The following is a 113,183-nucleotide window of genomic DNA, read 5'->3' as shown; positions in this document are numbered from 1 at the left end:
GCTGACCATCCAGAAATTGAACAAGAAATTCAATGTTCCTGCCAAAAAAAATTGGCATCAATAAACAGACACACTATTGAGATATCAAACAACACACGCACCCAAACACCCACACTCACACGAGCACTTCGTTTTGGAGCAACCCCTACAACTTACCGAACCAGACCCACCCCGTCAAATCCACGCCGCGTGATCCGCAACACGAACAAGAGCGAAAGCCCAGCCCAACAACCAAGAAACACCACACGCACCCACCAGCAACAACCAGCAAGCACCCGCCACATTCCTCCGGGGCAACGAGGAAAAACACTACGCCCCACACCACCCCTGCGCAAACCACACACCCCAACTCGTGGCCCACACCATAAAACACCCCAAAAACTGGCCAGCTCCTCTCGCTCCGGCACGGAAAGATCCGAGGTATTTGCGCGAGACGTCGGTAAGGGGTCCTGGCTGCGTACTGCAGACAGAGACAATTCAAAGACGCGAAGTCACTGCGACCTCGCGGGCCGACCTAGGCGTGCGGGACGTAGCCCCTGTGGAGCGCGACGATGCCGCCGCTGAGGTTGCGATACTGCGCTCGTTCGAGCCCGAGCTCAAGGAACCACTCGCGTAGGCCCTCCTGATCGGGCCAGGCAAGAATTGACTCGGCGAGGTAGCTGTAAGCAGCACCATTCGCCGATACCTGCGATGCCACGTGCGGCAGCATTCCCATGATGTAGCGCGAGTAGACGTGGCGGAACGCGCGATTGTTCGGGGTCGAAAACTCGCACACGACGACGGTCCCGCCCGGCTTCACCACGCGCGCCATTTCGGAGAGAGCTTTTCGCGGTTCAACGACATTGCGCAGACCGAAACTAATGACGGCTGCATCAAATGAATCTGACGTGAACGGGAGGTTGGTAGCGTCGGCCCCCACGAAGGGGATGTGTGGTTGCCTCTTGCGCCCCTCCGCCATCATGCCAGCCGAAAAATCAGACGCAAGAACCCGGTGACCCGCACGCGCGATCGCCGCGCTCGAGGTACCGGTCCCGGCCGCCACATCAAGTACGCGAGCTCCGCTCCCCTTCGGCAGATCGAGCGCTTCCACCATCGCCGATCGCCACCCTCGATCCTGACCGAAGGCAAGGACGGTGTTGAGGAGGTCGTAGCGCCCAGCGACGCCGTCAAACATAGTCGAGACGTCGGCGGGGTTCTTGGTGAGATCAGCTCGCGTCATGGGGTCTATTGTGCCTGATCGAGGTCGCGGTGCGCGCAACGCGGGGTACGGGCGCGTCAGAGCCCGATGAGCCCCGTGAGTGCATCACGGAGGAAGTACATCACGAACAGTGCGCTCACGACATACATGAGCCAATGCACCTTTTTCGCGTTGCCCACGACAATTTGGATGACCACGTACAGGATGAAGCCCGCCCCCATGCCCACGGTGATCGAGTACGCGAACGGCATGAGGATGATCGTGAGGAAGGCGGGAATAGCCTTCGTGAGGTCACTGAAATCGATGTCCACGACCTGGCTCATCATGAGGAATCCGACGAGGACGAGGGCCGGGGTCGCAGCCTCGTACGGCACGAGAGCGACGATCGGCGATAGGAACATCGCGACGACGAAACACAGGCCAGTGACGACGGTCGCGAGGCCCGTCCGGGCGCCTTCACCGACGCCGGTCGCGCTTTCAACGAAGCTCGTGTTGGAGGAGACACCACCGACGCCACCCATGATCGCCCCGACAGAGTCGGCGATGAGGATCCGCTGGCTGTTCTCGACATCGCTGTTGTCGTCAACGAGCCCTGCCTCGGTGCCAACCGCAACCATGGTGCCCATCGTGTCGAAAAAGTCTGCGAGGAGGAGGGAGAACACGACGATGATGGCGCCGACGACACCGATGGCGCGCAGTCCACCGACCGGATCGACCTGGAACAGGGTGCTGAAATCGGGCAGTGCGAACGCGCTTCCGCTCAGGGCGGGCACGTTCATGGACCAGCCGTAAGGGTTACCTGCATCGGCGTCAGTGGCGGGGGCGAACTGACCGATTCCGACGGTGTTCTCGATGACAATGGCGAGCACTGTCGCAGCGATAATCGCGATGAGAATCGCGCCGGGGACCTTCCTCACCCACAGCACGATCATGAGGATGAGCCCGAAGACGAACACGGCTGTAGGCCAGCCAATGAGCGAGCCTGAGTTACCGAGCTGCACGGGGGTGCCACCACCGGTGGTCACGAAGCGGGCGTTGATGAGCCCAATAAACGCGATGAACAGGCCCATGCCCACAGCGATGGCGGTCTTGAGGAACTGCGGGACCGCGAGGAATACCGCCTTGCGAAAGCCCGTGAGAACGAGCAAAAGAATAATGATGCCTTCCACGAGCACGAGCCCCATCGCACCGGCCCAGGTCATGCCGGGCAGTGATACGACGCCGTAGGCGAGGTACGCGTTGAGCCCGAGACCCGCCGCCATCGCGAGCGGGAAATTCGCCCACGCTCCCATGAAGATCGAACACACGGCAGCAATCAGCGCCGTTCCCGCGGCAACAGCGGGCATATTCGGCTCGGTTCCACCGCCGAGGTACATGCCGGTCGAATCCGGCACGGTGCCGATAATGAGCGGGTTCAGTACAACGATGTAACACATCGCAAAGAACGTGACCATGCCGCCACGCACTTCACGGCCGACCGTCGAACCGCGTTTAGAGATCGAGAAAAACGAATCGAGGCGCGAGAAAGCCGCACCCTTTGAGGGAGCACTGTGGGTTTGGGACATGGCTCCCATTGTAGGAAAAGGCCCGGCCAAAGCAACGCTTTGGGCCGGGCCAGCGAGACGAAGAACTCGAGTTTTACTTCTTTTCGGGGCGATTAGCGTCGATAAAGCGGTAGTAGTCGAGGTAGTCGAGCTTCGAGGCCGCGGAGCTATCCACAACGATGGTGGCGTCCTCGTGAAGCTGGAGCGCGGTCGATGTCCAGCGGGCACTCACCCCTCCCTCGATTGTCTGGCGAACGGCTTCAGCCTTGTTCTCCCCCGTTGCGATGAGGAGAAGTTTCCTGGCCTCGCGGATTGTGCCGACTCCCTGGCTGATGGCGTGGATGGGAACGTCATCTTTCGAATCGAAGAAACGCGAGTTGTCAGCGATCGTCTTGGGGGTGAGCGTCACCAGGTGCGTGCGCGAAGCGAGCGACGTGCCCGGTTCGTTAAAGCCGATGTGACCGGTCGCCCCGACCCCGAGGAGCTGGAGATCAACGCCGCCTGCATCCTTGATCGCGGCGTCATACCGGGCTGCTTCGGCAACCGGATCCCCCGTGTCACCGCGAGGGCAAAACACCTTCGCAGTGTCGAGATCCACCTTTTCAACAAGGTGCTCGCGAATAAAACGCGCGTAGCTTTGGGGGTGCTCGGGCGAAAGCCCCACGTACTCGTCGAGCATGAAGACAGTGACATTCGCAAAGCTCAGGCCCTCGTCACGGTGACGCCGCGCGAGTTCGTCATAAGCCGCGATCGGCGAGGACCCCGTCGCGAGGCCGAGAGTGACGGGGCCACCATCTGCTTCGCGAATAGCAGCCTCGATGTGATCGGCAACGACCACGCTCGCGTCGTCGGCGGTGGGGCGAATGTAGATTTCCATGGCATCTCCGGCTTCGTTCTGGGGGCGCGGGAGGGCCGACGCTGGCCGGTCTCCGCTTACGCCCATGGTGGGCTCGCTCATGTGCTCCTGCAAGCATACGTACTTCGAGAAGAGACCAGCAAGGCCCGGCACCTCGAGGTGCCGGGCCTTGCGTTTTGGCGCGAAAGCTCCGCGCCATTTCCCCAAACGGGGCTTACTTCTTCTTCGGCGTCGACGCCGCCGCAAGCTCAAAGGCCTTGCGGGGTTCTGTCGCCTGGGCGATACCGAGAATTTCGCGGTTGCCGAGCAACGAGCTCACCCAACCCGCGACGACACCGGCCTTACGGCCGAGCGTAGGCATGGCATAGACGTGGTAGGCGCGAGCGCCGAGCCATGCGGGAATGCCCTTAAGCTCGACCTTCTTGTCGCCGATGAACAGCGTTCCGACGCCCTTGAACATGCCGAGGGTTGCCATCGTGCCGAGGTTCTTGTGGTAGTAGTCCACGAGCGGGCGCGAGTCGATCGCGCGCGCAACGTTGTCAGCGAGGCACTTCGCCTGGCGCACGGCGTGCTGAGCATTCGGCGGGCAAACCTTGCCCTCGCCCGAGGCGAGATCCGGAACGGTCGTGCAGTCGCCGGCTGCAAAAACACCCTCGAGGGGGCCGTCCTCGCCCTTGACGCGGAGGTCGGCGAGGCAGTCAAGGCGGCCGGTCTGGTTGAGCGGCAGATCCGAGTTCTCGAGGACGGGGTTCGGCTTGATGCCGGCACACCACACGATGAGGTCCGAGGCGAATTCGTCACCGTCGGAGGTCTTGACAATGCCGTCCTCGCACGAATTGAGGAAGGTCTCGAGCTTGACCTCGATGCCGCGCTCACGGAACTGCTTGAGAGCATACTTACCGAGTTCTTCGCCAACCTCGGGAAGAATTCGACCCATAGCTTCGATCATGACGAAGCGGACATCCGAGGGGTGAAGATCGGGGTAGTAACGCAGAGCTGCGGAGACCATGTCTTCAGCTTCGGCAATGGCTTCCGAGCCAGCGAAGCCACCGCCGACGAAGGTGAAGGTCAGCAGGCGCTTGCGGGTTTCGGGATCCTTGGTCGAAGCTGCCTCGGCGAGGTTGCTGAGGATGCGGTCGCGCACGGCCACGGCTTCCTCGACCCACTTGAACCCAATAGCGTTTTCAGCAAGGCCCGGGATCGGGAGCGTGCGCGGAACGGAACCGAGCCCCACGACGAGGTAGTCGTAGCTGATCTCGATCGTTTCATCGCCCTCGAGAGCGACCGTCACGACGCGATCCGCGTGCGAGATGGTCTCGACCGATCCGGTGACGACCTTGGTGCCCTGCAGGACCTTGCGCAACGGCGCGAGCACGTTGCGCGGGTCAATCGCACCGGCGCCAACTTCCGGGAGGAATGGCTGATAGGTGAGGTAGGGACGAGTGTCGACGACCGTGATGGCAACGTTGTTGCCGGCCTTCTTGCGCAGCTCAGCTGCGACGTTCATACCAACGCTTCCGCCGCCGAGAACGAGAACGTGCGGCTTGTTTCCTGAATTGATGTTCATGTGTGTGAACTTGCCTTTCCACATCGCTAACGATGCAATTCAACCACGTTGAGGCGCTTCCAAACTGAGTGAATCGAGCACGCTCATCGCGAGTCCATCGAGAATGTCGTGTTCGCTCGTCGTGACGCGCTCGAGTGTGCCTTCGTTCGCAACCCGTTCGAGGATCCGTGCCCAAATAAGCGCGCCCGCGCCGATCACGTCTATCCGTCCCGGGTGGATCGCCGGGAGCGCCGAGAGCTCCGCCGCGCTCGATCGAAGAATTCGATAGCTAAGAGCCGTGAATTCCTCGGCATCAATGCTTGCGCCGTGGCTCACCTCGGGCGTGTATTCCTCGAGGCCGAGGGCAACGGCGGTCAAAGTCGTGACGGTTCCCGCGACTCCCACGATGCCGCGAACTGCGGAAAAATCGATCGTCTGAGAAGCCTCATCAATAAGCGCGTCGATATCGCGGACAGCGGCCTCAATGTCGCCCTCACTCACGCGGTCGGCGCTCAAGTGGCGCTCCGTGAGGCGAACAGACCCCATGTCGAGGCTGATCTCGGCTCGCGGCGCATCCTCGCCGTAGACCAGTTCGGTTGAACCGCCACCGATATCAACGATCAGGCGAGGCGAGGGTCCGGGATCGGGAAGAGTCGCCACGGCACCGCGATAGCTCAGCACCGCCTCTTCGGTCCCTTCGATGACCTCGGGTTCAATGCCGAGAATCTCCCGAACCCCGTCGATGAACTCCGCTCGGTTCTCAGCGTCGCGGCTTGCACTCGTTGCTGCGAAGCGCACGCCTTCGACAGCGTTTTGCTCGATCACGCGTGCATACTGACGAGTGGCCTCAAGAGTGCGGTCGATCGCTTCAGGATCGAGGCGCCCTGTGCGGTCCACCCCGTGACCGAGGCGCACAATTTTCATCTCCCGCGCGATATCGCGCAAGGAGCCGTCGGGCGCTTCTTCCGCGACGAGAAGACGAATCGAATTAGTGCCGCAGTCGATCGCGGCGACCCTGCGGCTCATGCGCCTTCCTCCTCAAGCATTGCGGGGGTGAGGTCGCATCGGCATCGATCGATCGTCGTATCATCAGAGGCCAGTTCGAGGGCGCGGTCACCAAACGGGTTCACGCCCGGCCCCTCGGCAAGGGCCTGGCCGACCACGGCATGGAGGCACTTCACGCGGTGCGGCATCCCGCCTGCACTGATGCCATCGATCTCGTCGGCACTACCGAGTTCGGAGCGCCGCTCCAGGTACCGCTCGTGGGCGCGCGCATAGCTCTGCTGAAGCTCACTGTTCTCTTCCAGCTCGGCGGTCCACTCAGCAAGCAACCCCCGCGCCTCGAGTCGCGAGCAGGCCTCGACCATCGACGGAAGCGTGAGGTAAAGGCTCGTGGGAAACGGCGATCCATCGCTCAGACGCGGCACCGTGCGCACAACGGCGGGAGCCCCGCACGCGCAGCGACGTGCGATCGAATGCACGCCACGCATCGTTCGACCAAGCTGGCGAGCCATGAGGGCGAGATCCGCCTCGGTTGCCTCGCTCTCGAACGGAAGTGGATCAAGCGGTGTTGGCATAAAGCACTACAACCTTTCGGGCAACTATCGGCCTCAGGGGCCTTGCTTTTCGGCGGGGTCCTCGGGAGGAGCGGCCTGACTTGCGGCCACGAGCGAATCCCACATCGTGCCAAACCACGCAGTTTTCGCGCGCTGTTCCGCCTGCGCGGCCTGAGTTGTTTGAGGAACCTCGGCGCCACTTGAATCTGTCAGGCGATACTGCGTTTCCCCGGGGTAGGCGAAGAGCAAACGTTCGCGCGCTTGCGCGGAGACAAACGTCGGATCTTCCCACCGCGCAACCTGAGCCTCGAGTCCTTCGACCTCGCGTTCTTGCTGGGCAACCTGCGCACGAAGGGTGCTGAGGCGCTGTTGCTGCATGACGTACCCATTTACGGTGGGAACGAGCGCCACGAGCGCGAGAAGCGTAATCGCCAGCAGCACGAGCGAGCGCCCCGTGAGCCCCGCAATAGGAGCCAGCACCTTGCGCGCACCCGCACTTACCGAAGTTGCCGTGCGCGCCGATGCGGTGTGCCCAGCCTTCGTGCGGCGACGACTCGCGCGACCGGTAGGCGTGGAGGGGGCGGCTGCGGGAGTTCGCCGCCGCGACGCCGAGGAGCGCCCCGCCGGTCTCGACGGGGCGCCCCTTCGGTGCTTTAACGAATCAGGCATGAGCCCTATCGTAAACCGCTCAGGCCTTGAAGCGCGGGAATGCCGAAGCGCCCGCGTAGACGGCCGAGTCGCCGAGCTCATCCTCGATACGGATGAGCTGGTTGTACTTGTTGACGCGCTCACCGCGAGCGGGAGCACCGGTCTTGATCTGGCCCGTACCAAGCGCGACAGCGAGGTCGGCGATCGTGGTGTCCTCGGTCTCGCCGGAGCGGTGCGACATCATCGAGGAGAAGCCATTGCGGGTCGCCAGATCCACGGCCTCAAAGGTCTCGGTGAGGGTGCCGATCTGGTTCACCTTCACGAGGAGCGCGTTGGCGGCACCATTTTCGATGCCCTTACCGAGACGCACGGGGTTGGTCACAAAGAGGTCGTCGCCAACGAGCTGAACCTTCTCGCCGAGCTTCTCGGTGATGGCAACCCAGCCGTCCCAGTCTTCCTCGTCGAGCGGGTCCTCAATCGAGACGAGCGGGTAGGACTCAACGAGCTCGCCGTAGTAGGCGATCATGTCCTCGGCAGACTTCTTTTCACCCTCGAAGAGGTAGGAGCCGTCCTCGAAGAACTCCGACGCAGCAACGTCGAGAGCGAGCGCGACGTCCTTGCCCGGGGTGTAGCCAGCCTTCTCGATGGCCTCGATGATGAGATCGAGAGCGGCGCGGTTCGACTCGAGGTTCGGCGCGAAGCCACCCTCGTCACCGAGACCCGTCGCGAGACCACGGTCGTGGAGAACCTTCTTGAGGTTGTGGTAAACCTCGGCACCCATACGGACTGCCTCGACGAAGGTCGGGGCACCGATCGGGGCGATCATGAACTCCTGGATGTCCACGTTCGAATCCGCGTGCGAGCCACCGTTGAGGATGTTCATCATGGGGACGGGAAGCACGTGTGCGTTCGGACCGCCCACGTAGCGGTAGAGGGGCAGCTCTGCTTCCGCAGCGGCAGCCTTCGCGACAGCGATCGACACGCCGAGAATGGCGTTCGCGCCGATCTTGCCCTTGTTGTCGGTGCCGTCCGCGTCAATCATCGCGAGGTCGATCGCGCGCTGGTCGGTCACGTCCATGCCCTCGATCTTTTCGGAGAGCTCTTCGGCAACCGCGGCGGCAGCCTGCGAAACGCCCTTGCCGAGGTAACGGCCCTTGTCACCATCGCGGCGCTCAACGGCCTCAAATGCACCGGTCGAGGCACCCGAAGGAACCTGGCCGAGGAACTGGTAGCCCTCGTCGGTCGTCAGAACGACCTCAACGGTGGGGTTGCCGCGCGAATCAAGAATCTCGCGACCGCGAACGTCGAAGATGAATGCCATGAGATGGCCTCCTTAGTCAGGATTTTCAAGTGGCGGGTCGCCTTTGACCTTCGCCCTCAAGTCTAGTGCGGATCGTGTGATCTACCTGAAGGGTTTTGCGCACCCCCGGCGCGGCGAATGCGACCCAGGTCACGGAGTGGGACCTCAGTCGCGAGCCAATTGCGCCTCGACCCTCGCCACGAGTGCGCGAAGAGCCGATTCGGGATCCTCATCACGCGCTGCAGCCTCGAGCACGATCGCCATTATTCGAGAGGCGATACTCCCATTCGACGCGCTGTTCTCAACGACAGCCCTGAGCTCTTCCTCCCGCCCCGCAGCTTGCGCACGCGCGGCGATCTTGAACGCCCGCTGGAGTGCGGGAAGGGCGAGTGGAATCCCCTCGGCGAGTGCACGGCGCGGCTTCTCCTGCGACTTGATGCGGTCCCACCGCGCCGTAATCTCCTCAATGCTCAAATCCTCGCGCTCGGGTCCAAACACATGCGGGTTTCGGCGATACATTTTCGCGTTGAGAGACCGGGCAACCGAATCCAGCGTCCACGGCTCAGCTTCCTCCATGCCGATTCGGGCATGAAACACGAGCTGAAACAGCAGGTCCCCGAACTCGTCAACGAGCTCCGACGTACGAATCGGCTCGCGCTCAAGTTCAGCAAGAACTTCGTGGGTTTCCTCGAGCAAGTATCGCGAAAGAGAACCGTGTGTCTGGGCAGCGCTCCACGGATCACCCCCTGGGCTTCGAAGCTCGTGCATGATCCTCACCGACTCGACGACCGCAGCGCCGGGAGCGACGGGGGACGCGAAAACATAATCCGCATCGATGGGCCCACCGGAGGCCTCTTCGAGCGCGCCAATCGTCTCGATAGGCGACGGAAGGTGGGGGTGCTCGGAATCGCAGAGCCAGGCGAGATACCCGCCCGGGCAGCCGTCGGAATCCTCGAGCCACGCGCCGACCGAGCGCGCAAGCTCGTGTGCACTTGCGCTTTCAAGCCGCACGCACTCGATCCCGGCCTCGCGCACGTGTGCCTCCCACGCCGGGTGCGCGCACGACAGGGCAACGCTCGCGGCGCCCCTGAGAGTGTCCCAGCCGCGCGCCGTCATAAGCCCTGGCGCATTCAGGGGCGAAACGGGAACAACCTTGAGCTCGCCCGAAAAAGACCCGTTCATCACGCGTGCCCCTTTCGTCCAAGACCCGCCTGGCGCGTCCCTTGCGGCGCGTCACGACGTGAGTTTTCGAGCCTACTTGCGCGCGGTGATCGCGAACCGAACGAACGCGGGCGGGAGGGTTCCGACGGCTGCTCGGCAAGCTCGATACCCCGTTCTTTCGCCCATGCGGGCTTCAGCTGTGCAATCACGCCGCGGCAGAACTCGAGCAGGGCCTCGTCGGTGAGGGGAATACCACCGACACGCTGAGTGCGCGGATGCGGGACGAGAACCTGGCGAAGGGCAGGCTTGAGCACCGTTCCCGGATACAACCTGCGGAGCTTGAGCTGCACGCTGTCCGTGACGTCCACGTGCGCGAAGCGGATCATCTTGCCCTGTACCTGCACCTCGTCGATCCCAGCTTCGGAGGCATCCAGGCGGAAGCGCGCGACGTGAAAGAGACGCTCGACCTCCGCAGGCGGCACGCCGTAACGGTCCTCGAGCTCGGAGTGCACGCTCTCGAGCTCGTCGACACTCTTCGACGCCGAAATCTTCGAGTATGCCTCGAGGCGTAGGCGCTCGGAATCGATGTACTCGACGGGAATGTGCGCGTTCAGGGGCAATTCGACCTTCGTGTCCTTCGCCGTATGGTCGAATTCGCCCTTGAACGCTGCGACAGCCTCGCCGACCATGCGTACGTACAAGTCAAAGCCCACACCGGCAATGTGCCCGGACTGCTCGCCGCCGAGCAAGTTCCCTGCCCCGCGGATCTCGAGGTCCTTTATCGCGACCTGCATGCCTGCACCGAGCTCCGAGTGCGTCGCAAGCGTCGTGAGGCGATCGTGCGCTGTTTCCGTGAGCGGTTTCGTCGCCGGATACAGGAAGTACGCGTAGGCGCGATCGCGCGAGCGCCCCACCCTTCCGCGAAGCTGGTGAAGCTGCGAGAGACCAAATCTGTCCGCATTCTCCACGATCAGGGTATTTGCGTTCGAAATGTCGAGGCCCGTTTCCACAATCGTCGTGCACACGAGTACGTCGAAGCGCTTCTCCCAAAAGTCGAGGATGACTCGCTCGAGTTGGGCCTCGTTAAGCTTGCCGTGGGCGACCTCCACTCGTGCATCGGGCACGAGCTCACGCAAGTGCGCGGCGGTGCGCTCAATATCCTCGACGCGGTTGTGGATGAAGAACACCTGCCCCTCACGCAAGAGTTCGCGGCGGATCGCGGCCTTGACCTGAGCATCCTCGTGCGCGCCAACGTAGGTGAGCACGGGATGGCGCTCCTCTGGCGCAGTCGCGAGAGTGGAAAGCTCACGGATGCCCGTGACGGCCATCTCGAGGGTCCTGGGAATCGGGGTTGCCGACATCGACAGCACATCGACGTTGGTGCGCAATGCTTTGAGAGTCTCCTTGTGCTCAACACCGAAGCGTTGCTCCTCGTCCACGATGATGAGCCCCAGGTCCTTGAAACGCACCTGCCCCGTGAGCAAGCGATGCGTCCCGATCACTACGTCGACCGAACCGTCCTTGAGCCCCTCGATCACCGCATCCGATTCAGCCTTGGTTTGGAAGCGCGAAAGCCCACGCACGTTGACGGGAAAGCCCGCGTATCGCTCTGTGAAGGTGTCGACGTGCTGCTGAGCGAGAAGAGTCGTCGGGCATAGGACCGCCACCTGTTTGCCATCCTGCACAGCCTTGAAGGCCGCGCGTACCGCAACTTCGGTCTTGCCGTAGCCGACGTCACCGCACACGAGGCGATCCATGGGAAGTGGCTTTTCCATATCCCGCTTGATGTCGTCGATCGTCGAAAGCTGATCGGGAGTTTCCGTGTACTCGAAGGCGTCCTCGAGTTCGTGTTGCCACGGGGTATCGGGCGAGAAGGCAAAGCCCGAACTGCGCTGGCGCTCGCTATAGAGCCTCACGAGTTCATCGGCGATCTCCCGGATGGCCTTGCGCGCACGCGACTTGGTCTTCGACCAGTCGCTTCCGCCCATCTTGTTCACGCTCGGGGCCTCGCCTCCGACGTACTTCGTCACCTGGTCGAGCTGGTCGCTCGGGACGTAGAGGCGATCACCAGGCTGGCCCTTCTTCGAGCTCGCGTACTCGATGACGAGGTATTCGCGGGTCGCGCGCTTATCGCCCGTGCCTACGGTGCGGCTCGTCATCTCCACGAACCGCCCGACTCCGTGGTGGTTGTGAACGACATAGTCCCCGGGCGACAGCTGGAGCGGATCGACCATCGCGCGGCGGCGTGCGGCAAGTTTCTTGCCACCAGATCGGCGAGCGGCCGATTTCCCCGTCATGTCTCGCTCACACAAGAGCATGAGTTTGATGTCCTCGAGGAGGATTCCCTCGGTGATCGGCCCGGTCGTGATGCTCACGTGCGAGCGGGAAAGCTCCTCGTCGAGATCAGCGCTGAACCGCGCCGTGACACCCGCCTCAGTGAGCGACTCGGCGATGTGGCGCCCGGTACCCGCTCCAGCGGTCGTGAGGACGATTCGCCATCCGTCACTGACGTGCTGTGCGAGGTCGCGCGCCGCATTCGCGATCGAGCCGCCGTATCCAGGGTGCGGCTTCGCCTCGGACGTGAGGTCGGCATCGAGCCCGAACGGGGCAAGCGTGGAGACCGGGAGGTGTCGGGCCTCAAGCTCGCCGAGTGTGTCCTCGAGCGACGAGAAGCTTGCCTGCGACACATCGATCGGCACGGCACCGCCCTGCGCTGCACTCGACCACGCCGCCTCAAGGAACTCTTCCGTTGTGCGCACGAGCTCATCGACACGCGTGCGAATGCGTTCGGGCTCGACGAACACAAGGCTCGAATGCTCGGGAAGTAGGTCCGCGAGGCTCACCATCTCCCCCACCAGAAGCGGAGTCAGCGACTCCATGCCCTCGACGGCAATGCCCTCCGCAAGCCGCGAGAGGATGTCAGCGGCGCCGGGCAGCTGCGCGATCGCGGCGCGTGCTCTCGCGCGCACGTCCTCCGTCAGAAGAATCTCACGGCACGCGGGTGCATCGAACGCTTCGAGAGTATCCTCCATCGAGCGCTGATCCGCGACGGAAAAGAAACGGATCTCTTCAAGCTCGTCGCCGAAAAAATCGAGGCGGACGGGATGCGAGAGTGTCGGCGGGAACACGTCCACAATACCGCCACGCACCGCAAACTCACCGCGCGAGGAGACCATGTCCACGCGCGAGTACGCCGCACCGACGAGCTTCTCCACAAGCTCGTCGATCGCAATGAAGTCGCCGCGCTCGAGATGAACCGGCGCTAGATTCTCAAGTCCGCGCGCCATCGGCTGCACGAGTGCACGCACAGGCACCATGAGTACCTCGACCCCACCCGTTTCGTCCGGATGCGCCAGTGAATAGAGCGTGGAAAGCCTACGCGCGACCGTGTCGCTACGCGGCGAAAGCCTCTCGTGCGGAAGAGTCTCCCAGGCGGGGAACAGCGCAACCTTCGCGGCCGGGACGAGAGCCTCGATCTGGGCGGCAAGATCTTCTGCTTCACGCGTCGTTGCGGTCACCACGACGAGCGGGTCCGACGGTCCCCTGCGCGAAGCGGCCTCGGCAAGATAAAGCGGGTGCATGCCGCTCGGGGCGATGATCGATACGCCCTCGGCGGTGGAACGCGCTTCGACGAAGCGCGCGAGATCAGCAGAGTGCGCCGCGGCGGCGAGAACGGGGGCGATGCTCACGGGCGGATCGCCTCGCGCGAATGAAACTCCTGCTGCGCCGCCACGAGGCCCTGCTCCACGAGCATCTCCACGCACTGCCCGGCCGAGGTCACGAGGTCATCAAGTACCTTGCGCTCCGACGAGGAAAAAGGAGCCAGGACGAAATCCGCGGTATCGCGCCCCTGCGGGGGACGCCCCACGCCGACGCGCACGCGCAAATAGTCTTTGGTGCCGAGCGCACGCGAGATATCACGAAGGCCGTTGTGACCGCCTTCTCCCCCGCCGATCTTCGCTTTAATCGCACCGAACTGCGTATCGATCTCATCGTGTACGACGATGAGATTCTCAGGCTCGATCCCGTAGTACTGCGCGAGCGCAGACACGGGCCCACCCGAAGTGTTCATGTAGCACCCAAGTTTCGCCAGAATCACCCGGCGGCCGGTACCCGGCGCCCCCATGTGCCCCTCAATAACTGAAGCATTGGCCTTTTTGTGCCGTTTGAACGAGGCGCCGGCCCACTCGGCAAGTCGATCAAGCACCATGTGCCCGACATTGTGTCTCGTCGCTTCATACTTGGGGCCAGGGTTCCCGAGGCCCACAATCAGCATCGTCTCGCTCACAACTCTACTTTCCGCACTAATCCAGGAGAAAACCTGGTCACCGCCGGCTGGCCGGCGACCGTCGGCCCCCGAAAAGGCTACAGGGGCGCCGCACCTGTGTGCGACGCCCCTGCATTAGATTTCACGATCCGCGAAGTCGCGGATCAGAACTCACTCGTCGTCGCCCTCCGACGACTCCTCGGCAGCATCCTCTGCCGCTTCCTCGTCGTCCTCGGAGCCAGGCGTCTCGAGGTCGGCCTCGTCGACCTGCGGGACCTGGATCGACACCACGAGGAACTCGGGATCGGTAACGAGCTCGGCGTCTCCAAGATCGAGGTCACCGGCGTAGATCGCATCGCCTTCGACCTTGCCCTCAACGTCGACGACGATGTGTTCGGGAAGGCTGAGTGCATCGGCGAGGAGGGTGATCTCCTGAATGTCAACCACGGCAACGGCGGGCGACTGAGGCTCGCCTTCGACGGTCACGGGGATGTCAACCTCAACCTTCTCGCCGCGCTTCACGATGAGGAGGTCGATGTGGAGAATGTCGCGCGAGAGCGGGTGGCGCTGAATGTCCTTGATGATCGCGAGCTCGTTTTCAGCGTTCGGGATCTCAAGCTCGAGAAGAGCGTTCGAGTGACGCGCGGCAAGAGCCGTCGCGTGATACGGGAGCGCGAGGTGAACCGGCTCGGTGCCGTGGCCGTACAGGACCGCGGGGATCTTGCTTTCGGCGCGCATGCGGCGTGCAAAGCCCTTGCCGAAGTCGGAACGGATGTCGACCTTGATGTTCTCGGCCATGTGAAACTCCTTGGGTGTGAAGCGGGGCGAGACGGCGCGCCCCGAGCACGTGGGAGCACGAGCCCAAGGATTCAACCGCGTCGATAACGGAGTGGGTCGAAGCCCCTCCCTCGCCGAAGTACCGTCCAATCATACGGCACGGCCGCGTAGTCACTCGACAAAGTGCGACGTGAAGCGAGGCACGTCACGCCGAGCAGACTGCGCGACCGGTGACAGACGAGGTGATTAGGCGTCGCCGTCGAACAGCGAGGTCACAGAGCCGTCATCGAAGACGGCACGGATCGCACGTGCGAGAAGCGGTGCGATCGAAAGGATCGTGAGATTCTCGAACTGCTTTTCCTCGGGGATGGGCAGCGTGTTGGTCGCGATAACCTCGCGCACCGCCGAATTCTTGAGGCGCTCAACGGCCGGGTCCGAGAAGATCGGGTGCGTCGTGGCCACTACCACGGAGCTCGCGCCGTTCTTCGTGAGGGCTTCGACGGCCTGCACGATCGTTCCCGCGGTATCGATCATGTCGTCGACGAGGATGCAGGTCTTTCCTTGCACGTCACCGATGATGCGCTTCGCAACGGCCTGGTTGGGGCGACGCGGGTCGCGCGATTTGTGCACGAAGGCAAGGTTCACGCCACCAAGGCGCTTCGCCCACTTCTCAGCCACGCCGATGCGGCCGGCGTCTGGCGAGACAACGCACAGATCTTCGTCGCCGTAGGTCGACTCGACGTACTTCGCGAGGATGGGCATGGCCATGAGGTGGTCGACGGGACCGTCGAAGTAGCCCTGAACCTGCGGCGCATGCAGGTCCACCGAGATGAGGCGGTCGATTCCGGCGGTCTTATACAGATCGGCGACCAGTCGGGCCGAGATCGGCTCGCGGCCACGGTGTTTTTTGTCCTGGCGAGCGTACGGGTAGCTCGGGGCGATCGCCGTGATGCGCTTCGCGGACGCGCGCTTGAGCGCGTCCACCATGATGAGGTGCTCCATGAGCCAGTTATTGATGGGAGCCGGATGCGACTGGAGAACGAAGACGTCCGCCCCGCGCACACTCTCACCGTAGCGCACGTAGATCTCGCCGTTGGCGAAATCCCACGCGTCCGTCGGGAGAAGGTCAACACCGAGTTCCTTGGCGACTTCCTCGGCGAGCACGGGGTGGGCGCGCCCCGAAACGAGAACGAGGTGCTTTTCTCCGCTGGTGATGATGCCGCTCATCGTTTTACTTCTCCTCGGTGGTTGCGGTTCGAGAGTCGTGGTCAAGCGCTTGTTCGGCGGCTTCGGCCGCGGCGGTGCCCGTGCGCTTGGTGAGCGTCCACCCCTCGGTAATGCGAGGCTTCGTAGCGTTCACGGCAAGGGCGCCGGGCGGGACGTCTTTAAGGACGATCGTTCCAGCTCCCGTTGCCGCACCGTCGCCGATTGTCACAGGTGCGACGAGGACGCTGTCGCTTCCAACGCGCACGTGTTTGCCGACGACACTCCTGTGCTTGTTCACCCCATCGTAGTTCGCAAAGATCGTTGCCGCACCAATGTTCGTCCCCTCGCCGATCTCGGCATCACCCACGTAGGAAAGGTGGGGAACCTTTGCGCCATCGCCAATCTCCGCATTCTTGGTTTCGCAGAAGCCACCGATCTTGCCGCGGGCGCCGAGAACGGTCCCCGGCCGCAGGTAGGTGAAGGGCCCCACGGTCGCCCCTTCCCCGATGACCGCGCCGAAGCCGTGAGTGCGCACAACCTCGGCTCGGTCGTGAATGGTGACGTCGGTCAGGGTCGTGTCCGGCCCAACGGTTACGTCGCCGCCAATGACACAGTGCCCGTGCAACTGCACGCCGGGGAGGATTGTCGTGTCCTGCCCAATCTCGACTTCGGGGTCGATGAACGTCGAGGAGGGATCGATGACGCTCACGCCGGCGCGCATGTGGCGCACGAGGGTCCGACGGTTCATTTCGACACCGAGCTCGCTGAGTTGGACCCGATCGTTGGCGCCTTCCACCTGGATTGCGTCATCAATGACGTACGCGGTGACTTTTTGCCCCTCGGCACGGGCGATACCGGGAACGTCGGTGAGGTACATCTCGCCTTGGGCGTTATCGGTGCCAACTTTCGTGAGGGCTTCGCGCAAGAATGCCAGGTCGAATGCACAGATTCCCGAGTTGATTTCGGTGATCGAACGCTGCTCGTCGTTCGCGTCCTTATGCTCGACGATAGCTTCGACCTGGGAGCCGTCGGCGCTGCGCACGATGCGGCCGTATCCGGTCGGGTCGTCGAGGTGAGCGGTGAGGATCGACACGCACGATTCAGACTCCTCGTGGGCCTGGACGAAGGCGCGGAGCGTTTCTGACTGGAGCAGGGGGACGTCGCCGTAGGTCACGAGTACGGTTCCGACGGTCGCCTCAACCTTGTCGAGACCGCATTGAACGGCGCGGCCAGTGCCGGGGATATCATCCTGATCGGCGGTGACGACCTCGGGAGCGTTCTGCGCGAGGTGAGAGAGAACCTGTTCACGCTCGTGGCGGACGACCGCGACGATCTCGCCGGCGCCCGTTCCGCGCGCTGCGTTGATCGCGTGCATGAGCATCGAGGTGCCACATACGGGGTGGAGAACCTTGGGAAGAGCGGATTTCATGCGAGTTCCTGCGCCGGCTGCGAGGACGACGACAGCTGCGGGCGAATAATGTGCCACGGAAAGGTGCTCCTTGTGTCCGGTGCGATGAATCCGGTGCTGGATCGTTCCGCGACCAGGACTCGAACCTGGAATACCAGAACCAAAAACTGGGGTGTTGCCGATTACACCATCGCGGATGGGCCCGAGGGCGCCGGGGACAAGCCTAGCCCCTCAAGCCGCGAGAGCGAAAACGGTACGCGCCTCGGCGTGCGAAAATGTTGCACATGTCTGATTCACGTCCCCCTCGCGCTCGCTCTCCCCGCATGACGGGCCGCCAGCGACGCGAGCAGCTTGTCGTCGTCGGCCGCTCACTTTTTGCGCAGAGGGGTTACAACGCGACGAGTGTCGAGGAAGTTGCGGCGAAGGCAGGAGTGTCGAAGCCGATCGTCTATGAGCACTTTGGAGGCAAGGAGGGTCTTTATGCCGTGATCGTCGATCGCGAAACGGATCACCTCCTGCGCGTCCTTGGAGATGCGCTCCACGATGTTCACCAGCACCCCCGCGTACTCGTGGAGAAGGCCGCGCTCGCGTTCTTGACCTATATCGAGGAAAACGAGGACGGTTTCCAAATTCTCGTGCGCGACTCCCCGGCTTCACAAACGTCGGGAACGTATTCGGCGCTTCTCGTGGACGTCGCGAGCCAGGTCGAAGACCTTCTCGTGAGGCACATGCGTGCACAGAAGTACACGTCGCTGCACGCGGCGATGTACGCGCAGATGCTCGTCGGAATCGTTTCTTACACCGGCCAGTGGTGGCTTGAGACGAGTCGCCCTTCGAAAGAGGTTGTCGCGAGCCATATTGTGAACCTCGCGTGGAACGGGCTTCGCGGCCTCGAATCTGAACCGAGGCTCCTCACGACCAACCGACACTCGAAGAAGAAATAACCCCACAGATAACACCGTTTGTCTGTGACCTAGATCCTCTATACTCGGTCCGTCGGCTCTAACAGAGGAGATTTCGTGGGTTTCATCCAGGCTTTCAAGGACGCGCTGGGCGGTACTTTTGCCGATCAGTGGAAGGACTTTCTGACCGTCCCCTCCAACCTCCCGCCCACCGCGGCCCTTTTCCCCGCGGTTCCGCGAGGAACAAACGCGGGGCGCGGCTCGAACACTCGCGGCAGCGAAAACATCATTAGCAACGGATCGCGGATTGTCGTGCCGGCGGGCTACGCTCTCGTCACGCTCCAGGACGGCCGTGTCACCGGCCTCATTACCGAGGCGGGCGGCTACGAGTGGCATTCGGGCGACCCGAATTCCCGCACCGTGTTCGCGAACGACGGCATTCTTGCGTCAACGCTCGAGACGTCGTGGGAGCGTTTCAAGTTTGGCGGCCAACCAGGATCGCAGCAGCTCGCGTTCTTTGTGAGCCTCAAGGAGCTCCCGAACAACCGTTTCGGCACTCAATCGGAAATCTACTGGGATGATCAGTACATGAACGCCCAGGTGGGAGCCGTCGCACGCGGCACCTACACGATCCGCATCGTGGATCCGCTCCTGTTCATCCACAACTGGGTTCCCGCCGTTTACATCTCGGCGAATGCACCAATCTTCGACTTCACCGATACCGAAAACGACGCCGCAAACCAGCTCTTCCAGGAAGTCGTCTCCTCGCTCGCCCCGGCGTTCTCGCGCTACACGAATGACCCGGACAAGAACAACCGCATCACAAAAATCCAGTCGGATTCGCTCGGGCTCGCGGCCTCCCTCTCGAGCGTGGTCGAAGAAAACTACCGCTGGACGACCGATCGCGGCCTCGTCATCGAAAAAGTCGCGATCGCGTCGATTGAGTACGACGAGAACACGCGAAAGCTCCTCAAGGATGTTCAGGCTGCCGATGCGCTTTCGGGCAACCGCAACCAGAGCTTCGTCAACCAGGCTGTCGCGCGCGGCGTGCAGTCCGCCGGCGAGAACGGAGGCGGCACGGGCCTCGCGATGATGGGCATGGGAGCCGGTGCCGTTGGAGGCCTCGTGCAGCCTGCGCAAGCGTCGGGTCCGTTCGCCGGCCAGGGCCAGAGCCCGCAGGGCCAGCAGAGCCAGCAGGCGCAGTCCAACCAAGGCGGCGCCGAGCCGAACCCCGCGGAGAAACTCGCCCAGTTCAAGCAAATGCTCGACCAGGGTCTCATCACCGAGGCTGACTACGAGGCGGCAAAGAAGAAGGCGCTCGGCCTTTGACCTACGCACCCGGCCCGCAACCGGCCCCCATGCCTTCCGAAGGCCCGGGGGCCGGTTCGATGCGCCCCACGCCCGAGGGAGCGCCGAACGTGAGTGGCCCCGACATGAGTGATGCGAATGTCGTCAAGGGCCGGACCGCGTCGCAAGACGTTGTTGATGCGCTCGTTGACCCCACCCCCGAGCACGTCGTCAACACGGCAAGTGGGAAAGCTGACGGCTTCGATAAATGCCCCAGGTGCGGCTCGACCGACATCGGCTACTCGCTCCAGCACCAGGCGCTCGTGTGCCGGTATTGCCGCTTCGAATTCAACGAGAAGGTCGCGGAAACGGCCTTTGGACTCGACTCCCCCATCGAACAGCTGCGGGGCGTTGTTCGCGGCTCGGGTACGCATGACATCGCCGTCGACACCACCGTCGTTACCCTCAAGTGCCAGGGCTGCGGTGCCGAGGTCGTTATCAAAGCGAACGAATCGCTCCAGGCGCGCTGCCACTGGTGCCGCCAGGTGCTATCGATCAACCAGCAGATCCCGAATGGCGCCGTTCCCGATGCCGTGTTGCCCTTCGCCCTCACGCATGAACAGGGTGTCGAAAAGGTACGCGAATTCGCCGGAGATCGTCGATTCTTCGCCACGAGCCAATTCAAGGCAAACTTCACGCCCGAGAACGTCGTAGGCGTGTACGTGCCGTACATGACAGTCGACGGCAACCTCACCGCAACCATCGAGGGGCGAGGCGAGGTCACGCTCCGCCGCTACACGCGCCACATCGGCAACGACCAGGACGAACGAGTCTCGGATATTCGCGAATACACGCTCGGGCGCAAGTTCGATTTCACGGTCGACGACCTCATTGCGGAAACGAACAGTTCGCGCGCGAACATGAACACGAGCATCAACACCAACAATGTGCTCAACGCGATTCTCCCGTTCGATACGAAGAACGCCGTCGCCTACAACTCGAACTACCTTGCGGGCTTCACCTCGGAGCGCCGCGACCTCGATATCGACGACATCGACGACACGGTCGAAAGCAACTTCCTCTCGATCGCTCGCTCACGTGCAGACCTCATGATCCGCGACTACGACCGCGGCGTTCGCTGGGAAAGCGAAGAGCTCGAGATCCACGGCACGCGCTGGGTTGCGCTCTACCTTCCGATCTGGCTGTACAGCTACCAGGACGATCGCACCGGCATGATCCACTACATCGCGGTGAACGGCCGAAACGGCCGCACGATGGGCTCGGTTCCGGTCGACAAGGTCAAGCTGTTCGGCTGCGCTGCACTCGCCGCGATCGCCACCTTCGCCATCACATTCCCCCTCGCGATTGGAGCGGTCGTCCTATGAGCCCCATTCTCACGGCCAGCGGTTCGATCCTCGTCGCCGGCCAGATCCTCGCGGAATCTAGCTCGAGTAGCGGCGACGATGTGAGCGTTGCGGTCATCGCCGCGCCCTTCGTTCTCGCGTTCATCGTCTTCACGTCGATCTACTCGTTCTTCTTCCTGCGCTACCGCAACACCGATAAGAAATATCGATTCGAAAGCGAGACCCGTATCGGCGTGTCGAATGTCCAGGCGTTCGATACTCCCGGCAGGCGTCGCAACGGCGTCAAAAGCACGGTCATGGCAGGGCGCAATAATGGCAATACCCGTGAGCGGGTGCGCCGCATCTCCCCCTAGCGCCGCGTTTCAGCCTTCTTCGATCTGCTCGAGGATCTCGAGCCAGCGCTCCTCGATCTCGGCGATCTCCCTCTCGCGCTCGCGTACTTTTTGACCGAGCGCAGTCAAGCCTTCGAAGTCCGTGGGGTCGTGCTCGGTGAGCTCCGCGTGGATGTTCTCGATTTGCGAGCGGAGCTTATCGATGCGTCGCTCAATCGCACTGGCTTCCTTCTCGGCGGCCCTGCGCTCCGCGCCGGAGAGGCCGCTGGCCGGGGCCGAGGTAGCGTCGGATTTTGCACTGCCTTCGCCCCCACCCGTGCGTTCGCGTTCTTCCTGTGCGCGCAGCGACAGGTATTCGTCCACCCCGCCGGGAAGATGACGGAGAGTCCCTCCCATGACCGCATACTGCTGATCGCTCACGCGCTCAAGGAGGTAGCGATCGTGCGAGACGACAATGAGAGTTCCGGGCCACGAATCGAGCATGTCCTCGAGAGCCGTGAGCATGTCGGTGTCGACGTCGTTCGTGGGTTCGTCCAGAATGAGAACATTCGGTTCGCTCAAGAGCACGAGGAGGAGCTGGAGGCGCCGACGCTGGCCACCCGAGAGATCCTCGACGCGTGTGGAGAGGTGATCCTTGGCAAAACCGAGGCGCTCGAGCAATTTCGCGGGAGTGAAGTCTTTGCCATCGATCGTGAAGGTCGTCTTCGTGCGCGCGAGCACGTCGCGCACGCGCTCGCCAGCGATGTCCTGAAGCTCGCGGAACTGCTGATCGAGGACGGCAATCTCAACGGTCTTGCCGCGCTTAACTCGGCCCTGCGTAGGCTCAAGGGTGCCCGCAATCAAACTGAGGAGCGTGGACTTACCGGCGCCGTTGGCGCCGAGGACGCCGGTACGCTCGCCCGGAGCGATGCGCCACGTGACGTCAGAAAAGATCACGTGATCGCCGTAGCTCACGCCCACGTCAAGGAGGTCAACGACGTCCTTGCCGAGCCGGGCAGTCGCGAGGCGCTTGAGCTCCAATGGGTTCCGCACCTCAGGGACATCCGCGATCAGGGCGTTCGCTGCCTCGATACGGAAGCGGGGCTTCGACGTTCGCGCCGGAGCGCCACGGCGAAGCCAGGCGAGCTCCTTCCGGGCCAGGTTCTGGCGCTTTTGCTCGGTCGCCGCGGCAATACGGTCGCGTTCGACGCGCTGAAGAACATAGGCAGCATAGCCACCTTCGAACGGCTCGACGATGCCGTCGTGAACCTCCCACGTCGACGTGCAAACCTCATCGAGGAACCAACGATCGTGGGTGATGACGATAAAGGCGCCTTGCCCAGCTCCCCAACGCCCTTTGATGTGGCGTGCAAGCCAGTGAATGCCCTCGAGGTCGAGGTGGTTTGTGGGCTCGTCGAGACCGATCACGTCCCAATCGCCCACGAGCAGCTTGGCAAGCGCAACGCGGCGGCGCTGGCCACCGGAAAGCGCGCCGATGCTGCGCTCGAACGGGATGTCGCTCAGCAGCCCCGCAATAATGTTGCGGATCTTTGGGTCTGAGGCCCACTCGTGCTCGGGGGCATCTCCGACGATTTCCTGCCCGACTGTCGAGGTCTCGTCCAAGTTGTCGGACTGAGACAAAAGCCCCATGCGCACGCCGTTCCTCGGCGTCACGCGCCCGCTGTACGGTTCAAGTTCGCCAAACAGGAGTCGAATGAGAGAACTCTTGCCATCGCCATTGCGCCCCACGATCCCAATGCGATCGCCCTCGAAAATACCGAGGGTGACAGAATCGAGCACGACTCGATTCGGGTACTGAAGATGCAGCTGTTCGGCGCCGACAAGAAGAAGACTCACGCCACGAGCCTACGTCCCTGCCGCCCGACCGACGAAACGGCGGGGCCGCTGATGTGATGCTCTAGCCCTCTTCGGCGCGCGCGCTATTGGCGATGGCGATGAACTCCTCGATCGCAAGTGTTTCACCGCGGCGCTGAGGATCGATGCCGGCGCGCTCGAGGATCGCCCCGGCGCGCTCGCCGCTTCCTGCCCACGGCTTGAGCGCGGCCCGCAGAGTTTTGCGACGCTGGAGAAAAGCGTGGTCGATAACGTCGAACACCGCTTCGCGCGGGGCCTCCCCCTCGGCCTGCACGCGGTCGCGGCGCACTCGCACGAGTGCGCTGCCGACGTTTGGCTCAGGCCAGAACACGCGCCTGGAGATACGGCCTGCAAGTTCGCTACTGCCGTACCACGCAGCCTTCGCGCTCGGCGCGCCATAGATTTTTGAGCCGGGCTTTGCGGCGATCCGCTCGGCGACTTCGAGCTGGACCATGACGAGCGCCTCGGTGATGACCTCGAAGCGCTCAAGGATGGTCAGGAGGATCGGGGTCGCAACGTTGTAGGGAAGGTTCGCGACGAGCCGTGTGGGAGCGCTGGGTGCACCGTCCGGAACCGGAAGCACGGTGAGTGCGAGCGCATCCGCATGTACGAGCGCGAGGCGCGAGCTCTCCAGCTGCTTCGCCGCGACGGTAGACGGCAGGAGCGCGGCAAGGGCCTCATCGAGCTCGACTGCCCCGACAAATGCACCCGCATCGAGAAGACCGAGCGTGAGTGAACCGAGCCCCGGCCCGACCTCAAGCACGACGTCGCCGCGCTTCACGCCCGCGCGTTCGACAATCGCGCGCACGGTGTTGGCATCAAGCAGGAAGTTTTGCCCACGCTTCTTCGTGGGTGTGATCCCACGCTCTTCGGCAAGCGCACGAATATCGCGCGGGGTCAGAAGACGCGTACCGCTATCGAGCGCGCGCGAAGTGCCGCTCACCCCTCTGCCCCCGCGAATCCGTAGACCTCTCGCTCGGTCGCGAGGACTCCCGCACATGCCTCCTCGAGGCTCAGGCCCTTCGCCTCAGCGATCACGCGCATCGTGTGCGGAATGAGGTAGCTCGAGTTGGGGCGGCCGCGGAAAGGCTCAGGCGTGAGGAACGGGGCATCCGTTTCCACCATGATGCGGTTGAGAGGCGTAATGGCAAGCGCCTCGCGAAGATAGGCGGCGTTTTTGAAGGTCGAGGTACCAGAGAAGGACAGGTACGCGCCACGATCGAGGGCCTCGCGCGCAAACTGCGCGTCTCCGCTAAAGCAATGAAAAACCGTGCGCTCCGGGGTGCCCTCGGTATCGAGAACGTCGAGAACGTCGCGATGCGCGTCACGATCGTGGATTTGCATGGGAAGGCCCTTTTCTTTCGCGAGCGCGATATGCATGCGAAAGCTTTGGATCTGCGCATCACGCCGTTCGGGCTTCTTGCGGGAGGTGCGGAACCAGTCGAGCCCGGTCTCGCCAATCGTCACCATGCCGGGAGTGTCGAGAAGTTCGGAAATCTCCGCTATTGCCTCGTCAAGAGAGCAAAGTTCCTCGCCGTTGCGTCCCTTGCCGGTTACGACATGATTGACCGCATCATTCGGGTGGATCGACACACCCCCGCGCAAGCGCTCTGCGACGAACGCTCGGTGCTCGGAGGGAATGTGCTCGCCGCGCAAAACGTCGGCCGTCCACCGTGCTGAGACGAGGTCGCAGCCAATCGTGATGATGCCGCGTACCCCGGCACGCTCTGCCCACGCGACGTGTTCTTCGATGCCGTGTGACCCCTCACCGTCGGAAAAGTCGAGGTGTGCGTGGTTATCAATCACGGGGCCGGGGAGAGGCTCGGGGGCCTCCGGCCACGTCAGATCGCGAGTGTGGCCGCTTTCGGCGGTTGCAGAACGAGAGTTCACTGCGTTGCTCATGGGGCCATCCTAGTGCGGGGCAAGCGTCGGACCCCGCGCCCGTGAAGCCCAACACACGCGAAGCCTCCTCGCGCGCGCAAAAGCCAAAAATATGCTTAGATTGATTCCTGTTGTGCGCGAGCACTCCCCTTTGGCGATCCCGTGGGACCCAGCCGGGGAATCTAGCCCGTGCGCCACCCCGATTTTTCACGCAGTTCGAGCAAGGAGCGCATCATGGCAGTGCCTAAGTTTAAGATGTCCCGGGCCCGCACCCGTTCGCGCCGCGCGAACTGGAAGGCCGAGACCACCGATCTCGTCAAGGTTACCGTTCGCGGTCGTACCGCCTCGGTTCCGCGCCGCCTCGCGAAGGCGTACCAGCGCGGCCTCATCGAGATCGACGGCTGATTTCAGCACTTCGCGAAAGGGCGCCCCACTTCACGGTGGGGCGCCCTTTCAGCTATAAGGAGGGCTATCCCCCGTTCTTGTGCGCGAGGGCTGCGTCGTAGAGCTCTCGTGCGGATACCCGCTCGTGTTCGCGCGCAACGGCCTTCGCGGCGTCCTTGAGGCGCTCCCCCGCCTCGGCGCGCGCGAGCACGAGTGCCGCCAGATCAGCCGGGTCCTCCTCTCGCGGCGGGGCCGGCGCCACAACGATCACGATCTCGCCGAGTACCTCGGTTTCACGCGCCCACGCGGCGAGCTCGGCAAGGGTTCCCCGCATGATCTCTTCGTGGGTCTTCGTGAGCTCGCGTGCAACGCACGCCTCTCGTTCGGCTCCGAAAACGTCGACCATTGCCTCGAGGCATTCGCGCGTGCGTCGCGGAGATTCGAAGAAAATTAGTGTGCGTGCCTCGCGTGAGAGGCTCTCGAGCACAGACAGACGCTTGCGCGACGTGCGCGGAAGGAAACCTTCGAAGGCAAAGCGATCGGGGGCAATTCCCGAGTGCACAAGCGCGGTGAGAGGCGCGGAAGGACCCGGGAACACGTCGACGGCGATGCCTTCGCGGGCAGCGGCATCGACCGCCCGAAAACCTGGATCGGAGACCACCGGCATCCCCGCATCGGTGACGAGCAGCACCTTTTGCCCGCTTCTCGCCGCCTCAAGGAGGGTCTCGGTGCGCTCGACTTCGTTGTGTTCGTGATACGCGAGCGTGCGCGCCGTTAGCCTGATGCCGAGCTCGCTCGCCAGCCGCTTTACGCGGCGCGTATCCTCGGCAGCGATCAGATCAGCTTCTCGCAACGCTGCGACGAGCCTGAACGACGCATCGAGGGGATTTCCGATGGGCGTTGCGGCAAGTGCGATATTTCCCGGTGTGAGCACGGTTTTGTTCTCGGTTTCCACCGTGCGATCCTACCGCGCGGCCCTTTAGGATGGGCTCGTGAGTGATACACGTGCGAGTGGAAGCGGCGGGTCTTCGGTGTCCCCGATGACAGGCAAGCGAGCGGCGCGCCCATCAACGGAGAAAGCCCGCGGGCCATTCGGACTTACCGAGCGCACCACGACGTGGATCCTCGCGCTCGTCCTTGTCGTATGGTCTGGGGCTCTGCGCCTCTATAAGCTCGGCCACGTCAAGACCCTCATCTTCGATGAGGTCTATTACGTGCGCGACGCCTATACGCTCCTTCGCGAGGGCAACGAGCGCGCGTGGGCGAAGGACGTCTCGAAGGCTGCGTTCGAGCGCGGCGACATCGACTCCTATCTTCCCGACCCCCAGTACGTGGTGCATCCGCCCGTCGGCAAATGGGCGATCGCGCTCGGAGAGTGGGCCCTCGGTGCGGACAACCCGTGGGGCTGGCGCATCTCCGTGGCGCTCGTGGGAACGCTGGGCGTCCTCATGCTGTTTTTGACGGTCCGACGCCTGCTCGGCAACACTGCTCTCGCGTTTCTCGCGGCCTACCTGCTCTCCATTGACGGAGTCCACCTCACTCACTCCCGCACGAGTTTGCTCGACCTGATTCTTGGGTTCTTCTGCCTCCTCGCGTTCTACTTCCTCCTGCGGGATCGCGATCAATTTCGCGATGCGCTCGGGAGGATCGAGGGGGCTGCGGAGGGCTTCGGGCACGTCACAGGGGTGCGCTGGTGGCGTATCGCCGCGGGAATTTCGCTCGGCCTCGCATGCGGCGTGAAGTGGTCGGGGCTCTATTTCGTCGCGGTATTCGGCATCATGACGGTGCTGTGGGACTGGGCGGCGCGTCGACGCTTCGGCGATCCTCGCTGGAAACTTCGCGGCTTCGCGCTCGATGCTATTCCCGCCTTCTTCGCGATCGTCGGCAGTGCACTCGCAACATACGTGCTCTCGTGGAGCGGCTGGTTTGCCTCCAAGGACGGGTACTTCCGCAACTGGGCGGCGGAGAACGGGCACGCGTCTAACCCGGTGACCGAGGCGCTTGCGTCACTGTGGCACTACCACCAGGAGGCGTACTCGTTCCACGTTGGGCTCGACTCTACGCACACGTATGCCGCCAAACCTTGGCTCTGGCTCCTCCAACTCCGCCCGACGAGCTTCTACTACGAGTCCTACACGTACGGCGAGTCGGGCTGCGAGGTCGAAAAATGCTCGGCAGCCATCACGAATCTCGGCAACCCGTTCATCTGGTGGTTCGGGGCCGTTGCGCTTCTCGTCACGCTCGTAGTCGCGATCGTACGGCGAAGCGGCACGGCCGGGGCGATCCTCTCGGGGATTATCGCGGGCTATCTCCCGTGGTTCCTGTACCTCGACCGCACGATCTTCCAGTTCTATTCGGTCGTGTTCGAACCGTGGCTCATCATGGCGATCGTTTTCGTGTTCGCACTCATGCTCGGGACGCGCACGGCTTCACGTGCAAGGCGCCGCATCGCAATCTTCGCGATCGCCTCACTCGTGGTCACGATGACGCTTGCCTCGGCGTTCTGGTGGCCACTGTGGACGGCCCAGGTCATTCCTTACGACCTGTGGCGCGCCCACATGTGGTTCGATTCCTGGATCTAGCCCGGGCTCTTTAGGCTGCCGCCTCGACCTGGAGCCACTCGCTCTTCTTCTCGAGGAAGCTCTGTGCCGCTCTCTTCGCACCTTCGAGGCTATGGTGGGCGCCCCATCCGCACTGGATCTCGTTCGCCGCGGGAACGGCTTGTGCCTCTAGCAGGTCGTTGAGCGTGGCCTCGACGAGTGGCGCCACCTCTTCGGGCGTGTGCTCGCCGCGCATGAGCAAGTAGAAGCCGGTGCGGCAGCCCATGGGCGAAATATCGAGGATGTCGTCGCTGTGGTTGCGAGAAAACTCCGCCATCATGTGCTCGAGCGAATGGACAGTCTCAGTTTCGAGGGCGTCAACGTTCGGCTGGGTGAAACGAATATCAAACTTCGTGAGCGTGACGCCGCCGAGATCTTTGCGATCAGCGACACGGATGTACGGGGCCGCGACGGTGCGGTGGTCAAGATTAAAGCTTTCAACGTTCATACGCTCGTTCATCGCGTTTTCCTTTCGGAGGTCGAAGTCTTCCGTGCCATCCTATCGACGAGAACTACGGGCGGTGCGCCCCCGTACCACGCCCTGAAACTCCTGGCGCACGTCATCGTCGGCACTTTTTGGCCACGCGAGGACGATTCGGGTTCCCTCACGCTCGGCGAGGGGCCTGTGGGTGACGTCCTTGCGGGCATGCAACCGAGCAAGGGACATGGGCATGATGGCATAGCCATTACCTGCGGCGACGGTCGCGACCGCACCTTTAGGCCCGCCGCATTCTTCGAGGCTGAACTGATGTTCACCTTCAAGGTCGCTCTCGGTGAGTTCCTCGCTGAGGCTCAGCGGATTGTCTTTCGCGACTACCGCGACGGGCCGTTCTTCCCAGAGCGGCACTGCATGAATATCCTCGCGCTCGAGAATGGGCCCTTCCGCGCGCGGGGCGCTGTTCCACGGAAGCCGCGCGAATACCATGTCGACAGCCCCGCATGCGAGCGCTTCCTCGGGGGCGCGGTCATCGAGCGGGACCAACTGCAACTCTGGTCGCTTGGGATCGGTGTGCCAGCGCCGCGCGAAGACGTCGGGCTCAACCCCGGGAATGAACCCCACGCGAAGCGCGCCGCCCGCAGCACCCGGCGCGCTTTCAGCAAGCTTCACTTGATGATCGCAACGGTGAAGGGATAGGTGTATGCCTCGCCGTTGTTCGCCTTCAACGCGGCAATAATCGGTATCACGATCGTCGCTACCAGAATCGCCAGGCCAATGATCGCAGCGATCAGGATGAAGACGAGCGGGACGAGAAGGAACGAGAGGAAAGTCCCCAGGAAGAAGAAGCCCCACGCGATGAGGCTGTAGACGAAAAGGTTGATCGCGAAGTTCAGTGCGCCCGCGGACGCATTGCGAACGAAGGGGCTCTTGTCACGATAGATCAGGTAGATCACGAGCGGCCCGACCCACCCGAGCCAGCCGGCCGAGACCAGAGTCGCAATGAGCGTACTGAGGTGCGCGAGAATGGCCCAGGTGCGCTCATCACTCGTCACGCCACCGGGGCCGGTAGGGCCGCTAAAGCCAGGTGCGCCAGTGCCCTGGCCGCCGGACGTGGGATTGCTAAAGCCGTATGGATTCGAGGGTTGGTCACTCATGGTGGGCTCCTTCATTACGTAGGGATCGTTCACATCGAGAAGCGTGGACGCGCTCAAGCAAGGAATCGAGCTCCTCGTAGCGCTTCTCACTCGTACAGGCGACATACGCCGGGCATTCCTGAGGTGGGATCGCCTCCGCTCCGTCGACGTCACCCGGGCTGCACGTCCACGTGCGAATACTCCCGCCAGCTTTCTCAATGATATGGAAGCCAGCAGCGATATCCCACGGATTAATGCTCGTGAGGGTCGTGGCATCCGCCCACCCCGCGGCCACGAAGCACAGTTCGAGCGCCGCCGAGCCAAGGTTTCGCACTGCCCCCGCGCTTTCGAGCAAGGCGAGCCTCTCGCGTTCGGCGAACGATCGATCCTCGCAAAGATCGCGAAGTCCCGGGAATCCCGTGAGAACAAGTGCATCCGCGAGTGCTCGTTCGGGATTGGGGCCAAGTCGCTTTGTTCCCAGGTACGCGGCAGTGTCATCGGCCCAAAACTCCATGCCGAGGGCAGGTGCATTCACAACACCGCCCACGAGCACATCCTCGACCGCCACGCCAATCGAGATGGCGTACAGCGGATTGCCGGTCGCAAAGTTCGAGGTGCCGTCAATAGGGTCAACGTAAAACGTGACGGCACTCGTGCCCTCGCGGGTTCCGCCCTCTTCACCCACGATTCGGGCATCCGGGCAGTTCGCGAGGAGTACCTCGCGAATGCGGTCCTCGCACGCGCGATCGTGAGCGGTCACAATATCGTGAGCATTCGCCTTGTATTCGCGCTCCACGGGACCTCCGCCAACCTCAGCGAGGTAGCTCGCGGCTGCCGCGGCAGCCTCACGCGCAAATGCAATAAGCCCCGCGAGCTCAGTTACATTCCTTGCAGTGGCGAAAGAATTCGTGATCACGCCTCCATTCCATCACGAAGACAATCGTCAACCTGGAAGCGGGCATCAATGACCAGGCCCTACCAACGATCTCAGCGTCGACGCTCAACCTTGACGAGCCCCGTTTGTTCAATCGTTGCGACACGCCCCTCCGCGACTGTGCCGCGCGCGCTGCTCAACATACTCAGCTCGACGGGGACATCTTCGAAATACGCCACGGGGCAAGGGCCGATTCGAGAAATACCGCGAATGCGTCCTGCTCCGGTACCGTCGGCGTGGTCTCCCACACGTAAGCGCAGCGCGCGAGGGTCGATCAAGGCACGCCCGGGGCCCAGCCCACACTCCCCCATCGTTGCAAGCGGAACTCCGCCGCTCGTTACGAAAACTCCGCGCTCTCGCATCTCGCCGTCAACCCATTTGAGTCCCGCGAGTTCCGCGAGAAACTCGGATCTCGGAAATGAAAGGGCATCGTCGGCACTGCACTCTTCGGTTACGTGGCCATCCTCGAGCACACACACTCGATCCGCCCACGCGAGAAGATCAAGAACATCATGGGTCACGCACACAAGAGTCCGCGTTTGCGCGAGGTCAGCCACGAGACCTCTCATTTCCCTTGCGGCGCGAACGTCGAGAGCCGCGAGCGGCTCATCCAGGAGCAGCACACGTGGTTCAACCGCAAGAGCCCGCGCGAGCGCACATTTTTGCGCTTGACCTCCCGAAAGCGTGCGAGGTCGCCGATCCTCAAACCCCTCAAGACCCACCTTCACCGCAAGTTCACCGGCTACTTCGCGGGCCTCGCGCCGTTTCATCCCTGCACTCACAAGACCGTAAGCGATATTGTCAAGAACGCTCATGTGATTGAAGAGATGCGCTGTTTGAGAGAGATAGGCAAAACCTCTCTTGTGAAGCGGTGTTCGGCTGAAATCCTCACCATCAATCGCTAAGCGAATTTCTCCATCGCGCGGAGCGGCAAGATGCCCAGCGAGCGCCTCAAGCATCGTGGACTTTCCCGCCCCATTCGGACCCACGAGAGCAACGTGCTCACCGGCATCGATACGGATGCAAGCATCAACAGCGCGGCCGGGAATACGAACCGCGAGATCTAGACTCATCGAGCATCCGCCTCACGTTGAAGCGGTCCACGGGCATAGGCAATTGAAACGACCACGAGTGAAAAAATGACGAGGATTATCGAAAGGCCCACGGCATCGGCAATGTCTCCCTCACGGGCAAGATAGATCTGCAGCGGGAGCGTGCGCGTCAAGCCGGCGAGCGACCCCGCAAACGTTAGCGTCGCCCCAAATTCACCGAGCGAGCGCGCGAGGGCCAAAGTCGCAGCGATAAGAATCGACGGTGCGAAGCGCGGAACGGTAACGGTACGAAACACGCGCATCGGCCGAGCACCTAGGCTCGCCGCTGCACGCTCCTCAGCAAACCCACTAGCGCGAAACGCACTTTCGAGGGTGAGTACTACAAACGGGAGCGAAACAAACACCTGCGCTATGACGACGGCGCTCGTCGTGAAGACAACTCGGATGCCGGCACTCTCTAAAAGCGGAGCGAGAAGACTCTGGCGCCCGTAAGCGAGCAAAAGGGCAATTCCTGATACCACGGGAGGCAGAACAAGAGGCACGAGCACAAGTGCACGCAAGAGCACTGTGAGCGGACCGGAAGAACGAGCAAGCTTGAGCGCAAGCGCGAGCCCAAAAGTTGTCGATATGAGGCACGCGAGCGTCGCCGTCACAAGCGAGAGGACTGCCGCCGAGCGATTTTCGGGACCTGCAGCGAGATCGGCAAGGCTGCCCCAAGGCGTCCCCAGGGCAAGCGCCACGATCGGAAAAACAATGCTCAGACCCGCCATCACGGCAAGAAGCCCAACGAGCATCGGGGTTCTCGCACTCTCACGACGCACCGGGCTCACTCTCCCTTTTGGAAACCAGCTTCCGCTAGTGCCTTTTGGCCATCGTCACCAAGGACGTAGTCCACAAATTTCTGCGCAGCCTCGCTTCGCTTCGCTTTTTGGGCTTCAACCGTCACAGCGATGGGGTATTCATTTGCGAGCGATTCGGCCTCGGGGATTTCAAGTCCGTCTACTTTTTCAGGCGCGGACGCAACATCTGTCTCGTACACAAACGCAACATCGGCTTCGCCAGCCTTCACGAGTCCCAGAGTGTCGGTCACCGAATTCTGCTCGGTATCAAAATCGATCTTGGGGTCCCCAGCAGCCATGAGCACCTTATCCGTGAGGGCACCACACGGCACCTCACTCGCACACCTCACGACCACGAGCTCGGGCCGAGATGCAAGGTCATCGAGCCCTGTAACCTTCTTCGGGTTACCCTCCGCGACAGCGATTTCGAGGGAATTACGGGCAAAGATGCGAGGAGACGAGGACACTAGATTCTTTGACTCCGCCGTATCCATCCACTTCTTTGAAGCAGAGGCAAAAACATCTGCGGGAGCGCCACCATCCATTTGAGTAACCAGATCCTGCGATCCGGCAAACGTAAAGACAACATCGATATCCGGGTTCTTAGCCTCGAACTCCTTCTCGAAGCTCTCGAAGGTGTTCTTGAGCGAGGCTGCGGCAAAAACCGTGACCTTCGTGCGACCTGGTGAAGCGTCGGATGGCGCACCTCCGTCGGTACTTCCACAACCTGCGAGCGACGCCGCAGCGAGCATCGCTGCAGCTCCAGCACCTGCCATGCGTTTCATCGAATCCATCCTCCATGAAGGAAATCGAAAATAGGGGCAGAGAACAGCTTATCGAGGTCGAGCTCATAACTCTCAACTGCATAACCTTCGAAGGAGTGGTAGGCAGGCACGCAGCGCTCATTTCACGGGTCGAAAGCCAGCATCAACGATCGTCATTTGCCCCTCGTGGCTGAGGACAAGGTCAACGTACTTCTGCGCGGCCTCGCTTCGAGTGCTTTCCTTCGCGTCCTTCGTCACCGCAATTTCATACGTGTTCGAATGAAGCTGCGCACCCGCGAGGTCAACTCCGTCAACCGCGTCTTCAGCGGAAGCGACGTCGCTTTCATAAACGATGGCGGCATCGGCCTCCCCCGCCTTCAGAAGCCCGAGAGCATCCCTGGAGGATTGCTCCTCTGTATCAAAACGGAGGTCGTCGAGAAAAGCGTTCCTCACGAGCTTATCCGTGGCCTCACCGCACGGAACCGCGCTCGCGCACCGCACAGCGACAAGTTCGGGGCGCGCCGCGAGATCCTCGAGGTCTTCGATGTTCTTCGGATTCCCTTTCGCGACGGCGAGCTCAAGTGTGTCAAGCGCAAAAACCTCGGACGAATACTTCGGCACGAGCCCCTTGTCCTCCGCCTGGTTCATCCACGTGGTCGAAGCTGGCGCGAATACATCCGCTTGGGCACCTTCACTCATCTGCGTGACGAGATCCTTCGACTCGGCATAGGTGAAGACAACATCAATACCCGGGTTTGCCGCTTCAAAATCCTTTTCGAGGTTCCCGAAAGCGTCCTCAAGCGAGGGTGCCGCGAAAACCGTGAGTTTCGTGCGAGCTGGCGAAGCGTGTGAGCCCGTCCTTTCGTCACTGCCACCGCACCCTACGAGTGACACGACAACGAGCGTTGCTGCGGCCAGAGCGCTTGCCATGCGCTTCATCGCGTCATCCTCCAAGAAGGGAATCGAGATACGGCGTTGAAAACAGCCTATCGGGATCGAGTTCATTCCTCACGGCTACAAAATCGCTCCACCGCGGGTAGAGACCCCGCAGCTCAGCTTCCCGCAGCCAGTGCATCTTCCCCCAGTGCGGCCGGCCCCCCAACTCAGCGAGAGTATCGTGAACGACTCGGAGATAGTCGTCGCTCTTCGCGTGAAGAGGATTGTGAGCGGCGATGTACACGGTGTCCCGTTCACTCGCCGTCGAAAGCCACACGTCGTCGGCTGCAGCTCGGCGAACTTCGAGTGGAAAGATGGGCGAAGGCGTCGAACGCTCGAGCGTACGCGTGAGCACATCAAAGGCCTCGTCGAAGCGGCTCGCGGGAATCGCCATTTCACACTCGCGAAAGCGCGTGCGGCGTGAGGCAACGAAGAGTCGGTATGGCAAGTGCACAGCCTCCCCTGCTGGCATGAGCGTTGATACCGCACCTGAGAGTGGCCCCTTTGTGGCCGGCACGGCCTGAACGAGTCGATTTGCGAGCGCAAATGCGCCATTCCCAACGACTTCGCTCTCGATAAAGTCACGTACCCGTCCCATTCCTTTGTTCGACGACTCCGCAGGGACGTGGTTAAGTTCGCGCACGATTGCTCTGCGCCCGCCTGGTACGAAGAAAAACTCCTGATGATCCTGAACGGTACTCGTCTCAAGGAATCTCGCGGCAGTCTCCTTGAGAGGCGCTGCATATTCTCTCCTGTGGAGCTTGTAAAGCGGCATCGTGCGAAGTCGCACCTCCACAATGATGCCGAGGGCGCCCAGACCCAGCCGTGCGGCCTCGAAAAGATTCACGTTGCGTTCGCGGTCCGCCCACACAGAATCGCCGTTCGCCAGCACGATCTTGAGACCGGTCACTAACCCGGAAACCCCCGTGAACCGCCCACCGGTTCCATGGGTACCGGTACTGATCGCCCCCGCAATCGACTGCCGGTCGATGTCCCCCATGACCTCGAGCGCGCGCGAGTGCGTCGCGAGCATCGGTCCAATTTCCCACAGGCGTGTGCCACCGCGCAGCGTCACATCTCCCGTGTCCTTATCGAAGCTCACGAGGCCGCGATACCGATCGAGGGTCAAGGTCACGCCATTCGGCTTTGCGACGGGCGAAAAAGAATGTCCGGCACCAATAGCTCGAAGGGCTGTCCCATGGGCAGTTGCCCGCGCGATGTGGTGCACAATTTCTCGTTCGCTACGGGGGTGCACAACCTCCGTAGGCGAGAACTCCACATTTCCCGACCAGTTCGCGCGAATCTCGCGCGCCGAGCCTAAAGCGACCTTTGCCATGCCCCAGCCTTCCCTCGTTGATCCGGAACCTAAATATACGCGCGTCCGAGGCCACGGTAGGTGGGGACGACATCAACGACCTGATCCCCTTGCACGATCGCGTAAGTGTCCACGTGCTCAGCTACCTCGCCAGCCTTTGCGTGTCGCATCCACACGGTATCCCCAACGCGCATTTTTTCGGCCGCCCGCCCACGCAATGGTGTTTGTACCTCGCCTGCACCTTCTAATCCAACATAACCGAGGGGGTTCGGATACACGACGCTCGGTAACCTGTCCTTCCCGGGCGGGCCACTCGCAATCCACCCGCCTCCAAGAATTGTCGCAACGCCGGGTGCAGGTCGTCGCACGACGGGGAATCCCACAAACAACGCAGGCTCGGGGCGGAAACCCACGAAGTGGTCGAAGCTTGCCGGGCCGATAAGTCCCGATCCCGCGGCGACTTCCGTGACGCTCGGATCAGCACACGTCGACTCGATACTTCCCGTGCCACCCCCGTTAACGAATTCCAGATCGCACACCTCACGCACGCGCTCTACGGCTTCACCGCGCCGGGCGGCAACTTCACGAGCGCTGAGGGCCTGCATTCCTCGCGTCAAAAGCCGCATTGGTGAACGGCCGCGATTCGGTGTGCCCGCAATCTGCGATTCGTAGCCCATGAGTCCCACGAGCGCAATGCCCTGGGTTCGCATAAGAGCCCGCGCAAGTTCCTCGACTTGTCCAGGTGTGAACAGTGGAGAGCGAAGCGCCCCCAGGTGAATTCCACGCAGGGGAACGTAAGAACAATCCAGCTCAATACACACGCGGACCGGCAGGCCGGAAATGGAGTGCGAGCGGTGCGCTTCCACGATCATGTCAGCATGGGCGCGTGAATCAACCATGAGAGTGACGGCTCTAAGGGCCCGTTCGTTCGTCACGAGTTGGGCAAGAGCCTCGCGATCAGCAGTTGGGTAGGCGACGAGAACGTCTTCAAAGCCTTGCTCAACGAGGTCGAGCGCCTCTGCAAGTGAGAAGGCCAGCAGACCTCCCTCGAATGTGCTCGCGGCACGTTCGATAAGGAAAGGGACGCGCAACGACTTTGTGGCGACACGGATGGGCGTTGCTCCAGCACGCTGCTCAAGCGCGCGGGCATTGGAGTCGAAACTGGCCAGGTCAAGAACCGCAACCGGGCGGCGATTGAGACCCGCAGCGGCGAGTGCACGCTCATAGCGAGCAATTTCTCGCGCACTCGAGGGCGCCGACGATGCTGCCACGGTGCGAGAACCCGTGCGTGTCAGGCGCGGCGGCGGCGCATGACGTCATCGACTGTAAGTCCCGAGCCAATCACCTGGGCGTCCGACGCGAGATACGTACCTCGTTCAGCATCGGCCTCACGTTCTTCGACGTCTGCGGCTTCAAGGCTGCTGCCAGTCGAGAGCGAGCCGTAGCGGAAGCTCACTCGGGAAGCAAAACGCTCGTCCGCGAGGGCCTTTCCTGTCCCTGCTTCGCGAGCCTCGAGCACCTGACGCAAGAAGGCTTCGTGGCGTTCGGCAGGGCTCATGTCACTCGGGCGCGAGACTTCGGAATCCGACGCTTGCCCGATCTCGGCGTGGCTAGCCTCGCCATCGCTTTCCTGCTCGACCTCAGGGGCGCGCTCAATGCGGGCCTCATCATCGCTCACGGAGGCGTCGTCGCTCGCGTTCCGTGTGTGCATCAAGCGCGTCGCTTGACGCGCGACGAGGCAGAGACCGAGCGCGGCGACAGCCCCGAGCGGGAACCAGATGCTCGTGAGAGAGAGCGAGGTCGTGACGACAGTCACGAGCGTTACTCCAACGAGAATCGAGAGGAGGACCGTCAAGGCAGTATTGAGCCCCGAGTGGTGAGGGCGATCGTGCTCGAGATCGGTACGTTTCTCGACCCCAAAACGCGGGCGTGAAGTTGGGTCCGCGGGGCGGAGGAGGCTGCGGTTCTCGGGCATGTCGGTCACCTCGTGCGAGATAGAAGAGTAGGTGCGGCAGGCGTCGGTGACGTCCCTGGCACTCTCGGAGTGGCGCTGCTGCGCGATCCTCTCCGCCTCCCCCAGCGTGTACCGCCGATCGGCGGTCTTGGGAACGGCGTACAGTAACCACACGCCCACAAGAAGGGCGATCAGCACCGCACCGAGATTAAAGCTGTTCACCCCTTGATCGTATGGACTTTATTCGCGCCCACTGCGCACATCCGGCCGCGTGTCGCGCCTCGTAGGACGCACCTCACCGTACGTCCGGAACTCGGTCAAGGAGGAGACCCCTCGCTGGCAACTCCTCGCGTGTCAAAGCGAACACCCGATGGTCGCGCCACGAGCCTGAAACGTAGATGCAACGCTCGCGGATCCCCTCTTCTCGAAGGCCCAGCTTTTCGACCACCCTCAGGGAAGCGGTATTGGAAGGCTGCACGAGGACTTCGACGCGATGAAGCCCCTCGCCGATGAGGACCTCCTCGAGTGCGAGCGCGAGGGCACGTGGGGCGATTCCGTGTCCTGCCCATTCGGGTGCCACCCAGTAGCCCACTTGTGCGGTCGAAAGCGGACCGAACACGATCGAGGAAAAACCGATGTGGCCCACGAGCGCTCGTTTGCGGAAGATCCCGAGGGAAGACCACGCGATCTTGCTCCCTTGGCGTCTAAGCGCTCGAAATTGCGCTTGAAACGGAGGGTAGCCTCCATCGCCCCACGAAGGGTCCTGGCCCTCCCAGCTTTCGAGCCACTCGGCGCTGCTCTCGCGCAAGCGCACATAGGCCTTGCGGTCACGGCGTACGAATGGGCGCAGGGTGAGCGAGGCATCGCGGAGTCTCATGTCGGGAAGTATAGCGTTGAGGATCGCGCATCGTGGTCGCCGGTGCACGAAGACTGAATCCACACGGCTCCGCGCTGTGACACGATGTGTTTATGAATGAGAGCACTACGTCCGCAAAGAAGCGTGCGCTGCGCCGCGAGATTCTCCGGGCACGGCGCGAGACCTACGTGGCTGACGAGGCACGTGAAAGTGCCGCGCGCATCCGCAAGCGGCTCGAAGAGAGCATCGATCCATGGCTTGCAGCGGCAGGTCCCTCCCTGGTTATCGCGGGCTATAGCCCGGTTCCCGCCGAGGCAAGCGCTCTCTCGTGGCTAAGACGCAAGGCACGCGAGGGGCACACCGTCATTCTCCCCACATATGAGGGAGAGCTTCTCGGCTGGCGTTCATGGGACGGCGAAGAATCTCTTACTCCTTCTGGCGGGGCCAAGTTCGGATCCGAACCCTCGGGTGAATCCTTCGGGCCACAGGGGCTTGCTCGCGCCGACCTCATCATCACGCCCGCCGTCGCGGTTGACCGATCCGGCACACGCCTCGGACACGGCAAGGGCTACTATGACCGGGCCCTCGCGTATGCCCGTCCAGAAACCCGCGTACTCACCTTGATCCACGAAACCGAGCTTCTTGATGCCGGCTCGCTGCCCCGCGAAGAACACGATGTTCCGATCCCCGAGGTTCTCACCGAGGCCGGACTCGAGATCCTTAGCCCTCCTGTCTAGCGCCGCCCTCACAGCGGTACGCGCTCCACATCGCCCTGCCTTCCCCACCTCGGCTCTAGGCGCCCCACGCGCCGAGATCCGGCTTTAGCGTGGGGCACATGGGAGAACATTCATCGCTCGAGCGGGCTCGGCGCGCGCTCGCCACCGCGGCCCCACACGTGAGGCGCGCAATACGGAAGAACAGGGCGCTGCTGGCCCTCGTCGCCATCGCCGGATTCGTGAGTCTCAGCGCCCCGCCACTCGCTGCGCACGTGCTTCCGGGGACCCCGGTCGTTGTCGCTGCCCACGCGATCGCCGCTGGTGAGACTCTCGACGACAGCGACCTCACGACGGTGATGGTGAGGCCCGATCTCATCCCCGCCGGTGCGTCACGGCAACCACACGAGCTTGTAGGCGAAAGCACGGCAGGCGCCATCAACCAAGGCGACCTGGTTCTTCGCGAGAATCTACGCGAGGCCGCTCCCTCACTCGACCCCGAGCACGCTCTCGTGTCGATCCCGATCGCGCCAGGAAGTGTCATTGAGGGGGCCGAGGCGGGAACTCAGCTGAGGCTCGTGTGCGAACGCCTCTCGTCGTCGATAGATGCAGACCGTCCCGCTACTCTCAGCGAGGTCCGCGCCGTTTTGCGCGAATCTCATGGCTCCGCGGATAGCTCTGGGACGATGTTCGCGGCCTCCGGCTCCCCCACGGCCACGGTCGAAATCGATCGTGCGCACATTTCAACTATTGCGCATTGCACATCCGCTACTCCCCCGTTTGTCGCCGTTGTCCGCTAGTTTGTCTTTCGAAGACTTAAGCCGGCTATCGCCGGATCTGCTCCGAATACCCTTATCGAAAGGAACGGCCGTGAACGGATTCAAGGAATTCATCATGAAGGGCAACGTTCTCGACCTCGCGGTCGGCGTTGTCATCGGCGGTGCATTCACCGCCCTCATCAAGGCTTTCGTCGATCACCTCATTCAGCCCGTCGTCGCCGTTTTCGGTGGCGCAAACGTTGATGGCTTCGCCTACCGCATCATCGCGGACAACAAGGCGACCACCCTCGACTTTGGCGCAATTATCTCCGCGGTCATCTCCTTCCTCATCACCGCGGCAGTCGTGTACTTCGTCTTCGTGCTGCCCGTCAACAAGGCGCGTGAACTCGACAAGAAGCGCCGCGGCATCACGGAGGAGGTCACGGAACTCACCGACATCGACCTTCTCACCGACATCCGCGACCTTCTCAAGGCGCAGAACACCAAGTAAGCCTTAACTCGCATGTGCGAGTTGATCTCACGCCCCGGCGGCGCAGGCGAAACCGTGAGGTTCGCCTGCGCCGCCGGGGCTTTCTCATGATCGGTTGTTTCTTACTACAGCAATGCCCAATCTCGGACCTTAAGAGCAACCGCGCCCACCTGCATCCCCTCAACGGCGCGCCCCCATAGGCAGTCCTCGCGAGCGCCTGCCGAACCTCGGTAGCATGGAGCGCTATGCCTTCATACCCCGACCTCTACGAGCCAGTCGCCACGTGGTTTGCGACCCACCGTCGGCCCCTACCCTGGCGTGATTCGCACACGAGCCCATGGGGCGTTCTCGTCAGCGAAATCATGAGCCAACAAACCCCCGTGTCCCGCGTTGCAGAGCCCTGGCGCGCGTGGATGAAGCGTTGGCCAACCGCGCACGCGCTCGCCCATGCCGACGCTGCCGAAGTCCTGCTCGCGTGGGGATCTCTCGGCTACCCCCGGCGCGCTCTTAGGCTTCTCGATTGCGCGCGCATCGTCGAGCGGGACTACGGCGGAGAACTCCCGGTTGGCGTGGACGCGCTCACTGCGCTACCGGGAATCGGCTCCTATACCGCCGCGGCAGTGGCATGTTTCGCGCAGGGGCAGCGCGCGTGCGTGCTCGATACCAACATCAGGCGCGTACTGACGCGAGTGCTCGACGCCAAACCCTCGGTTAAAGCACACGTGACGAAGCGCGACCGCGATCGCTTCGACGCGCTGGTTCCGGACGACCCCGAGCGCGCGCGCATTTGGAATGAGGGCATCATGGAGCTCGGTGCGCTCGTGTGCCGTGCCCGCACGCCCCTTTGCGAGGCATGCCCACTTGCGCCTCACTGCGCGTGGCTTGATGCTGGGCGCCCCGGTCTCGGCGAGCGCACGACACGCCCGCAAGGGTATGAAGGAACAGATCGACAGATCCGCGGAAAAATCCTCAAGACCCTACGCGAGGGTGGTGAGGCCACCGTCGGAACTCTCGAGGGTGAAAGCGGGACGGACCGAGACCGCTTCGCACGGCTTCTGGCCGACCTCCTTGACGAAGGGTTCATTTCGCGCACGCCGGAGGGAAAAATCGCTCTCGGTTCGCCTGCGCGATTCTCACCGCGGAACTAGCGGTTGCGCGCGGGTCAGGCCCGTTCCGACGCCTGCTTCGCCTTCAATGCGTGAAACCTTCGGACGATGCGCTCAACGAGAAGCGAGAAGGCGAACGCCAATACGAGCGCCGCGACGATTCCAAGCAGCGGATGCGCCTCGAACCACTGGCCGGCAAGTGCCCCGATAAGGCTTGAATAGACGGCCCACATGAAGGTCGCGAGAATAATGCGCGGCGTAAAAAGAGCACGCGGATACTCAAGACCACCGGCGACGAGGTTCACCGCCGTGCGCCCAAGGGGAATGAACCTCGCCGTCATGAGATAGGTGAAGGCGTGCCGCTCGAGGCCACGCTCCGCGGCCTCGACCGCTCGATGCCCGCGACGGCCCTCGTTAAAGAACGAAAGCTTCTGCCACGGAAGCATACGGCCAATCTGGTAGGTCACGTGGTCGCCGACCGCGGCCCCTGCCCAGCCCGCCAGGATGAGCAGAATAAGCGACGGCTTACCGGAGGTCGCCCACAGGGATCCGAGCGCGACGAGCAACGATTCGCTGGGAACCGTGGGAAAGAAAGCGTCCACGAGGGAGAAGGCGGCGACCACGAGGTGGACCCACCACGCTTCTCCCGCGTGGACGACAATCTCTTCAACGACGTGCATGTCTAGGACTCACGCACGAAGGCTAGCCAGCGATGTCCTCAACAGAAATGTCCTCGGAAATCGGCTCAAGCTCACCCTCGGCGTTCTTCGTTGCGAAGGTGAAGATCCCGAGCGGACCCTCGCCTTCGGCGTCGATGACGATCTCGTCGCCGTCCTTCACCTGGCCGAACAAGATCTTTTCGCTGAGCGCATCCTCGATGTCGCGCTGAATGGCGCGGCGAAGAGGACGGGCGCCGAGAACTGGGTCGTAGCCCTTTTCTGCGAGAAGCGTGCGTGCCTGCGGCGTCAACGTCACCGACATACCGCGCTCCGCGAGGCGCGTATCGAGGCGTCCCACCATAAGGTCGACGATCTGCGCAATCTCCTCGCGAGACAGCTGCGGGAACACCACGATGTCGTCGACGCGGTTGAGGAACTCGGGGCGGAAGTGCTGCTTGAGCTCCTCGTTGACCTTCGCCTTCATGCGCTCGTAGCTCGTCGAGAGGTCGCCGCCGGCCTGGAAGCCAATCGAAACGCCCTTCGCAATGTCGCGCGTGCCGAGGTTGGTCGTCATGATGATGACCGTGTTCTTGAAGTCCACGACGCGGCCCTGCGAATCGGTGAGGCGGCCGTCCTCGAGGATCTGCAGGAGCGAGTTGAAGATGTCAACGTGCGCCTTCTCAATCTCGTCGAAGAGCACGACCGAGAACGGCTTGCGGCGCACCTTTTCGGTGAGCTGACCGCCCTCGTCGTAGCCGACGTAGCCGGGAGGCGAACCGAACAGGCGCGAAGCCGTGTGCTTCTCGCCGAACTCCGACATATCAAGGGTGATGAGAGCGTCCTCATCGCCGAAGAGGAACTCGGCGAGAGCCTTCGCGAGCTCGGTCTTGCCAACGCCGGTGGGACCGGCGAAGATGAACGATCCGCCAGGGCGCTTCGGATCCTTGAGGCCCGCGCGGGTCCTACGAATCGATTGCGACAGCGCCTTGATCGCTTCGTTCTGGCCAACGACGCGCTTGTGCAGCTCGTTTTCCATATTGAGCAGGCGCGTGGATTCGGCCTCGTTGAGCTTGACGATCGGGATGCCAGTCGCAGCAGCGAGCACCTCGGCGATCACGTCATCGTTCACGACGCTGATCGAATCGGATTCGCCGTTGCGCCACGCGTCTTCCTTGGCCTTGCGCTCGGCCGTGAGCTTCTGCTCGTCATCACGGAGGCTCGCGGCCTTCTCGAAGTCCTGCGCATCGATCGCGGATTCCTTCGCCCGCTTGGCCTCTTCGATCTTCTGGTCGTATTCCTTGAGCTCGGGCGGCGCCGAGAGACGGCGGATGCGCAGGCGCGCACCAGCCTCGTCGATCAGGTCGATCGCCTTATCCGGAAGGAAGCGATCGTTCACGTAGCGGGCAGCGAGCTGCGCCGCCGCTTCGAGGGCGTCATCCGTAATCGTGACCTTGTGGAAGGACTCGTAGCGATCGCGCAACCCGCGAAGGATGTCGATGGTCTCCTCGACGCTCGGCTCCTCGACCTGGATCGGCTGGAAGCGGCGTTCGAGCGCTGCATCCTTCTCGATGTGCTTGCGGTATTCCTCGAGCGTCGTGGCACCGATGGTCTGCAACTCGCCGCGCGCGAGCATCGGCTTGAGGATGTTCGCCGCGTCGATTGCGCCCTCTGCTGCACCGGCACCCACGAGCGTGTGGATCTCGTCGATGAACAGCACGATGTCACCGCGAGTCTTAATTTCCTTGAGCACCTTCTTCAGGCGTTCCTCGAAGTCGCCGCGGTAGCGCGAGCCCGCCACGAGCGAGCCAAGGTCCAGCGTGTACAGCTGCTTGTCCTTGAGTGTTTCGGGGACGTCACCCGCGACGATCGATTGGGCAAGCCCCTCGACGACGGCGCTCTTGCCGACGCCCGGTTCGCCGATCAGAACGGGGTTGTTCTTCGTGCGGCGGCTGAGCACCTGCATGACGCGTTCGGCTTCGCGCTCGCGGCCGATGACGGGATCGAGTTCCTGGTCGCGAGCCGCCTGCGTGAGGTTGCGCCCGAACTGGTCGAGCACGAGGGAGCCCGACGGTGTCCCCTCTTGGTTGCCGCCACCGGCGTTCACGGTTTCCTTGCCCTGGTAGCCGGAGAGGCGCTCGATGACCTCCTGGCGCACGGCAGCGGGCTGGGCGCCCATGCGCGTGAGGACCTTGACAGCCACGCCATCGCCCTCGCGCAGAAGGCCGAGGAGGATGTGCTCGGTGCCGATGTAGCCGTGGCCGAGCTGAAGCGCCTCGCGAAGGCTCAGCTCGAGGACCTTCTTAGCGCGGGGCGTGAACGGGATGTGCCCCGTGGGGGCCTGGGTGCCCTCAGTGATGATTTCACGCACCTGTTCGCGCACGCCCTCGAGTGTGATTCCGAGTGATTCGAGGGCCTTGGCTCCCACGCCTTCACCCTCGTGGATGAGGCCCAGGAGGATGTGCTCGGTGCCGATGTAGTTGTGGTTGAGAAGACGCGCCTCATCCTGCGCGAGCACAATGACTCGGCGGGCGCGATCGGTAAACCTCTCGAACATGAATCTCCCTTGGTGTTTCGGCGTTGCCTACGAGCCTACTTCCTGCCTACTTTCGAGGGGCGGTTGTTCGCCAGCGGCGTGAAACGCCCGCGCACAAGCGCCTAGGATTGAATGACGAGTCATCGCCGGTGCCGCATTCACAGCTGAGACGCGGCCGGCGAGCCGCACGTACGGTGCCCGCCTTACCATCGAAGGAGCAACGCCACTTATGAGCCACTTCGCGACTGTTTCGCGCGATCAGGCGCCCCTCACCGTCGAGCGCGCCGATGCGGTGCTCGTCGGCGCGGGCATCGCCTCGGCGACGCTCGCAATGCTCCTGAGCGAACTTGAACCGTCGTGGACGATTGTCGTGCTCGAACGACTTGACGGGGCAGCGCTCGAGTCCTCGCACGCGTGGAACAACGCGGGCACGGGCCACAGCGCACTGTGCGAGCTCAACTACACGCCCGTGGATGCGCACGGCCGTATCGCGATTGAAAAAGCGGTCGCGATCAACGAGAAATTTCAGCTCTCGAGGTCGTGGTGGGCTCATCTCGTCGACGCCGGCTACCTCGAAGCTCCGCACGAGTTCATCCGAACCGTCCCCCACATGAGCCTCGTCCTCGGGCACGAGAATCGACGGTTTCTCAAGGCGCGGCACGAAGCCCTTGCCGCGCATCCGCTCTTTGCCTCGCTCGACTACACCGAAAACCCAGCTACGCTCGCCGAGTGGGCTCCGCTCGTCATGGAGGGCCGATCCGCGCGCGAAACTCTCACGGCGACCCGCTCCCTTGCAGGGACCGACGTCGACTTTGGTGAGCTCACCCGTTCCCTCCTCGCCGCAGCCGAAAGCGTTCACACCCGCGTTCATTACGACGCAGATGTCGTGGATCTGCGGCGCATGGGGCGCGAGTGGGGCGTCATGGCCCGCACGAGCAGCGGCACGCACGGCGTTCGAGCCCCATTCGTCTTCGTGGGCGCGGGTGGCGCGGCGCTCCCCCTCCTCCAACGCTCCGGTATCGATGAGATTCGCGGCTACGGCGGCTTTCCCATCTCGGGGCAGTGGCTGCGGTGCACGAATCCCGAGCTCGCTGCGCGACACGAGGCGAAGGTGTATGGGAAGGCGGCCGTCGGAGCGCCCCCGATGAGCGTTCCCCATCTTGATACGCGCATCATCAATGGGACTCGCGAGCTTATGTTCGGCCCCTACGCCGGCTGGAGTCCCAAGTTCCTCAAGTCTGGATCCGTCACGGATCTATTCCGTTCCGTTCGTCCCTCGAACGCTCTTCCCATGGCATCTGTGGCCCCAGGAAACCTTGACCTCTTGGCGTACCTGACGAGCCAACTCACGCAGAGCTTCGAGGATCGTCTTTCAGCTCTGCGGGAATACTTGCCGCTCGCCGAAGCTCAGGATTGGGAGCTGCTCACCGCGGGTCAGCGCGTGCAGGTGATCGCGCCCAAATCGCGCACGCGTGGAACGCTGCAATTCGGCACCGAGCTCATCACGTCGGCCGATGGCACCTTGAGCGGACTTCTTGGCGCCTCCCCCGGTGCCTCGACCGCTACCTCCATCATGCTTGGCCTGCTTACACGCGCTTTTCCCGAGCACAGCAGCGCGTGGGCACCGCGGCTAAGGGCGATGTTCCCCGAGGGCGAGAGCCCGCGTGACAATCTCGATCGCACAAGCCGCATTCTTGGCCTTACGCAACCACCTCGATGAAAGGACACTCATGAGCTTCACCAATTCCCCTTTCAGGGGCACGATTATTACCCTGACAAACGGTGACGCACGCGCAGAGCTCGCGAGCGTGGGCGCCGCCCTCAATCGCTTCAGCATTGGCGGCCGCGAGTTTCTCGTGCCGAGCCCCCTCGACGAGGTGCAATTCGGCTATCGCGGCGGAATCATCGCGCCGTGGCCAAACCGCATCGGCGACGGCGTCTATACGTATGACGGACTTGAATACGAACTTCCGCTCAACGAACACGAAAGGCGAAATGCGCTTCACGGGCTCGTTTGCTGGAGCGATTTCTCAGTAGAAAACCGCACGGAAAACTCGGTCGAATTCGCGCACCGTATCGTCCCCGTGCTCGGGTATCCCTTCCCGCTCGAGATTCGTGTGCGCTACACGCTTCACGACCGCTCAATCGCGACTGCAGTGACGGCAACCAATCTCGGTGAGCGCACCGCCCCGTACGGCGTGTGCCCGCATCCCTATGTTGTGCCGGGACCCGAAGACATGGCCGAATGGAGCACGCTCGTCCCAGCCTCCCACGTTCTCGAAGTCGACGACCGCCTCCTTCCCGTCGCCCTTTCTCCCGTCGAGAACCACCCCGACCTCGACCTCGATGGCTCCCCAATCGGCGAGCGCACCATCGATCACGCCTACACGGGATTTTCTGAAGGACGCATTAGCGTGCGCAGCGCGAGCGGCGAAGTGTGGGTCCAGTTCGATCCGAAGGAACTCCCCTGGGCGCAAATCCACACGGCCGACCACCCTGACCCGAGCAAGAATCGTGCCGGCCTCGCCGTCGAACCTATGACGTGCCCACCCGATGCTTTCCGCTCCGGCACGAATCTCGTGCACCTCGCCCCCGGGGTCTCGCACACCGCATCGTGGACCATCGGCGGCACCGTACTCGATTAGCGGTACCCAAGGCAGAGAAAAAGCGCCGCCCGGAGTAATTCCCGGCGCGGCGCTTTTTAGCTACGGAAACGCTCAGCCTTCGTGAGCGGCGTAGTAAGCCTCGCGAACCTCAGCGGCGATGCGGCCGCGATCCGAAACGTTGTAGTTGTTCTCGAGCGCCCACTTGCGGATCTTCGCGGTTTCCTTCGCGCTGCTAGGCGTGCGCGAGCTGCGACGTGCGCGACCACCCACGCGGCGGGCGGCGACGATCCACTTGGTCATGTCTGCGTGAAGTTCCTCGACGTGAGCGTTCGAGAGGTCGATCTCGTAGTCGACACCTTCGAGGGAGAATGAGACGGTGAGATCCGCCTTCGAGCCGTCAAGATCATCGACGAGTTCGGTGAAAGTCTTGGTTGCCATCGAGGCCATCCTCTTGAAGTTTTAGAACATTGGTCGACCGATTCAGCGGCGAAGCGCGTCAACGGTTAAAAGCAGGATAATCGCTCACAACAATAGTGGCAACCACTTTAGTGCGATTAGAAAGCGCGATTTTATTTCAACGTCGTGGCGTCTTTACGTTTTGCGCGTTGCTGGTTTGCCCCGTTCTTACAAAGCGCGCCGCCTCGGGATGAGCGGCAATGTACTCGCGCTCGGCTTGCTTTTCCGCCTCACGCTGATGCTTATCGGCGCGCACAATCGAGCGCAGAATGAGCCAGAAAAGGAGCCCAATCCCGATCGATGGCACGAGCGCTCCAAGCTCGAATGCCCAATCAATATTTCCCACTGTGCGCCTCCTTCGATGTTTGCTGTGCCTCGGCAGGGGCAAGATTCACGAGCGCATTGTCGATCAGACGTACACCCTCGACTCTCGCGGCGAGCACGACGAGCGCCTCTCCTACGAAAGCCTGGTCAATCTCCTCGAAAGTCGCAGGGTTGACCGCGAGCCGGTAATCCCACGTCACTCGCGAAGATTCCTCATGCGTGCGAAGAAGCGCGAGAAGCTCAGCCGCCGTCGGGCACTCAAGCGCCTGAGAAAGGAGACCCGAAAGCGCGAGGGCATCCGCCCGCCCGCTTTCACTCAAATAGCTATTGCGCGAGCTGCGTGCGAGACCCGATTCCTCACGCACGATCGGCACCCCCACAATTTCGATGCCCAGATTAAAGTCGTGGACGAGCCGACGAATAACCGCGAGCTGCTGCGCGTCCTTTTGGCCAAAGACCGCGACATGCGGCTGGGCAAGAAGGAAAAGCTTGAGTACGACGGTCGCCACGCCACTAAAGTGGCCGGGGCGAATCTCGCCCTCGAGTATGCGCCCAATCGGCCCCACATCAACCTGGAACGGTTCCGGGTACGGGTACATGTCGCTAGCCTCGGGGGCAAACATCGCATCGGCGAGCGTGCCGACGAGTTCGAGGTCTGCCTCGAGCGTACGCGGATAGCGCTCATAGTCCTCGCCGGGGCCGAACTGAAGAGGGTTCACGAAGTTCGACACGATCACGTGGTCGGCACGCGAGCGTGCCTCGCGAATGAGACTGAGGTGTCCCTCGTGGAGCGCCCCCATCGTAGGTACGAGCGCGACGCTCCCCTTGCCCTTGATGCCAGCCCGGTATGCCTGCAGTTCCTTAACTGTGCGGATGAGCGTGGTCATGTCTCCTGCCTCGTCTCGCTATCGCGTGCAAGAAGCAATTCTAATGCCGCTTTATCCGCATCGCCGATCGGCGCGATGTCGAGCGCAGCACGTGCAAGCGCCCGGTACGTGGGCAGGGTGGAGCCAAGGTCCAGCTCAGTAAGTGCTGCGAGGTGGTTTCCGACGGTTCCCGCATCACCGCGCCGTACCGGCCCCGTGAGCGCTCCCGGCCCACGACGAAGCACCTCCTCGAGACTCGCCTGGAGAAGGGGGCTCACGAGCTGGGAAGGGTCTTCGACGCCGATCGAATCGAGGATCGCAAGCACCTGACTCACGAGCACGACGAGGTGATTCGAGCCGTGCGCGAGTGCCGCGTGGTAGGCCGCGCGGTCCCCCTCCGCTATATCGACGCTTATGCCGTCAAGTTCAAGCACAAGCGCTTTCGCAATTGGCGCGAACATCGGCCGGGCCGTAATCGCCCACGGGCAGCCCACGAGCCTGCCAAGATCAAGCGAGGTTCCCGTGAACGTCATCGCCGGATGGAGCGCGAGCGTGATCGCCCCCGCCTCCTCGAGCGGCCGAAGCACGTCAATCCCGTAGCGGCCGGAGGTATGCGCGATGATCTGCGCCCCCGGAACAACCCCGCGCTGTGCGAGGCTCGCCGCCAAGGACGCAAGCTCGTCGTCGGGAATCGCGAGAATGACGAGCTCACTGCGCTCGACAACCTCTTCGGGCTCCAGGAGGGGCGCACCGGGAAGGAGAACCTCGGCGCGCTCCCGGGAAGCGTCGGACCTTCCCACCACGCCCGTGACTTGGTGCCCCGCCGCACGAAGCGCGTTGCCGAGCACCGCTCCCACGCGCCCCGCGGAAATGATGCCCACGCCCATGCGAGCTGGTTCCGTGCTGCTCACACTGAACCGCCAAGAAGTTTCGGCTCAAGCCAGGTCCCGCGCTCAGCGAACCGGCGCAAGGTGCCCGCATCGTTACCGAGGCTCGCGCACAGCGCAGCGGCGTCAGCAACAGGGATGTCGCTCAGATAGAAAGTCCCGCCCGCGTATTCGACCTGGAGATCAGCCTTGCCGATGCGGCGCGCGATCGGACCTCGCGAAAGCTCAACGCCCTGGATGCGGTCGCGCGGAATGATCGTGAGCGCGCGCTTCAGCCACCCTGTGCGAGCGAAAAGTGCGTGGCGACTAAGAGCGTACACGTCGGTGCGGCGCGAGACGGGGCTCGTCCAGTGGAACGGTCGCGTCCCCGGAAGTTCGGCTTGAGGCGCCGACATGTACCCTTGCACGAGAGCGGTGTCGGTTGCGCCAAGAACTGCGGGGCTTGCACCGCGCGCACCGTCGTGCATCGCTGGATGCGCAACGAGATCACCGGTCGGGGGCATGAGGTGCCCGAGGGTGACCTGCAGATCCTCGACCGTTCCTACGGGAAGGATCCTTCCCGAGGCATCCGTATCTGATTCCAGGTCATCCATACCGGCGGTCGTCACCGAAACATCGAACCACCCGTGAGAGCGCCACAAGACCGGTTGCGTGAGCTCGACCAATTGAAGCTTCGAGGCCGTAAGGTTGTCGCTTCTCGAATTAAGAAGACCGCTGCGCGCGCGTAGCCCCGTCGAGGTCGCACGAGACGTGAAGCCCCAGCTAGATTCCAGACGCGAGAAAATCATGCGCGGGCCCGCCAGAAGAGCGGGAACAAGCGCAAAGAGCGACGCTGCCGAAAATGTGAACTCGCCACTCGCGAATGATGTGACGAGCCAGATGGCCGTCATGATGATCGTGAAGACCATGCCGATCATGAGTCCAACGTCAAGCACGAGCGAGTGCAGGATCCGCGAGGTGGGGATCCGCGCCAGCAGTTCGCCGTCGGAATCCGAGTCATAGGCAATAGACTCGGCGCGTTCTACGATGCTCGGTGCGCCTTCGTCCACTTCGCCTGGCACCGCGTTTTCGGAAGCCTCAGGCGCGGTCTCACCGGGTGCGGGGTTCGCCGCCACACGCCCATGAGGCGGCACATCCCCGCGGGCGAGCTCGAGTATCGTCGAGTGAATTTCTTCGGCCTTCGCCCTGCCAAGGTACTGAAGGTCCACGTGGGACTCGCCCGCGCCTGCAAGCTCGATGCGCACCTTGGAGAGCCCCACAAGCCGCGCCATGAAAGGCCGTTCAACAGATACCGAGTCGATGCGCTCACGCGGGGCAATTCTGCGTTTCGTGCTCAAGAATTTTTCACGCACGAAAACGCCGTGTTCCGTCACCGCATACGTCGTGATCCACCACGGGAGCGCGCCGGTAACAATCGCCACGAGGATGATGCCAAGGGCGCCGAGCCCGATGAACAGAAAATTATCGGTGCTCACGACCCCGTGTTTCACGAGGTCTTCGATGACCTCGTAGTTTTGAAAACCGACGATCGCCACGATCGCCGTGACGAATTTCCAGCCCATGACGAGCGGCGTGAGAGGGTGGAATCTCGAATAAGCCGACTCGTGCGGTTCGGTTTCGAGTGTCCCGGATTGCTCGGTCATAGCGCCGCCATCTTTTCGTGGGCTTCGCGGGTCACGAGATCGCGTATCCGCTCGGCCTCTGTGCGTTCTAGCCCCGGGATCGAAACGTCGGAGAGCGAACCCCCTGCGGTGTCGAGCGAAATCGTCGAAAGCCCAAACGCGCGCTCGATCGGGCCCTCGTTGATGTTAATGTTCTGAATGCGCCCGTAGGGAACGATTGTCACGTAGCGAAAAAGAATTCCTTGGCGGAACACAATGTCGTTCTCACGCGTGAGATAACCAAGTGCGCGGGCACGCCGAGGAGTGAAAAGAATCGATTGTGCAACGAGGACATAGACGGGAATCGCGCACAGGTGGACCCACCACGGCCACGAAAATACGGCCGTGACAACGTGAAGCGCGATGCACGCGAGAAGAAATATCGTCCACCACGCGAGGTTGCCGAGAAAGCGCGCCTTCACGAGCTTCGGCGACACGCGCGCCGTACGCGGATCGGTCGCGGAAAAGGGCTCGTCGAGCATCCTGCGCTCGATGTCGGCCGCCTCGAGGGTCGGCATCGGGACTACTGAGTTACTCATGAGAATCTTTCTAACACAGCGACTGCGGGGGCTTCAAAGGGAGCCTGCGCTCTCACCCGCGCGCCCCACAGATCCGGAGTCAGTAGGCGGCAGAGTCCCCCACCGTTCTACGATAAGCCCGATCACCGCGAGGATGAGCGCGCAGAGCGCGTCGAATCCGAGTGGAAGAATCGCGCCGGAAAGCGTCCCGCCCCCGGATGTCGCGAGAAACGCGCACATACCCGCGTAAAAGCCTGCACCAATTGCTCCCGTATAGGCCGCGGCACGCGCGGCGATGAGAATTCGGTAGGCAACAACCATGTCAAGCTGGTGCTTGCGCGGCGTGAGCGGGTGAGTTCGCGCTCGCTCACGGGATTCGTCGAGATATCTCTTCACGCGGAGCCCAAGGGCAAGAACGACGGCGGAAAGAACCAGGAACACAATTCCCGGCATGATGCCGGCAACGGGGACCGGGGCACCTCGTGAGGCGAACGCGAGAGACAGCCCGTGGCCCGCAAGGCCTGCCACGAGGGCAATTCCTACAAGTCGGAGCGCAGGAGTTTTTGTCATCTCACACCCTTGCGTGGGCGAGCCTCGCTTGCGAAACCTGCAACGCGGGGACCGGGGCGCAGCCCCGCACGGTCAGGGGCGACCTTCACGAGGTCCGACGCTTGCCGGCCATCGGGGAAGCTCCACTCGGGGTTGATGTCAAGCATCGGCGCGAGAACAAAGGCGCGTTCGTGAGCTCGCGGATGCGGAAGCGTGAGTCGCTCATCGTCGCACGTGAGCTGTCCCCAGGAAATGAGGTCGAGGTCGAGGGTGCGCGGCCCCCATCGAAGGGTGCGGGTGCGCCTTGCAGCATTCTCGATCTCGTGAAGTGAGTCGAGAAGCTGCCACGGACTAAGCGACGTCTCAAGGTGCGCGGCGGCGTTGAGGTACGCGTCCTGATCAATATCGCTTACGGGGTCGGTTTCGAAAACGCGGCTCGCGGCGATGAGACGGGTCTCGGGGATCCGCGCAAGTGCCGCGAGAGCACCGGCGAGGAAATCCTCGCTATCGCCAAGATTTGAGCCGAGCGCGATGAAAGCGCTCACGGGTGCCGCGCGCCTCGTGAGACGAACGTGTGCGTCGGTGAAAGGCTGCGGAATGGGCGCGGTGGGCTTGTGGACGCTCACGCTCACTTCGCGCACGAGGACATGCCGCTCAAGTACGCACTGAGAGATGCGCTCGGCGAGAGTTTCGATCAGGTCGACGCTTCGCCCCGCGACGACCTCCTCGACGATGGCCGCGGCGTCCGCGTAGCTCACGCTGCGCTCGAGCGCGTCATCCCGCCCCGCCGAGCGCGTGTCCACCCGCATATCGACATCAACGAGAAAGTCGTGCCCCTGCGTTTTTTCACTCTCGAAAACGCCGTGCTTGCCGTGCACGCGCACGCCGTCAACCGCGACGTGGGATAGCGGCGCGGGTACAGAAAAGGCAATATCATTCCACGTCATGCTCGAGCACCGCTTTCATAGTTGCGGTCCGCGAAGCCTGAGCCGAGCCCCATATCGCGCCCCTCGGGCCCCGCCATCAAGCGCTGCATGACGCGGATATTCGCGACGCTCGAGGCGACATCGTGGACGCGCACCGCCCACGAGCGGCGAAGCTGCGCGAGGCCACTCAACGCCGCCGTGCCGGCGTCCCGATCAACATCGAGAGCGCTCACGAAGCGCTTGCGGCTCACCCCGATGAGGAGTGGGAGCTCGAGCGCCTCGACGTCACCGATCTGGTCATAGAGATCCCAGTTGTCCTCGCCGGTCTTGGAAAACCCGAAGCCGGGATCGGCGACGATACTGTCACGGGCAATGCCCGCGCTCACCGCCTTGTCGATTTGCTCGCCTAATTCACGCGCGACGTCTGTGCCGATAGCCTCGTAGCCCGTGCGTGACATTGCCTCCGCGGAGTGACCGCGCCAATGCATCGCGATATAGACGGGGGCGGTACCGAGATGGGTGGTGAGGCCGGCGACCGTGGAGAACATGGCGGGATCAGCGAGTCCAGCCGACACGTCGTTGACGATGAGCGCACCGGCGTCGACCGCGGCACGCGCGACCGAGGCACGCATCGTATCGATACTCACGCACATGCCGCGCTGTGCAAGGGCCTCAACAACGCGCACCGTGCGGCGAAGCTCCTCTTCTTCACTCACGCGGCTTCCGCCCGGACGCGTCGATTCACCCCCGACATCGATGATGTCGGCGCCCTCGCTCACCAGGCGCTCGGCATGTGCGATCGCATCCTCGTGCTCGTTGTGCCGGCCACCGTCGGAAAACGAATCCGGGGTCACGTTGAGCACCCCCATGACGAGCGTCCGCTCGCACGTGAGCGAAGAGGGCAGGCCCTCCACACGCCGCCACGCGGGGGCGCTAGAGAAGTCCAGAACCGGGCGCGTCGCGCTCATGAGATGACCTTTCTCGCCTCGGTGGGGCGGTGTCGCATATTTCAGTGGTGCAGGCCCGTGAGAATGAGGCTCATCGCCTCCGAACGCGTGGCCGCGTTCGATTGCAGGGAGCCGCGCACGGCACTCGTCACGGTCTCCGCATTCGGAGACTTCACGCCACGCATCGCCATGCACAGGTGCTCGGCCTGAAGAACGACAATCGTGCCGTGTGCCTGGAGCTCCTCGTGGATCGCATCGGCGATCTGGCTGGTGAGCCGCTCCTGCACCTGGGGCCGCGCCGCGTACCCTTCGACGAGCCTTGCGAACTTGGACAGCCCCGCAACAGTTCCATCCTTGCCGGGAACGTACCCCACGTGGGCGCGGCCGAAGAACGGCACGAGGTGGTGCTCGCACATGGAGTAGAAGCGAATATCGCGGACAAGAACGAGCTCGCGGTGCTCGACCTCAAACTTCGTCTGCATGTGGACGCGGGGATCCTCGTGGAGGCCGCGAAAAACCTCCGCGTACATACGGGCGACGCGACTAGGCGTATCCACAAGCCCGTCGCGGCTTGGATCCTCACCAACCGCTTCGAGGATCTCGCGCACGGCGCGCTCAATCCTTTCGCGATCGATGTTCTCCACGGCATTGTGGTTCTCAGTCATGAATCCTTCTTTCTTCACGCGAGCCCGGCTCGCGAGGGACGTAAGGAGCGCGCTACTCGGCACCGGGGATGTGCGGTGAACCATCACCCGGCTGCGGAAGCTCGGGCGGGGTGCCGCCGAGTTCCTCGCCAGCCTGCTGGTTCTCGGTGCCATCAGGAACGCTGCTACCGATCGTGCCGGGGCGGTCGCTACCCGCGAGGGGCTCGGTAAACACGGGGCGGTCCTCGCTCGACTGCCACACCTCGCGCGGCGGGCGCTTCGTGACGTCTTTGAAAATCTCCGCGAGTTCCTTCTCGCCGAGAGTCTCCTTCTCCAGGAGTTCCTCGACGAGATGATCGAGCACGGGGCGGTTGGTCTTGATGACGCTCCACGCTTCATCGAGCGCGTTGTCGAGCAAGCGGCGAATCTCTTCATCAATAAGGCGAGCCGTGTCCTCGCTGTAGCCGGGACCCTGGCCCTGCTGCATGCCTACGAAGACCTCGTCCTGTCCCTTGCTCAGGGCCACCTGGCCCACAACACCGCTCATACCGAGTTCAGTGACCATCGCGCGGGCGATGCCCGTCGCATTCTTGAGATCGGAGCTCGGGCCGGTCGTGACATCGTGGAAGATACCCTCTTCAACTGCGTAGCCACCCATCGCGTAGGCGAGACGGTCGAGAAGCTCATTGCGGCTTTGATAGTTGCGGTCGGCCGTCGGCACCACCATCGTGTACCCGCCCGCGCGACCGCGCGGCAGGATCGTCACCTTCGTGACGGGAGCCGAGTTGTTGAGTGCCGCGGCGACGAGTGCGTGTCCACCCTCGTGGTAGGCCGTCATCTGGCGCTCGCGCTCGGTCATGACTTTCGAGTAGCGCTGCGGGCCCATCGAAACTCGGTCGATCGCCTCATCGAGTGCACGCATGTCAATAATCTGATTGCCCGAACGAGCCGTGAGAAGCGCAGCCTCATTGAGAACGTTGGCGAGATCGGCACCGCTCATGCCGATCGAACGGCGCGCGATGTTATCGAGATCGACGTCGGCAGCGAGAGGCTTGCCTTTCGCATGCACCTCGAGGATCTTGCGTCGCCCCTTGAGGTCCGGAGTTTCCACCGCAATCTGGCGGTCGAAACGACCCGGGCGAAGAAGCGCCGGATCGAGGATGTCGACGCGGTTGGTCGCGGCGATGAGGATGACGTTTTGATGCTCCTCGAAACCGTCCATCTCGACGAGCATCTGGTTGAGGGTCTGCTCGCGCTCGTCGTGGCCGCCGCCCATGCCGGCTCCACGGTGGCGCCCCACGGCGTCGATCTCGTCGATGAAGATGATCGCCGGCGCGTTTTCCTTCGCCGTATTGAACAAATCGCGCACGCGGCTCGCACCAACGCCCACGAACATCTCCACGAAGTCGGAGCCCGAAATGGAGTAGAACGGGACCCCTGCCTCACCGGCAACGGCCTTCGCGAGGAGGGTCTTACCCGTGCCCGGAGGGCCGTAGAGGAGGACGCCCTTCGGAATCTTCGCGCCTACGGCGTGATAGCGCTCGGGGCTCACGAGGAACTGCTTGATCTCATCGAGCTCCTCGACCGCTTCCTCAGCACCCGCAACATCCGCGAACGTCACTTTCGGCATGTCCTTGTTGAAGAGCTTCGCCTTCGACTTGCCAAACTGCATGGCGCGCCCGCCACCCTGGGCGTTCATCATCCAGAACCAGAAGAGGCCAAGGATCACGAGGAGGGGGAAGAAAGTGAGCAGGAGCTGGCTCCACCACGACGGTGTTGCGATCTTATCCGTGTAGCCTTTCGCCGGCTTCGCTTCGCTCACGGCCTTGACGACATCATCGCCGCGGGCGGTGACGTACGAAAACGCGACCCGCTTCCCCTTGTCCTCAAAGTCTTTCGTCAACACGAGGTTGACGCGCTGTTGATTGCCGTCGATGATTTCGGCTTGCTCAACGGTGTTGCCTTTGAGGAGCTCAAGCCCCTGCTCGGTGTCGATGTCTTGGAAACCGCCGCGTCCAAAAAAGCTCAGCGCGAGAAGAACGATCGCGAGAGTCGCGAGGCTCCACAGCCACAGATTACGGGCGGGGGATTTCTTTTTTTCTGCCATGTGAGGTGCTAATTCTTACGTTCTCTTGAGGGCGGAGCAAACGCCCCGCGCGCGTATGGTGAATGAGCGCGAATCTACCCCGAATCGCTGGACAGGGGCTGTCAGAAGCCCCAATGTTCTCAATCGGCGTAGACGCTTGGCTTGAGAATCCCAATGTAGGGAAGGTTGCGGTACTTCTCGGCATAGTCGAGGCCGTAACCGATCACGAACTCGTTCGGGATGTCGAAACCCACGTATTTCACGTCGATATCGACCTTGACCGCCTCCGGCTTGCGCAGGAGGGTGCAGATTTCGACGCTCTTTGGCCCGCGCGAGCGGAGGTTGGTGCGAAGCCAGCTCAGGGTCAGGCCGGAGTCGATGATGTCCTCGACGATGAGCACATGGCGATCGGTGATATCAGCGCTCAGGTCCTTGAGAATACGCACGACACCCGAAGATTTCGTGCCGCTGCCGTAAGAACTCACGGCCATCCAATCCATGTCCACGTCAAGCGTGATGGCGCGCGCGAGATCCGCCACGACCATGACTGCACCCTTGAGCACGCCAACGAGAATCGGGGCCTCATCTTTGTAGTCGCGATCAATCTCTGCGGCGAGTTCGCTGATCCGCTCGCGGATCGCCTGCTCGTCGAGCAGGATGCGCTCGACGTCCTCATCCATGGTCATGGGGGTCCTTCCCGGTGCGTCGCGTTATCGAGGTCACGGGGCCTCAGCCTGATGTATCGCGCACGCGACTGTCTCGGGCCCGGAAAACGATGAGTCCTTCGTCGCGTACCGCTTCGATCTTACCCGGAAGGGGGATGGGACCCTGGCCTCGATAGGCGGAAATGAGGGAGTCAACGTGAAGGATCTGACGCCGAAGGAGCGACTTCCCGGAACTCGAGCCCGAACGCGCGCTCGCATGGGCGATGGCGCGCTTCAGCACGCGCGTGCGCAGGGCTCGGTCAAGCGGGGCCAGGGAATAAGCGTCAAGCGCGAGTAGTCCGGGGGTGGCACTCGGGGGGTTCCGACGCAGGCCCGCATAGGCCTCTTCCGCCTCTTTGTCGAGGTAGTCGGCATCGTCTCGCAGAAGGTCGGCGGTCCGCACGAGGTTCGCGGCCACCTGCTCGCCGAGAATCTCGGCGAGCATCGGCAAGGCGCGCGTACGGGCCGCGACCCGCAAGTATTTCTCGTCGTCGTTCATGGGATCGTCCCACACGTCGAGATCGAGGGCGTCGCACACGGCCCGGGTATCACGCCGCCACAGCCCCGTCTTCTCGTCCCTTCCCGTCCCGAGGAAAGGGCGAAGGAGTGCTCCCCGCTGGCGGGGAATCCCCGCGAGGGAGCGCGCCCCCGCTCCGCGTGCGAGCCCGAGCAGCACCTGCTCAGCTTGATCGTCGAGGGTGTGCCCGAGGAGAAGTCCGAGCGCGTGGCGCTCCTCGAGGGCTGCCTCGAAGGCTTCGTGGCGGGCGACCCTCGCCGCGTTCTCAAGCCCGCCTTCTCCGGCGGTATCGACGTGGATCCGGCGAATGTGGCAGCGTGCAAGCCCGAGCCGCTCGCACTGGAGCGCCGCCCGCTCAGACACCGAGGCGGAGTGCTCTGATAGGCCGTGGTCGATGAGCACAGCTTCGACTTCGAGTCCGAGCCGTGACGCGACCCACTGGGTCGTCGCGGCGAGGGCAAGCGAATCTGCGCCGCCGCTCACCCCCACGAGAACGCGCGGTAGAAGGCCAGCCCCGTCGGAGCGGTCGGCGCATTCCTCGAGCCGGGAGGCGAGGGCGGCTTTCACCGCTACGCGAGCACGGGCAACTGGTTCGGGCGGGCCGCTCACTGCCCGTCCCCCTCGGGCGCTCCGCCGCCTTCAGCCGAAGCAGAGGAGTCATAGAGGCCGGCAGGCGTCGGACCTCCCGCGGCGACAATAGCGCTCGCCACATAGTCCACGACTGCTCGCGCTTCCCCGTACCCTGCCGAGGTTGAATCGTAGGCGAAAATCGCGTAGCCAACCACACGGCCGTCAGCCAGCACCATCGTGCCTGCAAGGGTCGAGGTCCCCGAGAGGGTGCCCGTCTTCCCGCGCACGATTCCGCGCGCTTGCTCCGCACCATCTTCGCCAAAGCGTTTCGTGAGAGTCCCTGTAAGGCCACCGATTGGGACAAGCGCGAAAGTATCCTTGATCGCAGTGGGCGCCTCCCCCGACGCCCACGCCGTGAGCTGCGCAAGAAGCAACGGTGAGATTCGGTTGTCCTTCGAGAGGCCCGAATTATCAGCAATCACGAGCCCCTCGGTGGTGAAGCCGCCTTCCCGAGCGACCTCGTCGAGCTCGGCTTTGACCGCCTCTCGCGCCCCAGCAACCGTTCCGGGATGTCCCGTGTGCACCGCGGAAAGTCGCGCGAGCGTTTCTGCGAGCGAGTTATCGGAATACAGGAGCGTGTGCTCGATTAAGTCGCGTAGCGGCGCGGAGTGCACGGCACCGATCTCGCGCGCCCCCTCGGGAGCGGAAGCGCGAGTAGGCACCGCCTCTACCGTGATACCGCGCTCGTTCAAGAGCTGCGCGAATGCTTTCGCCGCTTCGAGGGATGGATCCTCGACTTTCGGGCCGTAGGGCGTGCCGTCGGCGCGGCCACCATCCACGCCGAGCGGGGTAATTGGAGCAACCCACCCACCGGCCGGGCCGTTATCGCCCCACGCCGGATTGACCGGATCGTTGCCGAACAGCGAGTCGTCGAAAACGAGCTGGACTTTAGTGCGCCCTTCCTCTTTGAGCTTTGCTGCGCTCTGATCGGCGAGCGAAGCAAGCGAGGCTCGTTCGACGCCCTCTTTTGTCTCCTTCGCTTGCACGGTGAGGAGGTTGTCGCCACCACCGACGAGCACGAGACGCTCTCCGTCGAGCACGGCTCGCGTCGTAAACGTTGTATCCGGACCAATAGCCTTCGCAGCGGCAAGCGCGGACAGAAGCTTCATGGTCGAGGCGGGGGTGAGCTGCACGCCTGATCCGTGCTCGGCGATGATGTCGCCGGTCGACGCGTCCACGACCGCATAAGAAACCTTGCCCGAGAACGCCTTGAGCCGTGGAAGGGCTGCTATCGCGGCGTTAATCTGATCTGCGCTCACGCTCGCTGCCGGCGATACTGCATCGTACGGACGCTCGTCATCCGTGCGCTCCCACGATTCACCTTCGGCAGGAACACCTTCGACCACGGCGTTCTTCTGCGTGCGCACGGTAAGCACGCCCGGAAAAGCATCGACGAGGTCGCCAAACGTATAAAAGGACAATGGCAGCGCGAGGGCGAGGGCAGCAGCGAGAACCTCCACTGCCTTCGAATTCGCCATTACTGCCCACTCCTTCTCGCCTCAGGAAAACGCGCCACGCGCCCTGCGTGTCTGTGACTTCGTGCAAAGTTTACGCGCGCATGAACCACTCGCGGCACAATCGAGCGCCTGCGAGCGCTGAACTTCGCTATTGTTACACGCAGAGGGCACGCCCCTCGGTCACATAGAACACCTTAGGCAATGGAGTCACACACGTGGAATTCGACGTCACGATCGAGATCCCGAAGGGGAATCGCAACAAATACGAGGTCGACCATCACAATGGTCGCATCCGGCTCGATCGCATGCTCTTTACAGCAACCCGATACCCCGATGATTACGGCTTCATTGAGGGCACGCTCGGTGAGGACGGCGACCCGCTCGACGTCCTCGTCCTTCTCGAAGAGGCGACGTTCCCCGGCTGCCTGATTCGCTGCCGCGCACTGGGAATGTTCCGCATGCGTGACGAGTCGGGCGGCGACGACAAGATCGTCGCGGTCCCCGTTGGCGACAAGCGCCAGATCCGTCGGCAGGAGCTCACCGACATTTCGGAGTTCCACCGACTCGAGATCCAGCACTTCTTCGAGGTCTACAAGGATCTTGAGCCCGGCAAGAGCGTGGAAGGTGCTCACTGGGAAGGCCGGGATGACGCGGAAGAGGAAATCCGCGCCTCCTACCGCCGCGCGAAGGGCACGGAACACGAAAACGAGTTCACCCAGGACATCTAGTCCGTATCCCCCAATAATGAGGGCGCTCCCGTCTTATCGGGAGCGCCCTCATTATTTCGAAAGCGACGTTTTCGCTAGTCGTCGAGACCTTCGGTCTTCTCGGCAAGCGTCGAAGGGACCGGATCATCCACGTGGCTAAAAACCTCTCGGGCGGCTTCGATCACTGTCTTGGTAAGTGCCTTGTTCCCGAGACCACCAATCACTGCACCGATACCAAACGGGATGAGGCGCCCGGCCCACAGCCCCGTGAAGCGACGCGTCACCGTACGCCGAATCCAGCGATTGACTTGCGTGTTCACCGCATCTGCGACAAATGGAGGTGCCATGCCATCGAGCACCGTCGACCACTGCAGGCCGCTCTTGCCGAGGGCCTTTGTGACGATCGCGGCGCCACGCTCACCGCCGAGAATGGCGAGAATAACCGTGCGGCGCACCGTCGGATCACTCATATCGACACCGTGCACGTGCGCGGTGCCGAGCGTCAAAAAGGCGCATGCTTCGGCAAAGGCGAAGCCCTCGCCCGCGGTGAGGGCGACCGCTGTGGCGGTACCCACCGCGGGAAGTGCGGCTACGCCGCCAATGCCGACGCCCGTGGCAACGGCCAGCTTCGTAAAGTGCCCCTCGAGCCGAGCGATGATCTGCTCATCGCTCCACGTGGGGTTCTTGCGGCGAAGAGAATCGACGTACTTGCGGGCAATCGGCCCCTGAAGCGCCAGAGCCTTATCGATCAGTTCGAATTGTTTGTCATCGATGAGCGATTCTTCGCCCTGTCCCTTCCCGCTCGATTTCTTAGACGTGCGCAGGTCCTTCGAGGCCATTGCTCTCCTTATCGTGGACGCTATCGGCGCATCCGGGCTCTTTTACGCCCGCGTGCGGTGAAGATCAACGGTGCCGGGCTCAAGTTTGGCCACGTCACCGCGCAGACCAAGGTAGCGAACCGCGTCTGAAAGTTCGGTGTATCGATGCAGGTAGGAATCCTGCACAAACGAACGTTCAACACCGCGGTCATGACACAAAATGCCATCGAGATGATCACTCTCGTGCTGGAAAATTCGTGCGCGCCAGCCGGTCCAGACCTCGTCGAGTTCACGAACCTCACCGCCGGCGACGATTGCCGTACCGCGCACGCGTACGCTCTTTGGACGCGGCACGAGCGAGCGCCAGCCGTCGACGCTAAGGCAACCCTCCCACCCAAACGTCACGATGCTCTCGCCGTCAATCTCTTCGTAGCGCGGGTTGATGACTGCCATGAGGGGAAGATTGTCACGGTCGTAGAGCTCGTCATCGGCGTCGCGCTCCTCCCCCTCTTCGCGAACGACATCCTCCATGACAACGACGCGAATCGGGACCCCCACTTGCGGGGCAGCGACCCCGACGCCGGGAGCATCGTGCATCGTCACGACGAGCGCGTCAATGAATTGCGCAAGGAGCTCCGGATCGAGCGAGCCGGCGGCATCCTTTGACTTGGCGCGAAGTGCCGGATGCCCCGCCTGCACGATCCGGAGCGGAGCGTTTTCGCTCGGCCTCTTTGCAAGGGTTTTCTCAATCAGTTGCGCGAGGCTCGTCATGCCATCGCCGCCTTTCGTCGTCTATCGTCATCGCCTCGAAGGGCCGGGCCGCGTCTTTTCTTCCACGCTCCTGTCCGCAGCGAAAGCAGAAGGAACTCCGGGTGGCGGCAAGCGTCGGACTCCCCCGACAACACTACGGCCCCGCGCGTGCGGAAGGTCGGGAACACCCCTCGGCGCGTCCCATATGGTCGGCGCCACAGTGGGGTATTGTTGTCCATACGTCAGCAAAGACCGCTGACTGTACTTCACAACGGATCGTCCGGCACGTACCTGCCGGTGAAGGGAATACCCATGGCAAAGGTTATTTACGACCACGCAAGCCGTATCTACCCGGGCAGCGACAAGCCCGCGGTTGACGACCTCAACATCGAGATCGAAGACGGCGAATTCCTCGTCCTCGTTGGACCCTCGGGCTGCGGTAAGTCCACCTCGCTGCGCATGCTCGCCGGTCTCGAAGAGATCGATGCAGGCCGCATCTTCATCGGCGACCGCGACGTCACGAACGTGCCGCCCAAGGACCGCGACATCGCGATGGTCTTCCAGAACTACGCCCTTTACCCCCACATGTCGGTTGCCGACAACATGGGCTTCGCACTCAAGATCGCGGGCACGCCGAAGGATGAGATCCGCAAGCGCGTTGAAGAGGCCGCAAAGATCCTCGACCTCGAGCAGTACCTCGACCGTAAGCCCAAGGCTCTCTCGGGTGGTCAGCGCCAGCGTGTCGCCATGGGCCGCGCAATCGTGCGCTCGCCCCAGGTGTTCCTCATGGACGAGCCGCTCTCGAACCTTGACGCGAAGCTCCGCGTCTCGACCCGTACTCAGATCGCGTCGCTCCAGCGTCGCCTGGGCGTCACGACCGTCTACGTGACCCACGATCAGACCGAAGCTATGACGATGGGCGATCGCGTCGCCGTTCTCGCCGGTGGCGTGCTCCAGCAGATCGACTCGCCGCAGCGCATGTACGATCACCCGAACAACGTGTTCGTTGCGGGCTTCATTGGCTCGCCCGCCATGAACCTCATCGAGCAGCCCCTCACCGACCAGGGCGTCGCCTTCGGCGGCTCCGTGATCCTCGTGGATCGCTCGACCCTCTCGGAGTCGAATGAGAAGGCCGTCACCGTCGGTGTGCGCCCCGAGGATCTCGAGCTCGCCGCGGACGGCCTCCCCGTCGAGGTCGACATGGTCGAGGTGCTCGGCGCTGACGCCTACGTGTACGGCCGCCTCGCTGGCGCGGGCGAAACGGACAAGCCGATCATCGCGCGCGTCGACGGCCGCCGTCCTCCGCAGAAGGGTGAGACCGTGCACTTCCAGCCGAAGGCTGACCACGTGCACCTGTTCGACCTGAAGTCGGGCAACCGTCTCGGCGACTAATCGCCTCACTCCTCAAACGAGGAAACATTCACAAAGAAGGCACGCGAATCGCGTGCCTTCTTTGCATACATAGCCCGCGAGTAGGAGAGAATAGAAGGCATGGCACCCATCGAGATCTCCGCAGCGCGAGCGGACGAGGCACTCCTCGATCTGCCGTGGAGCCTCCCCCTTGCCGACTGGCCCGATTCGCTCCTCGCATCGCTCCCCCGCGGCATCTCGCGACACGTCGTCCGTTTTGCCCGTGTAAGCGGGCGAGTTCTCGCTCTCAAGGAAATCAACGAAAACCTCGCGCGCGCCGAATTCACGACCTTGCGTCTGCTCGGAAAACTCGGAATCCCCGCCGTTGAACCGTTTGCGGTTGTGAGCGGGCGCGAATCGGCCGAGGACGGCCGCGACCTCGACGCCATCCTGATCACGAGGCACCTTCAGTACTCCCTCCCCTACCGGGCGGTGTTCTCCCAGCTCAACAGCGAAGACACGGCACGCAAGCTTCTTGACGCGCTTGCCGTGCTGCTCGTCCGCCTCCACCTCGTCGGCTTCTACTGGGGTGACGTCTCGCTTTCCAACACCCTCTTTAAGCGCGATGCGGGCGCGTTCGCCGCCTACATCGTTGACGTCGAAACGGGTCAACTCGAAAGCCAGCTGACGACGGGCCAGCGCGAATACGATCTCGACATTGCGCGCACCAATATCGTGGGCGAAATGCTCGATCTCCAGGCTGCAGAGCAGCTGCCTGACAACGTTGATCCCATTGCCATCGGTGATCTCCTTCTCGAGCGGTACACCGAGCTGTGGGATGCGCTCACTGGCCGCGAAACATTCAGCGCGAATGAACGCTGGCGCGTGAGCGCCCGTATCGAGAAACTTAACGAGCTCGGTTTCGACGTCGACGAGCTCGACATGACAACCGATCTCGACGGCACGACCGTGTCGGTGCAGCCGAAAGTTGTGGATGCCGGGCACCACAGAAGGCGGCTCATGCGCCTTACGGGAATCGACGCTCAAGAAAACCAGGCGCGCCGACTCCTTAACGACCTCGACCAGTACCGGGTTCTCACGAATCAGCAGGGTGAGGAAGAAGAGTTCGTCGCCCACGAGTGGCTTCAGGAGCAGTATGAGCCGGTCGTGCGGGCGATCCCGCGCTCGATGCGCAAGAAGCTCCCGGCTCCCGAGTTCTACCACGAGCTTCTCGAACACAAGTGGTTCATGTCGCAGCGCCTCGGCAAGGATGTGACGTGGGATAAGGCCGTCCAGGACTACATCCTGAACGTCCTTACCTATCGCCAAGACGAACGCGCCCTCATCACGTCGGAGACCTCGGCGATTCCGATTGTGACGGACACGGAGTTCTAGACCCCGCTGACGTTAGGCTCGGCCCGTGCGAGCGCGCGTGCCTGCAATCTCGTACAGCACGATCGAGGCGGCTACAGAGGCGTTGAGCGATTCGGTCGCGGCCGCCATCGGGATCGACACAATCGCATCGCATTTCTCGCGCGTGAGTCGTGAAATTCCCTTGCCTTCGGCACCGATGACGAGCATGATCGGGGACGTTGCGAGGTCCATATCCCGCGGCTCGAGTTCACCATCGGCATCGAGACCAACGACAAAGACACCCTGTTTCTTGAGCGAGTCGATCGCGCGGTTGAGGTTCGTCACCTGGGCGACCTTCACGCGCGTCGCGGCGCCCGCAGCAACCTTGTAGACGCTCGCGGTCATGCCGACGCTTCGACGCTCGGGAATGATCACACCGTGGGCGCCGAACGCGCCCGCGCTACGGAGTATCGCCCCGAGATTGCGTGGGTCGGTGATGCCATCGAGTGCGATGAGAAGCGGGGTATCGAAATTATTCGCGGCGATCTCGAGGAGATCCGCGGGATTCGCGTACTCGTAGGGCGGGAGGGTGAGAGCGACGCCCTGGTGAATAGCATCGTCGGTGAGTCGGTCGAGTTCGGCCCGTGTGGCTTCGTGCAGCTGAAGGCCCTTTTGATGGGCAAGGCGCATGATCTCGCGTACGCGCTCGTCTGCATCAAGCCGGATGGCAAGAGTGAGCGAGAGTGCCTCCACGCCTTCTTGGAGCGCCTCGAGAACGGAGTTGCGTCCCGCGATCACCGTGGGGCGGTTTGCAGTGTCCTTAGGGGACTTGCGCGGTGGGCGGCGCTTGCCGGATTTGGCACCGGATTTTCCGACGGTGTCGTGCGTTCCCCTGTAGGCCTTGTGATGCGGGCGATCCTCCGCCTTCGGGGTGGGGCCGCGCCCTTCGAGGCGGCGGCGGCGCACGCCGCCGGATCCGACCTTCGGGCCCTTGCGGGAGCTCTTGTGTCCTGCCATGGTCTCTCCTAGTTCGTGAGGCTCCAGCGGGAGGAGCCCGCGGAGTCTTCGATGCGAATGCCGGCGGCAGCGAAGCGATCTCGGATCGCGTCGGCGCTCGCCCAGTCTTTGTTGGCACGTGCCTCGGCGCGCTCCTCGAGTTGGGCTCTAATGAGCGCATCGAGGGCGTCGTGTTCGGCATTGGTGGCGCTTGATTCGTCGGCCCACTGGGGCCCCGCGAGGTCGAGTCCCAGAACATCGAGCATGTCGCGAAGCTCGCCTACGCGGCGCGCAATCTCGTGGGCGTCGCTCGTGTGCTCGGCAAGAAGCGAGTTCAGTTCGCCCTGGCGCTCGTGGATCACGGCGAGAGCTTCGGCGACGGAAAGGTCGTCATTCATCGCGTCAACGAAGCGCGCGGGAAGCTCGCTCTCGCCTACCTCGCGCAGGGCTTCGCTCGCGCCTTGCTGGCTGACTGCTTCGAGTGCGCGCGTGAGGGTGCCCTCGAGGCGCGAGAGCACGGTCTCGGCTTCCGCGAGGGTGGTCTCGTTGAACTCCACGTTGGTGCGGTAGTGGGAGCCAACGATCGCGAGGCGCACGGCTGCTGCCGAGTGCTTGGCGAGGACGTCTTCGGCCGTGATGAAGTTGCCGAGGCTCTTGCCCATTTTCATCCCGTCGACCGTCAGCATCCCCGAATGCATCCAGTGCTGCGCAAAGCCGTAGCCAGCTCCGTAGCTTTGGGCTTGCTCGTTTTCATGGTGCGGGAAGCGAAGATCAAGGCCGCCACCGTGAATGTCGAAGCTCTCCCCCACGTATTTTTTCGCCATCGCCGAGCACTCAAGGTGCCAGCCGGGCCGCCCTTCGCCGAACGGGGTTGACCACTTCGCTGTCGTGGGTTCGCCGTCCTTTGCTTTCTTCCACAGGGCGAAGTCTCGAGGGTCCTGCTTGAGGTTGGAGGCGGCTTCCGCATCGTCAACCATGTTCTCGATGGACTGGTTCGTGAGCGAGCCGTATTCGGGCAGGGAGGATACGTCAAAGTAGACGCTTCCTTCCCCGTCAGCATAGGCGTGGCCGCGCTCGATGAGCCGCTGCATGAAGTCAATCATCTCCGTGACGTGACCGGTCGCGCGGGGCTCGTAGTCAGGGCGCACGGCGCCGAGCCGGTCCATGATCTCGCCAAACTTTCGTTCGTTGGCGTACGACCACTTCCACCACGGCTCACCTTCCTCGGCGGCGCGCGCGAGGATCTTATCGTCGATGTCAGTCACGTTGCGCACGTAAGTCACGCGGTAACCGCTCCTGCGCAGCCACCGCACGAGCACGTCGAACGCGAGGAACGTGCGGATATGCCCCACGTGGGGACCGTCCTGGACAGTCGGCCCACACACGTAGAGCGAGACTTCACCGTCCTTGAGCGGGGTGAAGTCCGAAACGGTCCTGGTCTTCGAGTCATGCAGTCGTAGAGTCACGTCTTAAGCCTAGCCTCTCGTGGGTACCGAAAAAGCGAGGAGCGCTTGCGGCGCCCCTCGCTTCGTGTTGGTCGTAATGTCAGATCTCGCGCGGCGTCGCGGCGCTGACCTGCTTACCGTAGAGTTCTTCGAAAGCGTCGTCGTAGTCAACGCTATTGGCGCGGCGCTTTCCCTGAACGGATTCGACGGCGCTCTTAGCGGTCTCGATGGTGACTTCGGGCGCGGTGATCTTCTTGACGATCAGGTAGGCGATGAGGCCGAGGATCGCGCCGAGTACCACGAGCGCGCCACACACGATGAGGAACGACGCCCATGCCGGCAGACCGAGTGCCACAAGGCCCCACGCGCAGAAGAAGAGGAACATCACCCACGCGCTCAGGAGGAAGAACACGAGAACCGCGGCAAGCGCCGCAACGGCGCCGCCCTTGACGGCGATCCCGGTGATTTCCTTCTTCGCGATTGCGACCTGCTGGTCGATCACGGAGGTGAATTCGTTCTTGATCGAGGCGACGAGTTCGCCAATCGACCGCGAGGTCGTGCTCGCTCGGCGTTCGTTCGAGGAGCGGTCGTTCGAGGAATTGATCATGCATTCAGCCTATCAATGCGGGCCCTGCGTCATTCAGGGGTTTCGAAGGGTTTTCTCCGGTTAGTCGTGTGATGTTTAGTCGATCGTCACGCGCTTGCGGCGCTGCTGCTCGGGTCGCGGCCCTGCCGACGAGGAACGACGCACGATGAGGTGCGGCGAAACCGCGGTGTCGCGTGCGGGCCCTTCGAAACCGCCGATGCGCTCGACGAGCATCTGCGCGCCAAGCGCCCCGATGCGGCGCGAGTTCGGATCGATGCTGGTCACCTGCGCAATACCCGAGGACGCGAGCGACGTATTGCCATAGCCGGTGACGGCAAGCTGAGCGGGAACATCGAAGCCGGCGTCGGCTGCTGCCGAGAGCACACCGACGGCGGTCACATCGTTCGAGCACGTGATCGCGGTGGGAACCTGGCTGCCGCGCAGAAGCATCGCTCCGGCGGTCTGCCCAACCTGCTCGCTGAAGTCCGCCGGCTCCACGCGCGCACGATCCTCGAGTCCGTGACGCTTCATCGCGGCCTTGAAGGCGGTCGCACGCTCCTTCGCCACGGCATACCCCACGCCACCCACGTGAGCGATGTCCTTGTGGCCGAGACTCACAAGGTGATCGACGAGAAGACCAAAGCCCGCTTCATCGTCGATACGGACCGTGTCCGACTTCCCGATGCGCTCTTTCGATCCACCGATCGCGACGAGGGGGCGGTTGCCGATGGCCTCAAAGACCTTGTCGAGCTCGGGGAGCTCACTGGCCATGATGAAGCCATCCACCCCGAGCGCCGTGAGCGAGGAGATCGTTTCTTCCTCGAGCGTGACGGGGTATTCGGGCATACGCCGGCGAGTCGGCACAACCACGACGTGGCGGCCGGTCGCGGCGAGCTCGATGCGGATCGAGCGAACCAGATCGGAGATCCACGTGTTGCGCATCGTGTTCACGAGCACAGCGACGACACCGCGGTGGTCATCCTCCTGAGCGAGGTCTTCGAGCGGGTAGTGGAGCCGTTCGGCGGTCTCGCGAACGGACGTCACGAGCCTCGAATTGATGTCGGATTCGCCGCGAAGGGCGCGAAGCGCAACCGCGGCCGTAATGCCGAGGGAGTTGGCAACTTCGGTCAGCGTTGCGCGGTCACCTTCGGAGCGCTGCTCCGTGACCTCGGGAGCGACCTTCGCCGCCGCTTCGAGCTCGTCGGGGCTCTCTCCGGGTGCGAAATCACCGTTGATGTCGCCGCGTGCTTTATCGTTCATGAGGCCTTAGCCGTCCTTTTCTGTCCTGGAAGCCGCGCCCGCATGGCGCGTAACATTCGCCTTTAACGGTAGCCCACGTGCCTCAACACGCGGGCAAGGACACGGGAACCGTGACGGCGAGGCCGCCCATTGCGGTTTCCTTGTAGTGCTCGTGCATGTCCTTACCCGTGCGGCGCATGGTCTCGAGCACGGTGTCGAACGAGACGAAGTGTTCGCCATTGCCACGCATCGCGAAGCGCACCGCCGTAATCGACTTGATCGCGCCCATCGCGTTGCGCTCGATGCAGGGCACCTGCACGAGACCACCGACGGGGTCGCATGTGAGGCCGAGGTTGTGTTCCATCGCAATCTCGGCAGCGTTTTCGACCTGCCGGGGCTTCGCGCCCATAACTTCGGCAAGCCCCGCCGCGGCCATCGAGCTCGCCGAGCCAACTTCACCCTGGCAGCCCACTTCCGCGCCGGAAATCGACGCGCGCTCCTTGCACAGCGACCCGAACGCGGCAGCTGCGAGCATAAAGCGCACGATGACGTCATCACGATCGTCGTAGTTGAGGTAGGTGAGCGCGTAATAGAGCACCGCGGGGATAATCCCGGCCGCGCCGTTGGTGGGAGCTGTGACGACGCGCCCGCCGCCCGCGTTTTCCTCGTTCACCGCGAGCGCTGCGAGGCTCACCCATTCGAATGCGTTGTCGGCGCGATGGTTCGGGTCTTCGAGCTGAAGGGCGTCGTGCCAGGTTGCTGCGCGGCGCCGCACGTTGAGGCCGCCCGGGAGCACACCGGAGGTGTGCATGCCACGCTCGATGCAGGCTTCCATGACTGCCCAAATGTCGAGGATCCCCTGGCGGATTTCGCTGTCGGTTCGCCATTGCCGCTCGCGCATGAGCATCGCTTGCGAAACCGTGATGCCGTTTTCTTCGCACACGCGAAGAAGCTCCTCACCACTTTGGAAAATCGGTTTCACACCGTCATCGGCGCCCGCTGCGCTGTCGTCTGCGGAGGTTTCCGACGCCTGCTGCGCTTCGAGCTCCTCCTTGTCGACGACGAAGCCGCCACCGATCGAGAACATCGTGCGCTTGTCGAGCTCGTTGCCGTCCTCATCGAGCACCGCGAAGGTCATGCCGTTCGAATGCTCGGGAAGGAAGGTGAGGGGGTGCAGCACGATCGTGGACGGGCGGAGGCTTACCGGGACGCGCCCGCCGAGCATGAGTCCACCGTTGGCGTCGATGTCTTTCGCTCGCGCCCAGGCTTCGGTGGGATCGATCGTGGCGGGGTCGTTGCCCTCGAGACCGAGGACGACCGCGTCGAGTGTTCCGTGGCCCATGCCGGTCGCCGCAAGCGAGCCGTACAGATGCACCTCGACATCGGCGATGTCGGGGCCAATAGTGGGGTGGGCAAGGGCCTCGTCGGCGAATTCTTTCGCGGCGCGCATGGGGCCGACGGTGTGCGAACTCGAGGGGCCGATCCCGATCTTGAACAGGTCAAACAGGCTGACGCTCATCGAGGGACTCCTTATCGTGTCGAACGCGGATCATCTGACGTGTGGTGAAGCTTTAGCGCGACCGGCGCTGGCCACGCGACCGGGCTGGGGAAGCACCGCGTGCCAGGCGAGCGTCGGACCCTCGTTTCTTCCCGGCCGTGCGGCGGCCTTTGCCAGAACCGGGCGTACGCGAAAATGGTGACTTTTCGTTCTCGTCGTATACCGCGCGGCGCTTCTCGTTCTCGCGCCGTTCCGCGGCGTTTCTCGAGTTAGCTCCGCGCATCCTGGTGACATCGAGCTTACGGGGCGCGCCCTTATATTTGACGAGCTGAGGGTCCCGGGCGGGGGTCCCGCTCGGTGTCCTTCCTCCGACATACCGGATCACCTCGTCAGTTTCGGAATTCACCTCGCTCCATTCGGGACTCACCTGGGCTGCCTCGAGCACCTGGCGAGTCTTGTCCTTCTGATGTGGGAGGGCGAGAGTGACCACGACGCCCGAAGCCCCGGCGCGTGCCGTGCGGCCCGAGCGGTGCACGTACTCCTTCGCGTCATCGGAAGGATCGACGTGCAGCACGAGCGAAACGTCGTCGATGTGAATGCCGCGAGCGGCCACGTCGGTCGCGACGAGCACGTCGAAGGCCCCCTGGCGGAACCCTGCGAGGACGTTCGTGCGCAGGCCCTGCTGTTTATTGCCGTGCAGGGCCGCGGCGGGAATGCCCACCTCAATGAGTTCCTGGGCGACGCGTTCGGCGCCGAGTTGCGTGCGCGTAAACAGGAGGGTGCGACCATCGCGCGCCGCGATCTGGGCCGTGATCTGGCGCTTCTTTTTTGGGTTGATGGCATAGACGACGTGCCGCATGTTCTGCACCGCCGCGGCGACAGGGGTCGTCTCGTGCGTGACGGGGTCGACGAGGAAGCGGTCGGTGATCGCATCGACCTGGTCGTCGAGCGTTGCCGAAAAGAGCATCTTCTGCGTGCCCATCTCAACGTGCGCGAGAATCTCGGTGACGACGGGAAGGAAGCCGAGGTCGGCCATGTGGTCCGCCTCGTCAATAACCGTCGTCTCGATGCGGTCAAGGAAGAGATCTCCCCGCTGAGCGAGGTCGACGACACGCCCCGGTGTCGCGACGATGATCTCAACGCCCCGACGCAGCGCATCGGCCTGTTTGTTGATGTTCATGCCACCCGACACAAGCTGAGCCTTGATACCAACGGCACGCGCGAACGGGTGAATTGTGTCGACGACCTGGACGGCAAGCTCGCGAGTAGGCACGAGCACCATTCCCAGTGGCCGACGCCTGTGGGAGCTGCGATGCCGAAAACGCGCACACATCGACAGGGCAAAAGCGAGGGTTTTACCCGATCCAGTTTCAGCGCGGGCAAGAACGTCGCGTCCCGCGAGCGCATCGGGCAAGATTGCCTCTTGAATTTCGAAGGCACGCTCGAAGCCTTGCGCCTGAAGTTCTTGAACGAGCTCTTCTGGAAGCGCCATCGCATCGAAGCGCTCTGCTTTGTGTGTCCGTCGTGACTTGGGCATGGCAGTGGCCCCTTTCTGCGCGCGTGTGCGCGGTCCTGTGCTTCTCATGGGCGCCGTAGCGCCGGGCCCCAACGGGGCGGTAAACACCTCAAGTATCCGCGAGCCATCCCGGCACCGGAAGAGACGGTCGGGCAATTCGTTCGCAAACTCACGTCTATGACTGCTGCCCGATGGCCCACGGGGTGGAATACTTGAGCATCGTGTTGCGAACACTCATGACATCAAAGATTCACCGCGCCACCGTCACGCAAGCCGACCTTCACTACGTGGGGTCGGTAACCGTCGATGCCGATTTACTCGATGCCGCGGGCCTCATCGAAAACGAACTCGTCGCCATCGTCGACGTGACGAACGGGGCTCGGCTTGAAACCTACGTGATTCGAGGCGAGGCGGGCAGCGGGGAGATCAAGATCAACGGGGCTGCGGCCCACCTGGTACACCCCGGCGACCTCGTGATCCTGATCGCCTACGGTCAGTTCACGCCGGAGGAGGCCACCGCTCACACCCCGCGGGTTGTCCACGTCGATGACAAGAATCGCATCGTCGCGCTCGGCAGCGATCCTGCCCAGGCCGTGCCGGGAGCTCCCGACCAGATTTCCTCGAGGTAACTCACGTGGCGGGAGTCGTGAGCGGGTTCTTCGTGATCGCCGTGATCGTCACCGTGGGCGCATTCGCGGGGTGGTGCAATCTTTTGGGCCCCCAGGGCCGCTTTGTTCTCAATCGCCTGACCTATTTCATCGCGGGGCCATGCCTCGTGTTTGTGTCGCTCATCGACAGCGACCTTCACCTCATACTCTCCGCCAATTTTGCGGTCGCTGCCCTGGCAGCACTCCTCACGACTCTGCTCGCCGCCGCCCTTTCGCGCATTTTCCTCCAGCAGGATTTCCCCCACACCGTGATTTCCTCGGTTTCGGCCTCGATGGTCAATAGCGCGAACATGGGCTTTCCCATCGCGGCCTATGTTCTCGGTGACGTCTCTCTTGCGCTCCCCGTGGCGCTTTGGCAAATGGCGGTGTTCACGCCGCTCTTCCAGTCGGTTCTCCACTCTGCGGTCTCAGGGCAGCGACCAAGCGTACGCGCCCTCGCGGAAACAATTGCCGTGAACCCCATGATCGTCGCGTCCGCGGCAGGTCTCGCTGTTCTCGGCTTCGACCTTCACCTCCCGGCCTTCGTCACCGAACCGATCGACGTCATCGCGGGCATTTCCATCCCAGGGATGCTCCTCGCGTTTGGCATGTCGCTCACCACCTCGAGGCCTTTCTCGAAGGAGGCGGGGCATCGCGCCGACATCGTCCTCGCTACTGCCCTCAAGCTCCTCGCGATGCCCCTTTTTGCCTGGGCTCTCGGCCGGTTCGCCTTTGATCTCACGGGAACGGCGCTTTACGCGGTCGTCGTCCTCGCTGCGCTGCCTACCGCGCAAAACGTATACGTCGCCGCTGCGCGTTACGAGGTGGGCGAGGAGATGACGCGCGATATCGCGCTGTTGACATCGGTCGGCACAATGGTCGCGCTCATGGTGATTGCTTCGCTTTTCGGAGCGTGAGAAGCGCTTTACGTTAGGGTCGAGGCATGATCGTCACTACCGTATGCTGGGGCAACATTTGCCGCTCCCCGATGGCCGAACGCATCCTCGCCTCCGCGCTGTCGTCCCTCGAAGGCGGTGAAGGCATCACCGTCAATTCCGTTGGTGTGAGCAGTGAAGAGACGGGCAACCCCATGGATCCACGCGCTGCCCGCGTTCTCAAAGCCCAGGGCTACGACGCGGGCGGCCACGCCGCTCGTCAGGTGAGCGCTGCCGACATCGAGCGAACCGATCTTTTCGTCGCCGCCGAGCAGTTCCACCTCGACCGGCTTCGTGCGCTTGGAGCCCGCGAGGAGCAGCTCGCTCTCATGACCGACTTCGACCTCGAGTCTCAGCCGGGCGACGCCCTGCCCGACCCGTGGTACGGCGGCGCCGAGGACTTCGATCGGACTCTCGACGTGCTCGAGCGCGCGATGCCGCGCCTCGCCGCACGCCTCGTGAAAGAGTCCTAGAAGCTCGCCGCGAGGCTCGTAAGCGCGTCCTCGTCCATCCCCGCCTCGCGCAAAACCTTCTGGAACATGGGCGCCTTCGCGCGGCGGTACTCGTCCACGTCGATCGCCCCCGTGAACGCAAGACCTCGCTTGTAGCCCGAAAACTCCGCCACGAGCTCGGGGCTGTTCATGAGGACTTGACGCGCCGCGACGCTCGCGTGAAGCAGCGGCGATCCCTCATCGAAAACGGTGAGGGAGTGAAGCACTCCCGACGTGGGAGTATTCAGTTTTCGGTAACCCTCGCCCTCCTGGCGATCGCCGCCGGCCACGTAGCCAAGCGGGGCGAGCGCCTCGCACGCCTCGTCAAGCGCGAGTGGCGCAGCGACCACCGCGATATCGATGATCGGTCTTGCGACCATGCCCGGAACCGAGGTCGCGCCGATGTGCTCGATCCCCTGGCCGCCGTGGCCGTCGAGGGCGTCCACGAGGGTCGTTGCGACCCCCATAAAATCGCCCACCCAAGATTCCGAATACTCGCTCAAATGAATCGCCATACCCCCATCCTACGGGCGAGGAACGGGGCGTATAGCCGAGCTGATGCTGGCGCGGCGGCCGTCGGACCCTCACGAGGCCCCCAAAGGCACAGCACGTAGACTAGAGACATTGAATGCGCGCTCGAGACCGAGGGCGCACGACACCGACACGAGGAAAGGGACACGATGGCTGAGGCCCCATACCGTTACACCGCCGAACTCGCGGGACAGATCGAGCAGAAATGGCAAAAGCTGTGGCTCGAGCAGGGTACTTTCAACGCCGTCAACCCCGTGGGCGAGCTCTCCGATGGACGCAGCGCCGAAGAGCTCGGCGAGAAGATGTTCATCATGGACATGTTCCCCTACCCCTCGGGCAAGGGACTGCATGTGGGCCACCCGCTTGGCTACATTGCGACCGACGCCGTCGCGCGTCACAACCGCATGCTCGGCAAGAATGTGCTCTACACGATGGGCTACGACGCCTTCGGCCTGCCCGCGGAGCAGTACGCGATTCAAACCGGCACCCACCCGCGCGTCACGACCGACGAAAACGTTGCGAACATGGCCCGTCAGCTCTTCCGCCTCGGCCTCTCGCACGACTCGCGCCGCTCGCTTCGCACGACCGATCTTGACTTCGTCAAGTGGACCCAGTGGGTATTCCTCCAGCTGTTCGACTCGTGGTACGACCCGAACTTCGTGAAGGCTGACGGCACACGCGGCTCTGCACGGCCCATTTCGGAACTCAAGGGCGCGATCCAGGATCGCGATGTTGATCCGTACGCGCTCGCCGAGCAGCAGGGCATCGACATCCCGCAGATGTGGCACGACCGCAAGCCGGATCACGAGCATTGGAATCCCGAGCACGACACACCGTTCGACTTCCTCATTCAGTACACGCCCGAGGAGATGACGGAGCTCGTCAACTGCTTCCGACTCGCCTACGTGAGCGACACGCCCGTGAACTGGTGCCCTGGTCTCGGCACCGTGCTCGCGAACGAAGAGGTGACGGCCGAGGGCCGCTCGGAGCGCGGCGATTTCCCCGTGTTCAAGCGCCGCTTGCGCCAGTGGAACCTGCGCATCACCGCGTATGCCGATCGACTTCTCGAGGATCTCGACACCGTTAACTGGCCCGAATCGGTCAAATCCATGCAGCGGAACTGGATCGGCCGTTCGCGCGGTGCGCAGGTCACGTTCACGCTGGATTCCGACGGCTGCCCCGCCTTCGCCGACTCCACGTTCGACGTCTTCACGACGCGCGTGGACACGCTGTTTGGCGCGACCTTCACGGTGCTCTCGCCCGAGCATCCGCTGCTGTCTGACGTCAGCGCTCTCCCCGAGGCGTGGCCCGAAGACACGAAGTCCGCCTGGACCGGCGGAGCATCGAGCCCGCGCGAGGCCGTCGCCGCCTACAAGGAACGTGCCGCCGCACTCGATGACACCGAGCGCACCGCCGATTCGCGTGAGAAGACGGGAGTGTTCACGGGCCTTTTCGCAGTGAACCCGATGGACGGCCGTGCGCTTCCCGTGTTCACCGCCGACTACGTACTCATGGGCTACGGCACGGGCGCCATCATGGCCGTTCCCGCCGAAGACGAACGTGACTACGCGTTCGCGAGCGCTTTCGAGCTCCCCGTGATCCGCACCGTTCAACCGCCCGCCGATTTCGAAGAGGGACAGGCCTACACGGGCGACGGGAGGAAGATCAATTCGCGCAGCGACGAGCTCGATCTCAACGGCATGAGCAAGGACGAGGCGATCGCTGCCGCGACCGAATTCGCCGAGAAGAAGGGCTTCGGCCGCGCAAAGACGACGTACCGGCTGCGTGACTGGCTTTTCAGCCGCCAGCGCTACTGGGGCGAGCCCTTCCCGATCGTGTACGCGGAAGACGCCCCCGAAGTCCCGATCGCGCTCCCGTTCGATCAGCTTCCCGTTCAGCTGCCCGAACTCGACGACTTCTCCCCCAAGACGTTCGACCCGGAAGACGCCGACACCGAGCCGCAGACCCCGCTCTCGCGCGCGGAGGACTGGGCCTGGGTCGAGCTTGATCTTGGCGACGGCATGAAGCGCTACCGTCGCGAAATGAATGTCATGCCGCAGTGGGCCGGATCGTCGTGGTACGAAATCCGCTACACCGATCCCACGAACGACGACCAGATTTCGGCGCCCGAAAATGAGCAGTACTGGATGGGCCCGCGTGAAGGCGCCCCCACTGGCGGTGTCGACCTGTACGTCGGTGGTGTCGAGCATGCCGTTCTCCACCTGCTCTACGCACGTTTCTGGCACAAGGTTCTCTTCGACCGCGGCTACCTTGCGAGCGCCGAGCCGTTCCACACCCTGTTCAACCAGGGATATGTGCAGGCCTATGCTTACCGCGACGAGCGAGGCGTCTACGTCAACGCCTCCGAGGTTGTTGAGGAAGCCGACGGCACCTTCACTCACGATGGCAAACCCGTGCGCCAGGAATACGGGAAGATGGGCAAGTCCCTGCGCAACATCGTGACCCCGGACGACATGTACGACGAGTTCGGCGCCGACACGTTCCGCGTGTACGAAATGTCGATGGGTCCGCTCGATCTGTCGCGCCCCTGGAACACGCGCGACGTCGTGGGCTCGCAGCGCTTCCTTCAGCGTTTGTGGCGCCTCGCCGTGTCCGAAGACACCGGCGAGTGCATCGTGAGCGATGCCGAGCCGAGCGTGGAGACCTTGCGCGCCGTGCATAAGACCATCGACGCGGTGAGCGCCGACATGGACCACATGCGTTTCAACACCGCAATCGCGCGCCTCATCGAGCTCGTCAATCACCTCACGAAGGTCGCCGGCGAGAGCGGCGGCGCGCCGCGTTCGGCCGTCGAGGCTCTCGTGCTCATGGTCTCGCCGTTTGCCCCGCACCTCGCCGAGGAACTGTGGGCGAAGCTCGGTCACGACGAGTCGCTCGCGCGCGCTTCCTACCCGGTTGCGGATCCGCAGTACCTCGTTGCCGACGCCGTCACGTGCGTCATCCAGGTCAAGGGCAAGGTGCGCCACCGCATCGAGGTTGATCCGGAGATCTCGGCGGAGGAGCTCGAGAAGGCAGTGTTTGCCGAGGAGCGCGTGCAAAAACTCATCGAGGGCCACGAGGTTCGTAAGGTGATCGTGCGCGCGCCGAAGCTCGTTAACATCGTCCTCTCCTAACTGAATTGCATAGGGGTTGCGGGGGTTTGGATACCGCCCCCTCTCCCTGAAATTGCATAGTTGTTGTGGGGGTTTGAGCCGCGTGGCTCGGACCCCCACACCTCTTCGATTTAAGGAGCGTTTCGAGACGGAACAGCGACTCTCGCCGAACGCGCTGAGGCGGCTCGCGCTCCACATTTCTCGGTTTCTCCCACTCCGCCCAGGGGCGCGCATGATGACAGCTGCCGATCCATAGCATGCAAGCCATGGCACGCACCCGAGCTCCTATCCCGGCCGCCCTCGCGCACACCGCATTCACGTCCCAAGAGGCCTATGCGCAGGCTGTCACGCGCGATCAGCTCCGCGGGCCGAGTTATCAGCAGCTCCACCGGGGAATCTATGCTCCGACGGAACATTCGCCCACAAGCTGGGACTACGCGCGCATCGTGACTCACGCATGTCCCACGGCCGCGCTCTCTCAAATTTCGGCAGCACTCTTGTGGGGATTTCCTCTACCCACCAGATTCCTCGCGCAGGACCCCCCCCACCAACTTCGGAACTGGCGCGTATCCAAGACGCTCACGCGCCCATACCCGAAAAACTCAATGGCCTTCCGAACTTTGTTTACCCCTACCATCACCGCTCCCCCACGCAGCCATGTGCCGAGTGGCGGCAGCATCTTTTGGCAAGCGACGATGTCATTGTTGTGGAGCCCGAGCAGATTCGTGCGGGCTTAGGTGCCGACGGTGGCCCAGCAAGCGTCGGAATGCCGTGGCACCCCTCCACCGCGCCCCTGTGGAAAAAGCCGCTCAGGATCATGTCCCGCGAACGAACGTTCCTTGATCTTGCGACGGTGCTGAACCCGTTTGAGCTCGTGGCCGTAGGCGACTATCTCGTGCGTCGACCGCGCCCGAACTACGAGGGGCGAAGTCGGCCCTACTGCACGATTGCTGGCCTCAAGGGCGCGCGCGAGAAATACCCAAAAATCGACGGCGCCACAAATACGCGATGGGCGCTCGACAATATTCGCGTGGGCTCTGACTCACCTCAGGAGACTCTGTGCCGCCTTCTTCTCGTCGAGGCGGGCCTTCCCGAACCGGCGCTCAATATTCCTATCCCGCTGCCCGGAGGAATCGTCGTTCCCGATCGTGACCTCGTCTACCCGGATCAGAAGGTCGTTGTGGAGTATCAGGGAAGCTCCCACGAAGAGCCGCAACGGGCGGCGCGCGACCGCTACCACGCCGAGAATCTTCGGGAGGAGGGGTGGGAGGTCGTTCCGATTTATAAAGATGACCTCCCGTATGTCGGTTGGTGCAACGAGTTTCCAGCGAAGTATCGAATAGACGCGCCGGGGATGCCTCGCATCAATCGCGTCAACTTTAAGTTGTCACCATATGCGCTGGCGCCGGAGCCTCGCGAGTGGCCCCTTGTTGTCAAGGTTCGCGAAGCATTCCGACGCCAGGCAATGCGGTAGGTTGCGGGGGCTAAACCCGAGGAATAACCCCCGCAACCCCTATGGAATCCAAGTGAAGGGGTGCGAATAACCCCCACAACCCCTATGGAATTCAGTGGAGGGCGAGGCGGGCCGGCGCCCCCTCCTCGTGCTCCACGTCAACCGTGACCTTCTGATCGTCCGTGACCTCGCCCGTGAGGATGAGGCGCGCGAGCGCATCGCCGATCTCCTTTTGCACGAGACGCTTGAGCGGGCGCGCGCCATACGCTGGGTCGAATCCGCGTTCAGCAAGCAAGTCCTTGGCCGCGTCGCTCACCTCGAGGGTGATGCGGCGATCCTTGAGACGCGCGGCAAGCGACGCCACCTGGAGGCCAACGATGCGGCGCAGCTCCTCGCGGCTGAGGGAGTCGAACATGACGATGTCGTCGAGGCGATTGACGAACTCGGGCTTGAACGCGGCGCGAACAGCGCTCATGACCGCCTCGCGTTTCGCACTGTCGTCGAGGCTCTCGTCCTGGAGGAAGTGCGCGCCCAAGTTGGACGTGAGGATCACAATAGTGTTCCGGAAGTCGACCGTGCGCCCTTGGCCGTCGGTCAGGCGGCCGTCATCGAGCACCTGGAGGAGGATGTCGAAAACGTCCGGGTGGGCCTTCTCGATCTCGTCCAGGAGTATGACGGTGTAGGGGCGGCGTCGGACCTGCTCGGTGAGCTGCCCTCCCTCTTCGTAGCCAACGTAGCCCGGAGGTGCACCCACGAGGCGAGAGACGCTGTGCTTTTCACCGTATTCGGACATGTCGATGCGAACCATTGCGCGTTCGTCGTCGAAGAGGAATTCGGCGAGGGATTTGGCGAGTTCGGTCTTGCCTACGCCCGTGGGGCCGAGGAAGAGGAACGATCCCGTGGGCCGGTTCGGGTCGGCGATTCCGGCGCGCGAGCGGCGCACGGCATCCGAGACCTCGGCGACGGCCCTGCGCTGACCGATGAGGCGTTTACCAATAATGTCCTCCATGTCGAGAAGCTTTTGCGTCTCGGACCTGAGGAGTCGGCCAGCGGGGATGCCGGTCCACGAGGACACCACGCCAGCGATGTCGTCGGGCCCGACCTTGTCGGCGACGAGCGGCTTTTGCTCCTCGTCAATAGCTCGGCTCTCGGTGCCTTCTCCGTGCTCAAGTTCCACGAGCTTCTTTTTGAGCTCGGGGATGTCGCCGTAGAGGATCTTCGAGGCCTGGCTCAGGTCGCCTTCGCGCTGGGCACGATCGGCCTGCATGCGGAGATCCTCGAGCTTTGCCTTGAGCTCGCCCACCTCGTTGAGGCCGGATTTCTCGCGCTCCCAGCGGGCGGAAAGCTCGTTCATCTCCTCGGTGCGCGCCGCGAGATGCTCGCGGACGCTCGCGAGTTGCGCGAGCGATCCCGGATCGTCCGAGCCCTTGAGGGCGAGCTCTTCCATCTTGAGCCGGTCGACCTGGCGGCGAAGAACATCGAGCTCCACGGGTGAGGAGTCGAGTTCCATCCGCAGGCGCGAGGCAGCTTCGTCAATGAGGTCGATGGCCTTATCAGGGAGCTGGCGATTGTTGATGTAGCGATCGGAAAGCGAGGCAGCAGCGACGAGCGCCGAGTCCGAAATCGTGACCTTGTGGTGCGCCTCGTACTTGTCTTTGAGGCCGCGGAGGATCGTGATCGTGTCTTCGACGCTTGGCTCGCCCACGAAGACCTGTTGGAAGCGGCGTTCGAGAGCCGGGTCCTTTTCGATCCGTTCGCGGTATTCGTCGAGGGTCGTCGCGCCCACCATGCGAAGTTCGCCGCGCGCGAGCATGGGTTTGAGCATGTTGCCGGCGTCCATGGAGCCCTCGCCTGTGCCGCCTGCGCCGACGACTGTGTGCAGCTCGTCGATGAACGTGATCACGTTGCCGTTCGAGTCGCGGATTTCGTCGAGGACGCTCTTGAGACGCTCTTCAAATTCGCCTCGGTATTTCGAGCCGGCGACCATCGAGGAAAGGTCGAGCGAGACGAGGGTCTTGCCGCGGAGCGATTCGGGCACATCCCCTTCGACGATGCGCTGGGCGAGGCCTTCGACGACGGCGGTTTTGCCGACGCCGGGCTCGCCGATGAGCACGGGGTTGTTCTTCGTGCGGCGGCTGAGCACTTGGACGACGCGGCGGATTTCGCCGTCGCGGCCGATGACGGGGTCCAGTTTGCCTTCGCGCGCGCGGGCGGTGAGGTCGACCCCGAATTTTTCGAGGCTCTTGAAGGAGCCTTCCGGGTTTTCTTTGTTCATGCTTGTTCCTTTGGTGAGTTTTGCGATGCTGGCGCGGATCGCTTTCGGGGTCGCGCCGAAGTCTTTGAGGATGTCGCCAGGGGTTTTTGCGGCCTTGGCGATGCCGTAGAGCAAGTGCTCGGTCGAGATGTACCCTTCTGCCCCTTGCCCCATGCCGGCGCCGGCTTCTTTCCCGGCGGCTTCAAGTGCGTCGTAGCCATCGCCCTGGAAGACGGGTTTTTGGTCGGTGCTCCCGGTGAGGCGTGGCAAGCGCTGGATTTCTTGGGTGATTCGCTCTTTGAGCGCGCCGATGTGCACGCCCGTGTCGGTGAGCACGGCCGTGGCGATTGAGTCTTCTTGTTCGAGCAGTGCCGCGAGCAAGTGCAGACCGGTGACGTTGGTGTTGCGCAGTGTTTCCGCCGAGCGCGTTGCCGCCTCGACGGCTTCGCGCGAGCGTTGGGTGAAGGAAAATTGCATATTTTCCGCTCCTTTCACGTGGTGTGCGTGGAGCGGGGTTGTGGCCTGGCAGGTCCGACGGTTGCCGAGCCTTCCTCGTTCTCACGCTTACGCTCTATGCAACGCCACCAAAGTTGAGTCTATTCCGCTCAACTTTCATCATTGTCGAAAATGGTCGTCCACCTGCCGTTTTGCGATTCGCGGCCGCGCAGGCGGTCGAGCGCTCGGCGTTCCTTTTTCGTGGGGCGGCCAGTCCCACGCTCACGCCGCGGCGGCGCCGCGAAGAGCTGCGGGGGCGGCGGAACGGAGATGTCGGTGTAGGCCTCGCGGGCAAGTGGCGCACCAACTCTCTTTGAAAGCAATTGTGTGACGACGTACTCGTTCGTGTAGCCGGGGTGGCGTATGGCAACCGTGCTGCCCACGCTCAAGCGGAAGCTCGGCTTCACGACCTCACCATCGACGCGCACGTGCGAGGCTCTGATCGCGCTCGCGGCGAGGGAGCGCGTTTTAAATAGCCGCACCGCGTGCAGCCACGTATCAAGGCGCACGCTCACGGCTCCCGCCTGCTTGTTCTCATTCACGGTGCTACTTTCGCACACTCGGCTTGCTCATAGCGCAACCACGTGCGACTTCGCTACTCCACCCATGAAGCACCCCGGGTGTCTCGGGTTAATATGCAGGTTCGCTCCTTAGACTGCACACGTCAGATGCAGGGGCGAATCTCGCACGCCCCACACAGGATCCCGGAGAGGAGGCGCTCATGCCCGCGGCACGGTCGTACGTCATCGATCCGGCTTCCGAGGCGAGCGCACATCCCCTCCCCTTGAATGCCTCGGAACTTCTCGATTTTGCCATTTCGCATTTCCGTTCACGCACGGCTATCGAGATGAGCGGAACCCGCGTGAGCTATGGGCAGCTTGGCCGCCGCATTCGATGCCTTGCGCAGGGACTCTTGGATTCGGGAATCCGTGCGGGCGACCGCGTCGCGATCGTCCTGCCTATGAGCATTGAAGCCGTCGTGGCGTTCCACGCGGTCCTTCGGATCGGAGCGATCGCCGTGCAGCACTCCGATCGCGAACCGATGATGCGCCTGAGCCGGGAATTTGCCGATTACACGCCGGTCGCGGTCATCATCGCCGAGTATCGTCTCAATGCGCTCGCGGGTCTCGACCAGCACGCGCGACCAAAAACCGTCATCACCGTCCAAGCGCCGGAGCTTCCGAAGACTGCCCCGCGTCGGCTCACCCTTACGGGGGCACTCGCAGAGATTGCGAAAGCGGGCGGCAAGGGAGTCATGCGGGTTGCGTCGCCGTCGAAAAGCCCCGCGCAGCTTCCCCTCACTTTCTGCACGCGCACGCGCTTCAAGGACCTGCTGGGCTCAGCGCCGCTTCCTGACGACTACCCCTATCCGAGCCCGCGTGACCTCGCGGCCATCGTGTACGAAGGGCACACGCGGGCCAGCTCGCTCGGGGCGATGCTCACCCACGACAATCTCACGGCGCTCGCGCACCAGTCCCTGGAGTATCTCGAGACGGCGCCGGCCGGGACCGAGACCGGCTACGCGCTGTGGCCGCTGCACTCGGTGATCGGGATCGCCGATACTCTCACGACCAGCCTCTTTTACGGTCGGCACACGATTCTCTTCCCGCGGTTCGACCGCGCCGGCCTCATGCGCGCTCTCAAGAAGCACCCTCCCGAGGTGATCTCCGGCGATACCGAGGTCTTCCGCTTCCTCGCCGAGCATGCCCGCACGACAGGCCGGTCCCTCACATTGAGGCTCGCGTTGAGTCCCGTGAGCCGTGACCACGCACCGAGTTTTCGGGATTGGGCACGGGACCTTGGCTGGCCGCTCATGGTCGGTTACAGCGGCGCTGAAGCTGGCGTGACCGTGTATTTGCGCACCGCGGAAGAGGGGCGCGAGCACACCGTGGGGACACCGCTCCCCTCGATCGAGGTGCGGGTCGTGGATCTAAATGACCGCAGGCGCGTCGTGGGCCCGGGAACCGTCGGCAAGCTCATGATCAAAGGACCTCAGGTGTTCCACGGGTATTGGAAGAAGCCCGATGAAAGCACAGCCGTGCTCAGCGCGGACGGCTGGGTACTGACCACTTCGCTCGCCTCGATTGACGCTGACGGCTACGTCACGCTCGCTCCCGCGCCGCCGCACTAACATGGGGTCATGGCACGCCTCATTTCGATTCACCCCGTCACTCCACAGCAGCGCCTGCTCGACCAGGTTGTTGAGCGGCTAAAGGACGGTGAGCTCATCGCGTACCCCACCGATTCGGGGTACGCGCTCGGCTGCCGCATCGGTGCTCACGAGGCGTTAGAGCAGATCCGCACGATTCGCCACACCGGCAAAGACCACCACTTTACGGTCATGTGCAGCGAGTTTGGCCAGCTGGGCACCTACGTGCGCATTTCGAATCCCAACTACCGCTTGCTGCGCGCCCACACCCCGGGCCCGTATACGTTCATCCTGCCGGCAACGAAGGAGCTTCCGCGCCGCATGCTCCACCCGAAGAAGCACACGGTTGGGGCGCGCATTCCCGATCACGTGGTGGCACGCGCGATCGTTGAGGCACTCGGGGAGCCGCTCATGAGCTCGAGCCTCATCATGCCCGGTGAGAGCTCCGTGCTCACGGAGTCATGGGTCGTCGAGGATCGCCTCGGCCACCTCATTCCCGCGATTATCGACGGGGAGGTCACGGGATCAGAGCCCACAAGCATCATTGACCTCACGGGCGATTTTCCGCGCGTTCTGCGTGAGGGCGCGGGCGACACACGCGCGTTCGAATAAACAGGAGCGGGCTCGAGGGGCGTGGGGCGGGTCCGACGCCTGCCGAGCCTACGCTGTGCCCAAGGCCTTCGCGCGCCTATCGGCCTTTGTCAGATCCTCGAGGGCACCGGCAATAATGAAGACCCCGACCGCGTAGAGGGGCACGAGTGCGAGGGCATAGCGGAGAGTGAAGAGATCGGCGAGCCAGCCGACGATCGGCGGGGCGAGAAGGAACCCGATGCGCGCGAACCACCCGACAACGGTGATGCCGACCCCGTGACCGAAATCTTCGATGTTGTCACCCGCACGGAAGACGGCCGGGAAGAGGGTCGCGACGCCCCAGCCGGCCGCGGCGAAGCCGATGACCGCCGTCACGGCATTTGGCCACACGAGCATGAAGCCCATGCCCACGAACGAAATTACTGCGCCGACGCGTGCAGTTTTTCGGTCGCCCCACGCATCGACGATCGGGTCTCCTAGGAATCGACCGACCATCTGCGCGCCTTGGAGGGCGACGAAAGCGAGCCCCGCGACGAACGGCGAAGCATTGAAGGTGTGTGTCATGAAGAGCGCACCCCACGTGCTACCCGCATCCTCGGTCGAGCCGGCAAAGACGAGAACCATGCCGAGCGCGCCGAGGAGCGCGAGCGCACCGAGCTTCCCGCGTTGTGGCGTGGTGCTTTCGAGGAGGGTGTCACCGCTCGTCTCCCCCATGAGGTCCGCCGGGGCTTCGTTCGCGGAGGAGGCGCTTGGAGACGAGACCTCTTTGACGCGCTCGGAGGCGTCGGAACCTTTGAGCAGGAACGGGAAGTTCGCAATCGCGATGGCACCAAACACGACGAGCCCGCCCCAGCCTTGCCAGGCGAGCGGGACGCCGAATTGCGCGCACGCGGAGCCGATCACGCCCCCGAGCACAGCACCGAGGGACCAAAATCCGTGAAAGCTGTTGATGATCGAGCGGCGATAGCGGCGCTCGACCCTCATCCCGTGAGCGTTCTGCGAAATATCCGTAATGGCGTCGAAGCTCATCGCGAGCACGAAGCCGAGCGCGAGCATGCCCCAGCTCGGAGCGAGATAGATGAGCACGTGCGCGCTCGAGGCCAGGAGCTGAAAGATCACCGCGGTCTTCCCGGATCCGAGCCGCTTCATAATCGGCGCGGCGAGCAAGCCGAAAGCGAGGCCACCGAGCGGCCCGAGACCCACGGCGAGTCCGAGTTCCGCGTTATTGATGCCCAGCTGCCGCACTATCTCCGGGTAGCGCGGGAGAATCGCACAAAAACTCACGCCATTAAGGAGAAACACAAGCGAAACCGCCCACCTTGCGCGGACGGCTTCACGATCTGGCAGAAAAGTTTCGGGCATCCCATCTCCAAACACCGTAGGCTTAAGGCATGTCTACTCATATTAATGCCCCCGAAGGCGCGATCGCGCCTTACGTCCTCTTCCCCGGAGACCCCTATCGCGCGAGGTGGATCGCGGAAACCTTCCTTGACGATGCGAAGCTCTATAACGAGGTGCGCGGCATGCTCGGCTACACGGGTACATACAAGGGCGTGCGTGTGAGCGTACAGGGTTCCGGCATGGGCCAGCCATCGATGGCGATCTACGCGCACGAGCTCATGAACGACTACGACGTCCAAGCCATCATCCGCGTGGGCACCGCGGGCGGTATGGCGCCGGAGGTCAAGGTGCGCGACGTCGTAATCGCGAGCAGCGCCAGCACGGATTCGGCCATGAACCGCGCGCGTTTCGGTGACGTCACCTACGCCCCCGCGGCCGACTTCGAACTCTTGCGCCTCACGGTGGAGGCTGCCGAAGCGCAGGAACTCCCCTATCGCGTTGGCGGGCTGTTCTCCGCCGACCAGTTCTACAACCCGAATCCGATCACCCAAACCCTCGCCAACTACGGTGTGCTTGGAGTCGAGATGGAAACCGCTGGGCTGTACACGCTCGCCGCGCAGTTCGGCCGCAAGGCGCTATCCGTGTGCACGATCTCCGACCATCTGCTCACGGGTGAAGAGACGAGCGCTCAGGAGCGCCAGGAGACGTTCGACTCGATGATCGTCATGGCGCTCGAGGCCGTCGTGGCCCTCGATAAAAGCGCAGATAAGAAGCGTGCGCAATAGCTCGCTCCTGCTTCTTCGCAACGAAAAGGCCTCGGCGACCGCGCCGGGGCCTTTTGCTATCGCTGCTGTTCTACTTCATGAAGAAGCGCGGGACGATATCGAACGCGAGAAAGAGCGCGACAATCGACATGGCAAGCCCAACGACGAACCAGATCGGCGCAATCGTGTAGAGGCTCATAACGTAAAGGCCGCCAGCGAAAAGCACGAACACGACCGCGGTGAGGAGAATCGAAAAGCCGAGGCTGTAGCCCTGCGAGGTTTCGTTGCTTGCCGCGGCGTTATTGTGCTGGGTCACGCTTTTCTCCATGATGGTCGGGTAGGAATGTCGGCCGCCGCAAGCGGCCGCCGCGACCTCAGTCTAAACGATGGACGAAAGTCCTCCAAGTGCTTCGCGGCGAGTCCGTCTCCTGTATAACGGGGACATGGAGAAAAACACACGCCGAGCGCTCACCGTCATTCAACACGAGGACGACTGCCCACCGGGCATGCTCGAACCGCTCGCGCGTGCCGCGGGCCTCACGCTCAACGTTATTCGACCCTACCGGGGCGAAGCACTGCCGTCCCTCTCGAGCATCGCCTCCACGTCCCGCGGTCTCATCATCCTCGGCGGTGGCCCGGGCCCGCTCGAGGACGATCGCTACAACTGGCTCGCACCGTGCCGACAACTATGTCTTGATGCTGTCGAGACCACATTTCCGCTCTTTGGAATTTGCCTCGGCGAGGAACTTCTCGGAGCCGCACTAGGCAGTGCGATTACCCGCAGGCCGGAGCCTGCCGTCGGGCTCTGCACCGTAATAGCGCAGCCAGCTGCCGCCACCGATCCCCTGTTCTCCCGTGCCGAGCTTCACGAAACCGGGACGGTGTTCCGCGCATTCCAGTGGCACAAGGACGAAGTCTCCGCACTCCCCACAACCACTCCCGGTGGCGCGCCCATCGTTCCCCTCGCCCTCGACAGCGAGGGCCGCCTCGAAGCCTTCCGGGCTGGCGAGGCGGCATGGGGTGTGCAGTTCCACCCCGAGGTCACGCCCGCAATTGCGACGCGCTGGGCCGCTACGAGCGCACTCACGCCCGCCGAACGAGAACGCGATTCCTTCGCGCGCGAGATTGAACAGTGGCGCGCGAGCGCCCAGGGGGCGCACGGTTCCGACAGCGCCTTGCGGCTACTCGAAGCTTTCCTCCACCTTGTACAGCCAGCCCGCCACTAGGAGCGGCCGCGGGAAGGAAAGGTTACGCGGCTTGCGCTGATGCCTCATGCACGCGCGCAGCTTCGCGATAGAAGCCAAGGAGCTGTTCGGCGAGAACCGGCCACGTGCGCTGGCGCACCGAGTCCTGAGCGGCCGCAGCGAAATGCTCGCGTTTCGCATCGTCCCCGAGGAGGTCCTCGACGTAGGCACGAAGCTCATCGAGCTTGCCGGGCGTGTACAGCCAGCCCGTTCGCGAATGGTCGATGAGGTCGATGGGTCCGCCAGAGCGGGGGGCTATCGCCGGCAGCCCAGAAGCCATCGCCTCCTGGATCGTCTGGCAGAAAGTTTCGAGCTCTCCCGTGTGCACAAATAGATCGCACGTAGCCACAATCTCCGCGAGCTCGGCTCCCTTCTTGAACCCCGCGAAATACGCGCCCGGCATGGCCGCGCGAAGCTCTGCCTCGAGGGGCCCTTCGCCAACGATCACGAGGCGGACGTTGGGGAGCGATTCAAGCACGGCGAGGTCCTCGACCTGCTTCTCGGCTGCAAGACGCCCGACGTACACCACGAGCTTTTCCCCATTCGGGGCGAGGCGCTCGCGAAGCTCGTCGCTGCGTCGCGAGGGCGAGAACTGCGAAGTGTCGACCCCACGGCGCCAGATCTGCACGCGTTCGATGCCGTGCTCGACGATCTGATTGCGCGTGCTTGACGACGGTGCAAGATTCACCTCGCAGCGGTTATGGATGTCGCGGAGGAACATCCACATCGCTTCCTCGAGAACTGGTGCCCCGTACTTGCGCGTGTAGCCAGGAAGGTCAGTTTGGTAGATCGCGACCGTTGGGATGCCTCTTTTGACGGCGGCCTTCGACGCTGCGTTGCCGAGCAGGGCAGGGCAGGCAAGATGGACGACATCGGGATGAAAATCGTCGATGATCGAGCGAATGCGGTAGTTAGTCGTCGCACTCATGCGCACCTGGCCGTAGCCCATCATGGGTATCGACAGCACGGGGATGATTGGCACGCGCTCCGCGCCGAACGTCAATTCATTCGGGATACCGGGCGCGCCGGGGGCGACAATCCGCACCTCGTGGCCGGAGAGAGCGAAGCACTCGACGACGCGAAGAACGGAGTTGGTCACGCCGTTCATATGGGGAAGGAACGATTCGGCAACTACGAGGATTTTCACGCTTCCGATTGTGCAGCCTCGGAGCAACGCCCACGATAAAGACACGTGTCCCCAATGTGACGGGGGCGTGAACGCTACGCGTCACGCCCCCCGTCACTTTCGCGGCTGGTCGCGGATGACCTCAGTACTTCGCCGAGGCGATGCCCGCGCCCTCCACGAGGGACTCGAGCTTCGCCCATGCGATCTCCGGGTGGATGCGGCCGCCAAGACCACAGTCGGTCGACGCAATCACACGCTCGGGGCCCACGATGTCCGCAAAGCGCTCGATGCGCTGCGCCACGAGCTCGGGATGCTCCACGACGTTCGTCGAGTGCGAGACGATGCCGGGAACGATCACGCGATCCTCGGGCAGCGTGACGTCCTTCCAGACAACCCACTCGTGCTCGTGGCGCACATTCGCCGCTTCGAACGAGTAGTACTTCGCGTTAACCTCGAGCATGAGCTCGGCGAGATACTTGAACTCGAAGTCCGTCACGTGCGGCCCGTGCCACGAACCCCAGCACGTGTGCAGGCGCACGAGCTCGCGAGGGATTCCATCGATCGCACGGTTGATGGCATCGACGCGCTTCTTCGTGAACGCGAGGTAGTCCTCAACGCTCGGCTCAGGGTTGATCTGGTCGAAGTTCTCGGCAAGCGAAGGGTCATCGATCTGGATCTGAATGCCGGCGTCGGTGATGGCCTTGTACTCGGGGCGCATCACCTCCACCCACGCGTCGAGGAACGCATCCGGATCACCGTAGTATTCGTCGTGAATTCTGGCGCCCGAGCCCGGCGACAGGGTCGAAAGGTAGCCCTTTTCATATCCCGACTTCTCAAGTGCGTGCGAGAAGTTTCGAATGTCGTTCGCGCACAGGTCCTTACCGAGTTCGGAGAAGGCAACCGGCCCGGTGGCAGCAGGAATGATGAACGTTTCCGGCTTGTCGTTGGTCGTGGGAACACCGGTAACGGGATCGGCGTACGCTCCAGGGAAAAGGCTGCGGTCGCGGCGATCCTCGAAGCTCGTCAAGACAATCTTGCCGGGCTCGCTGCGCTGCGGTTTTGCATTGAAGAAATCGGTCCCCGTGAGCTCGAGCCCCTCGGTGCGGTCGTAGATGTATGACCACCAGGAGCCGTAATTCACGGCTGAGCCCATCGCCTTGCCGTACTCGCCATCGCCCGGCACGGAAATACCGATCTCCTTCTGGCGGGCCACGACGCCATCGACCGCGTCCGCGAGGATGCGTTCAAACTCAGGCGATTTCTTAGGGGTGAAGCCGTCGGCCTCAAGCTCCCTGTTGTAGTTCGCGTCGATCAGTTCTTGGGTGCGCGGGAGCGAGCCCGCGTGTGTGGTGAGTATCTCTGTCATGGCCATCAACCTACGAGATTCGCAGCGGCGTGGCCAAACTCCGGTTCACGCTCGTTCATGTTTCCCAAGACCCACGCAAAAGTGGGGCGCTCCCGGAGGAACGCCCCACCCTTAGGCTGCGCTATTAGCCCTGTTCGTAGGCGTCAAGCGGCTGGCACGAGCACACGAGGTTGCGGTCACCGTATGCCTGGTCGATGCGCCTGACCGGCGGCCAGTACTTCGCCTGGTACTGCATCTGCTTGGTCATGTGGAAGTCAGGGTCATAGCCCGCTTCGCTCGCGGCGTTCACACCCGGGTACACGGCTTCGTCACGCGAGTAGGGATGATCCCAGTCCTCGCGCGCAACCGAATACGCGGTGTGCGGGGCGTTGACGAGCGGGTTGTCGTCCTTCGGCCACTCGCCCGACACAACCTTTTCGGCTTCGTCCGCGATCCGGTGCATAGCGAGGATGAAGCGCTCGATCTCCCACAGGTCTTCCGATTCGGTCGGCTCGATCATGAGGGTGCCCGCAACGGGGAAGCTCATGGTCGGAGCGTGGAAACCGTAGTCAATGAGACGCTTCGCGACATCATCGACGGTGATACCCGTGCGGTCGGTGAAGGGTCGCAGATCCACGATGCACTCGTGCGCCACGAGCCCGTTTTCCCCGCGGTAGAGGATCTCGAACTTCTCGCTGAGCCGCTTCGCCATGTAGTTCGCGGCGAGCACGGCCGATGCGGTCGCGTGGCGCAGCCCCTTCGCGCCCATGAGGCGGATGTAGGTCCACGGGATGGGCAGGATCGACGGGGAACCGTACGGTGCCTGCGACACAGGTGCGCCGCCGTGGGCGCGATCCGCACCGCCGATAACGGGGTGCTCCGCGTTTTGCATGTCCGGGTGCCCCGGCAGGAACGGTGCGAGGTGGGCCTTCGCCGCAACGGGGCCGACGCCGGGCCCGCCACCGCCGTGCGGAATGCAGAACGTCTTGTGCAGATTCAAGTGCGAGACGTCGCCGCCGAATTCGCCCGGCTTCGCCACTTCGAGCAGCGCGTTGAGGTTTGCGCCATCAACGTACACCTGCCCGCCAGCATCGTGCACGAGCTGCGTGATCGTACGGACTTCGGACTCGTACACGCCGTGGGTCGACGGGTACGTGATCATGATGCACGCGAGTTCATCGGCGTGATCCTTGATCTTCTGCTTGAGGTCGTCGAGATCCACGTTGCCGTTAGCGTCGCTCGCAACAACGACGACGCGCAGGCCCGCGAGGACCGCGGAAGCGGCGTTTGTGCCGTGGGCCGAGCTCGGCACGAGGCACACGGTGCGGGCGGATTCGCCGCGGCTCGCGTGGTAGGCGCGGATCGCGAGAAGACCCGCGTACTCGCCCTGCGAACCAGCGTTCGGCTGAAGCGACACGGTGTCGTAGCCTGTGACGTCGGCGAGCCAGGTTTCGAGCTGAGTAATGAGCTCGACGTAGCCTTGAACGTCGCTTGCGGGCGCGGACGGGTGGATCGCGTTGAACTCGGGCCACGTAACTGCGGCCATTTCGGTCGCGGCATTGAGCTTCATCGTGCACGAACCGAGCGGGATCATGCCGCGATCGAGAGCGTAGTCCTTATCGGCGAGACGGCGCAGGTAACGCATCATCGCGGTCTCCGAGCGGAACGAGTTGAACACGGGCGCCTCGAGGAACGAGGACGTGCGCGCGAGTTCGCCCCAGGTCTCACCGGGCTGAGCCCATTCGTCAAAAGCCACGTCGCCGACGTGCGAGGGCGAGAACTCCGAAAATACCTCGATGATCTCCGAAAGCGCGCTCGGCGTGACAGTCTCGTCGAGGCTGATGTGGACAGTGTCCGCATCGGGATGAGCGACGAGGATGCCTCGGTCGTCGAAGGCCCGAGCAATGTCCTCAGCCTTGCCGTTGACGGTCACTTCAAGGGTGTCGAAGAACGTCTCGTGCTTGAGCTGGAAACCGTTCGATGTGAGCCACGCAGCGAGTGCGGCGGTGCGGCCAGCGACCTCGCTAGCAATCTGCTTGAGGCCTTCGGGGCCGTGGTACACGGCGTACATCGACGCCATAACAGCGAGCAGGACCTGCGCCGTGCAGATATTGCTCGTTGCCTTCTCGCGGCGAATGTGCTGCTCACGAGTCTGGAGGGCGAGGCGATACGCGGGGTTGCCCTCCGCATCGAGGGAGATACCCACGAGTCGGCCGGGAATCTGCCGCTCAAGCCCCTTCGAGACCGCCATGTAGCCGGCGTGCGGCCCACCGAAGCCGAGCGGAACGCCGAAGCGCTGGGAGTTACCCACCGCAACATCCGCGCCGAGCTCGCCGGGTGAGGCAAGGAGCGTGAGCGCGAGCAGATCCGCGGCCACGATTGCCTTCGCCTTGTTGGCCTGAACCGCGGCAATCACGTCGCGAGGATCCCACACGCGACCCGAAGCGCCCGGGTACTGCACAAGCGCGCCGAAGTACTCGCCCGACGGAGCGCCATCGTTCGCGAAATCGACATCCTTCAGTTCAATGCCAACGGCCTCGGCACGGCCGCCGAGAACAGCGCGGGTCGACGGCAACACGTCGGTGTCCACGAGGAACACATTCGACTTATTGCCGCGGGCCGCGCGGCGCGCAAGAAGCATTGCCTCGGCAGCCGCCGTGGCCTCATCGAGCATCGACGAGTTTGCGATCTCGAGGCCCGTGAGGTCCCCGATCATGGTCTGATAGTTGAGCAGCGCCTCGAGTCGGCCCTGCGAGATCTCAGGCTGGTACGGCGTGTACGCCGTATACCAAGCTGGGTTCTCGAGGATGTTTCGCTGAATGACCGAGGGCGTGTACGTGCCGTAGTACCCGTGGCCGATAAGCGAGCGCTTCACGGTGTTTTTCTTCGCAAGAGCGCGAAGCTCCTCGAGAGCCTCGGCTTCGCTCGCGCCTTCGGGAAGCAGAGAATCCAGCCCTTCGTCGAGAAGGATCGTGCCCGGCACGGCCTTCTCAAGAAGTGCACCGAGCGAGTCGAGGCCTAGTGCCTCGAGCATTCTCTTCTGGTCCTCGCTCGCAGTGCCGACATGCCGACGAACGAACGAATGAAGACCGTCGATCGCCGAATTATCGACAGCGACGTTGCTGTGGTGTTCAGACATGAACGGGAAACTCCTCAAATATTTACTTGCTGGTCAGTTCGCTGTATTCCTCGGCCGAGAGCAGATCATCGGGGATATCGGTGACCTTGACCTTGATGAGCCATGCTTCGCCGAAGGGATCGTCGTTGACCTTCTCGGGGCTTTCGACGACGTCCTCGTTCACCTCGGTGACCTCGCCGGATAGCGGGGCAAAAAGATCCGAGACCGACTTCGTCGACTCGATCTCGCCCATCTCGGTGCCGGCCTCAATTTCTTCACCGACGGAGGGCAGGTCGACGTAGACAACGTCGCCGAGCTGGTCAGCAGCGAAGTCGGTCACGCCGATCGTTGCGGTGCCGTCGCCTTCCTCGCGCACCCATTCGTGGTCCTTGCTGTACTTCAGATCCGACATCTTTGTTCCTTTCAGAGTGTGTGAAGCGTACCTTCGTGAAAATCCTACGGGCCGCCTCCTGGTAGGCAGCCCCACGCGTCACTTGGCGCGCGAGTAAAACGGGAGAGATACGACGGTGGCGGGCAGCGCCTTGCCACGCACATCAATCGACAGTTCCTGACCTTCGTTCGAGAGGTGAGGCTCAACGTAAGCAAGCGCAATCGGGTAACCGAGAGTCGGTGCAAGCGCGCCCGAGGTCAGCTCCCCTACCTCCGTGCCGTTCTCATCGTGAAGAACGTAGCCCGCGCGGCCGGCGCGGCGACCGTCGGCCTTGAGCCCCACGAGCACTCGGCGATCCGAAAAATCCTTGCCCTCGAGGGCTTCGCGCCCGACGAAATCGCCTTTCGACTTGAAGGCGACCACACGGCGAAGGCCCGCCTGTGCCGGGACGATATCGAGGCTCAGCTCGTGGCCATAAAGGGGCATGCCGGCTTCGAGGCGGAGCGTGTCGCGGCACGCGAGACCGCACGACTGGATGTTCTCGCCGCCAACGCCAGCAATGGCCTCCCACGTCTTCACGCCCAGGGCGTTCGGAACGTAAATTTCGAAGCCGTCTTCGCCCGTGTAACCGGTGCGGGCAAAAAGGATTTCCTCGCCCTCGTAGGTTCCCGCAAGAATGCGGTAGTACTTAAGAGCATCGAGAGCATCGAGATCCACCTCGATGCCTTCGCGTTCAGCAAAGCCGCGCACGATTTCCGCGGACTTCGGGCCCTGAACCGCAACGAGCGCGATCTCCTCACTACGGTCAGTGACCTCGACGTCGAATCGCTCGGCGCGCTCCTTGAGAGCGGCGGCGTCGACGAGGCGATTACCCGCGTTCGGGACGGTGAGGAAGCGATCCTCCGCGAGGCGGTAGACGATCAGGTCATCGATGATGCCGCCTTCCTCGCTCAGCAAGAGCGAGTACTTCGCGCGCCCCACCTCAAGCGAACTGATCTTGCCCGCAAGCGCGTAGTCGAGCGCTTCGCCAGCCTCTGGGCCCGTAAAGAACACCTCGCCCATGTGCGAGAGGTCGAACTGGCCGGCGCGCTCGCGAACGGCGGCGTGCTCGGCGAGATCCGAGGTGTAGCGCACGGGCATATTCCAGCCCGCAAAATCGGTAAAAGAGGCGCCCTCACGCTCGTGAACGGCGAACAGTGGGCTGTTGATGAGCTCGGCCATCGGGTTTCCTGCCCTTTCTTGCGCGATATTCGCGCGGTGTATCCCGCGTCGTCGCGGGGTGTCCGGGTTGCAGTGACATGAACACGACTAAAACACACGGTGACCCGCATCGCGAGCGCACCTCGAAATGTCTCAGGCGTCACAGTTAAGCTAGTGGTCGTGAGACGCGAACACGAACCCTATTGGCCAGTTCGGCTACGCACCGAACGACTTCATATCCGGGAACCCGGAGAGGCAGACCGGGACGACTACGTGCGACTCATGACCGATCCCTCGGCGAGCCGATACCTCGGCGGAGCCGTGAATTTCGGCTCGCGCCAGGCTCTCGAACTTTCCCCACTCGGGAACACGTGGGGCGCCTGGATCATTGCGCACGGCGCAACGGATCAGATGCTCGGTATCGTCAACCTGAATTACGATCGCGACGAGCTCGAAATCACGTACGCGCTCCTGCCCGAATTCGTCGGTCACGGATACGCGCGCGAAGCCGTCAGGCGCGTCATCGAGTTCGCTAGAGACACCCTCGACGAACCCGTCATGATCGCCGTTGTTCAAACGTCGAACAAGCGCTCGGTTGAACAGCTCAAAAAGATCGGCTTCCGCGTACGCCGCGGACTCGAAGAATTCGGGAGCCAGCAGCTCCTCATGGAATACCCGCTGCAAGCCGAGCCGGGCGAGTGTCGGACCTCCGTCACCGCACCCGAGATCCCCACACTCTAAAACGGGTCGAGGAACGGGTTGCGCCTCTCGCGCCCGCGGTGTTCCGCCCAGCGCGCGAGCACCGTGTGGGCGTCTTCCCGCACCACATAGTCGAACACACCCGCGAGGCGGTCCGAGTCCGCGTACGGGTCGATACACACGGTCACCGCACCCGAAGCGCGCGCAAGCGGCGCGAGCAGCGATGCCGGGGCAACCGTGTTCGACGTACCGACGGCGAGGAACACGTCGCAGTTACGCGCCGCGTTTTCCGAATACTCGAGCACTCCGCTCGGGAGCATCTCGCCGAAAAGGACGATGTCGGGACGCATGAGAGCCCCGCACACGGGGCAGTCGCGCGGCACCCCGTAATGCTCGGGATCGGAAGGATCACGCTCGGGATCGAGGCGCACGGCGAGTTGCGCGCGCCACGTGCACTCCGGGTTGAGGCACACAGCCTCCGCCGCGCTTCCGTGCAGTTCGGCAACATCGTGCGAACCGGCGAACTGGTGCAGCCCGTCGACGTTCTGAGTCAGAATCGTTGCGTCGAGCGCTGCGAGAGCTCTATGCCCGGGGGTCGGCCCAGCGATAAGCGCCCGCTCAAACACGCTCCCCCACACGCGCCACAGGATCGGCACATTTCCCGGAAGACGACTGACGTCCATTGCCGCCTCGAGATCGGGGTTTTCCTCCCAGATCCCACCCGGCCCGCGGAACGTCGCAAGCCCGGCCGCAGCACTCAGCCCGGCACCGGTCAGCGCGACGACCCGCTCATGATGGGGTCGAAGCTCGAACGAACGATTTCTCACGCGCGCACTCAGTAGCGCATGCCCATGCGGTCGCGGACCTCATCGAGGGTTTGGACCGCCTGCTCGCGCGCACGCTCCGTGCCCGCGCGCAGCACCTCGAAGAGGTAGTCGGGATTCGCCTCGAGCTCGGCGCGACGCGCCCGCACCGGTTCGAGATGAGCATTGAGGGCGTCGGCGCACATCACCTTGAGCGTCCCCGCGCCCTTATCACCGATCTCCTCGGCGATGTCCTCCGGCGCGCGGCCGGTACATTCAGCAGTAATGGTGAGGAGGTTCGAGACCTCGGGGCGATTGTCGGGATCGAACGTAATGAGGCGCTCCGAGTCGGTCTTAGCCTTCTTGATCTTCTTCGCCGTTTCCGCGGCGGTCATCTTGAGCATGACCGTGTTCCCACGAGACTTCGACATCTTGTCGCCGTCGAGACCGAGAATGACAGCGGCCTTCGAGAGCAGCGCATCAGGCTCCGGGAAATACTTTTCGCCGCCGGCGAAGCGCTCGTTGAAGCGTCGCGCAATGAGGCGGGTCTGCTCGATGTGCGGGAGTTGATCCTTGCCAACCGGAACGAGATTGCCGTGGCAGAAAAGGATGTCTGCCGCCTGGTGGACGGGGTACGTGAGCAGCAAGCCGCCCATCGCGCTCTTGCCCGCAGCCTGCATCTCCGACTTCACGGTGGGATTGCGCTCGAGTTCCGGCTGCGTCACGAGCGAGAGAAACGGGAGCATGAGCTGGTTGAGTTCGGGAACACCCGAATGCGCGAAGATCGTTGCGCGCTCAGGATCGATGCCCGCAGCGAGGTAGTCGGTGAGGAGCTCGCGCACCGAGCCCTTGATATCCCCCGCGACGTCACGATCCGTAATCACCTGGTAATCAGCGACGAGGATCCAGGTTTCTACCCCCTGCTGCTGAAGGCGAACCCTGTTCTTGAGCGTGCCGAAATAATGGCCTATATGCAGAGCACCCGTGGGGCGATCTCCGGTGAGCATGCGAAAGACCGACGGGTCCTTCGCAAGCTGTTCCTCAACCTGAGCGTTGCGCTTGAGCGCCGCCTCGTAGGTCTTATTGGGAATGTCGGCGATATGGGTCGTGGGGGCAGAGTCGGTGGTGTTCACGCCTTTAAGCCTATCGTGTTCGCGGGCGGTGAGGTGGTTTGCCGAACCACGAGCTCGGGACGGACAACGTAGACGGCGCGAGGGGCTTGCCTCGACTCCCCCGTTGCACTGCTCACGCTTCGTATGGCGGTACGCGCGATGGCCGGCACCGGTTGGCGAATTGTTGTAAGCGCGGGAGTATGGTGCGCCGCGAGCGGAATATCGTCGTACCCCACGACCGACATGTCCGCAGGCACTTGGAGCCCAAGATCACGAATCGCTGCGATTGCCCCGAGCGCCATTTGATCACTCCCGCACACCATGGCCGTGCATCCTTGGTCGTAGAGCTCAAGTGCGGCCTGGTAACCACCCGCAAACGAAAAATCGGTATAAGCGACGCATCCGAACTCGTGGGGCCAGTGCTCCTCGAACGCCGCAACCTTGCCGCGTACCGGCCACGAGTGCTCGTCGCCAACCGCGAGGCCCACGCGCACGTGACCGAGGTGCCGCAAGTGCTCGAGCGCGAGAAAGACCGCTTTCGAATCATCGGTGCTGATGAAACTCGCGTCCAGCCCGGGGCGCACCCCGTTAATGAGGCAGAGCTTGATGCCGCGTTCGGCGCACGCGATGTAGTGATCGATGCTCGTTTCATCGTGCGCGTGCTGACCCGAGACAAGAACGATCCCGCGCGCGCCGGCGCGTATGAGGCGCTCCATGGAGGCGGCTTCTTGCGCCTCGCTTCGCGCGTTGATGCTCACGAGAGTCTCGAGGTCCGCGGCGTAGGCCTCAGCTTCGAGCCGCTCGAGAAAGAGCGGGAAGATCGGGTTTTCCATGTTGGGCATGACAAGGCCTACGAGAGGCGCCGCGTCATCGATTGCACCGTCGGTACGACCGAGCAGGCGCGCGACTGAAAGAACCTTGTCGCGAGTTGCAGCGTTGACACCGGGTTTGCCCGCAAGGACGCGCGACACGGTTGCTTCACTCACGTGCGCTTTGCGCGCTATATCGATGAGTCGCACCTTCGCCATACGGTCCCTCCAGGGCCAAAAGTGTCGCGCGTGGAGCGGCGTCCACATTGATAAACCATGCGCGCGAGCTGAATTATCGAACTGCAAGTTTCTTGCGATCTTTCTGATATTTTTGCACAACTTTCGCTTTCGCGCTACGGTGAAAGCACGACATACCCCCGTCGCCCCGCGCCTACGCGGGTCCACCATTTCAAAGGAGAACACGGTGAAGATTCGCCGCAAGACTTTCCTCGCTGCAAGCGCAGCAACCATCGGCGCTACTGCCCTCGCCGCATGTGGCGGCGACAAATCGGGCTCGAACTCCTCGGGCGCTTCGGACGGCGGCGCGAGTGGCGACGAGTCCAAGGCCCCAGAACGTGCCGACGCCGACCTCGTCATCTGGACCGATGAGAAGAAGGCCAACTCCCTCAAGGACGCCGCAGCCAAGTGGGGCGAGGCAAACGGCATGACCGTTGCCGTGCAGATCGTGGCGACCGATCCGCAGGCGAACTTCATCACCGCGAACCAGGCCGGCAACGGCCCTGACATGATCCTCGCGGCCCACGACTGGATCGGCAACCTCATCCAGAACTCCGCCATCACCCCGGTTCAGCTGAGCGCGAAGGCAACCGAAGCCATCGACGAAATCGGCATGAAGGCCGCAACGTACGAGGGCCAGGTGTACGGCCTCCCCTACGCCGTCGAAACCCTCGCCCTCTACTCGAACAATGCCCTCACGGACGTTCCCGAACCCAAGACGATCGAAGAGCTCGTTGAGGCAGGCAAGGCCTCGGGCGCCGAGGACATCCTCTCCCTCCCGATCGGTGAGGAAGGCGATGCCTACCACATGGAGCCCCTTTACACCTCGGGCGGCGGCTACCTCTTCGGCAAGACCGCCGAGGGCGACGCGGACCCCTCCGACATCGGCGTGGGCAAGGAAGGCTCGATCGCGGCGGGCGAAAAGCTCAAGGAGCTCGGTGCAGCGGGAGTCCTCAAGACCTCGATCACGGTCGAGAACTCGATCGCGCGCTTCACCGAGGGCAAGGCCGCCTACCTCATTTCGGGCCCTTGGGCTATTGCCGACATCGAAAAGGCCGGCATCGACTACACGATGAGCGAAATCCCCGGCTTCGAGGGCATGAACCCCGCCGAGCCGTTCGCGGGCGTCAACCTCTTCTTCGTTGCCGCCAACGGTAAGAATGCGGTCAACGCTCAGACCTTCATCCAGTCGATCGCCGAGGACACGACCGTGATCGAGGAAATGTTCGCGATCAACACCCTTCCGCCCGTGCACAAGGAGCTCCAGAAGAAGCTCGGCGCCGATCACCCGAACATCGTGAAGAACGCTGAGCTTGCGACGAAGGCGCTCCCTATGCCCGCGATCCCCGCCATGGCCGCTGTGTGGCAGCCGCTCGGAATCGCCCAGGCCAACATCGTCAAGGGCGCCGACCCCAAGGACGCCATGGAGTCCGCAGGCGAACAGATCAAGTCGCAGATCTGATCCCCGCGGGAGACTTCCCCTTGACACTCACGCGTGCGGGTGGGGGCGCACGGCTTCGGCCGCCGCCTCGTCCGCGCGCGTGACCCCTTACTTCGCCCCTTTAGGAAGGGTCCACGCCCATGACCGCAACGGATGCGCCCGCGTTCAAGGAACGCTCCACGTCGCTCTTGCCCCTTATCCTCAAAATCGTCTTCCTCGGCGCGGTTCTCGCAACCGCGTGCTGGCTTGTGCCCGTGCTGATCGGCCTCAAGCTGTGGATGTGGCTCGCGATCACCATCGTCGTCACGATCGCGATTTTCTGCATCTACTCGACTAAACGCTTCATCCCCGCGAAGTACATCTTCCCGGGAACGTTCTTCCTTCTGATCTTCCTCATTACGCCGATCCTCCTCACCGTGAACTACTCGTTCACGAACTACGGTGACGGCACGCGCGGCACGAAGGAACAGGCGATCGCAGCTATCACCGGGAACTCCGTCAAGGAGGTTGAGGGATCGACCCGCTTCAACGCGTCCGTCGCCACGACCGGTACGGCAACCGACGGTCCCTTCGAGCTGTACCTCGTGGACCCTGAGACGGGCGATATTTTCAAGGGAAGCGCCGAAACTCCTCTCGAGAAGGTTGACCCTTCCGAGGTCAAGGTCGAAAACAAACGCGTGGTTGAAGCCGGCGATAACGTCACCATGCTGACCAACGATGAGATCAACAAGGCGGGCAAGAAGATTACCGAAATCGCCGTCGAGAAGAGCGATACCGAGGCGATCCGTCTGCTCACGCCAAAGTTGGCATTCGAGGGCACCAAGGTCATGCGTTATGACGAGGCGTCCGACACGATCACGAATTCCGAAACGGGCGAGACCTGGTCGATCAAGAAGGTCGGAAGCAGCGAGAAGTTCGTCAGCGACAAGACGGGGCAGGCGCTCTCACAGGGCTGGCTCCAAGGCGTCGGTCTCGATAACTACGCGCGCCTGTTCACGAATGGCAAGATCGGCGCGCAGTTCTTCAAGGTGTTCCTGTGGACCCTCGCGTTCGCATTCCTGAGCGTCGCTACGACGTTCATCTTGGGGCTTTTCCTCGCGCTTGTCCTCAACGACGACCGTCTCAAGGGCAAGCGACTGTACCGTTCCTTCCTGCTCCTTCCGTACGCGGTCCCGGGCTTTATCTCGCTGCTCATCTGGTCGAACTTCTACAACAAGGACTTCGGTCTCATCAATAACTTGCTCCACCTCGACATCAACTGGCTCGGGGATCCGACGATGGCTAAGGTCGCGGTGCTGCTCACGAACCTCTGGATGGGTTTCCCCTACATGTTCATCATTTGCACGGGTGCTCTCCAGTCGATTCCGGAGGACATCAAGGAGGCCGCCCGCATCGATGGCGCGAGCCGCTTCCAGACAACGGTTCGGGTCATCGCCCCGCTTCTGCTCGTCGCCGTTGCGCCCCTGCTCGTGTCGTCGTTCGCGTTCAACTTCAATAACTTCAACGCGATCCAGTTGCTTACGGGTGGCGGCCCGTTCGGCCAGGGCGAATACACGGCCGGCGGAACCGACATTCTCATTTCGATGATTTACCGCATCGCGTTCGGCGGTTCCGGCGCCGATTTCGGCTTCGCCTCGGCGGTGTCGGTCGCACTGTTCTTCATCACGGGTCTTCTCGCCGCGCTGCAGTTCCGCGCGACGCGAGTGCTCGAGGACTTCAACTAGGGCGCGCGAGGTAGGAGAAAACAATGTCTAAGAACAATCCTCAAGGCTTCGAGCGTTCCAACAAGATGCCCTTCGGCCGATGGTGCGCCGAAATCGGGTGGCGTCACCTCGTGGGTATTGCCGCGATGATTTTCGCGGCGATCCCGATCCTCTACGTGATCTCTGCGTCGCTCAACCCGCTCGGCACGGTCAGCTCGACCTCGGTGATCCCGACGCAGTTCAGCCTCGTGCATTTCGAAACCCTCCTGAGCGGTGCACGCGGAAACTTCTTGCAGTGGGCCCTGAATACGGTCATCGTCTGCGCGGTCGTCTCGTTCACGCAGATCTTCCTGTCGCTGCTTGCGAGCTATGCCTTCAGCCGAATGCGGTTCAAGGGCCGCCGCGGAGGTCTCCTCGCGCTCCTGCTCGTCATGATGTTCCCGGCGATCCTCTCGATGATCGCGGTGTACACGATGATTGCGGATCTCGGTCAGGCGATTCCGTTCTTCGGTCTCAACTCGCTTCCGGGCTACATCATCGTGATGCTCGGCGGTTCACTCGGCCAGGTGTGGCTCATCAAGGGCTTCTTCGACACTGTTCCGAAGGAACTCGACGAAGCCGCAATCATTGATGGTGCGAGCCACTGGCAGGTGTTCTGGCGCATTCTCGTGCCGACCCTCACGCCGATTCTCGCCACAACGTTCGTGCTGTCCCTCGTGGGTGTCATGAGCGACTTCCTCCTCGGCTCGATCTTCCTCACGGATGACAGCAAGAAGACTCTCGCGGTGGGGCTCTACGGCATGCTCCAGGGCGATCGCTCGAATAACCTCGGCATTTTTGCGGCCGGTGCGGTCATGACGATGGTTCCGGTGATCGCGCTGTACCAGTTCCTCCAGAAGTACATCGTGGGTGGCTCGACCGCCGGCGCAGTGAAGGGCTGATCGCTGCGTGAGGTCGTACGACGAGGACTCGGCCGTGCTTTTGGCGCGCGAACCTTTCCACGACAGCTCGCGCGTTGGGGTTCCCTCCCGGGCCGCGGGGCTCGACGCGTCCGTTCCACTTCGCGTGTGGGTTCCCGATTCGGTGCAGGATCCGACGGTTGTCTTGCGCCAGTTGATGGATGGGGAGCCCAGGTTCGTCACGTGTACACGGGGCGATGCCGACGGTGCCGGGCATTGGTTCGAGGCTGAACTCCTCGCGCGCAATCCGGTGACGAGGTATCGCTTCCTCGTGACGGGGCGCGAAGATGGCAACTCGGTGTACGAGTGGGTTACGGCCGCGGGAATCGCCGATCACGATATCTCCGACGCCCACGATTTTACGTATCTCGCGAGCGGCTCGAAGGCCCCTAAGTGGCTTGAAGGCGCGATCGTGTACCAGGTGTTCCCGGACCGTTTCGCACGTTCGGTCTCGAGCGGGGAACTTCCCGTGCACGAGCTTCCCGAGTGGGCGCTTCCGATGCAGTGGGATGAGCCGTGCGAAGAGAACGGCGAGCGCAACGGTCGTCAGATCTACGGGGGCGACCTCAAAGGCCTCGAAGAGAGGCTTGGCTACCTGCAGGATCTTGGCGTCAGTGTCGTGTACATGTGCCCGGTTTTCCCGGCAGGTTCGGCGCATCGCTATGACGCCTCGACGTTCGAGTTCGTCGATCCTCTACTGGGCGGCAACGAGGCCCTGGTTTCGCTCACCCGGGCCGCTCATGCGCGCGGCATGAAGATCGTCATGGACCTCACGACAAACCACACGGGCAATACCCACGAGTGGTTCGCACGAGCGCAGGCTGACGCGACGAGTGAAGAAGCAGGCTTCTACTTTTTCACCGAGCACCCCGACCGCTACGACGGCTGGCTCGGCATCGATTCGCTCCCGAAGCTCGATTACGAGAGCGCCGCGCTTCGCGAGCGTATGTACGCGAGCGAGAATTCGATCGTTCGCCGCTACCTCGAGCCCCCGTTTAACGTGGACGGCTGGCGCATCGACGTTGCGAACATGACGGGTCGCCACGGCGCGCAGGATCTCACGCACGAGGTTGCCCGCGAAATACGCGAGGCAATGCGAGAGGACACATGGCTTGTCGCCGAGCATTTCCACGATGCCTCAGCCGACCTTGCCGGTGACGGCTGGGATGGCGCGATGAACTACACCGGCTTCACGAAGCCGCTGTGGGCGTGGCTGAGCCCGCAGCATTCCTCGGTGATGTGGCTCGGCCTTCCCATGCGTGTACCGCAGCTTCCCACACGTGCAGTTCTTGCAAGTCTGCGCGACTACAACGCTCAGCTCACCTACGAGGCTCGCCTTCATTCACAAAACCAACTGTGCTCGCACGACACGGCACGCAGCCGCACCGTGTTCGCCGACCCGGATCGCCACGCGGCTGCTCTGGGCGCGCTCGTGGGGTTGCCGGGTATCCCCACCCTTTTCGCCGGGGACGAGCTCGCACTCGAAGGTAACAACGGCGAGCACTCACGCACCCCGATGCCGTGGGGGGCTATCGATGCCGGTGCTCTCCCCGACAAGGCGCAGCGTTGGCGAGAGCTGACGAAGCGAGTTTTTGCGGCACGTCACGCGTTTCGAGCCCTGCGAAGCGGCGGCATGCGCTGGCTACACGCTGGGCGTGACTCTCTGACCTTCATACGCACCGATGAACAAGAGCCGGTTCTCGTCCATCTTGCGCGGGCGGCGCACGACGAGATCGTCCTTCCCGAATCGCTCGTACTTGCTTCCGCCAGCGGGCACGACCGCGCCGCGGTGTGCTCCCCGGGCCTCACTCTCGAGACCGCGGGCTCCACACGTGGCGAGCAGCCGTCGGAACACACACTGACCCTGCGCGCCGAACGCGCGGGCTTCGCCCTCGTGCCCTTGCGATCCCTCACGGCCGCACCTACTCGCGGCCGCTGAGCCGCCCCCCAACTGTTCCCGCCCGCACCTCGTGGGCACCCTGTACAACCCAAGGAGGATTTCCACATGGCCAACGAATGGTGGCGCGACGCCGTTGTTTATCAGGTGTATCCGCGCTCGTTCGCTGACGCAAACGGTGACGGCATGGGCGACTTGCCCGGCATCACCGCCAAGCTCGACTACCTCAAGGACCTGGGCGTCGATGCGCTGTGGCTCTCCCCGTTCTACACGTCCCCGCAAAAGGACGGCGGCTACGACGTCTCGAACTACACCGACGTTGATCCACGTTTCGGCTCGATCAGCGACGCCGACGACCTGATCGCCCGCGCACACGAGCTCGGCATCAAGGTGATCGTCGACATCGTTCCGAACCACTCGAGCGATCAGCACGAGCTGTTCCAGAAGGCCCTTGCGGCAAAGCCCGGCTCGCCTGAACGCGATATGTACATGTTCCGCGACGGCAAGGGCGAAAACGGCGAACTTCCGCCGAACAACTGGCAGTCGATTTTCCACGGCAGCGCCTGGACTCGCGTCACGGAAGCCGACGGTCAGCCGGGCCAGTGGTACCTCCACATTTTCGATACCTCTCAGCCCGATTGGAACTGGGAGAACCCCAAGGTTCACGAACTATTCGAGGGCGTTTTGCGTTTCTGGATGGATCGCGGGGCCGACGGCTTCCGCGTGGACGTCGCGCATGGCATGGTGAAGCCCGAGGGGCTTCCCGATGCGCCAGAGGCCAAGGAAACCGCGATGCTCGATACGGGCGATGACGACGACATCCCCGTGTATTTCGATCAGGACGGCGTGCACGAGATCTACCGCGAGTGGCGCAGGGTCATGAACGAGTACGACGGCGATCGCATGATGGTCGCCGAGGCTTGGGTTCCTAAGAACCGCCAGCACCTCTACGTGCGCCCCGACGAAATGCATCAGATCTTCAACTTCGGGTTCCTGCAGGCCGGTTGGAGCGTCGAGACCCTCACGTCGGCGATCATGGAGCCGCTGACCTTCGCGAATGAAGTTGGTGCCCCCACGACGTGGGTGCTGTCCAACCACGATACGATCCGCCACGCGACCCGCTACGGCTTCGATCACGGCTACCGCTTCGGCGAGGGCCTCTCACGCGAGGAAAACCCCGACTTTGAGCTTGGCGTGCGCCGCGCACGCGCCGCCACGGCCCTCATGCTGGCCCTGCCCGGATCGGCGTACATCTACCAGGGTGAAGAGTTTGGTCTTCCCGAGGTCGCGGACATCCCCGACGAGCTTCGCGAAGACCCTGCCCACAAGCGCGCAGGTGTTCCGGGCCGCGACGGCTGCCGCGTGCCGCTCCCCTGGGAAAAGAATGCTCCCGCCTACGGCTACTCCCCGACGGGCGAGGCGTGGCTCCCCCAGCCCGAGATCTTTGGCGAACTCGCCGCAGACCAGCAGGCTGGAAAGCCCGATTCGACGCTCGAGATGTACCGCACGGCCCTGCGCCTTCGCCGCGAGCTCGAGCTCGGCAAAGGCACAGACGTCACGATCAACGATTCCCTCGGTGAGGGCATCCTCTCGCTCACCTCGGGTCCCATCACGGTGCTCGTCAATACGACCGATCAGGATCACGCCCTTCCCGAAGGAGCCGACGTCGTGTTCGCCTCCGTTCCAGACGCGAAGACCATCCTCGCCGCGAACTCAACGGTGTGGATCAAGAAGTAAGCACCGCCCGCCTGTAGGCGACCGACGCAAAACCGGCAGGCGTCGGACCCGGAACCCACCGGGCCCGGCGCCCGCCTTTTTAACGAAAGTTCTCGGGCGTAAACCCCATGCTGCGCCCCACTGTTTCCGCGGCTTCGCGCACAGCTGGGCAGAGAGTGTCGATTCTTTCCTCCGAGGTCCGGAACGCAGGTGCGGCGAGGAGAAGCGCCCCCACGATCCCTCCGCGGTGATCGAAGATAGGGCTTGCGATACCGACCTCGTCTGCGTTCGAATCGCGATTGTTGACCGCGTAGAGGCGCTCGCGAATCTCGGCGCAATGCTGATCGTAGGACTCTTTGCTCCAGCCGAGTACCGCCGGCTGAACTTCGTCAACTCCCTCGACTTTCAGGCCGGGCTCTCCCCCGCCCCATGCGTGGAAGACTCGCACGGTTGCGTGGGCGAGCGACAGGTAGCGCGTGCCGATCGGGGTGACGTGGCGGATCATTTCGGTGCCCTGCACCTGCTCGACCACGATCGCCTCTACCCCGTCGAATACGCACAGCGACACAGTCTCGCGGGTCTGTTCAGCGAGTTCTTTCATGGTGGGGTACGCGAGCGAGCGCAGATCCAAGTGCGACAGGAGCGGGCCAACGATCGACAAAAGCCCCCAGTTCAGCCGGTATTTTTTCGTCTCAGGGTTTTGCGCAACCATGCGTTCAGCCTCGAGGGTGCGCAGGGTTCGTGACACGCTCGACTTGTGAAGTCCGACGGCCTCCGCAATTTCGGTGACGCCGCATTCGGGCTCGTCGACAGTGAAGCATCGAAGGATCGCAGCGACGGTCGAAATGGTGGAGTTCGAGCGCGGTGCTTGAGGTGCGGTATTCGTGGTCGCTTTCGTCATGACGGTTCCATGTTAATCGCCACGAGAAGTGCCCCGTATCGAGCGGGGCCCTCTCGCCCATCGTGTGGCGAGCGTTATTCCTTCTCGGGAAGCCTCGGGATGTTGGCGGGAATCTCCTCCGGCGGAAGCGGAAGGCCGTGCTCATCAACCGTGAAGTCCTCGGGGCGAACCTCGGGGTCGTTGACCTCACGCTCGAGCAAGCGGGTCTCGCGGTCGCGGTGCCGCAAACGCCTGAAAAGGTTGATGATCATGAGCAGCACCACGAACGAGAATGGGAACGCACCGATGATCGTTCCGGTCTGCACGGTGTCCACAACCGAGTCGGAGCCGAGCGAAAGGAGCACAATCGCGACAACGGCGATCGAGACAACAAGCACGACCCTGAACGCGCTGCTCGCCTTCTTCGGCGCATTCACGAACTCCGCGAGCGCGTACGTGCCTGAATCAAGAGAGGTCACGTAGTAGGTGCCCACGAGGACGGTCGCCACGATAATGAGGATCGTACCGATGAAGGGGATCATGCCAAGCATTTCAAAGAGGCCCGCAGCATTATCGATCCCGACCGCTTCGGTGACAGCACCGCCGCTCTTCTCGTCGTAGAACATCCCGGCCGAGGCGATGATGCCCACCCAGACCATGACGATAATCGACGGCACGATCGTCACCCCGACGACGAACTCGCGGATCGTGCGGCCACGCGAAATGCGCGCAATGAAGCCGGCAACGAAGGGGCTGAATGCAATCACCCAGCACCAGATGAACACGGTCCACCAGCCGTTCCAGCTGTCCTGCCACGAATCGATCGGGGTCATCGTGAGTTCGGGCGCCGTAAAGAAGCTCATAGAAAGGAAGTTGCTGATGAAACTTCCCGAGGTTTGCACAAGGTTCGAGAGGATATAGACGGTGGGTCCGAAAAGAAGCACACCGAGCACGAGAACGACCGAAAGAATCGTGTTGAGCTCGGAAATGCGTTTCATTCCTTTATCCACACCCATGAAGGCGGAGAATGCTGCAAGAACAGCGAACACAGCGATCACGATGAGCCACACCGTATTGCCGCTTTCCAGACTCGTGAGCGAGCTTAGACCCGAAGAGAACTGAATGGCGGCAAACGAGAAGCTCGTTGCAAGACCGAGAACGGTCGCGATGATCGCAAGCATCTCGATGACCACGCCGGCGGGGCGCTGCGCCTTCTTAGGAAGGATGTCGACGGTCGCCTCCCTGAAGGTGAGGGTTTTGCCGAGGTTGTGGTGCGAGTAGGCAAGGCACGCAGCGATACCGCCATAGATCGCCCACGCCGTAAAGCCCCAGTGGAAGTATGTCCACACGATTCCGCCCTCGCCCGGGTTCCCCGTGATCGGGAGGATCGCCGCATCTTCCTTCATCATGATCGGCTGCGCGAGTGACCAGAAAATGAGGCCAATGCCCTGCCCGCAGGCGAAGAGCATCGAATACCACGCGAAAGCCGAGTGCTCGGGCTTTGCTTTCGGACCTCCGAGGCGCACCTTGCCGAGCTTCGAAAACGTCAACCACACGCACAGGGCGACCGCGAGCACCGAGTAGGCGACGAAATACCAGGTCCACCCCGCCGTGATCTGTGTGCGAAGGCCATCGATCACGTTCGCGGTTCCGTCGGGGTTGACGACGACCGCAATGACAACGCACACGATAAGGATCGGTGGAAGCGCCTTAATGATGAGCGAATCGATAGGTGGAATGATCGAACCGCGGAAGCGAGGAAGCTGCACCTCCGTGGTCTGAGTGCTCGGCTCCTCGAGCGAATGCTCTGGCCCAGCCTGATCCGGTTCGGGCGTTCTCGGTCGGGGCATAGTTCTATCCTTCGTTGAGGGCGGACGCTTGTAAGCGCTTAGGTGAGGTTCAGTTCTTGGAGGAGGTCAGCAGCGATAGCAGAGGCCGCTGCACAAAAGAGCCACTCCCCTTTTTCGCGGCTGGCCCCTCGCGGTGACGAGAGGCAGCCCGTTTCGGGCGTACGCCCCGGTACGACGGGGAGACGGTCGAAGCGAGGAAGATCAGCTGCGGGGTGATCGATCATCAGGGATTCATTCACGAGACTCGGGTAAAGGCGCATCATAAGAGCAGTTTCGAGAACACCCCCGTGCTCGATGTCCCATCCCGGGAAGCCGTCGGGATAGACCTTCGCGAGCGTCGCGTCATCTACATAGTCCCAATAGCTAAGTAAGAGCGCGCTGCGCTCGGAGCCCTGCACGATCCCGAGGTCCCGAAGGGCAAGATCCACGCCTTCGTAGAGGAATTGATAGTTCTCATAGTGTCCGTTGACGAACACCACGCTGCTTACCCCCTGCGCGAAAAAACCGCGCGTGATGTCACGTGCGTAGCTCGTGAGAGTCTCGGCATCGAGGCTAATTGTGCCGGGGAGGTGATTACCCCCGCCGGACTTTTGCTGCGATTTATAGCCGTATACGAACGGCTGCGCGACTTTTACCGGGTCAACGTCACCATGCGCCTTGGCGTTGACGAGATCGCACGCTCCGCGTGCCACGGCGTGCGAGAGAAGTGCGTCGGTACCGAGTGGCATGTGGGGGCCGTGCTGCTCGAGAGCGCCAACGGGGATGAGCACGACGGAGCGCCCTCGACACCACGAGGCATAGTCGGGGGCTGCGGTAAAAGCGAGGTCGCGTTCGGGACGTGGGGATACGGCGGTGTCGAGAATAGTCGGGTCGATGTCCACGGTTGGCTCCTGGAAATGGGGCGGGATGAATCGAATCGGGCGCAACTAACGAAAAAGCGTACGCGGCGCGGCCACGATGCGGTGGCCGCACCGCGTGTTAGCTTAAGATGCGAGACTTCAGGCCGGGATGATGTTCTTCTCCGGGCCGTACGGGAACTTCGTAATGTTCTCTACGCCATCTTCGCCGACCACGAGAATGTCGTGCTCACGGTAGCCACCGGCGCCGGGCTCGCCCTCGGGAATCGTGATCATCGGCTCCATCGACACAACCATGCCGGGTTCGATCACGGTATCGATGTCTTCGCGCAGCTCAAGTCCTGCCTCACGGCCGTAATAATGCGAGAGCACACCGAACGAGTGGCCGTAGCCAAAGGTGCGCTTCGGCAAGAGGCCGTAGCCCACGTAAATCTTGTTCAGCTCAGCGGCGATGTCCTTGCACACCGCACCTGGTTTGATGAGCTCGAGGCCCGCCTCGTGAACCTCCACGTTGATGTCCCAGTATCGGCGTGCTTCGGGGCTCGGCTCTCCCACGAAGAGAGTGCGTTCAAGGGCCGTGTAGTAGCCCGAGGTCATCGGGAAGCAGTTGAGCGAGAGAATGTCGCCCGCCTCAAGCTTGCGCGTGGTCGGCCAGTTGTGCGCGCCGTCAGTGTTGATGCCCGACTGGAACCACACCCACGTGTCACGCACCTCGCGATGCGGGAAAGTCTTCGCGATTTCATGCACCATCGCCTCGGTGCCCGCAAGAGCGACCTCATACTCGGTCACACCGGGGCGAATGGCCTCGCGGATCGCCTCACCGCCGAGGTCGGCGATGCGCGCACCATGCTTGATGACCTCAATCTCTTCGGCGCTCTTAAACATGCGCTGGCGCATTGATTCGAGCGAAATATCCACAAGCTCCGCACCATTGAGGGCATTTTCGAGGCGCCCGCGCAGGAGGGTGGGCAGCGAATCGTCCTCGAGGCCCACGCGCTTTGCACTCACGCCCGCGCGACGGAGGGCCTCGCGGATGCCTTCGTAGTAGTTATCGCGGTTCCAGTCGGTATACACGATGTTGTCACCGTAGCTCGTGCGCCACGGCATGCCCGCATCGATATTGGCGGAGATCGTGCACGTGCTCTCCTGCGTCACGACGAAGGCGTAGTGCCGACCGAAGTACGTGAAGAGAAAGTCGGAGTAGTACTTGATGCCGTGGAAACTCGTGAGCACAACAGCGTCGAGGTCCTTTGCGGCCATGATGTCCCGAAGACCGCTGATGCGGCGTTCCATTTCAGCGTCGGAGAAGGTGAGCTTCTGCTTTTCGCCATTCTGGATGGTCTTGAGGGCTTCGAGTTCGGATACGGAGGTAGCGGGTTTCTCAGTCATGGAGTTCTCCTTAATTCACGCGAAGTCTCGCGGATCGGTACGCAGCGCTGCGTATGTGCGATCGCGCGAATGCGCTGCGTTGAGCATCGTGCGATCGGCGCGGCCGGAGCCCGGCTGCTGTGCTCAAGGGCGCCGGGGCTATCACGTCACGAGGATCTATCTCGCGTTGCGCTAGTGGCAACCCTGTTGCATTACCAGTATGCACCTCTCTGCTGTGAATGTCACAGAAAAGGAAAAACTCTAATGAGCAAAGGCGGGAGTGAGCCGCTTGCCTGTCTTCTTGACCGTCGCCTTCGCGAGCTCACGCAGCGAGTCAACAATGCGCCTGTCGCCTGACATCGATTCCTTGTCGAAGATCAAACTCAGTTCGGTACATCCAAAGATCACCGCACCGGCACCAGCTGCCTCCATTGCGTCGATGATGCCCGAAAGGGCCGGGAGGTCGACGGGGCGGCCGGCTTTGACCTGGTCGTAGATGAGAGAGTTCACGACCTCTTGAACGTCCCGGTCGGGAACCATCGACGCGAGGCCCGCGCGCGCTAGCGCATCCTGGTAAACGTTTGCGTGAATATTGCCTTCAGTCGCAAAGATCGCAACCGGCGAATCCTCTGCTCGGCGCTCACGAAGACGTTTGGCGGCGGCTCGCACGGTGACCTCGACGATGGACAGCAGGTCCACCTGCGCAGTGGAATCGATCGCTTCGGCGTAGTGATGGGCGGTATTGCAGGGCAGCACAAGAAACGACGCTCCCGCATTCTCCAAAAACGCCGCATCGTGGGCAAGCACAGGGCCCGGGTCCTCCGCATGCGCTGCGTCGAGGATATGGCGCGTACGATCGGGGGTACTCGCGTGCTGCATTACGATGCAATCGATGTGGTCCTGGTCCGTTCGAGCAGCGGTCGCTCGCACAAGGACGTCCATGAACACGGCCGTTGCCCCGGGGCCTACCCCTCCAAGTACCCCTACGAAAGGGGTCTGCCACACCGTCATCACTTCTCCCCAGAGGCCTGTACGTCCGCGGTATCGGGCTTGTAGTGAGTGCGGAATTTTTTCAC

At 62.8% G+C, this 113,183-nt stretch carries 103 protein-coding genes and 1 tRNA gene (1 of these 104 only partly in view); 30 read left to right on the top strand and 74 right to left on the bottom strand.

The features are described 5' to 3' along the window. Positions 1-514: 514 nt before the first annotated feature. From HMPREF1484_RS07220 to HMPREF1484_RS07150, 15 genes are all read right to left on the bottom strand, one after another. Positions 515-1,219 carry a class I SAM-dependent methyltransferase gene (locus HMPREF1484_RS07220; protein WP_016664380.1) on the bottom strand — a complete coding sequence of 235 codons (705 nt, stop codon included), beginning with the start codon at positions 1,217-1,219 and terminating at the stop codon, positions 515-517. A gap of 56 nt (positions 1,220-1,275) precedes the next feature. Beyond that, positions 1,276-2,772, bottom strand: a complete 1,497-nt coding sequence (locus HMPREF1484_RS07215) for an NCS2 family permease (RefSeq protein WP_016664379.1) — start codon at positions 2,770-2,772, stop codon at positions 1,276-1,278. A gap of 64 nt (positions 2,773-2,836) precedes the next feature. Then, complete coding sequence (gene nagB, locus HMPREF1484_RS07210) at positions 2,837-3,619, bottom strand: glucosamine-6-phosphate deaminase (RefSeq protein WP_040386929.1); 783 nt, start codon at positions 3,617-3,619, stop codon at positions 2,837-2,839. Positions 3,620-3,812: 193 nt separating this feature from the next. After that, positions 3,813-5,165 carry an NAD(P)/FAD-dependent oxidoreductase gene (locus tag HMPREF1484_RS07205; protein ID WP_034374785.1) on the bottom strand — a complete coding sequence of 451 codons (1,353 nt, stop codon included), beginning with the start codon at positions 5,163-5,165 and terminating at the stop codon, positions 3,813-3,815. Positions 5,166-5,204: 39 nt separating this feature from the next. Then, positions 5,205-6,170: a Ppx/GppA phosphatase family protein gene (locus HMPREF1484_RS07200; protein ID WP_016664376.1), complete on the bottom strand. Its 966-nt coding sequence runs from the start codon at positions 6,168-6,170 to the stop codon at positions 5,205-5,207. Further along, positions 6,167-6,721: a DUF501 domain-containing protein gene (locus HMPREF1484_RS07195; RefSeq protein ID WP_016664375.1), complete on the bottom strand. Its 555-nt coding sequence runs from the start codon at positions 6,719-6,721 to the stop codon at positions 6,167-6,169. The genes HMPREF1484_RS07200 and HMPREF1484_RS07195 overlap by 4 nt, the downstream gene beginning before the upstream one ends. Before the next feature lie 33 nt (positions 6,722-6,754). Next, the gene (locus HMPREF1484_RS07190) at positions 6,755-7,369 is read right to left on the bottom strand and encodes a septum formation initiator family protein (RefSeq protein WP_147594907.1); all 615 of its coding nucleotides are present in this window, start codon (positions 7,367-7,369) and stop codon (positions 6,755-6,757) included. Positions 7,370-7,388: 19 nt separating this feature from the next. Then, complete coding sequence (eno, locus tag HMPREF1484_RS07185) at positions 7,389-8,669, bottom strand: phosphopyruvate hydratase (protein WP_016664373.1); 1,281 nt, start codon at positions 8,667-8,669, stop codon at positions 7,389-7,391. 144 nt (positions 8,670-8,813) lie between these two features. Then, positions 8,814-9,830: a MazG nucleotide pyrophosphohydrolase domain-containing protein gene (locus HMPREF1484_RS11810; RefSeq protein ID WP_016664372.1), complete on the bottom strand. Its 1,017-nt coding sequence runs from the start codon at positions 9,828-9,830 to the stop codon at positions 8,814-8,816. Continuing rightward, positions 9,830-13,498, bottom strand: coding sequence for a transcription-repair coupling factor (mfd, locus tag HMPREF1484_RS07175; RefSeq protein ID WP_016664371.1), 3,669 nt, complete (start codon positions 13,496-13,498; stop codon positions 9,830-9,832). The genes HMPREF1484_RS11810 and mfd overlap by 1 nt, the downstream gene beginning before the upstream one ends. Then, positions 13,495-14,097, bottom strand: coding sequence for an aminoacyl-tRNA hydrolase (gene pth, locus HMPREF1484_RS07170; protein WP_040386520.1), 603 nt, complete (start codon positions 14,095-14,097; stop codon positions 13,495-13,497). The genes mfd and pth overlap by 4 nt, the downstream gene beginning before the upstream one ends. 150 nt (positions 14,098-14,247) lie before the next feature. Continuing rightward, the gene (locus HMPREF1484_RS07165; RefSeq protein WP_016664369.1) at positions 14,248-14,874 is read right to left on the bottom strand and encodes a 50S ribosomal protein L25/general stress protein Ctc; all 627 of its coding nucleotides are present in this window, start codon (positions 14,872-14,874) and stop codon (positions 14,248-14,250) included. A gap of 225 nt (positions 14,875-15,099) precedes the next feature. Further along, positions 15,100-16,080, bottom strand: coding sequence for a ribose-phosphate diphosphokinase (locus HMPREF1484_RS07160; protein ID WP_016664368.1), 981 nt, complete (start codon positions 16,078-16,080; stop codon positions 15,100-15,102). A 4-nt stretch (positions 16,081-16,084) separates the two neighbouring features. Next, positions 16,085-17,545, bottom strand: coding sequence for a bifunctional UDP-N-acetylglucosamine diphosphorylase/glucosamine-1-phosphate N-acetyltransferase GlmU (glmU, locus tag HMPREF1484_RS07155; protein WP_016664367.1), 1,461 nt, complete (start codon positions 17,543-17,545; stop codon positions 16,085-16,087). Between the two features lie 47 nt (positions 17,546-17,592). Next, a tRNA-Gln gene (locus HMPREF1484_RS07150) sits at positions 17,593-17,664 on the bottom strand. Positions 17,665-17,751: 87 nt separating this feature from the next. On the opposite strand from HMPREF1484_RS07150, the gene HMPREF1484_RS07145 reads away from it, so the two are divergent. The 4 genes from HMPREF1484_RS07145 to HMPREF1484_RS07130 all read left to right on the top strand — a co-directional run bounded on the left by HMPREF1484_RS07145 (position 17,752) and on the right by HMPREF1484_RS07130 (position 21,373). After that, positions 17,752-18,411: a TetR/AcrR family transcriptional regulator gene (locus HMPREF1484_RS07145; protein ID WP_232049693.1), complete on the top strand. Its 660-nt coding sequence runs from the start codon at positions 17,752-17,754 to the stop codon at positions 18,409-18,411. Between the two features lie 75 nt (positions 18,412-18,486). Then, a complete protein-coding gene (locus HMPREF1484_RS07140) occupies positions 18,487-19,698 on the top strand; it encodes an SPFH domain-containing protein (RefSeq protein ID WP_016664365.1) in 1,212 nt (403 codons plus the stop codon). Further along, positions 19,695-21,041: a hypothetical protein gene (locus HMPREF1484_RS07135; protein ID WP_016664364.1), complete on the top strand. Its 1,347-nt coding sequence runs from the start codon at positions 19,695-19,697 to the stop codon at positions 21,039-21,041. Before HMPREF1484_RS07140 ends, HMPREF1484_RS07135 begins: the two co-directional genes overlap by 4 nt. Then, positions 21,038-21,373, top strand: coding sequence for a hypothetical protein (locus HMPREF1484_RS07130; RefSeq protein WP_016664363.1), 336 nt, complete (start codon positions 21,038-21,040; stop codon positions 21,371-21,373). Before HMPREF1484_RS07135 ends, HMPREF1484_RS07130 begins: the two co-directional genes overlap by 4 nt. Positions 21,374-21,382: 9 nt before the next feature. Here the strand turns inward: HMPREF1484_RS07130 and HMPREF1484_RS07125 are convergent, their stop codons facing one another. The 3 genes from HMPREF1484_RS07125 to HMPREF1484_RS07115 all read right to left on the bottom strand — a co-directional run bounded on the left by HMPREF1484_RS07125 (position 21,383) and on the right by HMPREF1484_RS07115 (position 25,108). After that, the gene (locus HMPREF1484_RS07125) at positions 21,383-23,188 is read right to left on the bottom strand and encodes an ABC-F family ATP-binding cassette domain-containing protein (protein WP_016664362.1); all 1,806 of its coding nucleotides are present in this window, start codon (positions 23,186-23,188) and stop codon (positions 21,383-21,385) included. Positions 23,189-23,249: 61 nt separating this feature from the next. After that, positions 23,250-24,149, bottom strand: a complete 900-nt coding sequence (gene rsmA, locus HMPREF1484_RS07120; RefSeq protein ID WP_016664361.1) for a 16S rRNA (adenine(1518)-N(6)/adenine(1519)-N(6))-dimethyltransferase RsmA — start codon at positions 24,147-24,149, stop codon at positions 23,250-23,252. Further along, positions 24,146-25,108, bottom strand: coding sequence for a TatD family hydrolase (locus HMPREF1484_RS07115; RefSeq protein ID WP_016664360.1), 963 nt, complete (start codon positions 25,106-25,108; stop codon positions 24,146-24,148). Before HMPREF1484_RS07115 ends, rsmA begins: the two co-directional genes overlap by 4 nt. A 213-nt stretch (positions 25,109-25,321) precedes the next feature. On the opposite strand from HMPREF1484_RS07115, the gene rpmF reads away from it, so the two are divergent. After that, positions 25,322-25,492 (top strand): 50S ribosomal protein L32, encoded by a 171-nt coding sequence (rpmF, locus tag HMPREF1484_RS07110; protein ID WP_016664359.1) that lies wholly within the window; start codon positions 25,322-25,324, stop codon positions 25,490-25,492. Between the two features lie 64 nt (positions 25,493-25,556). Here rpmF and rsmI read toward each other — a convergent pair whose 3' ends face one another. Beyond that, complete coding sequence (gene rsmI / locus HMPREF1484_RS07105) at positions 25,557-26,426, bottom strand: 16S rRNA (cytidine(1402)-2'-O)-methyltransferase (protein ID WP_016664358.1); 870 nt, start codon at positions 26,424-26,426, stop codon at positions 25,557-25,559. A gap of 37 nt (positions 26,427-26,463) precedes the next feature. Here rsmI and HMPREF1484_RS07100 point away from each other — a divergent pair, with 37 nt between their 5' ends. Continuing rightward, positions 26,464-28,053: a dolichyl-phosphate-mannose--protein mannosyltransferase gene (locus HMPREF1484_RS07100; RefSeq protein WP_016664357.1), complete on the top strand. Its 1,590-nt coding sequence runs from the start codon at positions 26,464-26,466 to the stop codon at positions 28,051-28,053. Between the two features lie 10 nt (positions 28,054-28,063). Here HMPREF1484_RS07100 and HMPREF1484_RS07095 read toward each other — a convergent pair whose 3' ends face one another. The 12 genes from HMPREF1484_RS07095 to HMPREF1484_RS07040 all read right to left on the bottom strand — a co-directional run bounded on the left by HMPREF1484_RS07095 (position 28,064) and on the right by HMPREF1484_RS07040 (position 38,314). Next, positions 28,064-28,531 carry an S-ribosylhomocysteine lyase gene (locus HMPREF1484_RS07095; protein ID WP_016664356.1) on the bottom strand — a complete coding sequence of 156 codons (468 nt, stop codon included), beginning with the start codon at positions 28,529-28,531 and terminating at the stop codon, positions 28,064-28,066. Positions 28,532-28,570: 39 nt separating this feature from the next. Then, positions 28,571-29,179: a LysR family transcriptional regulator substrate-binding protein gene (locus HMPREF1484_RS07090; RefSeq protein WP_016664355.1), complete on the bottom strand. Its 609-nt coding sequence runs from the start codon at positions 29,177-29,179 to the stop codon at positions 28,571-28,573. Next, entirely contained in the window at positions 29,176-29,664 is a 489-nt protein-coding gene (locus HMPREF1484_RS07085) for a DUF4870 domain-containing protein (RefSeq protein ID WP_016664354.1), read from the bottom strand. Before HMPREF1484_RS07085 ends, HMPREF1484_RS07090 begins: the two co-directional genes overlap by 4 nt. Continuing rightward, complete coding sequence (locus HMPREF1484_RS07080) at positions 29,657-30,559, bottom strand: inositol monophosphatase (RefSeq protein WP_016664353.1); 903 nt, start codon at positions 30,557-30,559, stop codon at positions 29,657-29,659. Before HMPREF1484_RS07080 ends, HMPREF1484_RS07085 begins: the two co-directional genes overlap by 8 nt. Positions 30,560-30,630: 71 nt before the next feature. Beyond that, complete coding sequence (locus HMPREF1484_RS07075) at positions 30,631-31,650, bottom strand: sulfate/molybdate ABC transporter ATP-binding protein (protein ID WP_016664352.1); 1,020 nt, start codon at positions 31,648-31,650, stop codon at positions 30,631-30,633. Then, complete coding sequence (modB, locus tag HMPREF1484_RS07070; protein WP_040386921.1) at positions 31,647-32,450, bottom strand: molybdate ABC transporter permease subunit; 804 nt, start codon at positions 32,448-32,450, stop codon at positions 31,647-31,649. The genes HMPREF1484_RS07075 and modB overlap by 4 nt, the downstream gene beginning before the upstream one ends. Before the next feature lie 5 nt (positions 32,451-32,455). Further along, positions 32,456-33,253, bottom strand: a complete 798-nt coding sequence (modA, locus tag HMPREF1484_RS07065; RefSeq protein WP_016664350.1) for a molybdate ABC transporter substrate-binding protein — start codon at positions 33,251-33,253, stop codon at positions 32,456-32,458. Between the two features lie 117 nt (positions 33,254-33,370). Beyond that, positions 33,371-34,171 (bottom strand): molybdate ABC transporter substrate-binding protein, encoded by an 801-nt coding sequence (gene modA, locus HMPREF1484_RS07060; protein WP_016664349.1) that lies wholly within the window; start codon positions 34,169-34,171, stop codon positions 33,371-33,373. A gap of 4 nt (positions 34,172-34,175) precedes the next feature. Further along, complete coding sequence (locus tag HMPREF1484_RS07055; RefSeq protein ID WP_016664348.1) at positions 34,176-35,504, bottom strand: D-arabinono-1,4-lactone oxidase; 1,329 nt, start codon at positions 35,502-35,504, stop codon at positions 34,176-34,178. A gap of 29 nt (positions 35,505-35,533) precedes the next feature. After that, positions 35,534-36,754: an alanine racemase gene (locus HMPREF1484_RS07050; RefSeq protein ID WP_016664347.1), complete on the bottom strand. Its 1,221-nt coding sequence runs from the start codon at positions 36,752-36,754 to the stop codon at positions 35,534-35,536. A gap of 20 nt (positions 36,755-36,774) precedes the next feature. Next, complete coding sequence (locus HMPREF1484_RS07045; protein ID WP_016664346.1) at positions 36,775-37,659, bottom strand: hypothetical protein; 885 nt, start codon at positions 37,657-37,659, stop codon at positions 36,775-36,777. 73 nt (positions 37,660-37,732) lie between these two features. Next, positions 37,733-38,314: a GNAT family N-acetyltransferase gene (locus tag HMPREF1484_RS07040; RefSeq protein ID WP_016664345.1), complete on the bottom strand. Its 582-nt coding sequence runs from the start codon at positions 38,312-38,314 to the stop codon at positions 37,733-37,735. Between the two features lie 92 nt (positions 38,315-38,406). Between HMPREF1484_RS07040 and HMPREF1484_RS07035 the strand changes: the two genes are divergently transcribed. The 4 genes from HMPREF1484_RS07035 to HMPREF1484_RS07020 all read left to right on the top strand — a co-directional run bounded on the left by HMPREF1484_RS07035 (position 38,407) and on the right by HMPREF1484_RS07020 (position 41,402). Beyond that, positions 38,407-39,030: a 5-formyltetrahydrofolate cyclo-ligase gene (locus HMPREF1484_RS07035; protein ID WP_016664344.1), complete on the top strand. Its 624-nt coding sequence runs from the start codon at positions 38,407-38,409 to the stop codon at positions 39,028-39,030. Positions 39,031-39,128: 98 nt separating this feature from the next. Next, entirely contained in the window at positions 39,129-39,806 is a 678-nt protein-coding gene (locus HMPREF1484_RS07030; protein WP_016664343.1) for an SAF domain-containing protein, read from the top strand. Positions 39,807-39,876: 70 nt separating this feature from the next. Then, positions 39,877-40,275 (top strand): large conductance mechanosensitive channel protein MscL, encoded by a 399-nt coding sequence (gene mscL / locus HMPREF1484_RS07025; protein ID WP_016664342.1) that lies wholly within the window; start codon positions 39,877-39,879, stop codon positions 40,273-40,275. A gap of 224 nt (positions 40,276-40,499) precedes the next feature. Next, a complete protein-coding gene (locus HMPREF1484_RS07020) occupies positions 40,500-41,402 on the top strand; it encodes an A/G-specific adenine glycosylase (RefSeq protein WP_016664341.1) in 903 nt (300 codons plus the stop codon). Between the two features lie 14 nt (positions 41,403-41,416). On the opposite strand, the gene HMPREF1484_RS07015 is transcribed toward HMPREF1484_RS07020, so the two are convergent. Together HMPREF1484_RS07015 and HMPREF1484_RS07010 are read right to left on the bottom strand one after the other, a co-directional pair. Continuing rightward, the gene (locus HMPREF1484_RS07015; RefSeq protein ID WP_016664340.1) at positions 41,417-42,040 is read right to left on the bottom strand and encodes a DedA family protein; all 624 of its coding nucleotides are present in this window, start codon (positions 42,038-42,040) and stop codon (positions 41,417-41,419) included. A gap of 22 nt (positions 42,041-42,062) precedes the next feature. Then, positions 42,063-44,573, bottom strand: coding sequence for an ATP-dependent Clp protease ATP-binding subunit (locus tag HMPREF1484_RS07010; protein ID WP_016664339.1), 2,511 nt, complete (start codon positions 44,571-44,573; stop codon positions 42,063-42,065). A 208-nt stretch (positions 44,574-44,781) separates the two neighbouring features. Here HMPREF1484_RS07010 and mqo point away from each other — a divergent pair, with 208 nt between their 5' ends. Continuing rightward, positions 44,782-46,272, top strand: a complete 1,491-nt coding sequence (gene mqo, locus HMPREF1484_RS07005; RefSeq protein WP_016664338.1) for a malate dehydrogenase (quinone) — start codon at positions 44,782-44,784, stop codon at positions 46,270-46,272. Between the two features lie 10 nt (positions 46,273-46,282). Beyond that, positions 46,283-47,197 carry an aldose 1-epimerase family protein gene (locus HMPREF1484_RS07000; RefSeq protein ID WP_016664337.1) on the top strand — a complete coding sequence of 305 codons (915 nt, stop codon included), beginning with the start codon at positions 46,283-46,285 and terminating at the stop codon, positions 47,195-47,197. A 72-nt stretch (positions 47,198-47,269) separates the two neighbouring features. Here HMPREF1484_RS07000 and HMPREF1484_RS06995 read toward each other — a convergent pair whose 3' ends face one another. The 14 genes from HMPREF1484_RS06995 to HMPREF1484_RS06930 all read right to left on the bottom strand — a co-directional run bounded on the left by HMPREF1484_RS06995 (position 47,270) and on the right by HMPREF1484_RS06930 (position 60,351). Continuing rightward, entirely contained in the window at positions 47,270-47,596 is a 327-nt protein-coding gene (locus HMPREF1484_RS06995; RefSeq protein WP_016664336.1) for an Lsr2 family protein, read from the bottom strand. A 136-nt stretch (positions 47,597-47,732) separates the two neighbouring features. Continuing rightward, positions 47,733-47,960 (bottom strand): hypothetical protein, encoded by a 228-nt coding sequence (locus HMPREF1484_RS06990; protein WP_016664335.1) that lies wholly within the window; start codon positions 47,958-47,960, stop codon positions 47,733-47,735. Further along, positions 47,947-48,825 carry a pantoate--beta-alanine ligase gene (gene panC / locus HMPREF1484_RS06985; protein WP_016664334.1) on the bottom strand — a complete coding sequence of 293 codons (879 nt, stop codon included), beginning with the start codon at positions 48,823-48,825 and terminating at the stop codon, positions 47,947-47,949. Before panC ends, HMPREF1484_RS06990 begins: the two co-directional genes overlap by 14 nt. Further along, positions 48,822-49,715, bottom strand: a complete 894-nt coding sequence (locus HMPREF1484_RS06980; RefSeq protein ID WP_255348414.1) for a Rossmann-like and DUF2520 domain-containing protein — start codon at positions 49,713-49,715, stop codon at positions 48,822-48,824. Before HMPREF1484_RS06980 ends, panC begins: the two co-directional genes overlap by 4 nt. Continuing rightward, positions 49,712-51,334 carry a PH domain-containing protein gene (locus tag HMPREF1484_RS06975; RefSeq protein WP_016664332.1) on the bottom strand — a complete coding sequence of 541 codons (1,623 nt, stop codon included), beginning with the start codon at positions 51,332-51,334 and terminating at the stop codon, positions 49,712-49,714. Before HMPREF1484_RS06975 ends, HMPREF1484_RS06980 begins: the two co-directional genes overlap by 4 nt. Beyond that, the gene (locus HMPREF1484_RS06970) at positions 51,331-51,891 is read right to left on the bottom strand and encodes a PH domain-containing protein (RefSeq protein WP_084813940.1); all 561 of its coding nucleotides are present in this window, start codon (positions 51,889-51,891) and stop codon (positions 51,331-51,333) included. Before HMPREF1484_RS06970 ends, HMPREF1484_RS06975 begins: the two co-directional genes overlap by 4 nt. Positions 51,892-51,924: 33 nt before the next feature. Next, a complete protein-coding gene (locus HMPREF1484_RS06965) occupies positions 51,925-52,440 on the bottom strand; it encodes a DUF3180 domain-containing protein (RefSeq protein ID WP_040386516.1) in 516 nt (171 codons plus the stop codon). Next, positions 52,437-53,366, bottom strand: coding sequence for a 2-amino-4-hydroxy-6-hydroxymethyldihydropteridine diphosphokinase (gene folK / locus HMPREF1484_RS06960; RefSeq protein WP_016664329.1), 930 nt, complete (start codon positions 53,364-53,366; stop codon positions 52,437-52,439). The genes HMPREF1484_RS06965 and folK overlap by 4 nt, the downstream gene beginning before the upstream one ends. Continuing rightward, positions 53,363-54,313, bottom strand: coding sequence for a dihydropteroate synthase (gene folP / locus HMPREF1484_RS06955; RefSeq protein WP_016664328.1), 951 nt, complete (start codon positions 54,311-54,313; stop codon positions 53,363-53,365). The genes folK and folP overlap by 4 nt, the downstream gene beginning before the upstream one ends. Before the next feature lie 41 nt (positions 54,314-54,354). Further along, positions 54,355-54,957 carry a GTP cyclohydrolase I FolE gene (gene folE / locus HMPREF1484_RS06950; RefSeq protein ID WP_016664327.1) on the bottom strand — a complete coding sequence of 201 codons (603 nt, stop codon included), beginning with the start codon at positions 54,955-54,957 and terminating at the stop codon, positions 54,355-54,357. 52 nt (positions 54,958-55,009) lie between these two features. Beyond that, positions 55,010-57,043: an ATP-dependent zinc metalloprotease FtsH gene (gene ftsH / locus HMPREF1484_RS06945; RefSeq protein WP_016664326.1), complete on the bottom strand. Its 2,034-nt coding sequence runs from the start codon at positions 57,041-57,043 to the stop codon at positions 55,010-55,012. A 119-nt stretch (positions 57,044-57,162) separates the two neighbouring features. Next, on the bottom strand, positions 57,163-57,708 hold the full coding sequence (gene hpt / locus HMPREF1484_RS06940; protein WP_016664325.1) for a hypoxanthine phosphoribosyltransferase: 546 nt from the start codon (positions 57,706-57,708) through the stop codon (positions 57,163-57,165). Positions 57,709-57,751: 43 nt separating this feature from the next. After that, positions 57,752-58,852 (bottom strand): tRNA lysidine(34) synthetase TilS, encoded by a 1,101-nt coding sequence (gene tilS / locus HMPREF1484_RS06935; RefSeq protein WP_016664324.1) that lies wholly within the window; start codon positions 58,850-58,852, stop codon positions 57,752-57,754. Further along, positions 58,849-60,351, bottom strand: a complete 1,503-nt coding sequence (locus tag HMPREF1484_RS06930) for a D-alanyl-D-alanine carboxypeptidase/D-alanyl-D-alanine-endopeptidase (RefSeq protein WP_016664323.1) — start codon at positions 60,349-60,351, stop codon at positions 58,849-58,851. Before HMPREF1484_RS06930 ends, tilS begins: the two co-directional genes overlap by 4 nt. A gap of 194 nt (positions 60,352-60,545) precedes the next feature. On the opposite strand from HMPREF1484_RS06930, the gene HMPREF1484_RS06925 reads away from it, so the two are divergent. Further along, a complete protein-coding gene (locus HMPREF1484_RS06925) occupies positions 60,546-61,058 on the top strand; it encodes an inorganic diphosphatase (protein ID WP_016664322.1) in 513 nt (170 codons plus the stop codon). A 74-nt stretch (positions 61,059-61,132) separates the two neighbouring features. Here the strand turns inward: HMPREF1484_RS06925 and HMPREF1484_RS06920 are convergent, their stop codons facing one another. Continuing rightward, complete coding sequence (locus HMPREF1484_RS06920; RefSeq protein ID WP_016664321.1) at positions 61,133-61,876, bottom strand: hypothetical protein; 744 nt, start codon at positions 61,874-61,876, stop codon at positions 61,133-61,135. A gap of 42 nt (positions 61,877-61,918) precedes the next feature. Then, entirely contained in the window at positions 61,919-62,626 is a 708-nt protein-coding gene (locus HMPREF1484_RS06915; protein WP_016664320.1) for a peptide deformylase, read from the bottom strand. Between the two features lie 291 nt (positions 62,627-62,917). Here HMPREF1484_RS06915 and HMPREF1484_RS06910 point away from each other — a divergent pair, with 291 nt between their 5' ends. Further along, entirely contained in the window at positions 62,918-63,997 is a 1,080-nt protein-coding gene (locus HMPREF1484_RS06910; RefSeq protein WP_016664319.1) for an ABC transporter ATP-binding protein, read from the top strand. A 99-nt stretch (positions 63,998-64,096) separates the two neighbouring features. After that, positions 64,097-65,350 (top strand): DUF4032 domain-containing protein, encoded by a 1,254-nt coding sequence (locus HMPREF1484_RS06905; RefSeq protein ID WP_016664318.1) that lies wholly within the window; start codon positions 64,097-64,099, stop codon positions 65,348-65,350. Positions 65,351-65,362: 12 nt separating this feature from the next. Here the strand turns inward: HMPREF1484_RS06905 and rlmB are convergent, their stop codons facing one another. The 6 genes from rlmB to HMPREF1484_RS06875 all read right to left on the bottom strand — a co-directional run bounded on the left by rlmB (position 65,363) and on the right by HMPREF1484_RS06875 (position 72,609). Continuing rightward, a complete protein-coding gene (gene rlmB / locus HMPREF1484_RS06900) occupies positions 65,363-66,325 on the bottom strand; it encodes a 23S rRNA (guanosine(2251)-2'-O)-methyltransferase RlmB (RefSeq protein WP_016664317.1) in 963 nt (320 codons plus the stop codon). An 8-nt stretch (positions 66,326-66,333) separates the two neighbouring features. Further along, positions 66,334-67,770 carry a cysteine--tRNA ligase gene (gene cysS, locus HMPREF1484_RS06895; protein WP_016664316.1) on the bottom strand — a complete coding sequence of 479 codons (1,437 nt, stop codon included), beginning with the start codon at positions 67,768-67,770 and terminating at the stop codon, positions 66,334-66,336. Positions 67,771-67,849: 79 nt separating this feature from the next. Then, positions 67,850-68,356: a phage holin family protein gene (locus tag HMPREF1484_RS06890; protein ID WP_016664315.1), complete on the bottom strand. Its 507-nt coding sequence runs from the start codon at positions 68,354-68,356 to the stop codon at positions 67,850-67,852. A 75-nt stretch (positions 68,357-68,431) separates the two neighbouring features. Next, entirely contained in the window at positions 68,432-69,595 is a 1,164-nt protein-coding gene (locus HMPREF1484_RS06885; protein ID WP_016664314.1) for a LacI family DNA-binding transcriptional regulator, read from the bottom strand. Between the two features lie 82 nt (positions 69,596-69,677). Next, positions 69,678-71,093, bottom strand: a complete 1,416-nt coding sequence (locus HMPREF1484_RS06880) for an L-serine ammonia-lyase (protein WP_016664313.1) — start codon at positions 71,091-71,093, stop codon at positions 69,678-69,680. Positions 71,094-71,145: 52 nt separating this feature from the next. Beyond that, positions 71,146-72,609, bottom strand: coding sequence for a DEAD/DEAH box helicase (locus HMPREF1484_RS06875; RefSeq protein ID WP_016664312.1), 1,464 nt, complete (start codon positions 72,607-72,609; stop codon positions 71,146-71,148). A 200-nt stretch (positions 72,610-72,809) separates the two neighbouring features. Between HMPREF1484_RS06875 and panD the strand changes: the two genes are divergently transcribed. From panD to HMPREF1484_RS06860, 3 genes are read left to right on the top strand one after another with little or no spacing between them, the layout of a single operon-like run. Next, positions 72,810-73,217, top strand: a complete 408-nt coding sequence (panD, locus tag HMPREF1484_RS06870) for an aspartate 1-decarboxylase (protein WP_034374752.1) — start codon at positions 72,810-72,812, stop codon at positions 73,215-73,217. A gap of 5 nt (positions 73,218-73,222) precedes the next feature. Continuing rightward, positions 73,223-74,152, top strand: a complete 930-nt coding sequence (locus HMPREF1484_RS06865; RefSeq protein WP_016664310.1) for an AEC family transporter — start codon at positions 73,223-73,225, stop codon at positions 74,150-74,152. A 26-nt stretch (positions 74,153-74,178) separates the two neighbouring features. Then, positions 74,179-74,643 carry a low molecular weight protein-tyrosine-phosphatase gene (locus HMPREF1484_RS06860; protein WP_016664309.1) on the top strand — a complete coding sequence of 155 codons (465 nt, stop codon included), beginning with the start codon at positions 74,179-74,181 and terminating at the stop codon, positions 74,641-74,643. On the opposite strand, the gene HMPREF1484_RS10965 is transcribed toward HMPREF1484_RS06860, so the two are convergent. Then, a complete protein-coding gene (locus HMPREF1484_RS10965; protein WP_016664308.1) occupies positions 74,640-75,176 on the bottom strand; it encodes a GrpB family protein in 537 nt (178 codons plus the stop codon). The two genes, HMPREF1484_RS06860 and HMPREF1484_RS10965, sit on opposite strands and share 4 nt — an antisense overlap. Positions 75,177-75,341: 165 nt before the next feature. On the opposite strand from HMPREF1484_RS10965, the gene leuS reads away from it, so the two are divergent. Both leuS and HMPREF1484_RS10960 read left to right on the top strand, forming a co-directional pair. Continuing rightward, complete coding sequence (leuS, locus tag HMPREF1484_RS06850; protein WP_016664307.1) at positions 75,342-78,326, top strand: leucine--tRNA ligase; 2,985 nt, start codon at positions 75,342-75,344, stop codon at positions 78,324-78,326. Between the two features lie 661 nt (positions 78,327-78,987). Then, entirely contained in the window at positions 78,988-79,779 is a 792-nt protein-coding gene (locus HMPREF1484_RS10960; protein ID WP_147594906.1) for a hypothetical protein, read from the top strand. Positions 79,780-79,870: 91 nt separating this feature from the next. Here the strand turns inward: HMPREF1484_RS10960 and clpB are convergent, their stop codons facing one another. Together clpB and HMPREF1484_RS06835 are read right to left on the bottom strand one after the other, a co-directional pair. After that, positions 79,871-82,489, bottom strand: a complete 2,619-nt coding sequence (clpB, locus tag HMPREF1484_RS06840; RefSeq protein ID WP_016664305.1) for an ATP-dependent chaperone ClpB — start codon at positions 82,487-82,489, stop codon at positions 79,871-79,873. 128 nt (positions 82,490-82,617) lie between these two features. Next, positions 82,618-83,049 carry an RNA-binding S4 domain-containing protein gene (locus tag HMPREF1484_RS06835; protein WP_172620177.1) on the bottom strand — a complete coding sequence of 144 codons (432 nt, stop codon included), beginning with the start codon at positions 83,047-83,049 and terminating at the stop codon, positions 82,618-82,620. Positions 83,050-83,228: 179 nt separating this feature from the next. Here HMPREF1484_RS06835 and HMPREF1484_RS06830 point away from each other — a divergent pair, with 179 nt between their 5' ends. Together HMPREF1484_RS06830 and HMPREF1484_RS06825 are read left to right on the top strand one after the other, a co-directional pair. Beyond that, positions 83,229-84,638 (top strand): AMP-binding protein, encoded by a 1,410-nt coding sequence (locus HMPREF1484_RS06830; RefSeq protein WP_016664303.1) that lies wholly within the window; start codon positions 83,229-83,231, stop codon positions 84,636-84,638. Positions 84,639-84,647: 9 nt separating this feature from the next. Next, positions 84,648-85,268: an L-threonylcarbamoyladenylate synthase gene (locus tag HMPREF1484_RS06825; RefSeq protein WP_016664302.1), complete on the top strand. Its 621-nt coding sequence runs from the start codon at positions 84,648-84,650 to the stop codon at positions 85,266-85,268. Positions 85,269-85,316: 48 nt separating this feature from the next. Here HMPREF1484_RS06825 and HMPREF1484_RS06820 read toward each other — a convergent pair whose 3' ends face one another. Beyond that, positions 85,317-86,549 (bottom strand): MFS transporter, encoded by a 1,233-nt coding sequence (locus HMPREF1484_RS06820; protein ID WP_232049692.1) that lies wholly within the window; start codon positions 86,547-86,549, stop codon positions 85,317-85,319. A gap of 89 nt (positions 86,550-86,638) precedes the next feature. On the opposite strand from HMPREF1484_RS06820, the gene deoD reads away from it, so the two are divergent. After that, complete coding sequence (gene deoD / locus HMPREF1484_RS06815) at positions 86,639-87,373, top strand: purine-nucleoside phosphorylase (protein WP_016664300.1); 735 nt, start codon at positions 86,639-86,641, stop codon at positions 87,371-87,373. 70 nt (positions 87,374-87,443) lie between these two features. Here the strand turns inward: deoD and HMPREF1484_RS06810 are convergent, their stop codons facing one another. Continuing rightward, the gene (locus HMPREF1484_RS06810; protein ID WP_016664299.1) at positions 87,444-87,668 is read right to left on the bottom strand and encodes a hypothetical protein; all 225 of its coding nucleotides are present in this window, start codon (positions 87,666-87,668) and stop codon (positions 87,444-87,446) included. 127 nt (positions 87,669-87,795) lie between these two features. Between HMPREF1484_RS06810 and HMPREF1484_RS06805 the strand changes: the two genes are divergently transcribed. Then, a complete protein-coding gene (locus HMPREF1484_RS06805; protein ID WP_016664298.1) occupies positions 87,796-88,578 on the top strand; it encodes a type 1 glutamine amidotransferase in 783 nt (260 codons plus the stop codon). Positions 88,579-88,600: 22 nt separating this feature from the next. Here HMPREF1484_RS06805 and HMPREF1484_RS06800 read toward each other — a convergent pair whose 3' ends face one another. The 5 genes from HMPREF1484_RS06800 to gcvT all read right to left on the bottom strand — a co-directional run bounded on the left by HMPREF1484_RS06800 (position 88,601) and on the right by gcvT (position 95,797). Next, positions 88,601-89,743, bottom strand: coding sequence for a glycosyltransferase family 1 protein (locus HMPREF1484_RS06800; protein ID WP_016664297.1), 1,143 nt, complete (start codon positions 89,741-89,743; stop codon positions 88,601-88,603). A gap of 121 nt (positions 89,744-89,864) precedes the next feature. Beyond that, positions 89,865-91,088, bottom strand: coding sequence for a cobalamin-independent methionine synthase II family protein (locus HMPREF1484_RS06795; protein ID WP_016664296.1), 1,224 nt, complete (start codon positions 91,086-91,088; stop codon positions 89,865-89,867). Positions 91,089-91,212: 124 nt separating this feature from the next. Beyond that, the gene (gene gcvP / locus HMPREF1484_RS06790) at positions 91,213-94,206 is read right to left on the bottom strand and encodes an aminomethyl-transferring glycine dehydrogenase (RefSeq protein ID WP_016664295.1); all 2,994 of its coding nucleotides are present in this window, start codon (positions 94,204-94,206) and stop codon (positions 91,213-91,215) included. A 22-nt stretch (positions 94,207-94,228) separates the two neighbouring features. Next, on the bottom strand, positions 94,229-94,597 hold the full coding sequence (gene gcvH, locus HMPREF1484_RS06785; protein WP_016664294.1) for a glycine cleavage system protein GcvH: 369 nt from the start codon (positions 94,595-94,597) through the stop codon (positions 94,229-94,231). A 78-nt stretch (positions 94,598-94,675) separates the two neighbouring features. Then, positions 94,676-95,797, bottom strand: a complete 1,122-nt coding sequence (gcvT, locus tag HMPREF1484_RS06780; protein ID WP_016664293.1) for a glycine cleavage system aminomethyltransferase GcvT — start codon at positions 95,795-95,797, stop codon at positions 94,676-94,678. Positions 95,798-95,956: 159 nt separating this feature from the next. Here gcvT and HMPREF1484_RS06775 point away from each other — a divergent pair, with 159 nt between their 5' ends. Next, on the top strand, positions 95,957-96,517 hold the full coding sequence (locus tag HMPREF1484_RS06775) for a GNAT family N-acetyltransferase (protein ID WP_172620176.1): 561 nt from the start codon (positions 95,957-95,959) through the stop codon (positions 96,515-96,517). Here the strand turns inward: HMPREF1484_RS06775 and HMPREF1484_RS06770 are convergent. From HMPREF1484_RS06770 to HMPREF1484_RS06760, 3 genes are read right to left on the bottom strand one after another with little or no spacing between them, the layout of a single operon-like run. Continuing rightward, the gene (locus HMPREF1484_RS06770; protein ID WP_016664291.1) at positions 96,514-97,302 is read right to left on the bottom strand and encodes a Sir2 family NAD-dependent protein deacetylase; all 789 of its coding nucleotides are present in this window, start codon (positions 97,300-97,302) and stop codon (positions 96,514-96,516) included. The genes HMPREF1484_RS06775 and HMPREF1484_RS06770 overlap by 4 nt on opposite strands. A gap of 8 nt (positions 97,303-97,310) precedes the next feature. Then, positions 97,311-98,411, bottom strand: coding sequence for a tryptophan--tRNA ligase (gene trpS / locus HMPREF1484_RS06765; protein WP_016664290.1), 1,101 nt, complete (start codon positions 98,409-98,411; stop codon positions 97,311-97,313). Beyond that, positions 98,408-99,418 (bottom strand): LacI family DNA-binding transcriptional regulator, encoded by a 1,011-nt coding sequence (locus HMPREF1484_RS06760; protein WP_016664289.1) that lies wholly within the window; start codon positions 99,416-99,418, stop codon positions 98,408-98,410. Before HMPREF1484_RS06760 ends, trpS begins: the two co-directional genes overlap by 4 nt. 205 nt (positions 99,419-99,623) lie before the next feature. Here HMPREF1484_RS06760 and HMPREF1484_RS06755 point away from each other — a divergent pair, with 205 nt between their 5' ends. The 5 genes from HMPREF1484_RS06755 (at position 99,624) to HMPREF1484_RS06735 (ending at position 107,173) form a co-directional block, all read left to right on the top strand. Beyond that, entirely contained in the window at positions 99,624-100,898 is a 1,275-nt protein-coding gene (locus tag HMPREF1484_RS06755; protein WP_016664288.1) for an extracellular solute-binding protein, read from the top strand. Between the two features lie 119 nt (positions 100,899-101,017). Continuing rightward, the gene (locus HMPREF1484_RS06750; protein ID WP_016664287.1) at positions 101,018-102,601 is read left to right on the top strand and encodes an ABC transporter permease subunit; all 1,584 of its coding nucleotides are present in this window, start codon (positions 101,018-101,020) and stop codon (positions 102,599-102,601) included. Between the two features lie 23 nt (positions 102,602-102,624). Continuing rightward, positions 102,625-103,521, top strand: coding sequence for a sugar ABC transporter permease (locus HMPREF1484_RS06745; protein ID WP_016664286.1), 897 nt, complete (start codon positions 102,625-102,627; stop codon positions 103,519-103,521). 7 nt (positions 103,522-103,528) lie between these two features. Then, on the top strand, positions 103,529-105,478 hold the full coding sequence (locus HMPREF1484_RS06740) for an alpha-amylase family glycosyl hydrolase (protein ID WP_147594904.1): 1,950 nt from the start codon (positions 103,529-103,531) through the stop codon (positions 105,476-105,478). Between the two features lie 66 nt (positions 105,479-105,544). Beyond that, positions 105,545-107,173, top strand: a complete 1,629-nt coding sequence (locus tag HMPREF1484_RS06735; RefSeq protein ID WP_016664284.1) for a glycoside hydrolase family 13 protein — start codon at positions 105,545-105,547, stop codon at positions 107,171-107,173. Positions 107,174-107,252: 79 nt separating this feature from the next. Here HMPREF1484_RS06735 and HMPREF1484_RS06730 read toward each other — a convergent pair whose 3' ends face one another. The 6 genes from HMPREF1484_RS06730 to HMPREF1484_RS06705 form a co-directional block, all read right to left on the bottom strand. Further along, positions 107,253-108,053, bottom strand: a complete 801-nt coding sequence (locus HMPREF1484_RS06730; protein ID WP_016664283.1) for an IclR family transcriptional regulator — start codon at positions 108,051-108,053, stop codon at positions 107,253-107,255. A 74-nt stretch (positions 108,054-108,127) separates the two neighbouring features. Then, positions 108,128-109,882: a BCCT family transporter gene (locus HMPREF1484_RS06725; protein ID WP_016664282.1), complete on the bottom strand. Its 1,755-nt coding sequence runs from the start codon at positions 109,880-109,882 to the stop codon at positions 108,128-108,130. Positions 109,883-109,920: 38 nt separating this feature from the next. Then, positions 109,921-110,763 (bottom strand): creatininase, encoded by an 843-nt coding sequence (locus HMPREF1484_RS06720; protein ID WP_016664281.1) that lies wholly within the window; start codon positions 110,761-110,763, stop codon positions 109,921-109,923. A gap of 117 nt (positions 110,764-110,880) precedes the next feature. Further along, positions 110,881-112,128, bottom strand: a complete 1,248-nt coding sequence (locus tag HMPREF1484_RS06715) for an aminopeptidase P family protein (protein ID WP_016664280.1) — start codon at positions 112,126-112,128, stop codon at positions 110,881-110,883. A gap of 240 nt (positions 112,129-112,368) precedes the next feature. Continuing rightward, positions 112,369-113,118 (bottom strand): aspartate/glutamate racemase family protein, encoded by a 750-nt coding sequence (locus HMPREF1484_RS06710; protein ID WP_016664279.1) that lies wholly within the window; start codon positions 113,116-113,118, stop codon positions 112,369-112,371. After that, positions 113,118-113,183 carry the 3' portion of a hypothetical protein gene (locus HMPREF1484_RS06705; protein WP_016664278.1) on the bottom strand. 1,245 nt of this gene lie beyond the right edge of the window, so 66 of the gene's 1,311 nt are visible here — the last part of the coding sequence; its start codon lies beyond the right edge, outside the window; the stop codon is at positions 113,118-113,120. Before HMPREF1484_RS06705 ends, HMPREF1484_RS06710 begins: the two co-directional genes overlap by 1 nt.

This window comes from Dermabacter sp. HFH0086 (genome assembly GCF_000413375.1).
GTDB classification, from domain to species: domain Bacteria; phylum Actinomycetota; class Actinomycetes; order Actinomycetales; family Dermabacteraceae; genus Dermabacter; species Dermabacter hominis.
Note: the sequence above shows the minus strand (reverse complement) of the source record. Positions and strands in the feature narration are given on the sequence as shown.

Excerpts from the sequence above, each read along its gene's own strand:
- HMPREF1484_RS06735 (WP_016664284.1), top strand. The coding sequence starts at position 105,545 with ATGGCCAACGAATGGTGGCGCGACGCCGTTGTTTATCAGGTGTATCCG.
- HMPREF1484_RS07015 (WP_016664340.1), bottom strand. The coding sequence starts at position 42,040 with ATGCACGTCGTTGAAGAGATTGTCGTCCACGCGGGAGAAGCGTGGTGG.
- HMPREF1484_RS06975 (WP_016664332.1), bottom strand. The coding sequence starts at position 51,334 with ATGACCGAGCAATCCGGGACACTCGAAACCGAACCGCACGAGTCGGCT.
- panC (WP_016664334.1), bottom strand. The coding sequence starts at position 48,825 with ATGACCACGCTCATCCGCACAGTTAAGGAACTGCAGGCATACCGGGCT.
- HMPREF1484_RS11810 (WP_016664372.1), bottom strand. The coding sequence starts at position 9,830 with ATGAACGGGTCTTTTTCGGGCGAGCTCAAGGTTGTTCCCGTTTCGCCC.
- HMPREF1484_RS06830 (WP_016664303.1), top strand. The coding sequence starts at position 83,229 with ATGCCCGCGGCACGGTCGTACGTCATCGATCCGGCTTCCGAGGCGAGC.
- HMPREF1484_RS10965 (WP_016664308.1), bottom strand. The coding sequence starts at position 75,176 with ATGGCGATTCATTTGAGCGAGTATTCGGAATCTTGGGTGGGCGATTTT.
- leuS (WP_016664307.1), top strand. The coding sequence starts at position 75,342 with ATGGCTGAGGCCCCATACCGTTACACCGCCGAACTCGCGGGACAGATC.
- rpmF (WP_016664359.1), top strand. The coding sequence starts at position 25,322 with ATGGCAGTGCCTAAGTTTAAGATGTCCCGGGCCCGCACCCGTTCGCGC.
- HMPREF1484_RS06795 (WP_016664296.1), bottom strand. The coding sequence starts at position 91,088 with ATGACAGAGATACTCACCACACACGCGGGCTCGCTCCCGCGCACCCAA.
- HMPREF1484_RS06730 (WP_016664283.1), bottom strand. The coding sequence starts at position 108,053 with ATGACGAAAGCGACCACGAATACCGCACCTCAAGCACCGCGCTCGAAC.
- hpt (WP_016664325.1), bottom strand. The coding sequence starts at position 57,708 with ATGACCATGGATGAGGACGTCGAGCGCATCCTGCTCGACGAGCAGGCG.
- HMPREF1484_RS06910 (WP_016664319.1), top strand. The coding sequence starts at position 62,918 with ATGGCAAAGGTTATTTACGACCACGCAAGCCGTATCTACCCGGGCAGC.
- deoD (WP_016664300.1), top strand. The coding sequence starts at position 86,639 with ATGTCTACTCATATTAATGCCCCCGAAGGCGCGATCGCGCCTTACGTC.
- folE (WP_016664327.1), bottom strand. The coding sequence starts at position 54,957 with ATGACTGAGAACCACAATGCCGTGGAGAACATCGATCGCGAAAGGATT.
- HMPREF1484_RS07010 (WP_016664339.1), bottom strand. The coding sequence starts at position 44,573 with ATGTTCGAGAGGTTTACCGATCGCGCCCGCCGAGTCATTGTGCTCGCG.
- HMPREF1484_RS07195 (WP_016664375.1), bottom strand. The coding sequence starts at position 6,721 with ATGCCAACACCGCTTGATCCACTTCCGTTCGAGAGCGAGGCAACCGAG.
- mqo (WP_016664338.1), top strand. The coding sequence starts at position 44,782 with ATGAGCCACTTCGCGACTGTTTCGCGCGATCAGGCGCCCCTCACCGTC.
- HMPREF1484_RS06875 (WP_016664312.1), bottom strand. The coding sequence starts at position 72,609 with ATGCCCAAGTCACGACGGACACACAAAGCAGAGCGCTTCGATGCGATG.
- HMPREF1484_RS06970 (WP_084813940.1), bottom strand. The coding sequence starts at position 51,891 with ATGAGTAACTCAGTAGTCCCGATGCCGACCCTCGAGGCGGCCGACATC.
- HMPREF1484_RS06725 (WP_016664282.1), bottom strand. The coding sequence starts at position 109,882 with ATGCCCCGACCGAGAACGCCCGAACCGGATCAGGCTGGGCCAGAGCAT.
- HMPREF1484_RS06880 (WP_016664313.1), bottom strand. The coding sequence starts at position 71,093 with ATGAGCGTCAGCCTGTTTGACCTGTTCAAGATCGGGATCGGCCCCTCG.
- HMPREF1484_RS06995 (WP_016664336.1), bottom strand. The coding sequence starts at position 47,596 with ATGGCAACCAAGACTTTCACCGAACTCGTCGATGATCTTGACGGCTCG.
- HMPREF1484_RS06715 (WP_016664280.1), bottom strand. The coding sequence starts at position 112,128 with ATGACTGAGAAACCCGCTACCTCCGTATCCGAACTCGAAGCCCTCAAG.
- nagB (WP_040386929.1), bottom strand. The coding sequence starts at position 3,619 with ATGGAAATCTACATTCGCCCCACCGCCGACGACGCGAGCGTGGTCGTT.
- HMPREF1484_RS06905 (WP_016664318.1), top strand. The coding sequence starts at position 64,097 with ATGGCACCCATCGAGATCTCCGCAGCGCGAGCGGACGAGGCACTCCTC.
- modA (WP_016664350.1), bottom strand. The coding sequence starts at position 33,253 with ATGAAACGCATGGCAGGTGCTGGAGCTGCAGCGATGCTCGCTGCGGCG.
- HMPREF1484_RS06930 (WP_016664323.1), bottom strand. The coding sequence starts at position 60,351 with ATGGCGAATTCGAAGGCAGTGGAGGTTCTCGCTGCTGCCCTCGCCCTC.
- HMPREF1484_RS06745 (WP_016664286.1), top strand. The coding sequence starts at position 102,625 with ATGTCTAAGAACAATCCTCAAGGCTTCGAGCGTTCCAACAAGATGCCC.
- gcvH (WP_016664294.1), bottom strand. The coding sequence starts at position 94,597 with ATGTCGGATCTGAAGTACAGCAAGGACCACGAATGGGTGCGCGAGGAA.
- HMPREF1484_RS07200 (WP_016664376.1), bottom strand. The coding sequence starts at position 6,170 with ATGAGCCGCAGGGTCGCCGCGATCGACTGCGGCACTAATTCGATTCGT.
- HMPREF1484_RS07085 (WP_016664354.1), bottom strand. The coding sequence starts at position 29,664 with ATGAGTGACCAACCCTCGAATCCATACGGCTTTAGCAATCCCACGTCC.
- HMPREF1484_RS07130 (WP_016664363.1), top strand. The coding sequence starts at position 21,038 with ATGAGCCCCATTCTCACGGCCAGCGGTTCGATCCTCGTCGCCGGCCAG.
- HMPREF1484_RS06805 (WP_016664298.1), top strand. The coding sequence starts at position 87,796 with ATGGAGAAAAACACACGCCGAGCGCTCACCGTCATTCAACACGAGGAC.
- folP (WP_016664328.1), bottom strand. The coding sequence starts at position 54,313 with ATGAGCGCGACGCGCCCGGTTCTGGACTTCTCTAGCGCCCCCGCGTGG.
- HMPREF1484_RS06760 (WP_016664289.1), bottom strand. The coding sequence starts at position 99,418 with ATGGCGAAGGTGCGACTCATCGATATAGCGCGCAAAGCGCACGTGAGT.
- HMPREF1484_RS06890 (WP_016664315.1), bottom strand. The coding sequence starts at position 68,356 with ATGATCAATTCCTCGAACGACCGCTCCTCGAACGAACGCCGAGCGAGC.
- HMPREF1484_RS06915 (WP_016664320.1), bottom strand. The coding sequence starts at position 62,626 with ATGACGAGCCTCGCGCAACTGATTGAGAAAACCCTTGCAAAGAGGCCG.
- HMPREF1484_RS06920 (WP_016664321.1), bottom strand. The coding sequence starts at position 61,876 with ATGGCCTCGAAGGACCTGCGCACGTCTAAGAAATCGAGCGGGAAGGGA.
- gcvP (WP_016664295.1), bottom strand. The coding sequence starts at position 94,206 with ATGTCTGAACACCACAGCAACGTCGCTGTCGATAATTCGGCGATCGAC.
- HMPREF1484_RS07115 (WP_016664360.1), bottom strand. The coding sequence starts at position 25,108 with ATGAGCAACGCAGTGAACTCTCGTTCTGCAACCGCCGAAAGCGGCCAC.
- HMPREF1484_RS07205 (WP_034374785.1), bottom strand. The coding sequence starts at position 5,165 with ATGAACATCAATTCAGGAAACAAGCCGCACGTTCTCGTTCTCGGCGGC.
- HMPREF1484_RS07020 (WP_016664341.1), top strand. The coding sequence starts at position 40,500 with ATGCCTTCATACCCCGACCTCTACGAGCCAGTCGCCACGTGGTTTGCG.
- rlmB (WP_016664317.1), bottom strand. The coding sequence starts at position 66,325 with ATGGCAGGACACAAGAGCTCCCGCAAGGGCCCGAAGGTCGGATCCGGC.
- HMPREF1484_RS07000 (WP_016664337.1), top strand. The coding sequence starts at position 46,283 with ATGAGCTTCACCAATTCCCCTTTCAGGGGCACGATTATTACCCTGACA.
- eno (WP_016664373.1), bottom strand. The coding sequence starts at position 8,669 with ATGGCATTCATCTTCGACGTTCGCGGTCGCGAGATTCTTGATTCGCGC.
- gcvT (WP_016664293.1), bottom strand. The coding sequence starts at position 95,797 with ATGGCCGAGCTCATCAACAGCCCACTGTTCGCCGTTCACGAGCGTGAG.
- HMPREF1484_RS07165 (WP_016664369.1), bottom strand. The coding sequence starts at position 14,874 with ATGGCCGAGAACATCAAGGTCGACATCCGTTCCGACTTCGGCAAGGGC.
- HMPREF1484_RS06965 (WP_040386516.1), bottom strand. The coding sequence starts at position 52,440 with ATGACAAAAACTCCTGCGCTCCGACTTGTAGGAATTGCCCTCGTGGCA.
- HMPREF1484_RS07040 (WP_016664345.1), bottom strand. The coding sequence starts at position 38,314 with ATGAGACTCCGCGATGCCTCGCTCACCCTGCGCCCATTCGTACGCCGT.
- modA (WP_016664349.1), bottom strand. The coding sequence starts at position 34,171 with ATGAAGCGCATGGCAAGCGCTCTGGCCGCAGCAACGCTCGTTGTCGTG.
- ftsH (WP_016664326.1), bottom strand. The coding sequence starts at position 57,043 with ATGGCAGAAAAAAAGAAATCCCCCGCCCGTAATCTGTGGCTGTGGAGC.
- HMPREF1484_RS07055 (WP_016664348.1), bottom strand. The coding sequence starts at position 35,504 with ATGGCAAAGGTCGCTTTAGGCTCGGCGCGCGAGATTCGCGCGAACTGG.
- HMPREF1484_RS07220 (WP_016664380.1), bottom strand. The coding sequence starts at position 1,219 with ATGACGCGAGCTGATCTCACCAAGAACCCCGCCGACGTCTCGACTATG.
- HMPREF1484_RS06750 (WP_016664287.1), top strand. The coding sequence starts at position 101,018 with ATGACCGCAACGGATGCGCCCGCGTTCAAGGAACGCTCCACGTCGCTC.
- HMPREF1484_RS06885 (WP_016664314.1), bottom strand. The coding sequence starts at position 69,595 with ATGAACGATAAAGCACGCGGCGACATCAACGGTGATTTCGCACCCGGA.
- HMPREF1484_RS06710 (WP_016664279.1), bottom strand. The coding sequence starts at position 113,118 with ATGACGGTGTGGCAGACCCCTTTCGTAGGGGTACTTGGAGGGGTAGGC.
- HMPREF1484_RS07215 (WP_016664379.1), bottom strand. The coding sequence starts at position 2,772 with ATGGGAGCCATGTCCCAAACCCACAGTGCTCCCTCAAAGGGTGCGGCT.
- clpB (WP_016664305.1), bottom strand. The coding sequence starts at position 82,489 with ATGCAATTTTCCTTCACCCAACGCTCGCGCGAAGCCGTCGAGGCGGCA.
- HMPREF1484_RS06860 (WP_016664309.1), top strand. The coding sequence starts at position 74,179 with ATGATCGTCACTACCGTATGCTGGGGCAACATTTGCCGCTCCCCGATG.
- HMPREF1484_RS07095 (WP_016664356.1), bottom strand. The coding sequence starts at position 28,531 with ATGAACGAGCGTATGAACGTTGAAAGCTTTAATCTTGACCACCGCACC.
- HMPREF1484_RS06825 (WP_016664302.1), top strand. The coding sequence starts at position 84,648 with ATGGCACGCCTCATTTCGATTCACCCCGTCACTCCACAGCAGCGCCTG.
- HMPREF1484_RS07145 (WP_232049693.1), top strand. The coding sequence starts at position 17,752 with ATGTCTGATTCACGTCCCCCTCGCGCTCGCTCTCCCCGCATGACGGGC.
- folK (WP_016664329.1), bottom strand. The coding sequence starts at position 53,366 with ATGACGTGGAATGATATTGCCTTTTCTGTACCCGCGCCGCTATCCCAC.
- HMPREF1484_RS07190 (WP_147594907.1), bottom strand. The coding sequence starts at position 7,369 with ATGCCTGATTCGTTAAAGCACCGAAGGGGCGCCCCGTCGAGACCGGCG.
- HMPREF1484_RS07075 (WP_016664352.1), bottom strand. The coding sequence starts at position 31,650 with ATGAGTCTAGATCTCGCGGTTCGTATTCCCGGCCGCGCTGTTGATGCT.
- HMPREF1484_RS07035 (WP_016664344.1), top strand. The coding sequence starts at position 38,407 with ATGAATGAGAGCACTACGTCCGCAAAGAAGCGTGCGCTGCGCCGCGAG.
- HMPREF1484_RS07160 (WP_016664368.1), bottom strand. The coding sequence starts at position 16,080 with ATGAGCGGCATCATCACCAGCGGAGAAAAGCACCTCGTTCTCGTTTCG.
- HMPREF1484_RS07030 (WP_016664343.1), top strand. The coding sequence starts at position 39,129 with ATGGGAGAACATTCATCGCTCGAGCGGGCTCGGCGCGCGCTCGCCACC.